The following is a 115,343-nucleotide window of genomic DNA, read 5'->3' as shown; positions in this document are numbered from 1 at the left end:
AGTGCATCGGGCTCGGGCGCGCAGTCGTGGGCCAGCACCCAGACGGCGTCGCCGTCGAGCCGGTGCGAGGCCAGCGCGAGGGCTTCGGCGAAGCCGGTGCGTCGATCCGCGGAGATGACGGCTTCGGCGTCGGAGGCCGCAGCGACCGCCTGCAGGGCGCCGTCCGCGTCGCACAGCACGATCGTCAGCGCGTCGACCGGGCGCGACTGGGCGCGGAGCGCGGTGAGCGTCCGCTGCAGATGGATGTCCGCGGCCACGCGCCCCTCGGGGCGCACGACCAGCAGCGCGTGAACTCGGGCGGGCATGACCCCGTCAGCCTAAGCGCGCAGCGGCTCGACCCGAACCCGCCACGCCCGGGCAGGTCCGATCGCCCGTGCGGTTGCGCGTGCGACGACGCCCGACGACGGACGGTCAGGCGCGACGCTTGAGCTTGCGGCGTTCGCGCTCGCTGAGACCGCCCCAGATCCCGAAGCGCTCGTCGTTCTGCAGTGCATACTCGAGGCATTCGCCCCGCACGTCGCACGTCGTGCAGATCCGCTTGGCATCGCGGGTCGATCCGCCCTTCTCGGGGAAGAAGGCCTCGGGGTCGGTCTGCGCACACAGGGCGTCCGCCTGCCAGGCGAGAGCGTTGTCCGCCTCCGCCGGGGCGGGACGACGCACGCCCGGCACACCGAGGTTGACCGGGTCGACGAACCAGTTCTCGGGAACTCCGGAACGGTAATCCGCCATATCCTTCTCCCCTCCGATTCGCTGCACGCGGTGCGCGTGTTGTGAATAATTACACCGCTGTCATTCCCGTGGGTCAAGTCGCGGATCGTAAACCCTCAAGGCGTCATTGAACCTTCATGTCGCGTGCACGGCGTGTCGCGGCGGCGACGACGAGCCGGACGGGTTCGGCTCCACCGCAGGTCAGTCGGCGGTTCCCGGCTGGGCGACGAAGGCCTCCCCCGCGCCGGACAGGACGATCCCGGCTCCGGGTCCTCCGACGTAGACGGCGGCGCCCGGTGCGAGTGAGACGGCGCGGTCGTCCGCGCCCTGCTCGCGGACCTCGATGGTCCCCGCAGTGGCGAGCACGATGGCGGGACCCCGCCGCGCCAGCGACACGGGAGCGCCCGACACCTCGGCGCGCACGAGCGAGAAGTCGTCGACGGGCGGCGCGAACGCCGCGACTCCGGGAGCGAGCGGAACCGGCGGGACCAGCGGCGCCGGCCCGACCGCCGGGTCGAGCACCGCGAGCAGTTCGGGGACGTCGACGTGCTTGGGGGTGAGTCCCCCGCGCAGCACGTTGTCGCTCGCGGCCATGAGCTCGACACCGAGTCCGTACTGGTAGGCGTGGAGCACCCCGGCGGGGGCGAAGAGCGCCTCGCCGCGCCGCAGCACGACGCGGTTCATCAGCAGCGCGACGAAGAGACCGCGGTCCCCCGGGAAGTCGGCCGCCGCCTCGCGCAGTCCGCCGATCTCGCCCGCGAAGGCTGCGTCGTCCGCGGCATCCAGCGACGCGGTCAGCTCGCCGACGTCGGCCGGCGTCGCCCGCGTGAGCGCCCACTCGAGGGCGGTGCGCACGGCCCGCTCCTCGTCGGCGTCCGCCAGCATGCCGTCGAGGTGCGCGAGGGCACCGCCGCGGGCGGCGCCCAGGTGCGCGAGGAGGGAGCGCGTGGCCGTGAGGGGGCGGATGCCGACGAGCGCGCGGAACTCGTCGCTCAGGGCGACGATGATCTCCGGCTTGTGGTTGTCGTCGCGGTAGAGGCGGTCGGCGGCGTCCCGGGGGATGCCCGCCGCCTCCTCCCGCGCGAAGCCGGCGACCGCCTGCGCCTTCGTCGGGTGCGCCTGGATCGACAGCGAGGCGCCCGCGGCGAGCAGCTTGAGAAGGTAGGGCAGCGAAGGCTCCCCCGCGGCCGCGAGTGCGGCGTCGAGCGTCTGCCCGTCGCCGCCGGTGACGACGGACGGATTGCCCGGATGATCGCCGTACCAGATCTCCGCCTCGGGGGCCCCCGTGGGGACACGCCCCATCAGGCGCGGGATGAGATCGATCGACCCCCACGAGTAGTCGCGGGCGACGTTGGAGATGGGGATCAGCATGACGCTCAGCCTAGAGCGCCGCGCTCCGCGCGAGGCCCCGCCGCCCTCGCCGCGGCGGCGACGCGGGGTAGCCTGATCTGACCATGGCCGTGCACACGAATCATCCCGTCGCGGCGCCGCCGTCGGCACCGATCCGCGAGACCTCCGGCCACCTCCTGCTGCGCGGATGGTGCATCTTCGTGCTCGCCGCCTCGCTCGCCGGATCGTCGTGGCTGATGGCCTTCGGCGAGGCGGGCGCGGTGATCGCCGCCTGCGGGACCGGCGTCGTCTCGGGGATCCTCTGGATCGTGCTGCGACCCGAGGTGCAGTGGCCCCGACTGCCGTGGTTCGCGGTCGGCTACGTCGTCTGGGCCGTGGCCTCCCTCATCTGGACGGCCTATCCGTCGGCGACGGCGCTCACCCTCGTGCTCCTGCTCACCACGACGATGCAGGCGATGTTCGTGGGGTCGGTGCTGACCTGGCGCGAGCTCGTGCGCGCGATCGCCTCGGCGCTCAAGTGGATGCTGTCCCTCTCGCTCCTGTTCGAGCTGTGGGTCTCGCTCGTCTGGGGCGGCCCGATCCTGCCGCACTTCGTGCGCCCCGAGGGTCATGTCAATCCGATCACGTACTGGTCCCGCGACAACCTCTTCGACGGCGGGCGCATCCAGGGCATCTTCGGCAGCGCCAACCCGCTGGCCTACGTCGCTCTCCTCGGGATGATCGTGTTCGCCATCCGGATCGCGACGCGGGCCCCTCGACGGCCGCTGCTGCTCGGCTGGTTCCTCCTCGCCGCGTATCTGTTCGTGCGCGCCGGATCCGCCACGGCGACGCTGGCCGCCGCCGCCGTCGTCGTGGTGCTCGTCACCGTGCTGTTCATGCGACGGATCCGCCGCCCTGGCGGACGCACGCGGGTCTACCTGCTCTACGCCGTCGTGGCCCTGGGCGGTCTCAGCGCCCTCTGGCTCGGCCGCACCACGATCTTCTCCGCGCTGGGGCGCTCGTCCGACCTCACGGGGCGGGAGCGCATCTGGGAGGCGGTGTGGGCGCGCGCGACGGAGCGGCCGATCCTCGGCTGGGGGTTCTCGACGCCGTGGGTGCCCGGCGATCCGCATTTCGAGGGGTGGATCGTCGACCACGACGTCACCGTCATGCAGGCCCACAACATGTGGCTCGACGTCTTCTTCCAGGTGGGCGCCGTGGGCCTCGCGCTGATGGCCCTCACGATGCTGGCCTTCATCTGGCGGTCGTGGTTCTTCGCGGTGGACCGCCCCAGATGGGACCTCGTCGCCGATCGCCCGTACTCGGCGCTGACGCTGCTGCCGACGCTGACGGGAGCGCTCCTGCTGGTGGAGGGGTTGGCCGAGTCGGGTCCGCTGCTGGGCTGGGGCTGGTTCTTCATCGTCCTCCTCGCCTTCAAGATCAAGCAGGCCCCGCTGATCGGGCGCGGTCCGTCGGAGCAGCGCCTCATCCAGGAACAGGGCGAGACGGCGCGGGCCTCGCGATGACGCCCGACGCCGGCTCGGCGGACGCCGGCTCGTCCGACGCCGGAGGCGGCGTGATCGCGGCAGCCGAGCGCTTCCTCGCATCCGCCGCGTTCGCGCGCGCGTTCACTCACACGGTGTTCGCCACCCTCGTCGGCGCTCACCTCATCGAGGCGATGGCGGGGATCGTCACCCTCCGGACGATCGTGAGCGGGCTGTGCGCGATCGCGATCGGCGTCCTCGTGGCGCGGCGGGCCGAGATCTCGCTGCTGCGACTGGTGCCCACGACGCTGATCCTGCTCGTCGTCTGGGCGTTCGCGAGCATCTTCTGGAGCACCGACGCCCTCGTGAGCTTCTGGCGCTGGGTCGCGATGGCCGCCGTCGCACTGCTGGCCGTGACGATCGGCCACGTGCGCGACAGCCTCCAGACGGTCCGCGCTCTCGGCGACGTGCTGCGCGTGACGTTCGGCCTGTCGCTGGTGCTCGAGATCCTGAGCGGGGTGATCTTCGACACCCCGCTGCGCTTCCTCGGCATCCAGGGGAACATCGCGTCCTTCGGGCCCGTGCAGGGGATCTTCGGCACGCGCAACATGCTCGGCTTCGTCGCCGTGGTCGCGCTCATCACCTTCGCGGTGGAGATGCGCACGCACTCCGTGCGCCCCGGCGTGTCCGTCCTCTCGTTGAGTCTCGCGACGGCGCTCGGCCTGCTCTCCGCCTCTCCCACGGTGCTCCTGCTCGCCGTCGTGGTGGGCACCGCCACCGGCGCGCTCGCACTGGTGCGCGCCGTGCGCCCCTCCCGCAGATCGGCGGTGCAGTGGACCTTGGCCGTCGTCGTCGCGGGAGCCGGCATCGCCGTCTACGCCCGTCGCGCGTGGATCATCGACCTGCTCGGCGCGGCCGACGACCTGTCGATGCGATCGCGGCTGTGGACGCTCGCCCAGAGCTTCGCCGAGCTCCGCCCGGTACAGGGGTGGGGATGGTTCGGATCGTGGGATCGGGCCGAGCAGCCCTTCCTGACGATCAACCAGCTGTTGGCCGAGAGGCACACGACCGCCCTGAACGCCTACGTGGACGTCCAGCTGCAGCTGGGGTGGGTGGGCGTCCTGCTCGTCTGCGTCCTCGGCGGGGTCGCGCTGGTGCGGGGGTGGCTCGACGCGAGTCAACGCCGCTCGATCGTCTACGCCTGGACGCCGCTGATGGTCATCGCGCTGGCCGTGACGAGCATGTTCGAATCGGTCACCCTCTACGGGTTCGGCTGGATGCTCCTGGTCCTCTGCGCCGTGCGCGCGGGCCAGACCCGAGGCTGGCGGGAGCGGCTCGGGCCCCCCGCACCTCCGCTCCCGAGCGCCCCCGTCGACACGGTTCCGCCGGGTGCGACAGGGTAGACTCGGCACGCCATGACGCTCCCCTCTGCTTCGTCGCCCCGCCCGGGCGCCGCCCCGGACTCCGCACCTCGGCACGAGGACTCGGAGCTCCCGTTCGACCCGGCGAGCGCGACGATCGCGATCGTGACGTTCAACCGCTCGGCCCTCCTGACGCGGCTGCTCGACAGCATCACCGTCATGGATCCGAAGCCGGGCCGCGTCGTCATCGTCGACAACGCGTCGAGCGATGACACGACCGACGTCGTGGAGTCCTACCGCGACTCGATCGGCACCGAGATCGTCTATCGACGCCTCGACACGAACACGGGCGGATCGGGTGGGTTCAGCGAGGGCATGCGCATCGCGTACGAGCTCGGCTCGACGTGGATCTGGGTCATGGACGACGACGTCGAGGTCATGCCCGACGGCCTGGCGCGGATGGGCGCGTGGGCTCCGCGGTTCCGATCGATCCAGGGGCGACGCTACGACTTCGACGGCAGCGAGTTCTACTGGCAGTATCGCGTCGCCGAGCGCCTCGCGATCCCGATCCCGTTCGCCCCGAGCGGTTTCGACGAGTCCGGGTACAAGGAGATGAACTCGGGCTGTTTCGAAGGCATGTTCATCCACCGCGACATCGTGCAGCAGATCGGCCTGCCGGACCCCCGGTTCTTCATCTACTGGGACGACCAGACCTACGGATGGCTGGCCTCGCGCGTGACCACCTCGGTGATCGTCAACGAGTTCGTGCTGCGCCGCACCCGCGAGATCAAGCAGTGGGACATGGGCATCCGCCACATGAACGCCTCGAGCGACGCCTACCGCTACTACATCATGCGCAACCGCGCGCTCATCAAGCGCTACCAGCGCGCGCTCGGCGTATACAACCCGGTCCTGTTCGGCCTGGGCACGGCGCTGACCTTCGGCAAGGAGATCATCCGCCTGCTCGTCGTGGAGCGGAAGGCGACCGGCGTCTCGCACCTCTTCCGCGGCCTGCGCGACGGCCGGGCGATCGCCCGCGACGCCTCTTGGCGGCCGATGCCGCCGCTCGCGCCCGCCGGCGCCGATCCCGGGCCGGGCTCCCGCGCGGCCTGACCCCCGCCACTGGGCGACGCGCGCCCCCGGGTTTGGGGTCGCCAGTGGTCGCCGTGTGACGGGTTCGGGGTCGCGAGTGGTCGCCATGCACGCTCGACAGCGACCAGACGCGACCCCGAACTCGAGAAGGGCGGCCGTCGCCCCGCCACAGTGGATGCCCAGCCTGGCCGAGCCACGCGCGACCTCACCCCGGTTCGGGGTCGCCGATGATCGCCCTGTCCAAGTTCGGGGTCGCCAATGGTCCCCGCGCCCAGGTTCGGGGTCGCCAGTGGTCATCATGCGGCGGGTTCGGGGTCGCGAAAGGTCGCCATCCACGCTCGACAGCGACCGGACGCGACCCCGAACTCGAGGACGGCAGCGGTCGCGCCGCCAGAGTGGATGCCCGGGCTGTCCGACGCACGTGCGGCCCTCACCCGGGTTCGGGGTCGCCAATGGTCGCCCCGCCCAGGTTCGGGGTCGCCAATGATCGCCTCGCCCAGGTTCGGGGTCGCCAGTCGTCGCCATCCACGCCCGGAAGCGACCAGACGCGACCCCGAACTCGACACCGCCCGACCCCGAAGACCCCGAACCCCGAACCCCGAACCCCGAACCCCGAACCCCGAACCCCGACCCACGGGCCCCGCCCGAACCCTCAGAGGGCCGAGTCGGCGTTGTAGACGTCGAGCACCTCGTCGATCGGGGCGTCCATCCGCAGCACGCCGCCGTCGAGATAGAGGCCGCGCGTGCAGAACCGGCGCAGGTCGCGCTCGTTGTGGCTGACGAAGAACAGCGTGCGCCCCTCGGCGAGCAGTTCGTCGATGCGGGCGTAGCACTTCTCCCGGAACGCCTTGTCGCCGACGGCGAGGACCTCGTCGACGAGCAGGATCGGCTCGTCCAGCTGCGAGACGACGGCGAACGCGAGGCGCACCTTCATCCCGTTCGAGAGGTGCTTGTAGGGCATCTCGACGAAGCGGTCGATCTCGGCGAACGCGATGATCGAGTCGAAACGGCGCGCGATCTCCGCCGCCGCCATGCCGTGGAGCCCCGCTGTCAGGAACACGTTCTCCCGGACGGTGAGGTCCCCGACGAAGCCGCCGGTGATCTCGATCAGCGGCGCCACTCCCCCCATGACCTGCACGTCGCCCTCATCGGGCAGGAGGACACCGGCGACGAGCTTGAGCAGCGTCGACTTGCCCTGGCCGTTGCGCCCCACGACGCCGATCGCCTCGCCGCGGCGGACCTGGAACGACACGTGCCGCAGCGCCCAGAACTCCCCGGGGCGGGCCCGTCGGGACGAGCGCGCGAACAGGTCCTTGAGACTTCGGCGGCCGCGACGGACGCGACGGAACCGCACGCCGAGGTCGTCGACGCGGATCGCGATGTCGTCGGCCATCACAGCTCCTTCAGGACGGCGGGCTCGAGCCGGCGGAAGACGAACACGCCGAGCACGAGGATGCCGAGGGTCACCACCGCACCCGCGACCACGGCGGTGGTGTCCCACTGGTCGGCGAAGAGTCCCGCACGATACAGGGTGATGATGCCCGCCAACGGGTTGAACACCGCCACCTCGCGGAAGCCCGCCGGCAGGTCGGCGACCCCGTAGATGATCGGCGACGCGTAGAACAGCGCCCGCAGGACCAGGCGCGTCGTGCGTTCCAGGTCGCTCCAGAGCACGCACAGGGGTGCCACGAGCAGCCCCAGCCCGACCAGGAGGACGGCCTGCTGCGCGATCGCGACCGGCACGAGCAGGATGCCCCAGCCGACGGTCGCGCCCGAGAAGATCCCGAAGACGACGAGGATCGGCAGCGAGAAGAGGAACTCGACGCCCTTGCTGAGCACGATCCGATTGACCCAGATGGAGCGCGGGATGGCCGTCGAGCGCACGAGACGGGCGTCCTTCTTGAACGCGCGTGTGACGTCGACCACCACGATGTTGAACCACACCCACGGCAGGAGGCCCGACAGGAGGAAGACGATGTAGGGCTGCGCGCCGATGCCGCCGCGGTGGAAGATCTGCGTGAAGACGAACCAGTAGATCGCGCTCATGACGAGCGGATCCAGGATCGACCACAGGTATCCGAGTGCGCTGGTCGCGTACCGCACACGCAGGTCGCGGGCGGACAGCAGCCACAGCGAGTGGAGGTAGCGCCGGGGTGAGCCGGGCGCTCCGACGACGGCGCTCACGACGACGAGTCTATGCGCGGGGGTCAGTCGGCCCAGCGGCCGAGGGCGAACTGCGTGGTGTTGAACCACAGCAGAGCTCCCGACGCGATGAGGACGGCGACGAACACCCAGAACCGCCAGCCCTCGCGATCGGCGCCCCGGCCGACGGTCAGCGGGATCGGGAAGAGGGTCGTCGTGTTCCGCGCGAGGGACAGCCATGAGTTGCTCGTCATCAGCGATGCGGCCGTGAGGACGACGAGGGTGAGGGCGGGCCAGTCGCGACGGCGGGCGAGCCACACGGCGACGACGACGAGAAGAGCACCGAAGACGATGTCCAGGAGGAACTGCGGCTGCGCCTGGGTCCCCGACGGGGTCAGCATGGCGTGGACGGTCGCGCGCAGCGCGTCCCACGGCAGCAGCGACGCGCGGTCCCAGCCGTCGCGCTGCGCACGCAACCAGGCGTCGATGTGCCCGGTCTGCAGCCACAGCCAGCCGAAGTATGCGGCCGTTCCCGCGCCTCCGAGCGCGACGCCGAGCAGGTCGGGGCGGAGGATCCTCCGCCCGTCCCGGCGCGCCTGCACGAGGTACATCACGAAGAGCGCCGCGACGACGAACAGCCCGTTCGCGCGCGTGAACCCGGCTGCGGCGGCCAGGGCGCCCGCCCACCACCAGCGTCCGGTCGTCCCGAAGTACCACGCGGCGATCGCGGCGGCGAGGAACAGGGACTCCGAGTAGGACGCGTGGAGGAAGACCGCGTACGGTCCGAACGCGAAGAGGACGACGGCGGCGGTCGCGGAGCGCGGGCCGCCGCCCTGGTGGTCGGCGAGGCGCCACAGCACGATGCACGCCGCCAGTGCGCCGAGCGCGGCGACCACGGTCATCGCCCACGGCACCGGGTCGGAGGTGAACGGCGAGAACAGCCAGGCGACGGCGCGGGCGGCGAGCGGATACCCGGGGAAGAACGCCGGCGCCCCGATCGCGCCGGGCGCGAAGTACCCGTTCTCGACGATGGTGCGGAACCACCCCGAATCCCACTGATGAAGCAGCAGGGCCGGCGAGGTGCCGCCGAGCGCCGATCCGGTCTCGATCCATCGCGCGAGGAGCGCGATCGCCGTGACGACCGCGCGCGACGCCGCCCAGACCGATGCCCCGCCGACGACGGCCCGCAGCCACGGACGCGAACCGTCCACGGTACGCTCCGTGCCCGCAGCGGTGCTCATGTCCAGGGACGTCCGTCCGTGTTCAGGCGAGTCGGTTGTGCCACAGCGACAGGGCCGAGCCGATCGCCATGTGCATGTCGAGGTATTGGTACGTGCCCAGCCGTCCGCCGAAGTGCACGTCCTTCTCGCCCTTGCCGAGCTCCCGGTATGCGAGCAGACCGTCGCGATCCGCCGGGGTGTTCACCGGGTAGTACGGTTCGTCCTCGCGCGTCGCGAAGCGGGAGAACTCCCGCATGATCACCGTGCGGTCCGCGGGGTAGCGGTCGGCGCGCTCGGGGTGGAAGTGCTTGAACTCGTGGATGCGGGTGTACGGGACATCCGCGTCGGCGTAGTTCATGACGCTCGTCCCCTGGAAGTCCCCGACCTCCAGCACGTCCTCCTCGAAATCGAGTGTCCGCCACGACAGCGCACCCTCGGCGTAGTCGAAGTAACGATCGATCGGGCCCGTGTAGACAACGGGGACCTGCCCGACCGTCGCCGCCTTGTGCAGCGGTTGGGACGCGTCGAAGAAGTCTGTCGACAGGCGCACGTCGATGTTCGGGTGGTCGGCCATCCGCTCCAGCCACGCCGTGTACCCGTCGGTCGGCAGCCCCTCCCAGGTGTCGTTGAAGTACCTGTTGTCGTAGGTGTACCGCACCGGCAGCCGCGAGATGATCTCCGCTGGCAGCTCGTGCGGATCGGTCTGCCACTGCTTCGCGGTGTAGTCGCGGATGAACGCCTCGTACAGGGGACGCCCGATCAGCCCGATCCCGCGCTCCTCGAGGTTGCGCGCCGACTTCGGGTCGAACTCCCCCGCCAGCTCGTGCACGAGCGCACGAGCCTCGCCCGGCGAGTACGCCGCCTGGAAGAACTGGTTGATCGTCCCGAGGTTGATGGGCAGCGGGAACACGACGCCCCGGTGGTTCGTGTACACCCGGTGGACGTAATCGGTGAACGTCGTGAACCGGTTCACGTACTCCCACACCGTCGCGTTGGAGGTGTGGAACAGGTGCGCACCGTACCGGTGCACCTCGATGCCCGTCTCGGGCTCATCCTCGCTGTACGCGTTGCCCCCGATGTGCGGCCGCCGGTCGATGACGGTCACCTTCCGACCCGCCGCAGCGGCCCGCTCCGCGACCGTCAACCCGAAGAAACCAGACCCGACGATGAGGAGATCCATCACCATCTCCTCTCGCGCGCGGGATAGCGCAGGCCGTCGACGAACCCGCGCAGCGCGGTGCGGAGCTTCGCCCCGCGGTCCCGTTCGAGCAGGAGCAGCTTGGTCCACGCCTTGAGCGTGAACCACGCGTCCTCCCAGAACCAGCGGCCGAAGCCGTAGCGCCGGACGACGATCACCCGGTTGCGCGTCGCGTGGTAGACGCGCAGCAGCGAGTAGTCGGCGCGGTACACCTGACGCCCGAGCAGGCGCACGGGCTCGGCGGCGCCGAACCGGTGCTCGAGGATCGCGGTGTGGACCTTGAGGTTGTGCAGCCCCGCGCGCCGCGCGCGCAGGCAGATGTCGTGGTCGACGTAGTCGATGAACAGCGGCTCGTCGTGCAGGCCGATCCGCTCCAGCACCGATCGCGAGAACAGGGACCCCGAGCTGATGACGACGTCCGTGGATGTCACGCCGATCCCCTGCTCGCGCCGGTAGACGATGCCGGTGGCGGCCGACCGCAGAGCCGGCCCCACGATCCCGGCGAGCGGGTCGGCGGCCCGCGCCGCGCGGAGGGCGGCGACGAGCCCCGGAGTCACGGTGCTGTCCTGATCGAAGATCACCGCTTCGTCGTGGCCCGCGGCGATCGCCGCGCGCAGTCCGGCGTTGAACCCGGCGGCGACCCCGACGTTGCCGTCCTGCTCCAGCCAGCGCACGCCCGCCCGGCCCGAGACCGCGTCGCGCAGACCCACGCTCAGCGGGTCGGCGACCGAGTTGTCGACGACGAAGATCTCGTCCACCTGCGACGCCAGGGCCGCCAGGCTGTCCGCCGTGGTGGCATCCGGCCGGTAGACGAGCACGACGCCGGCGACCGTGGCCTGCTCCCGCGCGGGCACCCCCGTCACGTCCGCGTGGGGATCGTCAGGATGCCGATGAACATCCCCGTCATGATCGTCTGCGCGCCGAGGACCATCAGCAGCGCACCCGGGATGGCGACGCGGATCGTGGCCTGCGGGTCGAGCGCACCGAAGCCGGTCTGGCCCCACGCGACGATCTGGACGATGAACACGATGAGTCCGATGAGGAAGGAGGCCGCGCCGATGAGCGAGAACGACTCGAGGCTGGCGCGCTCCGCGAACCAGGAGAAGCTCCTGCTGCGTGGCAGCCGGAATCCTTCCCGTTCGGCGTAGAGCTTCGTCAGGATGCCGAACAGCACCCCCTGGTATCCGACGATCGCCAGCCCCGCCAGGTACATCTGGCTCGCGACGTCGAACCCGACGCCCCCGATCCGCGTCGGCCCGAACAGCAGCAGCAGCGAGCCCAGGACGCCGATGAGGAGGGCGGCCAGGCCCGGCACCAGGAAGAGCCACCGGGGGCTGAAGATCAGCAGGAACCGGAGGTGACGCCAGCCGTCCCGCCAGCTGCGCAGGTGCGGCGGGCGGCTGCGACCATCCTTGCTCAGAGTGGTCGGCACCTCGCTCACGCGCAGCCCCGCGAGAGTCGACTTGACCACCATCTCGCTGGCGAACTCCATGCCCGTCGTCTTCAGCTCGAGGTCGAGCATCGACTGCCGGTTGTAGCCGCGCAGGCCGCAGTGGAAGTCCTTGATCGGCGAGCGGAACAGCACTCGCCCCACCCAGGTCAGCACCGGGTTGCCGAGGTACTTGTGCAGCGGAGGCATGGCACCCGGCTCGATCCCGCCGCGGAAGCGGTTGCCCATGACGAGCTCGTCGCCCGCCCGCAGACGCTCGACGAACGGGTCGAGGGTCGTGAAGTCGTAGCTGTCGTCGGCGTCGCCCATGATGACGTAGCGGCCGCGCGCGGCCTCCATGCCGCCGATGAGGGCCGCCCCGTACCCCTTGACGGGGATGTCGGCGACGCGCGCGCCGTGGTCGCGCGCGATCTGCTGGGATCCGTCCGTGCTGCCGTTGTCGGCGATGAGGACCTCGCCGTCGACACCCGCGGAGCGGAGGTAGCCCTGAGCCTTGTCGATGCACGTCGCCAGCGTCTCCGCCTCGTTGAGACAGGGCATGAGAATCGTCAGTTCAACGGGGTCAGTGGTATTCATTGCCGCCTTAAGAGCTCGACCGTAACCAGGCGAGTCTACCCTCCGCCGTGCGCGGCCCCCGGGCGCGGCCGGTGCCGCAACGCCGCCGCGGCGAGCAGCACGAGCGAGAGCAGCATGCCGGCTCCCGTGCCCACGACCGCTCCGATGCTGCCCCCCGCGGAGGCGCCGACGACGATCATCGCTCCGACGCCGACGGCCGACCCGATCCCCGCGAGCGCTGTCGCCTCGCGGGCTCGTCCGACGGTGGCGAGGTAGGCGGCGAAGAACACCGACAGCGAGAAGCCGAACACCGCGACCATCAGCGCCTGGGCCAGCGGCACCGCGGGCGCGTACCGATCGCCGTAGATGAGCGGGAGGGCGAGGGGCAGCACGAGCGCCACGCACCCCGTGCCCGCGGCCATGACGGCCGCCAGCGCCGCCGAGGCCCGGCGGACCGCACGCGTCGTCTCGTGCGCCGGGAGCTCCAGCCACTGGCCGAACCGCGGCAGCATCGCCTGGGTGACCGCCTGCGCGACCATCGACACGGGCGTCGCGAGCGAGAGCGCGGCGGCGAACTGTCCCGCCGCGGAGGGCGTGTCGAGGGCCGACGCGGCCACCATCGACGCCTGCATCAGCCCGTTGGTCGCGATGAGGGCGAGGGAGTTCCAGAAGACGAACGCCCGCGTCGCGACCGGCGCGTCCGCGGCGTCCGCGCCCCGCTCTGCGCGGCCCACGCTCAGCGCGGCCGCGAGCGCGAAGACCCCGTACCCGACGACGGCGGGGACGAGGAGGATCTGCTCCCACCGCTGCGCGATGAACACCAGGAGGAGGCAGATCGCGAGGACGCCGGTGACGACGTCCCAGACCGCCGCCGAGCGCACGCGTCCGGCGCCGATGAAGACGCCGCGCGCGAAGATGTACCCCGACCACGCGGCGGTGAGGGCTGCCGCCTGGGCGATCGCCGCCGGGGTACCGCCGAGCACCGCGGCGACCGCCCCCGCACCGATGCACAGCGGTACGAGCGAGAGGAGGACCGATCGCTGCAGGGCGCGACGGGTCTGCGGGCGGTCCCGCCGGGCGAAGGCCGCGGCCGCGTTCCCTGCCGCCGTCGGCCACAGCAGCGACAGCAGGATCGAGACGGCGAAGCCGACGTTGACCGCGGCGAGCGCTTCGGCTCCGAGCAGCCGTCCGACCAGGGCGGTGTACGCGAAACGGGACAGTCCCTGCGCGAGGACGCCGCCGATGGAGAAGAGGGAGTCCAGGACAGCGGAGTCACGTCGTCCCATGAGAACGAATACTATCGTTCGGGCGCCGACACCGACGGCTGACACAGGAGGGGGTCCGCGTGCTCGACATCATGCTCCCGTTCTACGGGCGCCGCGACCACTTCGTGGCCGCCGTCGAGAGCGTCGTCGCGCAGGACAGCGCCGACTGGCGGCTCGTGGTCATCGACGACGCCAATCCCGACCCGGAGCCCGGCGAGTGGGTGCGCTCGCTCGGCCACCCGCGGATCGAGTACCTGCGGCACGAGACCAACCAGGGCATCAACCGCACGTTCCAGGAGTGCCTCGACCGCTCCACGGCGGAGTGGGTCACGATCTTCGGGTGCGACGACGTCATGGAGCCCGGCTACGTCCGGCGGATCGCGGCGCTCTCGGCCCGCTACCCGGACGCCGGCATCATCCATCCGGGAGCCGACGTGATCGACGCCGACGGAGCACCGACGCGCACCCTCGTCGACACCGCGAAGGCGGTGTACCGTCCGCGGGGCCCTCGTCCGCTGGTCCTGTCGGGCGAGGATCTGGCCGTCAGCATCACGCGCGGCAACTGGATGAACTTCCCCGCGCTCGCCTGGCACGGTCCCACGGCGCGCGCGGCCGGGTTCCGGCCCGACTACCACGTCGTGCAGGACCTGGCCTTGGCGCTGGACGTCTGTCGCGCCGGCCGGTCGCTCGTCCTCGACGACGAGATCGTCTTCCACTACCGCCGCCACGGCGGCAGCGTGTCGTCCTGGCGCGCGGTCGACGGCACGCGGTTCACCGAGGAGCAGGCGTTCTTCCGCAGCGAGGCGCGGGCCTTCGCCGCGGAGGGATGGCCGCGGGCGGCACGCGCCGCGCGCCACCACGTCTCCAGCCGCCTCAACGCCCTGACCCAGGTGCCCGCGGCGCTGCGCGCGGGCGACCGCGCCGGCGCCGGCGTCCTGCTCTCGCACGCCTGGGGACGCTGAGCGTCAGCCCGCCGGCACGACCTCCCAGATCGAGAGCGGACCGCTCGGCAGGTCGAAGCTGCGCAGGGGGGTCAGGCACGGTCCGCCCACGCCCTCGACGTCGGAGAGCACGTAGCGCACGTTCTCCTGGGCGAACCGCGCGCACGCGTCGAAGGTGACGCGGATCTGGTCCGGGTAGGGGTTGGAGACGACGGGGTCTCCCTCGCCGGGCGTCCACGAGATGCCCGCGAGCCGGTTCCACTCGTACTCGAAGCGCTGGTCCGGATCGATCTGGGCCCACATCTCGTCGATGGGGGCGCCCTGGAAGCCGTTGTACGCCGTCGCGCCGCTCTCGAGGAGGATCGCGGTGGGCAGGGCATCCCCGATCCCCACCCACGCGCCCGGGGCCGTCGCATCGATCTCGGCCACGGCCTGCGCGGGGGCCGTGGAGCGCAGGTCGAACACCCCCACGTACAGCGGATTGATGCCGTACGTGGCGACGACCGAGATCACGAGCATGCCGATCGCCGCGACGCTGCGCCAGCCGCGCGCGGCGGCGAGGATGACGACGCCCCCCACGGCCGCGTACGCCCACCAGATCCCCGAGGCGGCGAGGAGCTGCGGCGCAAGACGGTGCAGGGCGACGGCGATGGCCACCTGGGAGGCGACGAAGACCGCGGGGCCGACCAGCGAGACCGCCCACCCCGGTCTGGTCTCCTTCGTGATCCGCGCCAGCAGCATCACGAGGATGACCATCGAGCCGAAACCGAGTCCGATCCGGACGCGGGTGCCGGTCGAGCGGTCGAGCAGCAGCAGGTGCGACAGCGCATCCCACCCGGGGACGAAGATGAACGCGAGCAGGACGAGCAGGGCGACGTAGCCCAGAACGAGCGCCCAGGGCACGCCCCGCCCGCGACGACGCTGCACGATGGCGAACCACAGCACGACGGCGCCGAGGAACACCCCCGGCAGGAAGAAGGTCGCCGACTCGGAGGCGTTCCCGTCCAGGAACGTGCCCGCGTTGCGCAGCGAATTCGTGAACGAGGAGCCGAACAGCGCCGCGCCCGCCACCGCGTGCGCGCCGCGCCCGGTCGCCTCGAGCCGCTCCCCCGGGTACGCCGTGGAGAGGAACTCCGTCACCGTGTGCCAGCGGGTCACGAGCCACACGCCGAGCACGACCCCCGCCGTCGCCCCGGCGAGCACGAGCACACCGAGGCGACGCAGCACCGGACGCCAGCCGACGTCGCGGCGGGCCTCGAGACCGAGCCCCACCACCACGGCGGCCACGACGATGACGATCGGGATGATGAACGGGACGTAGATCCCCATCGCCATCACGACCGTGAGGTATCCGACCAGCACGGCCCAGACCACGACGGCCACCCGGGAGGTGGTCCGCAGGATCCACACGGTCGCGGCGAGCACGGCGAAGCCCCACGCCGCCGGCCACAGCGTCGTCTGCAGCAGCCACCAGGCGAAGAAGGGGCTCGCGGTGAAGGCGATCCCGAGCGTCAGCGCGGTCAGCACGCGCCGCGGCATGAGCGTCAGCGCGAACGTGTAGGCGGCCGCGGCGAGCCCGAACACCGGCAGCCACCACTTCCACGCCTGACCGTGCCCGACGTCGAAGAGCATGAAGCCCCACAGGTGCGGCCGGAACGCCACGCTCCAGTCGACGCGCGGCAGGTCCTGCGGCACCGTGGGGTCCATGCCGCCCGGGAAGGTCTCGTTGATCGCCGGGAGCCCCTGCTGGAACTGGGCGATGGCCCACACGGTCTGCACGTTCCACTCGTCCGTGCGGATGAGGTTCGGCTGACCGAACAGGAGCGCCGGGTCGGCGCCGGTGCTCACCATCGCGTGGAATGCGCCGGACGATGTGCCGTTGACCCCGGTGGCGACGAGCACGACGAACACCGCCGCGAGCAGGCCCAGCCCGGCCGCGAGGACGCCCGCGTTGGGCAGGTTGAGCGGCGTCGGCGTCGTGAAGCGGTCCCAGCGCTCACGGGCGCGGCGCCACCGCGGGACGGCCGCGGGTGCTGTCGCGCGGTCGGCGCCCATCAGGCGGCCGGAGACGCCGGCACGACCTCGGCCATGGCCTCCAGACGGAGCACGCCGGTCGTCCGGGGATCGTCGGAGATGTTGAAGGACGCCGCCTGGGGCAGGTCGTGGATGTGCCGACCGGCGGCGTCGATCAGCGCGGCGTTGACGAAGTACTTCCCCTCGCCCAGGTTCACGTCCCGCAGCACGAAGCGCACGGCGGCGGGTCCGGTGACCGGAGCCGCCGCGACCTTCAGACGGTCCGTGTCGGTGGCGAAGACCCGCTGTCCGAGGCCGGTGTCGATGTGGATCGCGCAGACCCACCCGTCGACGGGCTGGTCGAAGCCGAGCTCGATATCCACCACGAGGTCGTCGCCGGAGACGATCTCGTCCTCCGCCGCGCGCCCGCGGGCCGTGACACCCGCCGACACGACGGTGCCCTCGGGCGGGGGCGGTGGGACCGCCGCGGCGGCCTCCTCCTCGACGCGCCGGCCCTCGAGGATGTCGCGGAAGGTGGCCACCGCCGTCACGGGGTCGCCGTCGTGGACGATCTCGCCCTGATTGAGCAGGATGGCGCGGTCGCACAGCTCGGTGATCTGCCCGAGCGCGTGGCTGACGATGATGATCGTGCGCCCCTCGTCCTGGAAGGTGCGGATCTTGTCGAGGCACTTGCGCTGGAAGGCCTCGTCGCCGACGGCCAGCACCTCGTCCACGAGGAGGATGTCGGGGTCGGTGTGCACGGCGACCGCGAACGCGAGTCGCACGTACATGCCCGACGAGTAGAACTTCACCTGGGTGTCGATGAAGTCCCCGATGCCGGAGAAGCGCACGATGTCGTCGAACTTCGCCGCGGTCTCCTCGCGCGAGAGCCCGAGGACGGACGCGTTGAGGTAGACGTTCTCGCGCCCGGTGAGGTCGGGGTGGAAGCCCGCGCCGAGCTCCAGGAGCGCGGCGAGGCGGCCGCGCTGCTCGACGGACCCGGTGGTGGGGTCGACGATGCCGCCGATGACCTTCAGCAGCGTCGATTTCCCGGAGCCGTTGTGACCGATCAGACCGATCGTCGTCCCGGCGTGGATGTCGAGGGAGACGCCGCGCAGCGCCCAGAAGTCCTGTCGGTGACGCCGTCCGGCGCGACCGAGGGTCACGATCCGCTCCTTGATCGACGAGTCCTTGCGCACGGTGAATCGCTTGGAGACGTCGTCGATGCGCACGACGACGGGGGTGTCCACGAAGGCGGTCATTCGATCCTCACAGCTCCTGCGCGAAGTTGCCCTGCAGACGCAGGAAGACGCGGTGGCTCAGGAACAGCAGCCCGATGCCGATGACGAGCGCGATCGCGAGCCGCAGGAGCAGGTGCTCGGGCTGGGCCGTGCCGTCGCCGGCCACCCAGAACGCGTGCTGGAACCCGATCACCGCGAGCGTCAGCGGGTTGTTGGTGTAGATCTCCAGGAGCAGCGGCGAGTGCACGATCGAGCTCACCATCTGCCAGCTGTAGACGACGGGGCTGGCCCAGAACAGCAGCATCGTGCCGAGCTCGACGAGGTACTGCACGTCGCGCAGGTAGACGTTCAGCGCGCTGAAGAGCAGCCCGCAGACGGTGCCGTACACGACGAGCACGGCGACGGCAGGCAGGAAATAGAGGATCTGCGCGTGCAGCGGGGGCTTGCCGACCGCGAAGGTGGCCACGATCAGCACGATCAGCTGGATGCCGAAGTTGAACAGCGCCGAACCGACGCTGGCCAGCGGGAAGACCTCGCGCGGGACGTACACCTTCTTGACGAGCCCGGCGTTTCCGAGGATGGAACCGGTCGCTCCCACCGTGATCTCGGTGAACAGACCGATCGCCGTGAGCCCCGCGAAGATGTACACCGCGAAGTCGGGGATGCCTCGCGCAGCCTGCAGGAACTGACCGACGACGACGAAGTAGATCGCCAACTGCATGAGGGGGCGCGCGAGCGACCAGAAGAAGCCGAGCGCCGAGTCCTTGTAGCGCGATTTCAGGTCCCGGCGGATGAGCAGGTCGAGCATCTCGCGGTGCTGGAGGAGGTCGCGCAGCGACGCCCAGGTCCGTCGCGGCCCGAACCCGGACGCGGCGCCGACGACGCGGAACGGCAGCGTCTCGAGGCGGGCGAAGCGCGCGGCGGCCGCCGATTCAGCAGAAGGGGACATTGTCACGATCTTACCCGCTGTGATCCGCGCCTCCGCGCGGGCTCACCGGGAGCGGCGCAGGCGTCGCAGCGCCCGACCGAACGGGGTGTGGGCGCCGACCACGCGGCGCAGCGCCGCTCCGGTTCCGGGGTGGTGGAGACGGAAGTACATGCGGACGAAATCCACGATGCGGCCGCTGCCGACCTGGCCGACTCCGCGAAGATAGTCGATCGAGTCCATCGCGTCCCCGGGGAGGGTCATGCTCAGCTCGTCGAGCTTGAACTCCATCGCGGTGTGGCTGAGGGAGATGTAGTCGGGGGTGGCGACGGTGCGGGTGTGATAGCCGAGTTCGCCCGCGGCGTAGGACGGCAGCCGCTCCAGCACGTGCGTCAGCGCACCGTCCGCATACCCCTGGGAGCCGAACTCGGCGTACGTCCACGGGTGGTCGACGAGCAGCCGCAGCGCCTCGGGTCGCGCGACGAACATCGAGCCGTACGGCGCGAGCGGCGAGGAGTCGTCCAGCGGCACCGCGATGCCCAGCGTCCTGCACAGCGCCTCGGCGCCCGGCTTGTTCGCCCACCACGCGTGGCCCATCGTCGGATAGCCGATGTGGATCATGGGCGGATAGACGATGCCGAGCCCGGGCTCGCGCTGGAAGAGGGCCAGCAGCCCGGCGGCGTGTCCGGGCGAGGCGAGCAGATTGTCGAACTGCTGCTCGCGGAAGTGGCGGCCGATGTTGAACCCGTCCTGCGGGGTCTTCTTCGAGTGCAGCTTGACGACGAGATCGTACTCGCCGCTGCGCAGCAGGTCGCGGCATCCGATGAGGAAGGCCGTCTGGTCGCGCCCGTCGTTGAACTCGACCACGCGCACGCTCGCCCGCCCGCGCCCGTGGGGGCGGCGCTCCAGCACCGCACGCAGCGCGGCCCCGCGCTCCTCGTCCGACGTCGTCATCACCACGTCGTACTCCCCCGGCAGTCGCTCGGCCAGGTCGAGCATCTCGTCGGCCATCTCGACGTAGTACACGTGCATCGCCACGAGCACCCGGGGAGCTCGCGACGGGTCGAAGGCCGTGTCGACATCGGGGAGCACCTCGAGCATCGCCGCGTTGGTGTTCAGCACGTGCGGCGGCACGGTGCGGGCCAGATTGCGCCACAGGATCTCGAGCGGGTAGCCGTGATCGCCCATGAGCCGGGCGATGCGACGGCCGCTCACCGCGTGGCGGTCGAGGAAGACGGGATAGTGGAAGAACGTGCGGCGCTTGACCACCGGACAGCCGTCCGCCACCAGGAGGTCGGCGTTGAAGAGCGCGGGATGATCCGTCGGGTAGTCCACCGACGAGAACACCGCGTGGTGGGAGAACCCGCGGGTGGCGAAGTGCTCCGTGAACAGGGTCTCGTGCACGAGAACGGCGTCGTAGTAGTCGGGCAGCTCCGGCAGGTCGCGCCAATAGTCGCGCCACGCCTCCGACAGGAACATGCGGGAGCGCACCGCGATCCAGAACGACTGGAGGTGATAGGCGAGCACGCCCTTCCCGGTGAAGGGGTTCGGCTCCTCCCGCGCATGGTCGGTCAGGCCCCAGAAGTCCACCTCGCGGTCGTCCGTCGAGGCGAAGACATCCCCGAACGGACGCACCGGCCCGAACCAGGTGTCGTTGGTCAGAAGGAGTTCGTCATAGTCGGCGAGGCGGTCGCCCAGGGCGTCGATGGCCGCCTTGTGCGCCCAGATGTCGTAGCCCCGGTTCTCCCGGACGATCACCTCGTCGCACACCGCGTCGAGGCTGGCCGCTCCCGCCTCGTCCAAGGTGCCGTTGACGACGGCGATGAGCAGGTCGGCGTGCGGGCGCAGCCCGTCGAGCGCGTAGCGGACGTAGTCCTCGACGCCGCCGCGCCGGTCCCAGATCGTGTAGACGATGACCCGGCGCACGGGTCAGCGCACTCCCTGCTCGAGCGCCGTGAGCAGATACGCGCCGTACCCGCTCTTCACGAGGGGCTCCGCGCGCTCGCGCAGCTCGTCGTCGCTGAGGAACCCCATGCGCCACGCGACTTCTTCGGGGCAGCCGATCGACAGCCCCTGACGCTTCTCGACCGTGCGGATGAAGTCGGTGGCCTCGCTGAGCGAGTCGAACGTGCCCGTGTCGAGCCACGCGGTGCCGCGCGGCAGGAGCTCGACCTTGAGGGAGCCCCGTTCGAGGTAGGCCTTGTTGACGTCGGTGATCTCCAGCTCGCCGCGGGGCGAGGGCTGCAGGTTCTTGGCGATCTCCACCACGTCGTTGTCGTAGAAGTAGAGCCCCGGCACGGCGTAGTTGCTCTTCGGGTGCTCCGGCTTCTCCTCCAGGGAGACGACGGTGCCGGCCGCATCGAACTCGACGACGCCGTACGCGGTGGGGTCGTCGACCCAGTAGCCGAACACGACGCCACCGGTGAGGTCGGTGTACTGACGCAACCGCGTACCCATGCCCTGACCGTAGAAGATGTTGTCGCCCAGCACGAGGGCCGCCGAGTCGCCGCCGATGTGGTCCTCACCGAGGATGAACGCCTGGGCGAGACCGTCGGGCGACGGCTGCGTCTTGTAGGTCAGCGAGACGCCGAAGCGGCTCCCGTCGCCGAGCAGTCGCTGGAACTGGTCGGAGTCCTGCGACGTGGTGATGATCAGGATGTCCTGGATGCCCGCGAGCAGCAGCGTCGAGAGCGGGTAGTAGATCATCGGCTTGTCGTAGACGGGGACGAGCTGCTTGGAGATCCCGAGGGTGATGGGGTGCAGCCGCGAGCCCGTGCCGCCGGCCAGAATGATGCCACGCATCCCCCTAGTCTCCCCGATGTCGCGGGCCGACTCAAACCGCGTTCGCGGGAGCGTCCTCAGACGGGCGCGCCGCGGACGTCGCGCAGCGCGTCCACGAACGCGCGCGTCGCCAGCCGCGACGCGCGCTCGGCCGAGGCGCGGCCGTTGGCGGCGATCTCGGTGCGCACGCTCTCCTCCTCGAGCGCGTCGCGGAGCGACGAGACGAGGCGGGTCGTGTCCCCCGGCGCGTGCAGGAGCGCGTTGTAGCCGTCGAGGACCTCGTGCCCCAGCCGGGGGTTCGTCGGGGCGAGGTAGACCGCCCCCAGCGACATCAGGGCGAACGGGGCGAGGCTGGAGGGCCGCTCGACGAGGTCCACCACCGCCTCCGGGCGCAGCGCACGGACCGAAAGCGGATCGACGTCCGCTCCCTCGTGACGCGCCTCACGCCCGAGCGCCGCGCACGCGAGGTCGATCTCGCGGCGGACGTCGGCGCTCGCACCGATCGTCACCACGAGGGCCGCACGCTCCGCCGCCGGCACCCCGGCGGGCGCCAGGGCGGGGGCGATGCGGCGGCGGACCTCCCACGCGGCCTCCGCCTGCAGTTGACCCGCCGTCCATCGGTTCGGAGCGATGTAGTCGAACTCCGGACGGTAGCCCGCGACGATGCTCGCCTGCCGTTCGGGGTCGTGCGGATGCTCGACGGTCTCCATCGACGGCAGCAGGTACACGGGGAGGGCGCCCGCGGTGCCGGCCAGCCACGCCGTGGTCGCGGCGGTCCAGTCGCACGCCACGACGATGCGCGGCGTCGCGCCGGCGAGCGCCGCGACGATCCGCTCGTCGGGCGCGCCCGACACCTCGAGCACCTCCGCCTCGACGCCGTCGGCGCGGACGGCGTCGGCGAGCACGTCGACGTACGCGCGCCACAGCGGCTCCGACCCGCTGCCGCGCAGGAACGACACCGGAGCCCGCTCCGGAAGCTCCCGCGCCAGGAAGTCCTGCTCGTGCCGGCGCCAGAACCGCCGCATCGAGGCGAGCTCGCGCGGACCCTGGCTGTACCCGCGGGAGGCCGACTCGTGGTGCACCAGCAGCGCCGCCGGCTGGTAGTAGCAGCGCACGCCGCGCTCCCAGGCGCGCAGTCCCAGGTCGACGTCCTCGAAGCCGAGCCAGAAGCCGTCGTCCAGCAGGCCCACGCGCTCGTACGCGTTCCGGGTGATGTAGACGCACGCGCCGGAGATCGACCGGTTGTAGCCGGGGACGTTCGCGGTGGGCTTCGTCGCCGGGGCGCCGACGTGGAGGTGCCCGAACCACTGCGGCGCGAGCATCCGCGCGTAGTAGGTGCCGCCGTACTGGATGCGGCCGTCCGGGTACACGAGCTTCGGGCTCACCATCCCGATCGCGGGATCGATCGCGTACGCGCTGTACTGCAGCGCCTCCAGCCACCCGGGCTTCGCGACGATGTCGCTGTTGAGGAGGATGATGTCGTGCTGCGCGAGCTCCATGCCGACGTTGACGGTCCCCGCGAAGCCGCGCCGCTCGTCCTTCAGCACGACGCGCACGCGGTCGGAGGCGAACTCCTGGAGCTGGGCGGCGACATCGGGATCGATGAAGTCGTCGACGATGATGACCTCGTACTCGGCACCCGCGCACGTCTCCTCGATGCTCGCGAGCGCCTCGCGCAGCAGCGGCACGTCGTTGTAGCTCGGGATGACGATGCTCACCGGCCGCGCGTGCCGCCTGAACCACGACACCATCTCCGGATTGGCGTGCAGACCGCGCGTGTTGAGAGGATAGCTGCGACGCGTGCGCACCGATCTGACGCGTTCCCGCCACGCGGGTGGCAGCGCGCGAAGGACGCGTCGAGCGACGCGTGCGGGAAGGTGTGACATGACGCAATCCACTCGCTGGAAGACAGGCCTCTCATGATATCCACTCCCCCGTCGGGCTCGTCCCGGCCACGCATGGTCCTCGTCGCCTCGGACGTCGTCGGCGCCCGGATGGCGGGGCCGGGCATCCGGATCGTGGAGATCGCGCGCCAGCTCGCCGACGTCGCGGACGTCACGCTCGCTGTCGGGACGGAGGGCTCCGACGTCGCAGCACTCACCGCGCAGGGCCTCCGCGTCGCGCAGTTCCGCACGAGCGCGGAGCTCACGGCCCTCGTGGAGGCCCACGACATCGCGTACTGCCAGCTCGTCGACGAAGCGGTCGTGCGCGCCGGGATGGCGGCGGGATGCCGGTTCATCTTCGACCTGTACAACGCGCTGCCCGCCGAGGCGGTGGGATCCGAGCGCATCGGCGGGTTCACGACGCAGCCGGAGATGGACGACGTCTTCCGCGGTGTGCTGTCGTTCTTCCGGTTCTGCATGCGCGCGGGCAGCTACTTCGTCACCTCCAACGAGCGGCAGCGCGACTTCTGGCTGGGCTACATGATGGCCTCGGACGGCCTGCTCCCCAGCGAGCTGCGCGGACGCCGCCCGGCGGATATCATCGGGCTCGCGCCGTTCGGGATGGAGGATGCGCCGCCGCTCGAGGCATCCGCGCTCCGCGGGACCCGCGGCATCTCCGAGACCGACACGGTCCTGCTGTGGGCGGGCGGCATCTGGGACTGGTTCGACGCGGAGACGCCCATCCGCGCGGTCGCCGCGCTGCGGCAGACCCGCCCCGACATCCACCTGGTGTTCTACGGCACGACGCACCCGAACTCCCTCATCGGCAAGCCCCGGACCGTCGAGCGGGCGCAACGGCTCGCCGAGGAGCTGGGTGAGCTCGACCGCGGCGTCCACTTCATCGAGGGCTGGGTTCCCGCCCACGAGCGATCCGGCTACCTGCTGGACGCGGACATGGCCGTCTCGACCCACAAGGAGTCGTTCGAGACCCGCTTCGCGTTCCGCACGCGCATCCTCGACCACTTCTGGGCACACCTGCCGAGCCTCGTGAGCGAGGGCGACTGGTTCGCGGAGTACATCGCCGAGAACGACCTGGGCGAGGTCGTCCCCTACGGCGACGTCGACGCGACGGCGGCGGCGATCCTCGCTCTCAGCGACCGGACGCGCGCGCTCGAGGTCCGCTCGCGCATCGATGCCGTCCGCGACGGGTGGCGCTGGGAGCAGACCGTCGCCCCGCTGCGCGCCGTCGTCGCCGACTGGGAGCGGACGCTCGTGGCGCGCCCGGTGCCGGCCGCCCCGCCCGTCGCTGCTCCCCCGGCCCCCACGCTTCGGGCGCGGCTGCGCTCAGTCGTCTCGCGCTCACCCCTGGGGGCGGTCTACCGGCGCCTCCGCCATCGGTAGTCCGGCCGCAGCCGAGCGGGCGATGTCGGCGTAGAACGCGGCGACCCGGTCGAGCACGACCGGCCACCCGTACTCCGCCGCCGTGCGCAGTCCCGCCTCGGCCAGGCGCGCGCGGCGCGCGGGGTCGGCGAGCAGGGCGCGCAACGCCTCCGCCAGAGCGACATCGTCGTCCTGCGGGACCATGACGCAGTTCTCGTCGTCGTGGCAGAACTCGCGATTGCCGTGCGCGTCGGTCGTGATCACGGGGCAGCCCGCGGCCATCGCCTCCAGGATGGGCAGGCAGAACCCCTCGTGCCGAGAGGTCTGCACGAACACCGCAGCGGTGTTGTACAGCTCGTTGACCTCGGCATCCGTCGGCCGCTCGTAGTAGGTCACCCGAGGGTCCTCGAGCACGTCCGGCTCGGTTCCGAACAGCAGCAGCGGCGGCCGGTCGTCGCCGAGCGAGCGCCACGCGCGCTCGGTCATCGCGAAGTTCTTCTGGAAGAACGAACGACCGATCGCCAGGACCGCGTCCTCGGAGCGCTGCCACCCGGCGAGCGGGCGGAAGACGTCGACGTCGTAGCCGTTGGGGATGAGTGTGGCCTCCAGGCCGACCTCGGCGAGCTCCTGACGCTGATAGGAGGCCTCGGTCTCGGCGATCATCTCGGGCCGGTAGCTCGCGACCACCGCGGCCTGGGCGACCGCGTCGGTCGGGTAGAACCAGGTCTCGAACTCCTGCACCAGGTAGGCGGGCACGCCGTGGTTGACCGAGGCGAGCCACACGACGTCGGCGGTCTCCCACCACGTCGCCACCTTGATGGCGTCCTCGCTGCGCAGCGAGAGCAGCAGGTCCTCGTAGAGCCGATACGTGCGCAGCGGCACCCGCAGGTCGAACCACGTCGGCGCCCCCTGCAGAGACCAGATCTCCACGTCGAACCCCCGCGCGGCGAGGCCGTTGGCGAGCTCGAAGACGATCCGGATCCCGCCGCTGATCGACGTGGCGTTGAGGACGAAGATGATCCGCGTGGCGCCGTCGGGCCCCGATGTCGTGCGCTGCAGCGCCCAGTCGCGCAGTTCCCCGACGAACGGCGGCGGCGTCAGCGCGCGCACCTCGAGCGCGGTCGAGGCGAGGCACAGGGTGCGGAAGTTCCCGGCCCATCCACGGCGGATGAGCGTGGCGAGCTGCAGAGCGAGGTCCATGCCGGCGATGTGGCGGCCGGCCACGTCGATCCGGTCGATGGCGGCCGTGGTGATGTACAGGCCGTGCACCCCCGCCGTGAGGACGTAGCGCGGGATCATGGACTGCCCGTAGTCCTGCGTTCCGCCCATGGCGGGGACGACGCGCCCCGTGCGCCGGACGAGGTCGAATCCGGCCGCGCGCCCCTCCGGCGCCTGGTACGCGGGCGTGACGAACCCGATCTCCCGATCGTGGTGGTACTCGTGGGCCGCGTGCTGCAGCTCCACGATCCGCGCCGGGTCGGGGAGGGATTCGTCGACGTCGATGAAGACGAGGTCCCATCGTCGGCGCAGGCGCCGCATCCAGTCGAGGATGTCGGCGGCGTCGAGGGCCGGGGCGCCGGCCGTGCCGTCGGCGATGGTGACGTGCGCGCTCGGGATGGCGGAGCGGAACTCGGCCAGCGAGGGCGCGAGCACGACATGAGCGCGCAGCACCTTCACGACGTCGACGAGCCAGGCCGCGACCGCGGGCTGGGGCGCGCCCGTGACGACGACCACCACGTGCCGCCAGTGGACGCGGTGCCAGCCGTCGGCGCGCGCGGGCGTCAGAGTGGTCGTCACGGAGTTCGCGAAGGTGGCCCCGTCGAGCCGGCGCGCGGCGACCACCGCGGTGCGGTGACGCGCGTAGCCGCGCGGGCCCAGGCGCACCAGCAGCGCGACCTCTCCCAGCCTGCGGGCGACGGCGTCGATCAGACGCGCCGCGAAGCGAGCGCCGCGTAGCGCGGTCCTCTTGATCATGGGCGTCTTCCGTTCCTTCGAGCGACATCCGATTTTAGGGGGGACATCCGGCGCGGACGCACAGGGGTTGTTCAGGAGCGTGCACCTGTGTCTGCGAGGATGAGAGTCCCGTTCGCAGACACAGGAGGAGTGCCACGATGGGGATGCAGATTCGCAATCGTCGGACCGTCGCCATCGGAGCAGGCGCGGCCGTCGTCGCAGCGCTCATCGTCGGCACGATCGTGTGGGCCGTCCAGCCCCGGACCGACGCATCCCCGGCGCCGTCGGAGACCGCGTCGGCGACCCCGAGCCCCACCCCCACCCCGGTGGTGATGCCCGAGGCAGTGCCGGTCTACGGGTCCCTGAACGGGTGGACCACGCCCGACACCACGACGATCGGTCGGGTTCTCCCCGAGGTGGGCGCCGCCGCCGACGGCCGGATGTCGGCCGTGATCGACGCCCCCGCGGTCGACGGCCAGATCGCGGCGCTCTCGGTCGACGTCCCCCTGAAGCCGGGCTCCGCGTACGAGGTGTCCTTCAGCGCCCGTGTCGAATCGACCACCTCGACGACGGTCCCCGCCGCGCTGCGCATCGGCGATCACGAGACCGCCCTTCCGAAGCTCGACGCCTCCTGGACGACCGTCGAGGACACCTTCACCGCCCCCGCAGGCGCCGACAGCGCCACTCTCGCTCTCGTCCTCACCGGTCCGGTGAACGATCTGGGCATCGACGACATCGTCGTGCGCGCGAAGGGCGGCGACAACGTCGTCCCCAACCCCTCCTTCGAGGACGTGTCCGCGTCGGGCCGGATCGTGAACCGCTCGCTCATCCTCCCCGGCGACCGCGCCGCACTCGCAGTCCAGCTGGCGCAGGGCGACGCGACCTGGACGGCCGTGGACGAGGCGGGTGCAACCGCGGCCGGTGGGACCGCCTCGCTGCGCGGCGGGGTCGACATCCTCCCCTTGCAGGGTCTGACGCAGGGCTACTACACCGTGACGGTCTCGGACGCAGACGGGACGAGCATCAGCGCACCCGTGGCCGTGATCGACTACGCGGGCGCGTCCATCGCCAAGGACGAGCGGTTCGGCACGAGCCTCCACGTCGAGAAGGACTGGTACGCGGACGGCGCCGACGCGGCGAGCGCGCTGGGCATCGGCCTCGCTCGCAACGACATCCTGTGGCGCCTCAACGAGACCACGCCGGGCGTCTACGACTGGGATCCGACGTACGCCACGCGCTTCGACCGCCTCCACGCGCAGGGCGTGCACCTGCTCGGCATCGTCAACTACGGGAACAAGCTCTACGGCAGCGACAAGCTCCCCGACAACGACGAAGCCGTCGCCGCGTACGGACGCTATGCCGCGGCGATCGCCCAGCGCTTCGACCTCGCCGGGCTCGAGGTGTTCAACGAGTTCAACCACGCCCGCTTCAACAAGTCCGCGTGCGGCACGGCTCCCGAGTGCTACATGCCACTGCTGAAGTCGGTCCACGACAGCGTGCGTGCCGTCGACCCCGACCTGCCGATCGTCGCGGGCTCGACCGCGCTGTACGAGAGCGACTGGTTCACCGGACTGTGGCGCGCGGGCGGCATGGACTACTCGGACGCCATGAGCTACCACCCGTACGTGGGCAGCAGCGACCTGCTCAAGGACATCGTGCTGCAGTCCCGCACGGACATGACCTCCACCGCGGGGCGCGAGATCCCGATCTGGATCACCGAGTTCGGCTTCACCTCGGCGAGCATGACCCCCGCACAGCAGGCGGTCGAGGTGTTCAAGAGCGCGACCTCGACGCTCGGCAACGGCGTGGCGAAGTTCTTCTGGTACGACCTCATCAACGACAGCCCCGACGGCAGCGACCACGAGGGCAACTTCGGTCTGTACGGTCAGTCGATCGACGGGGTGGCCGCGCTCCCGCCGAAGAAGGCCGCGTTCGTGTACGGCCTGCTCATCGAGCAGCTCGGCGGGCTGAAGGCGGCAGGCGAGGCGAACCTGGGCGGCGGGGCCACCGGCTACACGTTCGGGGCCGGAGACGACGCGGTCACCGCCGCATGGGCCGGCGAGGGCGGCGCGACGGTCGAGATCCCCACCGATCACGACCTCGAGGTCATCACCACCGACGGCGCCTCCACCGTGGTCTCCCCGACCCAGGGCGTCGCCTCGGTCACCGTTCCTCAGGGCGGCGCGTTCATCCGATCCGCCCCGACCTCCTGACGGGCGTACGCTCAGGTTCGCTCCCTAGACTTCGAGAATGCCTCACGAGACCCGACGGGCCGCGCGACGCGCGGCCCCCCAGACGTCGAGCCCAGACGCACCGGACGGGACCGACTCCGGTTCCGAGGAGGTATCGGCCCCGGTCGGGCAAGGCCGGCGCCGGCGGCGTGGGCGCGCGATCTGGATCACGGTGGGCGTCCTCGCCCTCGTCCTCGTCGGGGCGGCGGCCTGGGTGGGCTTCAAGGCGCTGACCGTGAAGAACGAGCTCGAGGCGGCCCAGCGGCTGATCGGGACCTCGGGCGACAGCGGCGCCTCGGCCGCGGACCGTCTGCGCGACATCGGGGCGCACGCGACCGCCGCATCCGACGCCGCCGGGGATCCGCTGTGGCACCTCGCCGAGTACGTGCCGATCGCCGGCGACAACCTGCGGGCCGTGCGCGTGGCGAGCGAGTCGATCGCGATGCTCGCCGACGACATCGGCGTTCCCGCGGTCGCCGCGATGAACGACGGAACCGGCGGCGCTCCGCTCGGTCGCATCCTCACCGTTCTCGAGGCGAAGGGCCCCGCCGTCGCCGAGATGGCCTCGACGGTGGCCGACGCGGCCAGCTCGCGCTGGCTGATCGGCCCCGTGCGGACCGGCATCGACCAGGTCGACGACGTGATGCGCGCCGCAGGGCCTGCACTGTCGGCGGCACCCGCGCTGCTGGGCGCCGACGGGGTGAAGAACTACCTCCTGGTCTTCCAGAACAACGCGGAAGTGGTCCCGCTGGGCGGCAGCGCGGCATCCCAGACCCTCGTCTCCGCGGACAACGGCGCGATCAGCATCGTCGCGCAGGCGTCGAGCACCGACTTCCGCAACGGCCGCGCCGTGGACGTGCCCGTGGACCAGAGCGCGATCGATCTCTACGGCAACTACCTCCTCGATCACGTCAACACCACACCGAGCCGCCCGGACTTCCCGACCGCGGCACGCCTGCTGAGCGCCTTCTGGCAGCGGGACATCCGCTCCGACCAGATCGACGGCGTGGTCTCGGTCGATCCCATCGCGCTGGGCCGCATCCTCGAGGCGACCGGGCCGATCACCGTGGGCGACATCGAGATCACATCGAAGAATGCGACCCAGGTGCTGCTCAAGGACGTGTATGCGAAGTGGGATCCGTCGAAGGACAAGTCGGCGGGTCGGGCGTCGGACGCCTTCTTCGCCACCGTCGCGGACACCGTGTTCTCGAAGATCTCGTCGGGCGACTTCGACGTCAAGGACATGGTGTGGGCGGTCAGCACGAGCATCGCGAACGGCGACATCCTCCTGTGGAGCGAGGACGCGGCCCTCGCTCCCCTGATCCAGGGCCAGCGCGTGGCGGGCGTGCTGCCCGGCGACAACGCCGCCCAGACGACGATGGGGGTGTACTTCCGCGACACGTCCGCGTCGAAGATCGACTACTACATGGATTCCGCGATCTCCATCGGACGGACCTGCAGCGCGGACCGGTCGACGTTCACCGCCGACACGACGCTGCACCTGAACCTCACGCAGGAGCAGGCGGACGCGTTGCCCGGCTACGTGCAGAGCGGCACGTGGGGGTCGGAGCAGTTCCGCACCGAGGTCTTCGTCTACGGTCCTCCCGGCACCTCCTTCGAGAGCGCGACAGTCGACGGACGCGACGTCGCACCGCTGCGCACCGACGTGAACGATCTCGGACGGCCGGTGGCCTCGTTCCAGACCCTGCTGCGGCCCGGCGAGACGGCGAAGGTGTCGGCCGTGTTCACGGGTACCGGCGACTTCGGGCCGCTGGAGCTGCAGTCGACCCCGATGGTGCGAACGACCGACAAGACCGTGACCGACGACTGCGGCTGACCGGAGGAGCGAGGGTCCCGCACCGGCCGACGCGCGACCGGGCTCAGTGCGCGGTCGCGCCGGGCGATATGACGGCGCGAACGGTGCGGAAGAGGATCATGAGGTCCTGCAGGAACGACCAGTTCTCGACGTAGTAGAGGTCCAGGCGCAAGGCATCCTCCCACGCGAGGACCGACCGCCCGCTCACCTGCCACAGACCGCTCATGCCGGGCTTCACGAGCAGCCGCCGCTCGACGACCTCGTCGTAGAGAGCGACTTCCTCGGGCCGCTGCGGGCGCGGTCCGACAAGACTCATCTGCCCGGCGACGACGTTCAGCAGCTGGGGCAGCTCGTCGATCGAGTGACGGCGGATGAACCGCCCGACGCGGGTGATCCGCGGGTCGTTGGTCACCTTGAAGAAGGGACGGTTCGTCGTCCCCTGCAGATCGAGCAGGCTGGCGAGCTGGTCGTCGGCGCCGCGCACCATCGAGCGGAACTTGACCATCGCGAACGGCTGCCCGCGACGCCCGATGCGCTGCTGCGTGTAGAAGATGGGCCCCGGCCCCTCGCTGCGGATCGCGATCGCGGTGGCGAGGAAGGCGGGGGCGAGAAGGAGCAGCAGCACGATCGACGCGACGATGTCGAACGACCGCTTGAGCACACGGCGATAGCCCTCGAGACGGGGGAAGTCGACGTGGACGAGCGGCAGGCCGGCGACAGGCCGCGCATGAATGCGGGGCCCGGCGACGTCGGTGAGCGCGGGAACCACGACCCAGTTGATGTCGCGATCCGCCATCGCCCAGCCGAGTCGGCGCATCGCGTTCGGATCGAGCTCGTCGGCCGCCCCCACGATGAGCGTGTCGGCGCCCGTCTCGTCGATGGCGCGCTCCGCGTCGGCGATGGCAGCGAGGACGGGCACGCCGTTGACGGCGGTGCGCGTGCCGAGGGGTGTGATGGCTCCCACGATGGCGAAACCGGTGCCATGCGTGTTGCGGATCTGCGACACGATATGGTCGAGCTTTGCCCGCTCCCCCAGCACCACCGCCCGGTACACGTATCGGCCTTCTTTCTGCCGCCGCCGCAGCCACTGGCGCCATCCCCAGCGGCTCCCCAGCAGGGCCGCCAGGCCCACCGGAAGGGCCACGAGGTACAGCGTGCGGGCGACGTCCATGCGCAGGAAGAACGCCAGGCTGATCGAGACGGCGAACACGAAGAACGTCGCACTCACGATGCCGCGGTACTCGTTGACGTCGTGCCCGACGACGTGACGATCGCGGGTGTCGAAGGCGCTCAGCGCCAGCATCCACAGCAGCGCGACGACCAGCAACAGGACACTGTAGGGCGTGCGGGGTCCGCTGGGCCAATCCACCGATGCATCGAGCCCGGGCAGGAGGAACTCGCCGAACCCGGCGAGGATCGCGACGATGAGGAGCGTGTCGGTGACCGCCAGGCGACGCGCATAGACCTGTACCCACGAGGGCTGCCTGCGACGCAGCGTCACGGGTGTCGCCGTGCGAGCCACCCGATCGACGTCGGGGCTCGCCGCGACATCCGGCACCACACGACCGGGCGGTGTCGCCGGTCGCCGCGGGAAACCTGACTGGTGTCGGCTCGCCTCAGAAGTCACTGCATCGTCCATCGTCCGTGAGATCCACGCACACCGGGGCCGCGTGCGAGGTTCCGGGGGGCGCCCTCCACCCTACTACGCGCCCCGAACGGGACTCACGGCCGGGCCGTGTATACCGGCAGGCGGCCTCAGTCGCGGCTGTAGATGTCCCGCGTGTAGACCTTGTCCGCGACGTGGGTGAGCTCGTCGACCATGCGATTGGCGATGATGACGTCGCAGCGTGCGGTGAAGCTCGGCAGGTCCCGGACAACCTCGGAACGGTAGAACTCCTCTTCGTCCAGCTCGGGCTCGTAGACGATGACCTCGATGCCCTGCGCCTTGATGCGCTTCATGATGCCCTGCACCGCCGAGGCACGGAAGTTGTCGGAGCCCGACTTCATGATCAGGCGGTACACGCCCACGGTGGAGGGACGGCGGGAGACGATGTCGGAGGCGACGAAGTCCTTCCGGGTGCGGTTGGCCTCGACGATCGCGGCGATGAGGTTCTGGGGCACCTCCGAGTAGTTGGCGAGCAGCTGCTTGGTGTCCTTCGGAAGGCAGTACCCGCCATACCCGAAGGACGGGTTGTTGTAGTGCGACCCGATGCGCGGATCGAGGCCGACGCCCTCGATGATCTGCTTCGTGTCGAGGCCGTGCACTGCGGCATAGGTGTCCAGCTCGTTGAAGTAGGCGACACGCAGCGCGAGGTAGGTGTTGGCGAAGAGCTTGATCGCCTCGGCCTCGGTGGCCTCGGTGAGCAGCACCGGCACGTCGTCATCGAGCGCCCCCTCGAGCAGCAGCTGCGCGAAGCGCGCGCCCTTCTCGCCCCGGTCGCCGACGACGATGCGAGAGGGGTGCAGGTTGTCGTACAGCGCGCGTCCCTCACGCAGGAACTCCGGCGAGAACATGATCGACGCGCCCGGGTGCTCCGCGCTCATACGCGCCGTGAACCCCACGGGAACCGTCGACTTGATGACGATGACGGCCTCGGGGTTGACCCGCAGCACCTGGTCGATCACAGACTCGACCGACGACGTGTCGAAGTAGTTGGTGACCTCGTCGTAGTTCGTCGGCGTCGCGACGACGACGAAGTCCGCTCCCGCGTACGCGCCATCCGCGTCGAGCGTCGCGGTGAGGTCGAGCTCGTGGGTGGCGAGGTAGTCCTCCAGCTCCGCATCCGCGATGGGTGAGAGGCGCCGGTTGATGAGATCGACCTTGCTCGCGCTGAGGTCGACGGCGACGACTTCGTGGTGCTGAGCGAGGATGACGGCGTTGGACAGCCCGACGTAACCCGTTCCGGCGATCGCGATCTTCATGCGAAAAGCCTATCGGCGTCGTCTGACCTGTCGGACCAGCCGGGGAGCCGGGCCCGGGCCGGCCGGCGCGAATAGACTCGGTTCCGATGACCGCACCCCTTGTCTCCATCATCGTCCCGGTGTTCGACGACGAGGCGACGGTCGCCGCCGCGGTCGAGAGCGCGCTCGCGCAGACCATCGTGCGGATCGAGGTGATCTGCGTCGACGACTGCTCCGCCGACGGCACTGTCGGCGTCATCGAGCAGATGCAGGCCTCCGATGACCGCGTGCGCCTGCTCCGGCACGACCGCAACCGCTCGGCGTTCGAGGCCCGACGCACCGGCATCCTCGCAGCCAGAGCCGATTACGTCCTGTTCCTCGACGGCGACGACGAGCTCGCCCCGGATGCCGCGCAGCGCGCACTCGCTGCGGCGGAGACCTCCGGCGCCGACCTCGTCGGCTTCGGCGTGACGGTCCTCGAGCACGATGGGCGTTCGGGAAGCACGTACGAGCGACGGCTGCAGCCGATGCACCGGCGGCTGGACGACGGAGGGGTGCTGGCCGGTCTCTTCCCGGTGGGGAAGCCGGCTCAGGGACAGCTGTGGCGGTACCTGTTCCGAACCCAGGTGCTCCGTGATGCCTGCGCGCTCCTCGACGGCGACTTCACTCTCGGCCGGGTCAACGACCTGCCCCTGATGTTCCTGGTGGCGGCCCTCGCCACCAGGTACGTCTCGATCGAGGACCGTCTCTACCGCTACCACTTCGGGCGCGGCGGCAGCGGTCACCGCGTCGACACTCACGAGCGCGCGGTCTTCTACGCATCGGCGATCGAGTCGATCGACAGCATCCGGCCCGCGATCGACGAGCTCGCACGGAAACGCTCCGATGCGGACACCCTTCGGGCCTCGTACGAGTCCGTCCGTCTGTCGATCATCGGCTACGTCTGCTTCCAGCTCGTGGAGAAGAGCGACGGCGCGGTGCTCGACGATGCTCTGGCGCACCTCCACACCGTGGCTCCGGCTGCCGACGTCGTGCGTGCGGCCGCGCGCTTCTACCCTGAGGCGCTCAGCACGCTCCGCTTCCATACCGCGTGGCAGGGCATGGACGATCGCCGAGTGCGCAGCATCCTGCTCGCCACGTCGACACTGCGTACGGGTGGGGTGTCAGCCGTCCTGGCCTCACAGGCCCGTTACCTACGCGCAGCGGGCCACCGCGTCACGATCGTGGCACGAGGTGGTGGCAGCGACCGGGACGCAGTCCCCGCCGGCGCGGAGTTCATCGAGTTGCGTGGACGCTCGCTGGCGGATCGACTCGAGGAATGGGGCGAGATCTGCCGCGCCCACGAGGTCGACATCGTCATCGACCACCAGGTGTTGTACACGCCGCACTGGCCGGAGTTCGCTCTGACGGCGCGGGCGGAAGGAGCGGCGACGATCGGCTGGTTGCACAACTTCGTCGGCCGGCCCATCTACGACGGCACCGACCGCCTGACTCTCATCGAGCGATGCGCCGCCACGTTGGCGCAGCTGATCGTGCTGTCTCCCCTCGACGTCGCCTACTTCCGGTTGCGCGGTGTGACGCAGACGGCGTACCTTCCCAACCCCCCGTCACCCCTGATGCTCGACGCACTCGCGCATCCCGCACACAAGAGCGCAGTGTCGGGTCGGCTCGAGCTCGTGTGGTGGGGCCGCCTCGAGCAGCGCACGAAGCAGGTGTTCGAGCTGATCGAGGTGGCCGCCCAGCTGCGTCGCCTCGGGTGTGAGTTCCGACTCACCGTGATCGGGCCCGACTGGGACGACGTGACGGCCAAGACCTTCAATGCGCGTGCGCGACGACGCGGCCTGAGCGATCGGGTCGCCGCCGTCGGCGCACTGCGCGGACAGAAGCTGGTCGAGGCCATAGACGCCGCGGATGCCTTCGTGTCGACGAGCATCATCGAGGGGTATCAGCTCACGATCGCTGAAGCGCAGTCGCGGGGTCTTCCGGTCTACATGTATGAGTTGCCGTGGCTGACACTGGTGCAGGGCAACGAGGGGATCGTCACGGCGCCTCAGGGGGACGCCGCGGGACTCGCCCGTCGCATCTCGGACATCGCCCGCGACCCCGAGCGTTACCTCGCGCTCTCCCGCGCCGCGACCGAGGCCGCTGCGCAAGCCACCGGCTACGACTTCGCGCACCTCTATCAGGATCTCATCGCCGGATCGCTGCCCGCGGAGTTCTCGCCCGAGCCGTCGCTCGACGATGCCAGCCGCCTGCTCGGTCTGATGGCGTTCTTCGCCGAGAAGTCACATCGTCGCGGACGATCGACCACCAGCGACGCGTCCATCGCCGCACGGCTCTGGCAATCGGCGTCCCCCGCTGGCCGCGCCACGCTTCGACGACTGCCGGGCCTTCGTCCTCTGGCGCATCGCCTCAAGAAATGGCTACTCGCGCGCTGACCAGAGCGTTGCGGATCAGGGCGTCGTGCTCGCGCTCTCGTCCGTCGTGGGGTCCACCGGTTCCTCGGCCTGTGTGGGAGTGGGGTTGGGCGTCGGCTGGGGGTCCGGGGTCTCCGTCGGGTCGGGGTTGGTCGGACTCGGATCGGGGGTGGGAATTGCGGGGTTGGGGACGACAGGAGTATCGGGCTCCGCCTCCTCGACGTCCGTCTCACCGGTATCCGTCCGGCCCGAACCGGAATCGGTCTCGTCTGTGGTCGGCAGCGCGCGGGTCACGGTGACCGTCGAACTGGATCTCGAACCGTCGGTTCCCTCGGCGGTCAACGTGTACACGGTTGACGCATCGGCGCACGAGAACGCCACGACGTGGTCGATGCCGAGACCCGCCAGCGTGGTCTGCATCGGCTGATCGATAGCGTCGACCTGCGCGGGACCGGCAGCGAGAGCGATCAGCTTGGCGTCGCGGACGTCCCAGTTGAGGCTCACGGGAATCTGCCCCTCGGGCGAGGCGCACTGGGCGACGGGCGTCCCCGTCGCGAAGCTGCTGATGACGGCGGGAACCTGCTCCACCGGGGTGAAGGAACCCTTCGGATCCGGGCGGTCGGGAGGGGTGGGGAGCCCGGTCAGCAGAGCAACAGCGGCGCCCGCGCCGACCGCAAGCACGACCGCGGCTCCGGTGATCACTCCCGCCACCAATCTCCGCCGGTCGCGCTGCCGGGTCGCGGTCCGATAGCGGTCGCGGCGGGCGATCGTTCGTGCCGAGTCGGTGTGGACTGGCACTTCAGTCTTCGGCTGCTCTTCGAGGTTGCCTGCCGCCGTGCTCGCCTGCACGTCCGCCGCTGCTCCCACGACTTCGGTCACACGTGCGGCGGGCTTCTTGGTCGCACGAGCCGGCGCCTTCGCCTTCACCGCCGGTGCAGCACCCACGGCACCACCCGGCTGCTTCGTCCACCTCACGTAGTCGTCGATGACCTCGGCCGCGGGGCCATCAGCGCGCAACTCCCCCTTGTGGATCCAGAGCACGCGCTCACACGTGTCCTTCAGCGACCCGACCGAGTGACTCACGATCATCACCACGCCCGCGGAATCGCGCAAGTCACGGATGCGCCGCTCGCTCTTCATCTTGAATCGGCGGTCTCCCACCGACAGGGCCTCGTCGATGAGCAACACGGAATGGGTCTTGGCGGATGCGATAGCGAATCGCAGCCGCGCTCCCATCCCTGATGAGTACGTGCGCATCGGGTGATACAGAAACTCGTTCAGCTCGGCGAAATCAGCGATCTCAGCGACCTGCGCTGCGGCTTCCTCGGCCGTGAAGCCCATAGCCAGTAGGCCGAGCTTGATGTTGTTCTCACCGGAGAGCTCGGGCACGAGCGCCGCATTGACGCCCAGCAGGACGGGGCGGTCGGCCGCCCAGATGGCCCCCTGGGCCGTCGGGATGAGTCCGCTGATGGCACGGAACAGGGTCGACTTTCCGGACCCGTTGTGGCCGATCACTCCGATGGTCTCACCTTCGGAGGCCGTGAAGGACACCCCTCGGAGAGCGGGGACAGTGTGGAGCTCGCGTCCGCCGCGCAGAGCCTGCAGGTTCAGCAGACTGTCGCGCGCGCTCATGCGCTTGCCCGAGGCGTAGACGCGGTAGGACACGTGCGCATCGTCCACGACGATCATCGGCCTCGGGGGCCGGGGGGGCACCTCGTGCTCTGAATCGGGCAGCATCAGTTCAGTCGCTGAGACCATACTTCGCCTCCGCTCGCCAGAAGTAGATGACACCGACGACGATCACGAGCACCGTCCATATCGGGGCGGCGATGAGTGCGAGAGTCGGTGTGGGATGGTCCACGAGCATCACGCCGCGCACCATCGCGATGAAGTCATACGTCGGCACGAGGTGCGCGATCGTCAGCAACACCGGCTTGTCCGCGAAGACCTTGTCGACCTGGAAGAAGATGGCGCTCACATAGAACAGCACACGGTTGATGATCGGGATGAACTGCTGCACGTCGCGCGCCCACACCGACATCCGAGCCACGATGAGGGCGACACCCAGGTTGAAGACAGCCATCATGGCGAGGATCGGAATCACAAGCAGCCACGACCAGCTGATGGGCACGCCGAACACCAGCAGCAGGATGCAGAGCAGGACCACGATCGGGATGATCCGCAGCGTCTGATCGATCACGACCGAGACGGGCAACAGGATTCGAGGGAACCCGAGACTCTGCACCAGGCGCGAGTTCCCGGTGATCGCCCGAGCCCCCCCGCCGAAACACCCGGTGAAGAACGAGAAGATGAAGACCCCCGTCAACAGGTACGGGACGAAATCAGCAGGCCGGGCGGCGCTGGACAGGAGCAGACCGAAGATCGTCCCGTAGATCAGAGCCGTGAACATGGGCTTGAGGACGAGCCACAACACTCCGAGTCTGTTCCGGAGCAGCTCACCGACGAGGCGATACGCAGCCAGCGTGAAGGCGAACTGCCGCCGCCGCCAAGCCTCCGCCAGGTAAGGGCGCAATGGCGGGCGGAGCCCGACCTCGAAGAGACCATCCACGGGCAGCTCAAGCCGTGCCTCCATGGAGAACCTGATCCCTTTCCCTACTGCCGCCTACTTCGAAGAACGATGCCGCCTACGCACGAACCCTCACCGATCATACCGTGAGGCTGAAGTGAGCGACGTTACGAGAGTGTTGCACGACCTAGGATTGTGGAGAGTCTGCCACCGATCCTCGACCGGCATCCCGCCGCGTACCTGCCTACCTGGAGTCACAGATGTCACCCGCACCGCTCGTGTCGATCGTCATCCCCGTGTTCGATGACGAGGAGACCGTCGCCGCAGCGCTTGCCAGCTGCCTCGCGCAGACAATGACAGACGTCGAGGTCATCGTGGTGGACGATGCTTCCACCGACCGCACAGCGGAGATCATCGAGGGTTTCTGCGCGCGTGACCCGCGCGTCCGACTGATCCGTCAGCCCCAGAACCTGTCGGCCTTCCAGGCGCGCCGTGCGGGCATCTTCGGCGCACGCGGTGAGTATGTGCTCTTCGTCGACGGTGACGACGAGCTCCTTCCGCACGCCGCCGAGACCTCGGTCGCCGCCGCGCAGCGGCATCAGGCCGATCTCGTCGGATTCGCGATCGAGGTCATCAATCAGGACGGCGCCGTCGTCGGCGGATACCAGAACCGACTCAACCCGAAGCATGCGTCGCTGACGGGCGGCCAGGTTCTGGAGGGACTCTTCCCTCTCGACAAACCCGCACAGGGACAGCTCTGGCGGTACCTTTTCCGAACAGAGATCTTGCGGGCGGCCTATGACCTCGTGCCGGAGGATCTCGTGCTGCCGCGTGTCAATGATCTGCCGCTGCTCTACCTCGTCGCGGCCTTGGCACAAAAGTACGTGTCGATCAAGGAGCGCTTGTACCGCTACTACTACGGACGAGGCGGCAGCGGTCAGCTCGTCGACACGATCGAGCAGGCGGAGTTCTATGCCGAGGCCATTCGCTCGGTCGACAGCATCGCGCCGGCGGTGGAGTCGATCGCCAGAACGACCGCGGACCCCAGCAAGATCCTCGACAGCTACGAGTCCGTCCGGCTGTCGATCATCGGGTATGTCTGCTCTTATCTTCTCAAGCACACCCGCTCCGATCTCAGAGAGCAGGTGCTCGAACACCTGGACACGTGCGCGTCGGCCACTGATCTCGTCGTGGCCGCGACCAGGTTCTATCCGGACTCGCTCGTGGCGCTGAAGCACCACAGCAAGCCGGTGGGTCTGGACGCAGACCGGACGCGGAGCGTTCTGCTCACCACGCGGATCCTGACCACGGGAGGCGTATCGAGCGTTCTGCTCGCTCAGGCCGACTACCTGATGCGCGCCGGATATCAGGTGACGATCGTCGCTCGGCGCTACGGGAGCGACCCGAGCATCGTCCCGCCCGGCGCCACATTCATCGAAATGGTGGGTCGCGGGCTGCCGGAACGCCTTATGGAGTGGGCCGAGATCTGTCGCGCGCAGGCGATCGACGTCATCATCGACCACCAAGTGCTCTACAGCAAGGATTGGCCCGAGTACGCGCTGGTCGCCCGCGGCGTGGGCGTCGCGACGATCGCCTGGCTTCACAACTTCGCCGCACGGCCGATCTACGACCTCAATGGCCTGCACGCGGTGCTGAAGGAGAACGCCCCGCTGCTCGAGATGATCATCACTCTGTCGCCGCTGGACGTGTCGTTCTGGAAGCTGAGAGGCGCCGAGCACAGCGCGTTCGTGCCCAACCCTCCGTCGCCCATGCTGATCGAGTCTGCTGGCGTGGTGGAACCCAAAGCCCTCACGGACGGACCTCTCCGCCTCGTCTGGTGGGGGCGCTTCGATGAGCATACGAAACAGGTGAGCCAACTCATCGAAGTGGCAGATGAGCTTCGAAAGCTCTCCGTGGACTTCTCGCTCACCGTCATCGGTCCGGGATGGGGCGAATGGACCCCGGATCGGTTCAACGCCCTCGCACAGTCCCGGGGTCTTGCGGGCAAGGTCCGCGCTATCGGTGAGCGTCGCGGGGCCCAGTTGATCGCCGCGATCGACGACGCGGACGCGTTCGTTTCGACGAGCGTCATCGAGGGCTATCAACTCACGATCGCCGAAGCGCAATCGCGTGGGCTCCCCGTCTTCATGTATGACCTGCCCTGGCTGACCGTCGTTCAGGACAACGAGGGAGTCGTCACGTCCGCGCAGGGCGACGCAGCCTCGCTGGCTGAGCAGATCGCCACCGTTGCCGAATCGCCCGAGCGATACGGCGAGCTGTCACGGGCAGCGATCGATGGGGCTGCGCGCGCCCTCTCCTACGATTTCGCCCGGCTCTACGAGCAGGTCGTCACAGGAACGCTGCCCGCGGAGTTCTCTCCCGAGCCGACGATGGCGGATGCCCAGCAGCTGCTGGACCTGACGATCTTCTATGCAGAGCGGAACGCGGGGACGCGAACGGCTGTCGCAGGAGCCCGCCGTGAGGCCCGTCGAGCGACGAAAGGAAAGCCGTCGACGGTGGGCGCACCGCAGGGCGCATCCCTCGGCCATCGCGCGTGGCGAGCGGCGACTCCACTCGGCAAGACTGTGCTTCAGCTCGCCCCCGGCCTTCGACCGATAGCTCATCGGGTGAAGGTGAGGCTCGTGCGTCGACGCTGACGCGGGATCCGCGCCGCCGTGTCCGGTCAGGAACCGCCGTGCGCGATCACGCCGCGGATCCGAGTGGTCAACTCGCTCAGATCCTCGCGCGCTGTCTCGATGCGCTGGCCGAGCAAGGGAAGCTCCTCGTCGAGACGCTCGACGCGCTCCGACAGAGCATCGTGATGGCCGGTGAGCGCGCCGATACCGACCGCGTCGAGCAACCGAATGATCTTCTGCGGATCGGCCGCGCTCCCGATCGGATACGCGCCCTCTGTCGCGCCCATGATGAGTGCGTGAGCCCGGTCGCTGACCACCGCGATGGACCGAGCGTAGACGGCCCTGACGTGCGCATCCAGATCGGCATGCCGCGTACTGGGGGCAACGAGGTACTCACCCTCGAGATCTTCGGCGAGACGCACAGCGCACGGCGCATCACGAGCCACCTGGGCAACCGTCACGATGCGAGCATCCAATCGCGCTGCCAGGGCACGCACGGCACTCATCCACCCGGGCCCGGGATACGGGCGATCGAATCGCAGCGTGACCGCGATCAGCTCGCGAGCACCCCTCTCCACCCAGGTCGCCGGCCCGCTTCCCAGGCTGAAAGCCCAATCCGGTGCGACGTCACCGAATCCGGCCGCATCCCGAGACCCCTTGTCCCGCCACGAGACGACAGCAGCATCGCGCATGGCCGGGTCGAAACGCACGGACGCGGCGACCGATGGGTCCTTCAATCCGATTCCGGCGGCGATCACGACTCCGTCGCGCCGGGTCACGGCTCGCAACTCACCGGCTCGGCGAGGGTGCGGATACGGCATACCGCTCGGCGGATTGATCTCGCCGGCGTTCAGCACATATACAGCGCCGCGCTTCTGCCTGCTCGCTTTGAGCCAGTCGCCTCGCACGGGGTACAGCACATCGCTTCCGCTGAGCGGCATTGCGGAAAGGTAGTCACTGGACTGTCCGTCCAAGTGGACGTGGAGCCGCGTGTCCGCCCCGCTCAGCGCACGAAGCAGTCCTACGCGGAGAACTGAGTCGCCCAGGTTGTCATCTTGTCCGCCCGGGTGCACGAAGACATGTTGCATTTGTCGATCCCCTCGTCCTCACCAACTTAGTATGGGGATGTGCGCCGCCCTAATCACTCCGTCGACCGTACGCGGAGTCTCCGCGTCCACGAGACACACCGCCCTCCGGCGCCTGTCCTCCGCTACATTGACCAGGTCGCCGGCTCCGAACCGGACATCGAGTTCCGCTACTCGCAAGGCGTGCTCACGAAGTTCGACGTCGACGTCGCGCACGTTGCCGACTCCTCGCTTGACGTCCTCCTCGGCACCCGCGATGCGAAGGGATTCCAACGGTTGCTCGCGACGCTGGTATTCACTCGGAACCTTCGTCGCCATCGCATCGCGCTCGTGCGCACCGTCTTCGGTGGGACTGAGCCTGAAGCCGGGCACGTGGCCGAGCGCGTCGCTCGTCGTGTCCTCGATCGAGCCACGAGAGCTTTCATCACTCTCGACGACTCCATCGTCACCCCGAACCCCTCGCGTACAACGCGCATTCCTCACGCCAGCTTCAGCGAGCGGTACATCGGTTACCCCCGGAGCGAGCAGATCGAGGGCCGGATTCTCTGCCTGAGCCCGGGATACCTCCCGTCGGGGACGCGTCAACTGCTCGGCGTCGTGCGCGTGACGTCGACCCCTGGTGTGACGCTGCGGCTCGCGGGCCGCGCCTCTCGCGCTCTCGAGCCGCACGTGCGCTCCGCCATCGCCCGTCACGCGTCGACCGTGAGCGCGCGCTTGGAGCAGCTGTCCGATGGCGCGCAGGTTCAGGAGATCAGCGCTGCGGAGCTCGTCGCCGTTCCTCACTCCGATTCACCCGAAGAGCGACAGCTGGTCTATCTGGCACTCTCCCTGGACCGCCCTGTGATCACTCCCCGAACGCCTGCAATGGCAGCGCTGGCGAGGGAGGTCGGGGCGGGTTGGGTTCACCTCACCGACGGCCCGATCACTGCGAAGGACATCGACGTTGCGCTCACCGCCGGTCGGTCCGGTAAGCGCACGTCGCACCCAGATCTGCACGGACGTGACCTGAGGGAGACGACGGCTGCGTATGCCGCCGTTTTTCGCGCTGCGTCATACGATCGCCTTCGATAGGCAGAGTCAGCGGGTGACGCCTGCGCTCCGCTCAGACCCCTTGAGCAGAGCGGCATTCACCGCCCCGAGCCGGTCCATCCAGAGAATACTCGACGCCACTTGGCATGAAGGGTCTTGTCACCGGTCACCGGTGCGGAGAAGTCGAAGAGCGTCTTCAGGCGTGGCGAGGTGTGCCACCCGCGGAACTCGAATCCAGCTCTCGTCGGCGGCGCCGGTTCGACTACCTGGGTCCCGTAGGGCACCTTCTGCGAAGAGTGGATTGAACCCTCTCCGCTGCTGAAAGTCACCGTCACGTCACCCTGCGCACTCGAGGTGGAATAGGTCCCGAACCTCTGGACCAATCGCCCCATCGCGTCGGCGTCGATCGGCTCGTCATGGAAGGCCTTGTAGAAATTCGCGACGAAGTCCGCCACCGTCCAACCGGGGTACAGGTTGAGGTCTCTCGACGTGGCGCTCGCGAGTAGGTCTGTCCAACTCCGAATCAGTTCGATCAGACGATCGCTTCCAGGCTCGGGCAGATCGTGGACGTCATAGCGATCCGCGATGAAGTCGAGCCAGTGCTGGTTCGCAGCGTACGAGACGACTCCTACCCAATGAGAGCTGGGCAGCATCTGCAGGGTGGGGTCGACGACACTCAGCGACGCCTCGCGCATCTGACTCATTCCCCATTGTCCATGCAATCGGAAGCTTCGTGAGTTGCGGAGAATCACGTCCTGCTGCACCCTGTTGGGGCTGAACAGGACCAGGTGCGAAAGCGTGCCGCCGGTGGACGCAAAACTACCCGCGCCGGCGACCAGCGAGATCTGCTCCGACAGCGCCAATCTCTCTGGTGAGATGATCTCGTAGCCCTGAGATCGGTAGAAATCCTCCAGCATCTCTTCGTTCAGCTCGCGCAGCTTCGTCGTGTTGTGGGAGTCACGGAACCCCGTGCGAGTGAAGTACAGGCGTTCCACCCCGCCACGGGGAACGCTATCGCGAATCGCATCGAAGATGAGCCTGAAAGCGATGGGATCAAACTCGCCACTTCCCAGAAAAAAAGCCTGGTCAGGAATAAGAACGCGGTCGAACCGTGTGGGTTGCGAAAGGAAGATGATCCGTTCCTTCGCAATTCCGACCCGGGTGACGAGTTCAAGCAAATAATGGTCCAGGGAGAATCCCTGCGTATTCAGCACAAGGCGAGATGAGTCCTTGTAGTTCTCGACGAACCACCAGAGGCGCGACAGAGTCTCGGCGAGGAAGTGCCCAAAATGGCTCGTACCACTTCCGCCGCCGTATATAACGGTCTCATGCACGTGAGGAATATCAGCGTCCACCTCGTAACCGGCGATGATGTTGCGATTATGAGATCGGGTGGGATCGTAGTAATGGCCAGCAACGAAGTCACCCCGTGCATCCAGAACGCCGCCCTCCCACCAATGGAATCCGTCGCGACTTCTACGCAGCGGAAGGACCATCCCTCCCTCGACCTCTTGAGTCGCGCGATGCTTCAGCACACCACGGCGTGAAGAGACCAGGCGGCTTCTCCGCTCAGCGTCATCTGCAAAAACGGACACAGCAAAATTCTTCGCCAACAGCGCTTCCTCCTCGTCACTGATTCCCGCGCGTCGACGTGCGGTTGCGAGGACTCAGCCGCCAGGTCTGCAACGCGACGAACGTCGATCCCCGGAACGCAGATGTCCCTCTGAATCCGACTCTATCCAAATGATGCCCGCAGGAGACCCGCCCATGTGTCGTCCGGAGCGCGCTCTCACATAGAGCTTCTCCGCGTTCTGTACTTATGCACGGTCGGACGCAGCGCCGGAACCACGATCAGGACCAGTCGTCCGATCGGGCGCATCCCGCGGGCGATCACGTGTGGACGACCCTGCGAAGAATCCGGAGCGGAACGACGAGCGGGTGGCGCAGGGTCCGAATCAGCCGCGGATGCTGCGGCGCGCGCTTTTGCCCGCCGCTTCGCGCGCGCTCGAGCCTGCATAGCCGAGTCCGCGGCAGCCGCGGCTGCGGCCGCTGCTCGAGCCTTCCGTGCTCGGGCGCGGGCCCGCACGGCGGCCTCGGCATCCGCGGATTCCTGCTCCTGGACAGCCGCGGCAGCGCGCGCCTGCATGCGCTGCTTGGCACGAATCCGAGCCGCTGCCTCTGCATCGACAGGAGGCTGTGCCGCAGACGCGGCGACCCGTGCTTTCGCGCGCGCCGGCGTGGGTCCCGACCCTGCCGGCGTGGGAGCGACAGGCGCTTTTGCAGTGGACTGTCGACTCGCGGCCGGCTTCTTGGGTGCGGCGGCGGCTTTGGTGTCGCCGGCGCGGGTGCCGGCGTGGCGCTCGGCGAAGAAGACCAGGAGGTCGATCAGCTTCTTCGCATCCGCGATCGTCGGGTCCGGCGAGAACTCCGCCGAGAGTTCGCCCCCGACAAGATCGCGATACACCTGGGCGAAGTCGAACTCCCGAGTGCGCTGAGCCGCCTCGAGGGAGGCTCTCGACAGCTCCGTATAGCGCTCGGGGCTCTCGCTGATGGCGACGACGGCGCGCGCCAGAGCGGCCGACGCGGTCTGCGGGACCGTGACGATACCGCCGTTCCCTTCGGCCAGCGCAAGCCACGGCAGTTCGTACATGACGACCGGCAGACCCCTGGCCTGTGCCTCGAGGATCGTGAGCGGATATCCCTCGATAACGCTCGTGTTGACGAAGATGTCGGCCGCGTCGATCGCGGAGATCAGGTCGTCGCCATACAGCGGGCCCCGGACTCTCACGTGGCCCGCGAGCCCTCTCTGATGGGCCTCTGCCTCCAGCATCTGAGGCGTCATTCCCTGCCAACCCGGACCGATGATGTCGAGCTGGAAGTCGATACCCATCTTCTGCAGTTCTGCTGCGACGAGCACGAGCTGACGCACCTGCTTGGTGTGCTGCTCCAACCGTCCCCACCACAGCAGGTTGATCGCGCGTCCTGTGGGAGCCGGCTTCTCGATGTCGTCGATCGGGGCCTCAAGGATCATCGGCGACGCCGGGTTGGGGAGATACGAGACATGCGGAATGCCCCGTAGCTTCCAGAACGCGACATCGAGCGGCGACAGTGTGACAAGCTCGGCAAGCGCTCCGAGATGGCTCGTCATCAGAGACGTCAGGTCGTTGAGATCATAGATGGGCCGTCCGGCGAAGTTGTGGATCCAGCCGATGGTCGGGGCGCCGAGGGCACGGGCGACCAGCGCGTACACCGGCCAGTCGCGGCTGTAGAGGATCTGATGGTCGATCACGACGTCGATCGACTCGCGCCGGCAGATCTCACTCCACTGCATCGCCTGACTCAGGAGGCCACCAGGCTTGACCTCGACGAACTTCGCGCCGCGCGGCACCGCATCGAGAGAGCTCCCGGGCCGCCGCGCCGCGATGGTGACCTCGTATCCGGCATCCATCAGATAGTGCGCTTGCGAAAGCACCACGCCGGATACGCCTCCCGTGGTGAGCGTTCGCGTCGTCAACAGCACGCTCCGGACCGGGCGGGCGCCGAGCTCGACCCGACCTCCCTCCTTCGCGAGGAATGGAATCGCAGCAGGACAGAACCCCGTCGCCGCCAGCACGATGTCTTCCTCGGAGACGCGGGCCTGCAGCAGCTCCAGGCACTCCTTGCGGAGCTCCCCTTCCGCAGCGCCCAGCAGGTAGTTGAGGAGGTTTCCGATGACAGAGAGCCGTGCCGATGCATAGGCGTCGATCAGATGGTCGGGGTCGGGATGCTTCCGCGCCCTGTCGCGGATCGCGGGGGCGATGCTGTCGATCGAATCGACCGCACTGAGATAGAAGCTGAACTGCGCCGGATCCTCGATGCGCTGGCCACTGCTTCCGCGCCCGAAGTAGTAGCGGTAGAGACGAGTGGGGATGGAAACGTACCGCTGTGCAGCCGATATCGCGAGGTAGGCGATGGGCAGATCGTTCGCGCGGTAGAGCTCGAGATCCTCCGGGAGCTGCGCATAGGCGATCCGCAGCAGGGAGGTCGCGAACAGATACCTCCAGATCTGGCCCCGAGCGGGCGTTCCCACAGGGAAGAGCCCCGTGATGATCTCTTCACCGTCGAGCTGCTCATGAGTGGGCTGCAGTCGCTTCTGGAAGGGCCCGCCGGATCCACCGTCGTTCGCGATCACGTCGACACCGAACCCGACCAGGTCGGCGTCCGACGTCGCTGCCTTGCGGAGTACCTTCTCCACGGCGTAGGGAGCCAACTCGTCGTCGCCGTCGAGGAAGAGGACGTACGGCGCCGTCGCGGCGACGACCCCCTGTCTCCGACACTGGAAGGCGGAGCGATTGCGGTCGTGGGCGATGAGGCGGATCCGTGGATCGACGTTTCGATACTGGTCGATGATCTCGCGCGTACGGTCGGTCGACGCGTCGTCGACGCAGATGATCTCGATCTCGGTGACCGTCTGCCTCATGCAGCTCTCGATTGCCGCAGCGACCCAGTCCTCGTCGTTGTACACCGGAATGATGATGGAGACACGAGCAGATGCCGACGGCAGGGGGGAGAGCATACGGGTCCAATCCGGGGGTGGGGGAATCGCCTCGAACGACAGCAGCCTCACGGTGCTGGCCGATCCGTGACGAACAGAGTATAGCCACGCCGTGTTACGCGATTGGTGTCACGAAGCGCCGCAGGTCGCCCTCGAAGCGGCTGCGATTATTGCACCCCAGCGGCCTCGCGACCAGGGGCTGGTGCGCGACTTCGCCCGTGACTTAGTGTGACGTCGCGAGTTCCCCCCGCTCGCGGAATGGAAGAGGATGCTGGTTGTCGGCGACAATCCGAGGATTCACCGGAGCGTTCAGCTGCTCCACCGCGAGAACGCGGACATCACGATCGGTGATCACGCGAACTTCTTCCGCGGGTCGGAGATCCTCGGCCCCGTGACCATCGGAGATCGCGTCTTCATCAACCGCGACGCATACATACGCCCCCACACCACGATCGGGAGCAACGTCGCGATCGCTCCGTTCGTGCGACTCATCACGGATACGCATGAGGTGGGCCCCGCACACAAGCGCGCAGGAAAGTCCCGCTTCGACCCGATCGTCATCGGGGACGGCACGTGGATCGGTGCCTCGGTCACCGTCCTCGGCGGCGTCACGATCGGCAAGGGCTGCATCGTCGCGGCGGGCGCGATCGTCACGGGCGATGTCTCCGACAACACGCTCGTCGGGGGCGTGCCCGCTCGCGTCCTGCGCACGCTCGACTAGGTGTGATGTCCCTTCCCGTTGGTCTGTGGCCGGTAGGGGCGGGTTCGTTTGTGGCGGATCCCGAGCTGGGTGCACGCGTCTCGCCAGGCGTGGGATCGGTAGGCCGACCCGTTGTCGGAGAGCACGCGCTCGACGGTGACGCCGCGTTCCGCGAACCAGCTGACTGCGCGTTCGAGCACGCCGATCGCGGTGACGGCCTTCTCATCAGGGCAGATCTCGATGTAGGCGACGCGGGAATGGTCGTCGATCACGGTGTGCAGGAACGCGGTGCCGATGAGCGGGCGGTATTCACGGCCGCGTTCTCCTGTCCGGACGGCTTGGTCGCGGGCGTTGGCTTTGCTCTGCTGACGGCTGAGGAACTTGTGTCCGCCGCCGCCGGGGATGTTGCCGAACGTGGTGACGTCCACGTGGATCAGTGATCCCGGGTGCGGGTGTTCGTAGCGTCGGATCGGCTCGCCGCTGACGCGGTCGATATGGCTGAGCCGGTTGATCCGAGCGCGCACGAGCACGGCGTGAACCGTCGATGCCGGCACGCCCAGTTCGCCGCCGATCTGCACGGGTCCGAGCCGTCGCCGCCACCGCAGCCGGACGATGCGTTTGACGACCTCCGGCGGCGTTCTGGTCGGCATCGCCCGCGGTCGACTGGACCGATCCGCCACACCCGCGGCGCCCTCAGCCCGGTAACGCGCCGCCCACATGCGGGCGGTCACGGGCGAGACCATGAACATCTTGGCCGCAACCCTCACTGGCCACCGATCATCGACGACGAGCCGCACCAACCGAAGTCGAGCGCGTGGCGTCAGAGCAGCATTAGCGTGGGACACGAAGGCCCCCTGAGTGCGTGAGCGGTTCCTAGACAGCTCCACTCTCACAACGGGAGGCCTTCACCCGTCCGCGAATCACACGCGATTCACGCAACAATGTCCCTGGACATCACAACTAGGGCGGGGCATCAGGGCTGACGATCTGGAGCGGCCTTCAGGCCTGCGGGGCGTTCCGCACTGCCGCTCGATACGCCGACGCGTACGCGGCGGCCACCTCTTCAGGCGCCCGTGCATCGAGGTTCGGGCGCTCAGCTCGATCCGAGGTACGCACGGTTTCGATGATCTCGTCCAGGAACTCCGCCGTGACCGCGCCCGGGTGGTGATGGATCCATCCGGGACCGACTTCCTCAGAGATCCTGCGGGTGGCCTCGCTGTCCGGCAGGAGGACGGGACGATCGAGACTCAGAGCGAGGAGAAGGAGACTCAGGTCCGGCAGCGATTCGAGGTCGGGCAGCATGACGAGCTCTGCGGCGCTGATCTCGGCGACCATGGTGGCGTCCGAGACCAATCCGAGGAGCACCGACACGGTCTCGGCGTGGCGCGCGAGCACACGCGGAATGAGGTCAGCGAGCGCCGCGTGAGACTCGCCGACCACTCTCAACGTGAGCCCGGGAGTGTTGGTCAGCGGAAAGACCTTCAGCGGCCCCGCGGCGACTTTGACCAGCCGGCTCGGCGAGATGCAGAGGATTCTTCCGGCGACGCGCTCCGAGGTCGGATACCCGACGAACCGTTCCCGGTAGTGGGCGTACGGAATCACCGTCGTGCGCTCGGCGTCCGGAGTCTGAGTGAGTTCGTCCACGGCGATGAAAGTCGTGGTGGCGTCGTCGAGTGTCTGGCGCCATGCCGTCCCGGCACCCTGATGGTTCCCGTACAGCGTCTGCACGAGCGGAATGCCTCGATCGCGCAGCGTGCCGACGAGGCGCTGCGCTTCCGCATCGCGCCCCGCGGGCGCCGAACCGCGCCCTCCGACGAGCCGGAACGGTTGCAGCACGTGCACGACACCGTCCGTCGCGTCACGGAGCGTTCCAGTGAAGTAGGAGAACTCGACGCCGTCGACGTTCTCGCCGATGATCTGGTCGATGTAGCTGACGTTGGGCTGCGGAGGCCTGTGGTCTATGACTACCCGCACGGGTGAGCGGACTTCGGCATCACGTGAGTTCGCGAGGGACACCCGACAACTATATGCTTGGCCGCGATGAGCACGAGCAGAGTCCAGGACCTCTTCATCCATCTGGCGGGCCAGGATGACAACCTCGGTGACTCCGCGCTCCGGCTGGCGTATCTGAATGCTCTGCGAGGTCCCGGGCGTCGCGTCCACATCTATTTCGGCGCGTCCACGCCGGACTATGAATCCGGCTTCGCGCTGACGAGGAGCGATCGGGTCTACACGGCCCGAGCCGAGTGGCTGGCGGCCGGCGAAGCGGGACGACGCCCCGTCCACTTCTTCAACGCAGGCGAGATCAACCCGCCCGCGGGACTGTTCCCGAACGTCCGCCGCACCGAGGAACTGCGACGCGTCGTCGACGCCGGCGCCCCGTTCGTCGCCGCCGGATTCGGGATGAAGGACCCTTCGAAGGCTAGCGTGGTCGAGTTCGACTCGGTGCTGAGAGAAGCCGCCGTCATCTCGTGGCGTGATGAGCTGTCCCGACACGCTGCGGGGTTCGGCGACGTCACGCCTGACTGGGCGTACTCGCTCGGAACCTCGACCTCCGATTGGGCGTCCGCCGATGCCCGGCCGCTGCTCGCGGTCACCTTGCGCTTCGATCGCCCGTGGCCCGGCGCCGAGTGGATCGAGGCTGTGCGCGCGCTTGCTGCGCAGACATCGACTCGAATCGTCACGGTCGCTCAGGTCGCCCGCGACGCCCCGCGCGCGGTGCGCCTCGCGAAGGAGCTCGGCGGCGAGTACCTCATGCCGAGGAGCATGGATCATGCTGCTCTGGACCGGTATGCACGGAGGATCTTCGGCCAGTCACGGGTCGTGGTGAGCGACCGCGCGCACGGACTGATCATCGCCGCAAGCGAAGGCGCGTATCCCATCGGCTCCGCCGGTGACCCCCAGAAGATCCATCGCCTGCTGGCCACTGCCGGGCTGGGTGACCTTGTGGGGCGATACGACGAGCTTCCGGGTTTCTCGGCCCGGTTGAACGACCACCTGGATCGACTCGCTCCCGCCGTCGAAGACGCGCGTCGGAGGATTTCAGGTTTGACGACTCGCATTCATGAGGTGATGGACACCGCCTGAAGCCGCGTCACGCCTCCCGAGACCAGAGCTGCTGGTCCTCGAACACGACGTATGCCTGCTGGGTGATGCGATCCGCGTACGCGGTCCGGTTCTTGCCGTTCGCCGGCAGCGTCGTGATCTCACCCAGCACCGGTCCGGACGGTCCGTTGAAGAGGTCGACGCGGCAGAAGGCGCCGACGTCTCGACCGAGCCGCTCGGCGACATCGATCAGCTCCTCCAGGTTGTCCGGTCGGCGGATCGCCGGGCCGAGCACGCGGCCCCGTTCGAGCGGATGCGGAAGCGGCTTCCAAGGGATGGCGTAGGGCGTCCGCGACGGGCTGGGGTGATTCCTGTCGAAGACCTCCAAGAAACCCGCCGTACCCCCGAAGACGTAGATCTTGTAGTCGAGCGGGATCGCGTTCGAGTCCGGCGCGAACCGGTCGGTGACGAACTCCTCGACCATGTACATGTCGATGCGCTCCGTCTCCGCGGCGAGTCGGCGCCAGTTCGCGACGATCCGCTCGCGTGTGATGGGGCTCCCCGTGAAGGTGTTCACACCGCCCGACACAGCGAACACTCCTTTCGCCGAAGCGAGCCCATCTGGCTTGGCGACGTAGCGGGAGGGCAGGTCGAGGTCGAGAAGCTCTTCGGGGTTGGTGAAATGCGCGATCTGGCTCGGGATCTGCACGAGGTTCCGGCGGGCGAAGTGTTGCATCGCCTCCTTCTTCTCGAGCTTGCTCTGCCACAGCGAATGATTGTCGCTCTCGAACCAGTCATGGCGACGGTCAGCCATCAGTTCTTCGAACGACTTGACGCCGCCGTGCGGCGCGAGCGCATCCACGATGCCGGTGTCGACTCCGAACAGCTCACGGCGGGAACGGAACACGCGGCGCGCGATTCCGATCGCTTCGTCGATCTGACCCGCCCGAAAGAGTTCGAGGATCACCGGCAACTCGTCGTGATCTGCACTCAGCGGTCGAGGCTGGTTCTGGAGGGACGCCACCCACGGCTTCTGCGCGGGCGCGGAGAAGGCGAGCCGCGTCGTCACCATTCTCTTCGTCACGACCGCCTCTGGCGCGTGACGCCCGGCAACCCGTGCCGTGAACTCGCGCTCGGTGCCGTCGAGCAAGGCAGCGGGAACCCCCGACCTGAAGCCGATGCGAGTATGAGCGAGCCCCTTCGCGGTCAGGTCCCTGCGCTCGAGATCAGCTGTCTCCACACCGAGCGACGTGCCCTCGACACTCACTTCGACGTCGACGGAGCGCTCGGGAGCCTCGTCGTTCACGGCCCATCCTTTGACGAAGTCGCCCACCACGCCGTCTAGATGAATGTGAAGTGCCACGCTGATGATCCTCGCTGATCGATGATGTGGATCTCCTCGATAGTGTGGATCTCCCCCGTTCACAGCTTACCGGCGCATCGCAGGGCGAGGCGCGCATCCTCCACCGGTAGGTTTGATCCATGCGACGCCGGGGCACGACAGCACGACCGGGCCGCCGCCCGAGCCGCACGTTCGTCTCGCTGACCGGGCCCGCCGGGAATATCGGTGACGCGCTGATCCGGCGCGCCACGCTGGAGTGGGCGACGGGCACCTCGGACGAGCTCGTCGCCTACGTGGGCGATGCGCCGGATGCGTGGCTCGCCCAGCTCGGCCTGCCGAACGATGCGATCGTGCTGCGCTCCAAGCGCAGCGTGCCGCGGTGGCTGTGGATGATCCTGACCGCGCCGGCTCGGCCCGTGCTGGTCTTCGAGGCCGGCGAGGTCCCCCTCGACCACGGGAACGGGCTGCGCGAGCTGGTGTTCCTCGCCGAGACGGTGCTCGTCAGGGTGCGACGCGGCGTGGTCGTTCGGCCGCCGCGCGGCATCCGCGCCCCGAGCAACCCCTCGGCACGGCTGCACGCGTGGGCCGCCCGGCTGTCGCAGGTCGCACTCTGGCGCGACGCGGCGAGCGCGGCGATCGCGGGCGGGGGCCGACTCGCCCCCGACATCGGTTTCAACGCAGGCGTGCGACCGGGCCGCACGTGGGACGAGCGCGACGAACTGGTCGTTAGCCTGCGCGGCGCGCGCCCCCACCCCGGCGACGCCTGGGTGGAGGCGGTACGGTCCCTGGCCTCGTCGGAGGGACTCCACATCCGCACGGTCGTGCAAGTCCGCGAGGACGAGGACCGGGCGCGCGAGCTCGCCGACGCGCTGGGCGGCGACGTCGACCCGTGGGGAGAGACCGACGCCGTCACGCAGGAGGCACGACTGCGCGACCGCTACGACGCGGCACGCCTGGTGATCAGCGACCGCATGCACGTGCTCGTGCTCGGAGCTCTGAGCGGTGCCGTGCCGGTCGAGGCGGTGCCCCGGCCGACCCGCAAGATCGCGGAGGCGTTCGACACGATCGGCCTGCACGACATCACGGTCGACACGTCGACGGCCGGCGCCGACGCGCTGCAGGGCTTCCTCGCGCGCGCACTGGATCGGAAGGCCGAGGTCGACGAGCGCGTGCGGGCGGCGGAGCGCGCGCTGGGGCGCGTCGAAGACGAGCTGCGGGCCATGATCCGAGCGGCACGGGCGTGAGCACCTCGCCGGCGCATCCGCCGCGGCGCGTGCTGTTCCTGTCGCACAGTCACGCGTTCGGCGCGTTCCGCGTCGGCAGTCATCATTACGCGCGCACCCTCGCGAGCCGAGGCGCCGACGTCGTGCACCTCTCGACGCCGGTGTCCCTCGCGCACCGGCTGCTGGGCCGGGTCGATCGCACGGAGCTCTCCGCGGTGCCCGACGGGGCTCACCGCGATGCCGCGGGCGTCACCCACCTCGTCCCGCGGACCCTGCTCCCCCGGCCGTACGGAGGGTTCCGCGTCGCTCGCGAGCTGGCTCGGCACGGACTCCCCGACAGGTTCGACGTCGTCCTGATCGACCAGCCGCTGCTCTGGGACGAGTCCGTGCGCGCTCTCGCGCCCACACTCGTGTACCGGCCCACCGATCTGTACCCGGGCAGGATCAAGTCCACGCTCCAGCACCGGATCATCGCCGCCGCGGACGCGGTCGTCGCGACCTCGTCGGAGGTGCGTCGTGCGCTCGACCCGCTCCCCCTTCCGTCGATCGTGCTCGAGAACGGCGTGGACGCCGCGCGCTTCGCACCTCTCGGCGCCAGCCCGCGCCCCTCCGCGTGCGTCTATGTGGGAGCGCTCGACGCGCGCTTCGATCGGAGTCAGGTGGACGCGTGGGCTCGTGACCACCCCGATGTGCGTTTCACCGTCGCGGGCCCGCACTCCGGGGCTCCGGCAGCGACGAACAACCTCGAGCTTCCCGGCGCCGTCCCATACGACGCTCTGCCGGCTCTGCTGACGAGCGCGCGCGTCGGTCTCCTGCCGCTCTCGGACGACCCGCTCAACGCCGGACGCAGCCCGATGAAGCTGTACGAGTACCTGGCCGCCGGCTTGGCGGTCGTCGCCCGCGAGACACCGGTGCTCCGGTCGGACGACGACGCCGGGATCTTCACCTACAACGGAACCGCAGGCGCCGACGCGGCGTTGCGACGGGCTCTCGCCCACCCGACGCCCAACATCGCCGGGGCGCGACGGGCCGCCGCGCAGTCGTGGGACGCGAAGACGGACGAGCTCCTCGCTTTCCTCGCGACGCTGTAGCCCGCTCCGCGCGGCAGCTCCCTCACCCCTCGCGCGTCTGCTCCAGCACGTCCGAGACGGTCGCGGCGGTGCGGTCCCAGTCGTACGCGCCTGCCGGCGGCGTGACGCGGCGCCCGGCGCGGACGGCCGCATCGAGCGCATCTGCCCACTCCGCCGCGTCCCGCGCCGACCCCATCACCGATCCCCGGTCCCCCACGATCTCCGCGACGGCCGCGCATCCGCTCCAGAAGAGCACCGGCACGCCGCACGAGACGGCCTCGAGGGCGGGCAGGCCGAAGCCCTCGTCCGTGGACGGCATCGCCACGGCGGACGCTCCGCGATACAGCTCCGCGAGCCGGTCGTCGTCGACGTCGTGCAGCCAGTCCACGCGGGCGCCGACGCCCGCCTCGGTCGCCGCGGCGGCTGCGGCGGCGACCTCGCGCTCGGGCAGCACGGCCCGCATCCGGAGGTCCGGAGCCAGCGCGAGCGCGCGCAGCAGCACGTCCAGGTTCTTGTGCGGGCGCAGATTGCCCACAAACGCGATGTACGGATCGTCCCGGACGGGTCCGCCACCGGGCGTGAACGCGGCCGAGCATCCGTTGCCGGCGTTCACCACGTGCACGCGGTCATCGCGCAGCCAGGCGCGGATGTCGCGCGCCGAGGTCTCCGACACGGTGAGCACGACGCCCGCCCGTCGGATCGCGTGCCGGACGGGACCGGCGTAGTACGCCGCAAACTTCAGCCGGCCCGGCCAGGGTGTGCGCAGCTGGATGAGATCGTGGACCGTCAGCACCTGCCGCCGCGCGCGCACGAGCGCGCCGTATCCGGGCGAATAGACGAGGCCGGTGCGTACCTCGGGCGCAAGCGGGCGGAACGCGTCCAGCGGCGAGTGCGGGCTGCCGTCGAGTCCGAGCGGTGTCCACTCCGGACGCAGGCGCCCGAGCACCTCCCTCGCGTAGCGGCCGATCCCGTGGGCGCCGCGGTACCGGTCGTCGACGTAGAGGCCGGTCACACCGCACCGCCGGTCGTGTGCTCGCCGACCCACGCACGGATCCGCTCGGCGAACACGGGCTCGGCGAACTCCGCCGCGCGCGCCCGTCCGACGTCGGGCGAGGTCGCCAGCGCGATCTCGACGGCCTCGCGGAGCCCCTCGTGCGACCAGTCCGCGACGAGGGCGCCGGTCCGGCCGTGCAGCACGCTCTCCGCGGTACCGCCGACCGCGTGGGCGATGACGGGGGTGCCGGTGGCCATCGCCTCGACGGGCACGATCCCGAAGTCCTCGATCGGGGGGAAGACGAGGGCGAGGGCGCGCTGCAGCAGCGCCCGGTACAGCTCGTCGCCGGGCGCGCGGACGATGTGGACCCGTCCCGGATGCCGCTCGGCGGCCAGCGCGCGCAGGTTCGCCTCCTCCGGCCCCGCCCCCGCGATCACGACGGGCAGGCCGGCGGCCACTCCCGCGTCGATCACGAGGTCGAGCCGCTTGTAGGGGATGAAGCGGGAGAACCCGAGCAGGAACTCCCCAGGTAGCGCATCCACGATCCGCTGCTCGCCCTCGTCCAGCCGCGCCGGTCGGCCGAAGGCGGCGACATCGACCGGCGGGTGGATGACGGTGCTCTCCCGTCCCCACGCGCGTGCGATGCGCTCGGCCACGAACCGGCTGTTGGCGGCGATCGCGGTGGCCTCCTGCGCGCGCCGACGATCCAGCGGCTTGTAGGCGGCGCCCACGGCGCGGGCGAGGACGCCGGCCCCGCGCGGGTCGAACTCGGGACTCCAGATGTAGCGGGCGGGGGTGTGGGTGTAGACGAGCTTCGGGACGTCGCGCGCGGGGCCCGCGAAGCGCGCGTGATGGGCGAACAGATGGCTGCTCGTGAGCACCCAGTCCGCCTCGACGGACGGCAGTTGCCGCCACGCCAGCGGCATCAGCGGAAGGGCCGCCGCCTTCCGCCCGCGCAGCGGGGTGCGGGCCAGCCACGTCTCGCCGTCGACCGCGAACCGCCCACCGCTGTCCTCCCACAGGCAATAGCGCGCGGCGTCCGGGAACACGCCGGTCAGCGTCTCGAACACGTTCTCCGAGCCGCCCGCACGGGCGAGCCACTCGTGCACCAGGACGCCGCTCATCTACGGCGCTCCGCCGGAGTCCGGCGCGAGCCGTGCGCGCGCGTCTGGGCCGGGGTCACACTGCGATTCTACGGACGGCGCCCGGGCGCGGCGCCGGAGGGGGCGCCCAGGTGCGTCCCGGTATCCTGGGGCCATGCGCAAACTGCTCGTCACCGGCGGCGCCGGCTTCATCGGCTCCAACTTCGTCCACCACGTGATCGGGCACACCGACGACCACGTCACCGTCCTCGACAAGCTGACCTACGCGGGCAACCGGGCCTCTCTCGAGGGCCTCCCGGACGACCGGTTCACCTTCGTGCAGGGAGACATCGCCGACGCGGCGCTCGTGGACGAGCTGTTCGCCGACGCGGACGCGGTGGTCCACTACGCCGCCGAGTCGCACAACGACAACTCGCTGAACGACCCGCGTCCGTTCCTCGACACGAACATCATCGGCACCTACACCCTGCTGGAGGCGGCACGGAAGCACGACCGGCGTCTGCACCACATCTCCACCGACGAGGTGTACGGCGACCTGGAGCTCGACGACCCGGAGCGCTTCACGGAGTCGACGCCGTACAACCCGTCGTCGCCCTACAGCAGCACGAAGGCGGGCTCCGACCTGCTCGTGCGCGCCTGGGTGCGCTCGTTCGGAGTGCGCGCGACGATCTCGAACTGCTCGAACAACTACGGCCCGTACCAGCACGTCGAGAAGTTCATCCCGCGCCAGATCACGAACGTCATCCGTGACATCCGTCCCAAGCTCTACGGCAAGGGCGAGAACGTGCGCGACTGGATCCACGCCGACGATCACTCGTCGGCCGTGCTGACGATCCTCGAGAAGGGCGAGATCGGCGAGACCTATCTGATCGGGGCCGACGGCGAGAAGGACAACAAGACCGTCGTCGAGCTGATCCTCGAACTCATGGGCCGGCCCGCGGACGCGTACGACCACGTGACCGACCGCGCCGGTCACGACCTGCGCTACGCCATCGACTCGACGAAGCTACGCACCGAGCTCGGCTGGACGCCCCAGTACCGCGACTTCGAGGCGGGCCTCGCCGCCACGATCGACTGGTACAAGGCGAACGAGGCGTGGTGGGCCCCCGCCAAGGACGGCGTCGAGGCGTTCTACGCGTCGAAGGGGCAGTGACGGTGACCGAGTACGGCAAGCAGCTGTCCGTCACCGAGACGAGCATCCCGGGTCTCGTCGTCTTCGACCTGCCGGTGCACGGCGACGCGCGCGGGTGGTTCAAGGAGAACTGGCAGCGCGAGAAGATGACCGCGCAGGGCCTGCCCGACTTCGGTCCCGTGCAGAACAACATCTCGTTCAACGACGCGGTCGGCACGACCCGCGGCATCCATGCGGAGCCATGGGACAAGTGGGTGTCGGTCGCGACGGGACGGATCTTCGGCGCGTGGGTGGACCTGCGCGAGGGACCCTCGTTCGGCGCCGTCTACACGACCGAGCTGGACCCGTCGAAGGCCATCTTCGTCCCGCGCGGCGTCGGAAACTCGTACCAGACCCTCGAGCCCGACACCGCGTACACCTACCTCGTCAACGACCACTGGTCGCCGGACGCCTCCTACTCGTTCCTGAACCTCGCCGACGAGACGGCCGCGATCGCGTGGCCGATCCCGCTCGCCGACGTCGAGATCTCGCCGAAGGACCTCGCCCACCCGCGTCTGGCGGACGTCGTGCCGATCCCGCCGAAGAAGATCCTCGTCGTCGGAGCGAACGGCCAGCTCGGTCGCGCGCTCCGCGCCGTCTACGGCGACGCCCCGCACGTCGAGTACGCCGACCGGTCGACGCTCGACATCTCCTCCCCCGGGCTCGAGACCGCGCGCCGGTGGCGCGACTACGGCACCATCGTCAACGCCGCGGCGTACACGAAGGTCGACCTCGCCGAGACCCCCGAGGGCCGTCGGGACGCGTGGGCGTCGAACGTCACCGCCGTCGCGGCGCTCGCGCGCATCGCGACGGCGAACGGGATCACGCTGGTCCACGTCTCGAGCGACTACGTCTTCGACGGGGCACGCGAGGGCGCCTACACCGAGGACGACGCGCTCTGCCCGCTCGGCGTCTACGGACAGACCAAGGCGGCCGGCGACGCGGTCGTCTCGACCGTGCCGCGCCACTACATCGTCCGCACCAGCTGGGTCATCGGCGACGGCGGCAACTTCGTCCGCACGATGGCCTCTCTCGCCGAGCGCGGCATCGACCCGCGGGTCGTCGACGATCAGGTCGGGCGGCTGACCTTCACGGACGACATCGCCCGCGGCATCCGTCACCTCGTCGAGCACGACGCGCCGTTCGGCGTGTACAACCTCACCGGCGACGGCGAGCCGCAGTCCTGGGCCGACATCGCACGGGCGATCTTCGAGATCGGCGGCCACGACCCGGCCCGGGTGAGCGGAGTGTCGACGGACGAGTACTTCGCCGCGGCGACCGCGCCGGTCGCGCCCCGTCCGCGCAACAGTGTCCTCTCCCTCGACCGGGCGCGCAGCGTGGGCATCGACACCGCGCCCTTCCGCACATCCCTCGAGGCGTACCTCCGCGCTTGAGCGGACGGGCGCACGACGACCGGGGCCGTCGCGGCGGATGACGTCCGCCGCGACGGGCTACCGGACGACCTTGCCCGCCGGGACCAGCGCGAGACTGTCCTGGGTCACGGTCAGCACGCGCGGCGTCTTCGTCCGGGCGACCTCGATGAGTTTCTCCATCGACGTGATGTGGCGCGCGCGCCCGTCCTGGAGCAGGTAGACCTTGTCCTGACCCGCGGCGCGGACGAACGTCCTCGCCGACTCGCCCGACTCCCGCGTCAGCGTGCGGCACACCGAGGTGCCGAGGTCGGATGCCCGCACCCCCGCCTCCGCGGACACCGGGACCAGGGTTCCGGATGCCGCCAGGTACGACGTGCCGCCGCAGGACACGACCGGTGACAGCGTCCCCGACTGCGACCAGGACGACAGCGACTCCGGCGCGACGTCGGTGACCGCGGTGGACATCCCGAGGTCGGTGATGAGCCCGAAGGCGGGCACGTAGAGGAGGCGCCCGCCGTCCACGGGGAGGTAGACGCGCGTGTCCCCTTCGGCGCGGACCAGCGCGCCGGGCGCGACGTCGAAGATCGCGGGACCGGCCGAGAACAGTCCGAGGGTCTCGGACGTCACCTGCATGACGCGCGGCGTCGAGGTCCCCGCGAGCTCCACGAGCTTCGCGACCGACGTGATGTGACGCGACTGCCCGTTCTGCAGCAGGTAGATCTCCGCCTGGCCGGGCACCTGCACGAACGCCTTCGCCGGCGCATCCTTCGCGAGGCGCAGCGTGCCGCACACCGCCGACCCGACGTCCGACAGGGGCAGCTTCGTCCCGTCCACCAGCCGGTGCAGGGTGCCCGACGCGGCGAAGTACGCCTTACCGCCGCACGAGACCACGGGCGACAGCGTGCCGGCCTGCGACCACGACGACAGCGACCCGGCCGGGGCGACCGTGACGGAGGTCGACAGTCCGAGATCCGTGATGAGCCCGAAGGCCGGGACGTAGAGGAGGCGCCCACCGTCCACCGGAAGGTAGACGCGCGCGTCCCCGGCGGCGCGGACGAGACCGCCCGCCGCGACGTCCAGGATCGACGGTCCGGCCGGGAACAGCCCGAGCGTGTCCGCGCTGACGGACATGACGCGCGGGGTCGAGGTGCCCGCGAGCTGGATGAGCTTGGCGAACGAGGTGACGTGACGCGACTGCCCGTTCTGCAGCAGGTAGATCTCGGCCTGGCCGGGCACCTGCACGAACGCCTTCGCCGGCGCATCCTTCGCGAGGCGGAGCGTGTCGCACACCGCCGACCCGAGGTCCGACAGGGGCAGCTTCGTCCCGTCCACGAGCCGGTGCAGGGTGCCCGACGCGGCGAAGTACGCCTTGCCGCCGCACGAGACCACGGGCGACAGCGTTCCCGACTCCGACCACGACGCCAGCGACGCCGCCGGGACGACCGTGACCGAACGCGACAGCCCGAGGTCGTCGACGAGTCCGAACGCCGGGACGTACAGGAGGCGCCCGCCGCCCACCGGCAGGTAGACGCGCGAGTCGTTCGAGGCCCGTACCAGTGCGGCCGGCGCGAAGCGGATCCGGGCGATGGAGTACGAGGACACCGCCGCCGCACTCATCACCGCCGCGTACGGGGAGCGCGCGCCGGTGTCGGCCTTCAGCGCCGCGGCGTTCGCATATGGGATGAGCGAGCCGCCCGCGATGCGGTGGATGAGGCCCCGCTCGGCGAGCCGGGCGTACTGGGTCATCTCGGGACCGGTGCCCAGGCGCGTGAACACCTCGGCGCCGACCGTCGTCAGGCCGTTCCCGCACGATCCGCCCCACGCGGCGACCAGCTCGCACGAGCTGAATCGGTGCAGGGTGCCGCCGTCGAGATAGGCGACGACGGAGGTGGCCGGGTTGAGCAGGTAGCGCGTCGCCTGGCCTCCGTCGGACGTGACGCTCTGCAGCATCGAGGCGGAGACCCCCGACGGCGTGCCGAAGGCCCGCTGGTAGGCGGGCCAGTCCGCCGCCGTCACGTGGTACCGGGCTCCCCCGGTCACCAGATAGATGTCGGGGCCCACGCTGTACAGGCCGCCGTTGGTGACCGAGACGGAGCCGAACCAGCTCGTGTAGTAGTTGTAGAAGTTGCGGTTGCCGTAGCTCGAGCAGCCGTCGCCGAGTCCCCAGCCGGCGGCCAGCGCCGCGGGGTTCGGCTGATAGGGCGTGTAGTTGTAGAGCGCGGCGGTGGCGTAGTTGCGGATGTTGAGCGTGGTCCCGCCGCACGCGCCGTTCGGGTTGTAGCCGATGTAGTTGGCGCCCGGCTGCTTGCCGAATCGGCCCGCCTTGTAGATCTTGAGCTGCTGCACGCCCTTCACGATCTGGGGGCCGACACCGGCGAAGGAGGGATCGCACGGCTCGGTGTCCGGGCACGACGCGCCCATCGCGGCGCGCAGGTTCCAGTCCGAGGGGGCGCTGCTCGTGGTGAGCCCCTGCTCCTTCTGCAGCGTGACGAGGATGACCTTGGCCGAGATCCCGCAGGCGACCTGCACACGATAGATAAGCTCCGACACGGGCATCGTGCCGCCCCGGATCGCCGAGCACACGAGCTGGCCCGTCGCCTGGGAGACCCACGCATCGCGCGAGGAGATCGCCGTCTGCAGGACGTTCAGGCACTTCCCGTTCTCGCAGGTGCCGATCTTCGAGTCCAGGAACGACTGGATCTCGGCGGCGGACATCGCGTTCGCGTCGTAGAACAGGGAATCCGAGATGATGCTCTCCGGGTCGAACCCGGAGACCGCGGCCGCCTTGACGATGCCGGCATCGCGCACGCCTGCATCGGTGGGCGCCCCGGCCATCGCGGCCGCCGCCGCGGGGGCTGCGACTGCGTCCGCGGGCGCGGGGACGACCGCCGCGGCGGGGGCGGCGACGAGGACGGAACCGAGGAGGGCGACCACCGCTGTCAGCGCCGCCAGCACCCCGGCACGCCGCGTCTCACGGGCAGGATGGACGGTTCGGTGTCGGGTGCGCACGTGACCATTGTGACGGAAGTGACGGATCGATACCACTGCGACGAATCCAGCGCGTCCGAGACACGCCCTTTCGCGCATCCTCACAGCGAGGCGCGGTCGGCCGGATCGGGGGTCAGAGGTCGGCGTGCAGCTGCCAGACGCGCTCGCCGGCGCCGAGCCACGAGAACGCCCGCCCGCGATCCGCGGCGAGCACTCCCGCGCGCTCGACATCGGCGGAGGAGGAGAGGAGTGCGCCGAGGGCATCCACCCATCCGTCGGATGCGACCAGCACGCCGCCGTCCCACACGATCTCGCGATGGGTGTCCGTGTCGGCGGCGATGACCGGCACGCCGAGGGCGAGCGCGTCGACCACCCGCCACGGGAAGGCGTGCAGGCGCGACGGGGCCAGGAAGGCCAGGGCTCCCCCGTAGACGGCGCCGCGGTCGGAGTCCTCCAGGGCGCCGCGGGCATGGACGCGCTCGGCGGCGACGCCGACCGCGACCGCGAGCTCGACGACCGCCGGCTCGTCGCCCTCGGGGACGTCGAGGACCACGATCGGCAGATCGGTGCCGGACTGCGCCACCGCGGCGAGCGCTGCGGACAGGTCCGCGGAGGGCGCGGACGAGCCGGCGAGCAGCAGGAACCCGTCCGGAAGGTCGAGGGCGCGCCGACGCCCGACCTCGTCGGTCGGCACGGTGAGTCCCGCCGCGGCGGCGCCGGCAATCACGCGCACGCGATCGCCGAGCGGTGCGATCTCGGCGACGCGCGCGGCGAAGGCGTGACCGGGGACGACGACCGCGTCGGCGTGCTTGACGGCGCGCTTCAGCATCGCCTTCTGCCAGGTGACGGCTCCCCGCGCGAGCTCGCCGGGGCGATCCCACGCATCCAGGTCCCAGAGCGTCACCACCGTCTGGTCGTGATCGTGGAGACGGTCGTGCTTGACGAGCGGCGCCATCAGCGTCGGGGAGTGGATCATCCCCCCGCTCACCGACGAGGGCACCCCGAGCTGCCAGGCGGCGGCGAGCTCGCGACGCGCCAGCGGGGCCCGCGCGAGCTCCACCACACCGGGAACCGCCGCCTCGACGGCGGCCGCGGCATCCGGAGCGTGCGGCACGATGCCCGCGACGGCGCACCCCGTGGGCGCGGTCGCCACGAGCGCGCGCGTCAGCTCCCGTGCCGCCCGGGCGCAGTCGGCGTCGGTCGGGGCCACGATCTGGTCGAGCACGACCCGCAGGAGAGCCGTCATGACGCTCAGCCCTCCGGCTCGGGGGTCGGCGACGGCGGGTACAGCGCCTGCTGGATCAGGTCGCGCACGTGCGCGTACTCGGCGGCGGTGGGCTCGTCGGTGTCGATGCCGCCGCCCTCCGGTGTGAGTTCCAGGGTCGCGACCGGCTGCTCCTTCGCCTTGACGGCGAGGTCGAGCAGGAACGGCAGGAGGCTCGACGGGATGTCGGTCTGGACGAGGTCCTCGCCGGCGGCGGCGATCTGCTGGAACCGGGTCAGGACGTTCGCGGGGTTCGCCTGGGCCAGGATCGCCTGCTGCAGCTCGCGCTGGCGGCGCATCCGGTCCCAGTCGCTCGTGGTGTAGCGGGACCGTGCGTACCACTGCGCGGTGTCGCCGTCCATGTGCTGCGGCCCGGCCTCGATCCATCCGATCGCCCAGTCCTCCGCGGGCTCGCCCTCGTACGTCGGGCCGCCGCCCTTGGGCAGACGCTCCTGGACGGTGATGTCGACGCCCCCGAGCGCGTCGACGATGTCGGCGAAGCCCTTCATGTCCACGAAGACGTAGTAAGGGATGTCGATGCCGAGGATGCCGGCCGCGGCATCCTTCGTCGCCTCGATCGCCGGAGTCGACGAGTCGGCGGCCGCGTTCGGGTACAGGCCCGCGCCGCCGTCGTCGCGGCAGATCTCCGCGGCGTTCATCAGCTGGTTGATGCCCGGGCCCCACCCGCAGGTCTCGGAGTAGTGTCCTTCGAAGCCGTCCGGGTAGAGGTCGTGCATGGGTCCGTCGGCGAACGGTGCGTACGCGAGGTCGCGCGGGATGCCGGTGATGTGCACCGCGCCGGTCTCGGCGTTCACCGACACGACGGAGATGCTGTCGAAGCGCATGGAATCGCGCCCGAGCCCGCTGTCGGCGCCGAGGAGGAGGATGTTGTAGTACCCGTTGGACGGCGGGACGGGGGGCGCGTTGTTCGTGAAGATCGAGGCGAGCAGGTCGCGCGCCGGTGCGATCAGCTGCTGGGCCGCGTAGGCCGCGCCCCCGCTGCCGACCACGAGGCCGAGGATCGCGACGGCCGCCACCGCCGGGCGCGCGCCGCGGGTGAGCTTGACCAGGCGCACGAGACGGAGGGTGTCGATCGTCAGGACGACCCACAGCGCGGCGTACGCGAGAAGGACGATCTGCACGGCGAGCAGGAAGAACCCGTTGGCCGCCAGCACGGTGAGCAGCCCGCGCCACAGCAGGGCCGCGGCAGCCCCCAGGACGACGAGCACCCACATGGTGAGCGTGGCGGCGAGTCCCACCCGGCCGAGACGGCGGTTGCCGGCGAGCGCCTGGGCGGACCCCGGGACGAGGAAGTTCATGCCCACGAGCCACCACGCGCGCCGCGTCATGATCTTCGGGGATCGGGTGTCGGGGCGGCGGAGGGGCTGCTCCCCGACGATGACGGGGCTCTCGTCGCGGCCGGGACGCGGGGCGGACGACGGCAGTGGCGGCCGGGGCGGTGCGGAGACGCTCACGAGGCGCTCCCGAGGGAATCCTTGAGGCGGCGGTTCTTCTCCTCGACCTGTTCCTCGAGGAGCCGCGCGTACTGCTCGACCCGGTCGGCGAGCGACGCGTCGGCCGAGCCCAGGATCCGGGCCGCGAGGAGGCCCGCGTTCTTCGCTCCGTTGATCGACACCGTCGCCACCGGGATGCCCGCCGGCATCTGCACGATGCTCAAGAGCGAATCCATCCCGTCGAGGGTCGCGAGCTGCACCGGGACGCCGATCACGGGCAGAGCGGTCACGGATGCCAGCATCCCGGGCAGATGCGCGGCACCGCCCGCTCCCGCGATGATCGCTCGCAGTCCGCGGCCGCGCGCCTCGCGGCCGTAGCGCATGAGCTTGTCGGGCGTCCGATGTGCGGAGACGACCTCGACCTCGTGCGCGATCCCGAACTCGGTGAGCACCTGCGACGCGTCGCTCATCACGCGCCAGTCGGAGTCCGACCCCATCACGACGCCGACGAGTGGGGAGGCCGAGGCGTGGAGGGTCGAGGTCACCTGACCAGGGTAGGCCGCGACTCTGCGAGTTCCCCGGAACGCCACGCGCGCCCCGCCCCCGCCCGGGCTCGCCTCCGTCCGGTCCGTCCTCGCCGTCCGTCCGTCCGCCGGCCCGTCCCCGCCACCGAGACCCGCCCTACGCGTCGAGACCCACGACGACGCCGGAGGTCTCGACGGCGACACGCGGTCTCGACGGCGATCCGCGGTCTCGACGGCGACGCGCGGTCTCGACGCGGACGCGCGGTCTCGACGGCGATCCGCGGTCTCGACGGCGGGCGGGCGGCGGCGGTCAGTCGGCGAAGAAGGCCGCGGCGGCGCGCGCCTCGTAGACGACGGCATCCACGTCGTCGCCGACGGCGTTGACGTGCCCGACCTTGCGTCCGGGGCGCGGAGCCTTGCCGTAGGTGTGGACCTTGACGGACGGATGCGCGGCGAGCGCCGCGGGCAGGCGGCTCTCCAGGGTGTCGTCGGCCGGTCCGCCGAGGATGTTCACCATCACCGCCCAGGGCTGCCGCGGCGTCGGGTCGCCGAGGGGCAGGTCGAGCACCGCGCGCACGTGCTGCTCGAACTGGCCGGTGACCGCCCCGTCCTGACCCCAGTGACCGCTGTTGTGCGGCCGCATCGCGAGCTCGTTGACGAGCAGACGCTCATCCGTCGTCTCGAACAGCTCGACGGCGAGCATCCCGGTGACCCCGAGTCCTTCAGCGATGGTCGTGCCGATGTCGGCGGCGACCTCGGCGAGGCGCAGCGCGCTGCGGGGCGCGGGGGCGACGACCTCGGCGCAGACGCCGCCGCGCTGCACCGTTTCGACGACCGGATAGATCGCGATCTCCCCCGACGGACGCCGCGCCACCTGCTGGGCCAGCTCGCGGCGGAAGTCGACGAGTTCCTCGGCCAGGAGCGGTCCGTCGCCGAACCAGTCCGCGGCCTCGTCGGGAGACGACACGACGCGCACGCCCTTGCCGTCGTAGCCCCCGCGGGGGGTCTTCACCACGGCGCGGCCGCCGTTCGCGTCGAGGAAGGCCTGCAGCTGAGCGGCATCCGACACCTCGGCCCACTCCGGCTGGGGGGCTCCGAGCTCGGCGAGGCGGGCCCGCATCCGCAGCTTGTCCTGCGCGAACTGCAGGGCGTCGGGTCCGGGATGCACGGCCACGCCCTCGTCCACGAGCGCGCGCAGGACCTCCTGCGGCACGTGCTCGTGGTCGAACGTCACCACATCGACCCCGTGCGCGAAGGCCCGCACGGTCTCCAGGTCGCGATAGTCCCCGGTGGCGGTCGCGGCGATCGCCGCGGACATCCCGTCCTCTTCCGCGAGGACGCGCACGTCGACGCCGAGCTCGACGGCCGGGGCGATCATCATCCGCGCCAGTTGTCCGCCGCCGACGATCCCGAGAGTGAGTGCCATGCCCCCATCATCCCAGACCCTCCGCACCGCGACACCGCACCATCGCCCTGCACCGCGACACCGCGCAGATGTCACGCTGACGGGCCGAGAAGCCCGCATCCGGGCGGTCTCGCGAGGATAGGGCAGAACGGCCAGGAGCAGGCAGAACGGTCAGGGCCGCGGTGGGAGCGGCGGCGGCGGTCCGGGCGCGAAGGGGACGGCCTGCGAGTCGCGGTGGGCCAGGATCTGGCTGACCTCCACCTGGTCGGCGAGCGTCTCGTGCATGAGGCGGACCGAGGGGATGTCGACGAGGCGCATCGGCGCATCCACGCCGTTCGTGAGCGTGAGGGTACCCGACCCCCACAGCCGCTGGACGGGCCCCCGGCGCTCGCCGATCGTGTAGCCCCGCGCGTGGCTGATCTCGGCGCGCGTGCGGCTGAACAGCCCCGATTCCGCGACGACCCGGCGCGTGGTCACCGTATAGGTGCGCATCAGCCACCGGACGTACGGCGCGACCACCAGCAGCAGCACGACGACTCCCGCGACGGGCCAGACGATCCACGCCCGGATGCCCTCCGGCACCCACGACTCGACCGGCTCGGGCAGGTTCCCGGCGAAGTATCCGGCCGCGGCGGCGACGGCGACCAGCACGAGGGCGGGCCAGAGCATCCGTCGGCCGTGCGCGCGCACCCGCGCGATCCGGTACTCCTTCGCCTCGACGCCGGGGGCCGGCGTGAGGGGGCGTCCCGTGTAGGCGGTCGGCTGGGTCACCCCTCCATTGTGCCGCTCACCGGCCGGATTCCCGCGCAGCTCGCCCGCGTTCGGGCGAGTCGGCGCGCCGCGATCGTCCCGATCGGATTCAGCGGACGTGCACCACGTCGCCGGCGCCGACGGCGGTCTCGAGCCCGCCCGACAGGACGACCAGACGCCCCTCGTCATCGAGGCGGAGCGCCCGTCCGCGCAGGGCGTCGTCCGCGTCGCGACCGGGGAGCGAGACCGCGACGTCGGAGCCGAGCGTGCCGCAGTGCGCGTTCACCCGCTCGGCGACGGCGTCGTGCCCGCCGACGGCGAGGTCGGCGATGCCGTCGCGCAGCGCGGTGAGGTAGTCGGCGATGAGCCGGTCCTCGTCGACGTCGCGCCCCTGATCGGCGAACGAGGTGGCGGTGGGCACGGGGAGGTCCCCCGTGGGCATCGTCGTGTTGACGCCGGCCCCCACGACGACGGCCATCGGGTCGGACGGCACGACCTCCGCGAGGATGCCGCTGATCTTCCGCGGATCGGCCGACGCACCCGAGTCCGGGGCAGCGGCGACCAGGACGTCGTTGGGCCACTTCAGGGTCACCTCGGCGCCGGGCAGCTGCGCGGCGACGGCATCGCGCAGGGCGGCACCGGCGAGGAGCGGGATCCATCCGCGGTCGGCGATCGGCACCGCCGCGACCCGGAGCAGGACCGAGATCGCGAGCGCCGTGCCCGGAGGGGCGACCCACGAGCGGTCGAGGCGTCCCCGCCCGGCGCGCTGGTCGCGCGTGAGCAGGACCGACAGGTGCGGATGCCCGTCGGGGTCCGCGGCGGCGTCGTGCACCAGCTTGGCGTTGGTCGAGTCGACGTGCTCGACCACCTGCAGGCGCGGTGAGACGGCGGCGGCGAGCGGATAGCCCTCGTTCGGGATCGGCATACCGCCCACCCTAGGCGCTCGGCCCCTTCCGCAGGGCTCTTCCTCATTCCGTTCGCACGGCGGCCGAGGCCCCGGCCGACTGGCGGATCCGTACAGTCGCACGCGGATGCCGTTGTCGCACTCCCCCAACCGCGCGCCCGGACCGCTCGCTAGGGTGGAATGCGTGCCAGAGCAGCCAGATGAGCAAGTGCAGCCCGACCTGTCCACGACCGCCGGCAAGATCGCCGACCTCCGCGCACGCTTCCAGGAGGCGGTCGTCGACGCGGAGGTCGTCGCGCGCGACAAGCAGCACGCGAAGGGCAAGCTCACGGCGCGCGAGCGGATCGAGATGCTCGTCGATCCGGGGTCGTTCGTCGAGCTCGACGAGTACGTGCGCCACCGCACCTCGGCCTTCGGCATGGACCGCTCCCGCCCCTACGGCGACTCCGTCGTGACGGGTGTGGGCACGATCCACGGCCGCACCGTCGCCGTGTACGCCCAGGACTTCACGACCTTCGGCGGCTCGCTCGGCGAGGTCGCGGGCGACAAGATCATCAAGATCATGGAGTACGCCCTGCGCGGCGGCATGCCGATCATCGGCATCCTCGACTCGGGCGGCGCGCGCATCCAGGAGGGCGTGGTCGCCCTCGGCAAGTACGGCGAGATCTTCCGCCTGAACACCGCCGCCTCCGGTGTCATCCCGCAGATCTCGATCATCATGGGTCCGGCCGCCGGCGGCGCGGTCTACTCCCCCGCCCTCACCGACTTCGTCGTGATGGTCGACAAGACCAGCCAGATGTTCGTCACGGGGCCGGATGTCATCAAGACGGTCACCGGCGAGGACGTCGGCATGGAGGAGCTCGGCGGTGCGTACACGCACAACACCCGCTCCGGCGTCGCGCACTATCTCGCGGAGGACGAGGACGACGCGATCGACTACGTCCGCACCATGGTCGGCTACCTCCCCGACAACAACCTCGCCGAGATCCCCGTCTACGAGAACGGGTTCGAGTGGGAGACGACGGATGCGGACCGCACCCTCAACACGGTCATCCCCGACTCCCCGAACCAGCCCTACGACATCCATCAGGTGATCGGGCACATCGTCGACGGCGGGGACTTCCTCGAGGTGCAGCCGCTGTTCGCCCCCAACATCGTCATCGGCCTCGGCCGCGTGGAGGGCCGGACGGTCGGCATCATCGCGAACCAGCCCTCGCAGATGGCCGGAACCCTCAACATCGAGGCGGGCGAGAAGGCGAGCCGCTTCGTGCGGTTCTGCGACGCGTTCTCCATCCCGATCCTCACCCTCGTCGACGTGCCCGGATACCTCCCCGGCACCGACCAGGAGTGGACGGGTGTCATCCGGCGCGGCGCCAAGCTCCTCTACGCCTACGCCGAGGCGACCGTCCCGCTGGTCACGGTGATCCTCCGCAAGGCGTACGGCGGGGCCTACATCGTGATGGGCTCGAAGCAGCTGGGCGCCGACATCAACCTCGCCTGGCCGACCGCCGAGATCGCGGTCATGGGCGGTCAGGGCGCGGTGAACATCCTGTACCGCGGCGAGATCAAGAAGGCGGAGGAGGCCGGCGAGGACGTCGCGGCCGTCCGCCAGCGCCTCGCCAACGAGTACACCTACAACGTGGCCTCCCCCTTCCTCGCGGCCGAGCGCGGCGAGCTCGACGGCATCATCGAACCCGCCCAGACGCGCGTCGCGGTCGCCAAGGCCTTCCGCTCGCTGCGCGGCAAGCGCGCGAGCCTGCCCGCCAAGAAGCACGGGAACATCCCGCTGTGAGCGGTACGGCGGGATCTCGGATGTCGTCCGGCGCGCTGCCGGACGGTCAGGACGCCTCGGCGGACGACTCCCGCCCCGTCGTCGCCGAGGTGCGCCGCGGCGATCCGACGCCCGAGGAGCTCGCCGCGGTCGTCGCGGTGGTCCGGGAGGCGTATCGCCGCGAGGCCGAGGAGGCGCTCGCCGAACCGCCCCGCCGGGCGTCCGCCTGGCAGGTGTCGGCGCGGGGGCTGCGCGCACCGCTCGACCGCGACCTCGGCTGGCGCTGAGCGCGCCGCGCGCTTGTCCCCCAAAATACCTACAGACACCGCGCGCCGGGCCGGGAAGACTGGTCACGCTGGAACGCTTCTGCGTTCGGTGCTCCACGCTTTCGCGTGGCCGCACCCTCGCGGGTCGGTTTTCGGGTAACCGCCCCGCATGGCGAGGGGCGGGCGGCTTCGCCGCCCCTCGCCTCCTCCTCGAGACGACTCGGCATGCGCCGCAGCCTCAGGACCTGGCGTCGCCCACGGGAGTGCCGCTCGGCGCCGGACGACGGAACTCGCGCCAGAGGTCGACCACGTCCTCGCCGCCGTCCTCCGCCGAGCGGCCCACGACGGTGACCGCGATCTCCTCGTGCCGGGAGGCCCGGATGTACAACCGCTGCGACGTCGAGCGCGCGATCAGACCGGCGAGCTCTGCGCGGATCGCCGCGCACTCCTGCGGGCTGAGCCCCTCCAGTCCGCCCTCGTCGAGGACGGACACCGTCGTCCCGGCCGCTCGCGCGTCGGACAGCGCGCTGCGCACGTCGTCGTCGAGCAGGGCGGCGCCCCGCAGCTCGTCGCGCAGCGTCCCCTCGGCGATCCGGGCGAGGTGACGGACGCGGTCGTCCAGACGCCCGCCGACGGCGATCGTGTGGGCGAGCACGGGCCCGGCGACGGCCAGGGCGCGCTGCACCTGAGTGCGGCGTTCCCGGCGCATCCCGGCCTGCGCCGCGAGCCACTCCGACGCGTCGCGCTGGAGTTCCATGAGGTGCGCGGTGTCGCGCGCCGCCCGATCGACGAGCCACGACACGAGCTGGGCGAGACCCACCCACAGCACGGCGCCCACCGCTCCGAGCGAGAGCGCCGCCGGGATCCCGAGCCACGCGATCGCGGCCAGGATGACCAGCAGCACACCCGACCACGCGACCCACGGCCGGCGGCGCACCATCACGATCGCCATGAGCGCGGCGACCGCGCCGAGGCTCCACGTCGCATAGTCGGCGAACCGCGCGTCGGGCCCCGCAGCGAGCCAGCTCGCACTCGGGACGATCGCGGCGACGACCAGCGCGATCACGGCCGCCCACGCCGGCAGGAGCGGCCGCTCCCCGAGCCTGCTGCGCACCGGGTGCGGCGTACGGGCGGTGCGCGCGTTCCAGAAGATGCACACCCAGGTCGTGACCAGGTAGCAGGCGACCGCCGTGATCTGCAGGAGGGCAAACGCCGGCACCGACGTCCACAGCAGGGCGCCCACCGCCAGATACGCCGTGAAGGCCACGCCCAGCGCCGAGAGGACGGCACGCACGCCGATCGTCATTCCGGCCGCTTCCAGTCCAGGCGCACGGTCGTCCCGCTCGACCCGGTCCGCACGCGGGCATGTCCTCCGGCCGCGGCCATCCGCGCCACGATGGATCCGCGGATGCCCAGCCGATCGGCGGGGACGTCGGCGGGCGCGAAACCGCCGCCGGCGTCCTGGACGACCACGCCGAGCGTCCCGGCGTCGGCGGTCACCTCGACGCGCAGCCCCCGACCGCCGGCATGCTGCACCGCGTTGGCGATCGCCTGGGTCGCGGCCAGCACCACGGCACGGGCGACGCGACCGGGCACCGGGAGCGCATCGGGCGAGATCCGCGCGACGACCGCGGCGGCGACGCCGAGCTCGGCCGCCGCCTGCTCGATCCCCGTCACGACGGACGCCGCCGGCACCGGCTCGTCCGATCCCTCGCCCGCATCCTGCTCCGCGTTCGCGAGCCGTGTGAGGGCCTCGCGCGCCATGGCGACCGCGAGCGTCTCCTCTCGCGGTGTCGCGGCGCGCTCGGCGGCGATGAGGGCGGCGAGCACGCTGTCGTGCATGAGAGCTGCGACCGCGACGCGCTCCGTCTCGGCGGCGGCCGCCGCGGCCGCCGCCGCGTAGGAGGAGACGGCGTCGGCGCGCGCGCGGTCGATCCCGACGGCGACCGCGCGCAGCATCCACCCGAGGGTGACGATCACCCCGGCGAGGATCATCGCGAAGACCGCGTCGAGCACGACGCCGCCGATGTGCTCCGGGTCGATCCGCCCCCCGGCGCCGGCACACAGCTGCAGCAGACGCGCGACGGCGTAGACGACCGGGACCGCCACCGCCCACACGATCTGCAGCGGCAGCCGGAAGGCGGCCACGGCGGCGGCGGTCCCGACGTTGAGGAGGTACCAGATCCACGGCTGCACATCGGGCTCGACCGGGATGCCCGTCGTCGCCGCGGGCCAGCAGACCAGCGCGGCGAGGAAGACGACGGCGAACACCCCGCTGGCGAGACGGGTGAGCGTTCCGACCGACAGGGCGACGATCATGATGCCGAGCGACCCGAAGACGGCGACGAGGAGGAACGGATGCCACTCCGGTCGCTCGCCGTGCCAGGCGAGCTCGTTGAGGAAGGACTGGACCCCGAGCACGGCGCACCCGAGTGCGATGACGATGTCGATGATCCGGTCGACGCGCGCCTCCGTGAACCGCTCGGTCGACACCGCGATGTCTCCGAGCGGCGCACGCACCGCCGCGGCCGAGGTGGGGTCAGCGGCCACCGGCGCCGTCACCGCGTTCGTCGCCGACCAGGCCGTCCTCCATCGCACGACGCAGCAGGTCGACCTTCGTCGGGGCGGGACGGCCGACCTCGACGTACTTGACGCGCACGCGCGTGATGTTCTCCTTGGCCGTGGAGTAGGCGATCCCGAGGCGGTCGGCGACGGCCTTCAGCGGCAGTCCGGCCGCGTACAGGCGCAGGACGTCGCGCTCCCGGGCCGACAGCTGCGCGTCCGCGAAGGCGCGGTCGCCGTCGACCGCGTGGGCCCACTCGAGGTTCTCCAGCGGCTCTCCCCGCGCGATCGTCCGGATCGCGAGGATGACGTCGTCGATCGCCGAGGACTTGCTGATGATGCCGGTCGCGCCCGCCGTCAGGGCTTCGCGGACGGCGGCCGGGCGGTCGGCGACGCTGTGGATCAGCACGGGCGATCCGTCGGCGACGAGCCGCTGCACGTTCTCGGTGACGGTCGTGCCGTCGCCGAGCGTGAGGTCGAGCACCACGACGTCCGCCGGGGCCGCGCCCGTCGCCGCCCGCCACTCGAGGTACGCGCGCACGGTGCTGCCGGAGAAGATCACGTCCTTCGTGACCGCGCGTGCACACGCCGCCTCCAGCCCGAGCCGGACGGACTCGTGATCGTCGATGAGCGCCACGCGGGTCATGCGGTCAGCCTAGCCACGCGCACAGGACGCGCGCGCCCTCACGCGCGACGCAGGACGGCGACGGCTTCGACGTGATGCGAGTGCGGGAAGAGGTCGAAGGCGTCGATGCGGAGGGGCTCGTAGCCGTGCGCGCGGAAGGTGCCGATGTCGCGGGCGAGGGCGACGGGATCGCACGCGACATAGACGACGGATGCCGGCGCGAGGGCCGCGATCCCTTCCACGACCGCGCGACCTGCACCCGCGCGCGGCGGGTCGAGCAGCACGACGCCGCGGGCCAGGCGCGCGCGTTCGGCCGCGCCCGCCTGTGCCACCAGGCGCGTGAGGTAGCGATCGGTGCGCTCGCTCTCGGCGCGGGCCCCCACCCATTCGGCGAGGTTCGTCCCCGCGTGCTCCGTCGCGCGCGCGTCCGCCTCGACGGAGGTGACCCGGGTCGACGGCCCCCCGGCGTCGCCGAGCGCGGCGGCGAAGAGCCCCACCCCGCCGTAGAGGTCGAGGTGGTGGGCGCCGGGGTCGACCCCTCCGGCCGCGTCGAGGCCCGCACGCACGGCGCGGGTGAGCGTCGCGGCGGCGCGGCGGTGCACCTGCCAGAAGCCTCCGGCGTCGACGACGAAGCGCCGGTCGCCGACGATCTCCTCGACGACCTCGTGGGCCGTCGGGTCCTCGGGCGGGCGAGGGGCGCGGACCGGACGCCGCGCGGACCGGGCGGATCCGGATCGCCGGGAGCCCGGACGGCCGGACTCGCCGGCACCGCCGGGAGCGTCCGAGTGCACGGGACGATCCGGGCGGTCCGGGCGGACGATCACGCGGATCCGGCCGTCGGCGGGTTGGACGAGGTCGATGCGGCCGGGCGCGAAGCCCTCCAGGCCGCGCGCGACCTCGCCGATGCCGGCGGTGGCGAGCGGGAGGTCCGAGACCGGGACGACCCGATGGCTGCGCGCGGCATACGGCCCGACACGCCCGTCGGCGTCGACGTGGAGACTCACGCGGGTGCGCCAGCGCAAGCCGTCCGCCGCATCGCCGTCGGCGGGCGAGAGCGTCGTCGCCGGGTCGGGGATCCCGCCGAACCGGGCGAGCGCGTCGTCGAGGACGCGCTTCTTGAGGGCGCGCTGCTCGGCGAGCGCGATGTGCCCGAAGTCCGCACCTCCGGGTCGGTCCTCCGGCGGCACGGAGACGTCGGCGGCGGCCCACACGTGGGGGCGGCGGTGCGGGGAGGCATCCTGCACCTCCACGACGTCGGCGCGCCAGAACGAGGCCTTCGCCGTGTCGGTCAGCTCGGCACGCACGCGCTCGCCGGGGAGCGCGCCCTCGACGAAGACGACCCGCCCCTCGTGTCGCGCGACGAACACGCCGCCGTGTGCGACGTCGGTCACGTCGAGCTCGATCACTTCTCCGGCATCCATCCGTCCATTCTCCCCCGATGCGCCGCCGCCCCGTCGGGCGGAAGGAAGCCGGCCCGTCGGCGAGACAGAATGGGGGGATGCGCGTGTGCCTGGCTTCGACGTCCCCCGCCCGCCTCATGCTGCTGCGCCAGGTCGGCATCGAGCCCGAGACGAGGTCGCCGCAGGTCGACGAGGAGGCCGTCGTGGCGGCGGTCGAAGCGCACGAGGGGCGCACGCTCGCTCCCGACGAGCACGTCCTGCTCCTCGCACGCCGCAAGGCCGCCGACGTCGCGGCGGCGATCGCGGCGGAGGATCCGGCGTTCGACGGTCTCGTGATCGGCGGGGACTCGATGTTCGAGCTCGACGGCGCGATCCTCGGCAAGCCGTACACCGCCGAGGTCGCCGCCGAGCGCTGGCGGTCGATGCGGGGGCGCACCGGCGTCCTGCACTCCGGGCACAGCGTGTTCCGCCTCGAGCCCGGCGCCCCCGCCCGCGAGGCGCACGCGGTCGCGGAGGCATCCGTCTCCTTCGCCGCAGACGTGACGGATGCCGAGATCGCCGCCTACGTCGCCACCGGCGAGCCGCTGCTCGTGGCGGGCGCGTTCACGGTGGACAGCCTCGGCGGAGCGTTCATCGAGCGCGTCGAGGGCGATCCGTCCACGGTCGTCGGGATGTCGCTGTCGACCCTGCGCCACCTGTGCCGGCAGCTCGACGTCGTCTGGACCGACCTCTGGCGCCGCCCCTGACCCGCGACCCGTGCCCGTCGCCCCACCTCGCCCCGCCTCGAGACCCGCCCCACGCGCCGAGACCCGGCCCCCGCGTCGAGACCCGCGCCGCCACCGCCGGTGTCGACGCGCGACCGCGGTCTCGACGAGAGAGGGCTCGTCGTAGGAGTCCGCACACGATGGCGGGGGGATCTTGTGCGAGTGATCCAAAGCGGCGGGGGTCCGGCTCTGTAGGCTGGCATCCATGCCTCGCCCCCAGGAGACGCCCGCGCGCCCGCGCATCGCCAAAGTCCTCGTCGCCAACCGCGGGGAGATCGCCGTGCGGATCATCCGCGCGGCCCGTGACTCCGGCAAGGCGTCGGTCGCCGTGTACGCCGACCAGGACCGCGACGCGATGCACGTGACGCTCGCCGACGAGGCGTACGCCCTCGGCGGGGCGACGAGCGCCGACACCTACCTCTCGATCGACAAGATCCTCTCCGTCGCGCGCCGCTCGGGCGCCGATGCCGTGCACCCGGGCTACGGCTTCCTCGCCGAGAACGCCGCCTTCGCCCGCGCCGTGCTGGACGCGGGGCTCGTCTGGATCGGCCCCTCCCCCGAGGCGATCGAGGCCTTGGGCGACAAGGTCACCGCCCGCCACGTCGCCGAGAGGGTCGGCGCACCGCTCGCCCCCGGCACCCCCGGTCCCGTGTCCGGCGCCGACGAGGTCGTCGCCTTCGCCGAGGAGTTCGGGCTGCCCATCGCGATCAAGGCCGCCTACGGCGGCGGTGGACGCGGGCTCAAGGTCGCGCGCGAGCTGGACGAGGTCGCCGAGCTCTTCGAGTCCGCCACCCGCGAGGCCGTCGCGGCCTTCGGGCGCGGCGAGTGCTTCGTCGAGAAGTACCTCGACAAGCCGCGCCACGTCGAGACCCAGTGCCTCGCCGACGCGGCCGGCACGGTCGTCGTCGTCTCCACGCGCGACTGCTCGCTGCAGCGCCGCCACCAGAAGCTCGTCGAGGAGGCCCCTGCCCCGTTCCTCACCGACGAGCAGCGGCGGACGCTCTACGAGTCGTCCAAGGCGATCCTCAAGGAGGTCGGCTACGTCGGCGCGGGCACCTGCGAGTTCCTCATCGGCGCCGACGGCACGATCTCGTTCCTCGAGGTCAACACCCGCCTGCAGGTCGAGCACCCCGTCTCCGAAGAGGTCACCGGCATCGACCTGGTCCGCGAGCAGTTCCGCCTCGCCGAGGGGGGCCTGCTCGACGGGGTCGACCCCGAGCCGGTCGGCCACTCGATCGAGTTCCGCATCAACGGCGAGGACCCCGGCCGCGGGTTCCTGCCGCAGTCGGGCCGGATCCACCAGTTCAAGACCTTCGGCGGCCCGGGCATCCGTCTCGACTCCGGCGTCACCGCGGGCGACAGCGTCTCGGGCGCCTTCGACTCGCTGATGGGCAAGCTCATCGTCACCGGTCGCGACCGCGAGGAGGCGCTGGAGCGCTCCCGCCGGGCGCTCGACGAGTTCGAGGTCGCGGGGATGCCGACGGTGCTCCCCTTCCACCGCAAGGTCGTGCGCGACCCCGCCTTCACCGCGGAGGACGGCCGCTTCGGCGTATTCACCCGCTGGATCGAGACCGAGTTCGTCAACGACATCCCGCCGTGGGACGGCGAGGCCGAGTCCCCCGCCGAGGCGGAGCCGCGCCACACGGTCGTCGTGGAGGTCTCGGGCAAGCGCCTCGAGGTCAGCCTCCCCGACCGCGTAGCCGCACCCGCCACCGCGATCGGCCGTCCGGCCGCGGCGCCGCCGTCGCGCCGCTCGCACGCCCCGACGGTCAACGCGGGGGCCTCGGGCGACTCCGTCAAGGCGCCCATGCAGGCGACGGTCGTGAAGGTCGCCGTCGAGGAGGGGCAGTCCGTGGTCGCGGGCGACCTCGTGGTCGTTCTCGAGGCCATGAAGATGGAGCAGCCCCTGCAGGCGCACAAGGACGGTGTCGTCGGCGCGATCGACGCCGCCCCCGGAGCGACCGTCTCGGCCGGCCATCAGCTGCTGACGATCTCCTGACGCCATGATCCGCCGCACCGCCGGAATCGCCGCGGCAGCCGTCCTCACCGCCACGCTCCTCGCAGGCTGCGCAAGCGGCCCGACCGACGAGGACCGCGCCGGGTGGGACGACTGGGCCCGCCAGCTCACCGGCGCGAACGGAATGGGCGTCAGCGGACGGATGGCCGTCGAGGTCGGCGACGACGACGGCGTGCGAATGGATCTCGCCTCGCCGACGGCGACGGATGCCGTGGAGCTGCGCTGCATCGGCGCCGATCGGGCGCGTTTCACCCTGCACTACGAGGGGACCGGCGGCGAGGCCTCCGCCACGCAGGACATCGTCTGCCACAACGGGGACCCGCGCACCCCGATCGCGATCCCCACGAGCGTCGGCTCCCTCTCGGCCCTGACCGCGGTCGCCACGTCTCCGGACGGCGAGGGCGTGTGGGTCGTCCTCCCCCAGCTCTCGCCCCGCTAGATCCGGGCCTCCGCCGACCGAGCAGGACCCGCGCGATACCCGCGACGACGCGGCTTCGCCGCGTCAGCCGAAGAAGTCGTCGTCGCGGTTCACGAGGTGCATCGCCCGCGTCGCGTCGGTGATCGAGGCGGACAGCGACGGGAAGACGGCGAACACGCGCGACACCTGGTCGACGGTCAGCCGGCGCTCGACGGCGATCGCGATCGGATAGATGAGCTCGGACGCCCGCGGCGCGACGATCACGCCGCCGATGACCGTGCCCGACCCCTCACGGGCGATGATCTTGACGAAGCCGTCGCTGATGCCCATCATCTTCGCGCGGGCGTTCGCCGCGAGGGGCAGCTTGTGCACGTACCCGTTGGTGACACCGGTCTCGATGTCGCGCTCCTGCCGCCCGACGGTCGCGATCTCCGGTGCGGTGAAGATGTTCGCCGTGATCCGGCGACGCTCGAGCGGGATGACCGTGTCGCCGAGCGCGTGGAAGACGGCTGTCCGGCCCTGCATGGAGGCGACGGACGCGAGCGGCACGAAGGTCGTGCAGTCGCCCGCCGCGTAGATGTTGGGCACCGAGGTGCGGGCGACGCGGTTGACCCGGATGTGGCCCGACTCGGTCAGCTCGACGCCCGCTTCGGCGAGGCCGATCTCCGAGGTGTTCGGGATGGACCCCACGGCGAGCAGGCAGTGGCTGCCCTCGACGGTGCGCCCGTCGGAGAGCGTCGCGACGACGCCGTCGGCGGTGCGCACGACGCTGTCGGCGCGGGACCTCGACAGCACCGTCATCCCGCCCCGCCGGAACACGTTCTCCAGCACCGCGGCCGCGTCGCGGTCCTCCCCCGGCAGCACCTGCTCGCGCGACGAGATCAGCGTGACCTTCGCGCCGAGGTTCATGTACGCGGACGCGAACTCCGCTCCGGTGACGCCCGATCCGACCACGATGAGGTGCTCGGGCAGCGCCTTCATGTCGTACAGCTGGGTCCAGGTGAGGATGCGCTCCCCGTCGGGCCGCGCGCTCGGCAGCTCCCGCGGCGACGCGCCGACCGAGACGACGAGCGTGTCGGCCTCGACGCGGTCGAAGTCGGTGCCTCCGGGACCGGTCGCGACCACGATCGAGTGGTGGTCGTCGAGACGGCCGTGCCCCGAGATGATGCGCACGCCTGCGGCGAGGAGCTGCCCGCGCATGTCGTCCGACTGCTGACGGGCGAGAGAGAGGAGTCGCTTGTTGACGGCGGCGAGGTTGATCGCGACCTGCGGCTTCAGGGGCCTGCCGCTCTCGCCCTTCGCGAAGAACTCGACGCCGAGATCGGATGCCTCGGAGATCGCGACGGCGGCGTCGGCGGTCGCGATGAGGCTCTTGGAGGGGACCACGTCGGTCATCACGGCGGCCCCGCCGACCCCGGCACGTTCGACGAGAGTGACCTCCGCCCCCAGCTGCGCCGCGGCGAGCGCCGCCTCGTAACCGCCGGGGCCGCCGCCGAGGACGGCGACGGACTGGGAATGGACGAAGCTCACCGACATCCCCCCATTGTCTCAGCCCGGCGCGCCCCCGTTGTCTCGACCGCCTCACCCCTGTCGGTGTCGCCGGACGCTCCGACTGTTCCTAGAGTGGGAGCATGGCCGAGCACACCAACCCCCTCGACGACCCCGCGGTCGACCCCTTCGAGATCGCCGCGCAGGCGGCATCCGACATCGCCCGTCTCACGGGGGTCGATCGTCACGACATCGCCCTGACCCTCGGCAGCGGCTGGGGCAAGGCCGCCGAGCTCGTCGGCGAGACGACGGCCACCGTCCCCGCCACCGAGGTGACCGGGTTCAGCGCGCCGGCGCTCGCCGGCCACGTCGGCTCGCTGCGGAGCATCCTGACCCCGACCGGGCGCCGCGTGCTCGTCATCGGGGCGCGCACGCACTACTACGAGGGTCACGGCGTGCGTCGGGTCGTCCACAGCGTGCGCACCGCCGCGGCCACCGGCGCGACGACGATGGTCCTCACCAACGGCGCCGGCGGCATCAAGGAGAGCTGGACCCCCGGCACGCCGGTGCTCATCAGCGACCACATCAACCTCACGGCCGACTCGCCGCTCGAGGGCGCCACCTTCATCGACCTCACCGACCTGTACTCGTCGCGGCTGCGCGACCTCGCCCGCACGATCGACCCCGGCCTCGACGAGGGCGTCTACTGCCAGTTCCGCGGACCGCACTACGAGACGCCCGCCGAGGTGCAGATGGCGAAGATCATCGGCGGCCACATCGTCGGCATGTCGACCGCGCTCGAGGCGATCGCCGCTCGGCAGGCCGGGATGGAGATCCTCGGGTTCTCGCTCATCACGAACCTCGCGGCCGGCATCCAGACCACCCCGCTCAGCCACGCCGAGGTCATCGAGGCCGGCCAGGCCGCCGAGCCGGTCATCTCCGACCTGCTCGCCCGCGTGATCGGGGCGATGTGAACGCCGCGCCCGGCAGCGCCGACCAGCTGGCCGCCGCGCGCGCCTGGCTGGCGCAGGACCCCGACGAGGCGACCCGCGACGAGCTGGCCTCGATCCTGTCGGCGGCGGAGTCGGGCGACGAGTCCGCCGCGGCGGAGCTGGCCGACCGCTTCGGCGCGCGCCTCGCCTTCGGCACGGCGGGGCTGCGGGGGCGTCTCGGTGCGGGCAGCAACCGCATGAACCGCGTGCTGGTCTCGCAGGCGGCCGCGGGCTTCGCGGCGTATCTGCGCGAGAAGGCGGGGCCGGATGCCACGCCGACGGTCGTCATCGGCTACGACGGGCGACGCAACTCGGACGTGTTCGCGCAGGACTCGGCGGAGCTGTTCGCCGGCGCCGGACTGCGCGCCGTCCTGCTGCCGCGCCTGCTGCCCACGCCCGTCCTCGCCTTCGCCGTGCGCCACCTCGGCGCCGCGGCCGGTGTCATGGTGACGGCGTCGCACAACCCGCCGGACGACAACGGCTACAAGGTGTACCTCGGCGGCGCCGACGAGGGCTCGCAGATCGTGGCACCGGCGGATGCCGAGATCGCCGCGCACATCGAACGGATCGCGCAGACCGCGTCCGTCGCCGACCTGCCGCGCGGTGCGTACGAGCTCGCCGACGAGGCCGTCGTCGAGGCCTACGTCGCCGCGACGGCGACGGTCGCACCGGCACCCGCGGGCGCCGCGGGCATGACCTGGGTGTACACCGCGATGCACGGCGTCGGGTACGAGACGCTGAACACGATCCTCACGCTCGCGGGCTATCCGCTCCCGGTCGTGGTGGAGGAGCAGATCGCCCCCGACGGGCGGTTCCCGACGGTCGCCTTCCCGAACCCTGAGGAGCCGGGGGCGATGGACCTGTCCTTCGCGACGGCCCGCGCGGCGGGCGCGGAGTTCGTGATCGCGAACGACCCCGACGCCGACCGCCTCGCGGTCGCGATCCCCGACGACGCCGCCGACGGCGGATGGCGCCGCCTCAACGGCAACGAGATCGGGCTGCTGCTGGGCTGGCGCGCCGCGCGGCGCGCCACGGCGGGCGACGGCGCCTCGCTCGCGTGCTCGCTGGTGTCCTCCCCGGGCCTGCAGACCGTCGCCGAGCACTACGGGCTGGACTTCCACTCCACGCTGACCGGGTTCAAGTGGATCTCGCGGGCCCCCGGCCTCGTCTTCGGCTTCGAAGAGGCCCTGGGCTACCTCGTCAACCCCGAGAGCGTCCGCGACAAGGACGGGATCTCCGCCGCCGTCGCGATGCTCGGGATGATCGCCGAGGCGCGCGAGGAGGGCGCGGGCGTCGCGGATCTGCTCACCCGCTTCGCCGAGACCTTCGGCTACTTCTCGTCGGGTCAGGTGTCGCTGCGGGTCGAGGACGTCTCGGTCATCGGACGGATCATGACGTCGCTGCGCCGCACTCCGCCGACCGAGCTCGGCGGCGTCGCCGTGGAGCGGATCGACGACCTGCTCCACAGCGTGGACGACCTGCCCCCGGGCGACGTCCTGCGCCTCTGGCTCGCCGACGGATCGCGGGTCATCGTGCGTCCGAGCGGGACCGAGCCCAAGCTCAAGGCGTACCTGGACGTGCGCGGCGCGTCGGCGGAGGACGCCGCCGCGCGGCTCGCCGCCCTCGACGCGGGAGCGCGCGCCCTGATCGCCGCGGCGCAGGACTGAGGCGGCGACGCCCCGAACGGGGGCGGGATGGACTCGGGCCGCCTCGGCGGACTCCGCCCGATCCCGCCGTCGTAGGCTCGGAGGGTGCTGCTGACCGACCCCGTCACCCTCGAGAACGCCCACGTCCGGCTCGAGCCGCTCACTCCGGCACACGCCCCCGATCTGGAGCTCGCGCGCGAGGGGCTCGAGTACGCCTGGTACACCTCGGTCCCGGCATCCGTCCCGGTCGAGATCGACCGGAGGCTCGCCGAGCGCGACGCGGGCCGCATGAACCCGTTCGCCGTCGTCGCCGGCGGCCGCGCCGTGGGGATGACGACCTTCTGCACGATCGACCTGGAGTCGCCGCGCGTCGAGGTCGGCTACACGTGGCTCTCGCCGCGGGTGCAGCGGACGGGGGTGAACACGGCGGCGAAGCTGCTCCTCCTCGGGCATGCCTTCGACACCTGCGAGGTGATCGCCGTCCAGTTGTGCACCCACTGGCACAACCGACAGTCCCGAGCGGCGATCGAGCGCCTCGGCGCGCGGCTCGACGGGGTCCTGCGCAACCACCGGCGCGGGCCCGACGGATCGCTCCGCGACACGGTGGTGTACTCGATCCTCCCGCACGAGTGGCCCGCCGTGCGGCTCGGCCTCCAGGCGCGCCTCGCCCGCCCCTGAGCCCTGCACCCACCCCGGGGCGCGCTCGCGCGGAGATCCGCACATCCGCGGACCCACCACCTCCAGGCATCCGCACGAACGCAGATCTCCGCACGGACGCAGATCTCCTCCGGCGCGGGGGCGCTCAGCCGTCGACGACGGCGACGAGCTCGTCGAGGAAGGCCGCGAAGGTCGTGCCGCGGCGGACGATCCGATGCACGCTCTCCCGCTCGCTGAAGACCTCGACCAGCTGCTCGAAGACGGTCTGGAACGCCTCACGGTCGCTCGCGGAGAAGGCGACCATCGCGATGACCTGCACCCGGCCCTCCCCCCACGCGATCGACGGATCCGCGATCGCCACCGCGATCGCCGTGCGCGTCGCGGTCATCCCGAGGGCATGGGGCACGGCGAGCGCGTCGGTGAAGGCGGTCGAGGAGAGCCGCTCCCGCTCCAGGGTGCGCTCCACGTAGTCGTCGTCGATCACTCCGTCGGCGACGAGGCGCTCGCCCAGCGCGCGGATGACGGTCTCGGGCGTGGCATCCGCCCCGACCCTCCCGAGGAACGCATCGGGCGAGAAGTAGCGCCCCAGCTCGTCGCGCAGCCGTGCGAGCCGCCGCCCCCGCCGGACCCGCCCGGCGGCGGCCTGCACGCGCTCGATGTCGCTCTCGGTCAGGAAGGGCTGGATCCGCACGATCCGCTCCGACACGACCGGCGGGTCGATGGTCGTCAGCACGAGGTCGGTGTCGATCGCGTCCCAGTCCGGGTCGACACGGGTCTCGACGCCGACGACGTCCACCGCCTGCCCGAGGGACCGGTCGACACTCGACCGCAGCAGCTCGTGCAGCTCGTAGTACCCGGGGCAGACGATCGTCGCGGTCAGGACGGAGCTCCCGCGCCGACTGCGCTCCAGGCGGCCTCCGACGTGCATCGCGATGTAGGCGATCTCGTCGTCCATGAGGGGGATGCCCAGGAGTCCCCGCAGCCCGTCCGCGATGAACACCGCGATCTCGAAGATCATCGGATACGTCGCCTTCAGCGAACGGGTGAGCGGATTGCGCGACCACGCCTGCTCGCGCGCCCGCAGGCGCAGGTTCTGCACGTGCAGCGCCAGCCGCAGCACGAAGTCCTCGTGATCGATGTCGACGAGGAACGCCACCGCGGCCCGGTGCACGACGTCGCGCACCGCGGTCTCGACATCGGCCTCCAGCCGGGAGCGGATGAGCGACGCCGGTTCGCTCGCGCCCGGTGCGACGACACGGCTCAGCACGAGGGCGGCGAGGTGCCGGCGATCTCCCGCACCGAGGTGGACGCCGAGGTGGGTGGCGCACAGACGGTCGAGGAGGGCGCCGACCTCCTCCTGCGCGTCGGTCGCGGCCCGGTCCACGGTGACGTCGAGGGCGCGCCCGTGCGCGACGCGGTCCGCCGTGATCGCGATGTGGAGCATGACGTCGCCGATGCCGAACTCGTTGACGAAGTATCCGAGGGCGCCGAGACCCGCGACGAGGTCGGCCTTGAAGGCGCCGAGCGCCTCGGCCCCGATCGAGTCCTCGCCGAGGGTGCGGCGGATGGCGACCAGATCGAACGCCCCCTCGTCGCTCTCCTCGTGGACGAGGGTCGACAGGAGCCGCCGCTGCGCCATCTCGGTGCCGCGCAGGTGGGCGCGCGAGGCGGTGCGCTCCAGCACGAGTCCGCTGCCGCCGAGCAGCGCCCGTACCCGCCCGAGGTCGCCCTCGAGGGTCGCCGGGCTGACGTGGAAGCCCTCCGCCGCGTCGAAGACGTCGATCCCCTCCGAGGAGGCGAGGAGCGCCCGCACGAGGTGGTGGACGCGCTCGCGCGGTGTATCGGTCTCCACCGCGGAGCGGAGCGCGGCCGACGCATCCGCCCCCGCACGGTAGCCGAGCGGTCCGGACTCGACCACGACGCCGTCGGGCACGCGGGCGTTCAGGGCGGTGACGTAGCTGCGGATGCTGCGCGGCGTGACGCCGACGACGTCGGCGAGCTCTCCGGCCGTGACCCATTCCCCGGAGCGCACGAGCAGGGAGATGACCCGGTCCTGCCTCGCTCTGCTCACCCGACCAGTCAACCATGCGCACACCCGGCGGTTTCCGCCCCCGCGGAAACGACCCTGGTTGTCCCTTCCCAGCGGTTTCACAAGAATGGCCAGAAGAGGAGGCGGATCGATGAGGATCCTCGTGGTGTGTGGCGCCGGAGCGTCGAGCACTTTCGTGGCGCAGCGTGTGCGACACGCCGCTCAGGCGGCGGGACGCGACATGAGCGCGGTCGCCGGCACCGAGCAGTCGCTGCCGATCGACCTGGATGCCGCGGACGTCGTGCTCGTCGGACCGCATCTGCACGACGCGCTGGACCGCATCCGACACGACGCGCAGCCCCGCGGGACGACCGTGGTGCTGCTGCCGCCGGATATCTTCACCGACCTCGACGGCACACGCACCCTCGCGCTCGTGGACGCCGCGCTCGTCGCGCCGCCCGCCCAGGACCCCCCGAACCCCGCAGAGAGGAATCCCGCATGACTGAGGTGACACGCACGATCCGCATCGGATCGTCGAACGGTCTGCACGCACGCCCCGCGAAGCTGTTCGCGCAGGCGGCGAAGGATTCCGGGCTGTCCGTGACGATCTCCAAGGGTGCAGGCGCCCCGGTGAACGCGGCGAGCATCCTCGGGGTCATCTCCCTCGGCGCGGAGAAGGGCGACTACGTCACCCTGACCGCGGTCGGCGACAACGCTGCGAACGTCATGGACGAACTCGCGGAGCTGCTCACCACCGACCACGACGAAGCCTGAACACACACGACCGCACGACTGCATCGACAAGGAGCTACACGGACATGACTGAACTGCGCGGAGTGGGCATCGGACTCGGCGTCGCCCAGGGGCCGGTGGCCCGGATGGCGGAACCGCTGCCTGCGCCCGAGGACGCACCCAGCACCCGCACCCCGGAGGAGGAGCTCGCCCGTGTACGCGAGGCCGTCGCGGCCGTCGCGCGCGAACTCGAGGAGCGCGGCTCGAAGGCGGGCGGCATGGCCCGCGAGGTGCTCGAAGCGCAGGCCATGATGGCCGAGGACCCCACCCTCGAGCAGGAGGTCTCGACCCGTGTCGACGCGGGCAAGACCGGCGAGTTCGCCGTCCACGCCGCGTTCGCGAGCTTCCGCGACAGCCTGGCCGCGATGGGCGGCTACCTCGGCGAGCGCGCCGCAGACCTCGACGACGTCGCGCAGCGCGTCATCGCCCGGCTGCGCGGACTGCCCGCTCCGGGCGTGCCCGACCCCGGACACCCGTTCGTCCTCGTCGCCAAGGACCTCGCACCCGCCGACACGGCGCTGCTCGACCTCGACAAGGTGCTCGCGCTCATCACGACCGACGGCGGACCGACCTCGCACACGGCGATCCTCGCGCGCGAGAAGTCGATCGTCGCGATCGTCGGCGCCTCCGCCGCGAAGGACCTCGTCGACGGCGAGACCGTCATCGTCGACGCGGCGAAGGGCGTCGTGACGACCGACCCGACCGCCGACGAGCTGGCCCAGGCGCAGAACCGCGCGGATGCCCGCGCCTCCGCCGCATCCGCTCCCCTCACCCCGGGTGCACTGAAGGACGGCTCCGCCGTCCCGCTGCTGGCGAACCTCGGCAAGCCGGGCGGCGCCGCCGAGGCGGTCGAGCTGGGCGCCGAGGGCGTGGGTCTCTTCCGCACCGAGTTCCTCTTCCTCTCGGCGTCGGAGGCGCCCACCGTGGAGGAGCAGACGAAGGCGTACACCGAGCTCCTGCAGGCGTTCCCCGGTCAGAAGGTGGTCGTCCGCGCCCTGGATGCCGGTGCCGACAAGCCCCTCGCGTTCCTCAACGACGCACACGAGGACAACCCCGCCCTGGGGCTGCGCGGACTGCGCGCCCTGCGGGCGAGCGAGGACATCCTCCGCGAGCAGCTCACCGCGCTCGCGAACGCCGACAAGGCCACCGAGGCGGACCTGTGGGTGATGGCTCCGATGGTCGCCACCGTCGAGGAGACCGAGTACTTCGTCGCCCTCGCCCGGGAGTACGGCATCAAGACCGCGGGCGTCATGGTCGAAGTGCCCTCCGCCGCCCTCATGGCCGACCGTGTCCTGGCCGAGGCCGACTTCGCCTCGATCGGCACGAACGACCTCACCCAGTACACGATGGCCGCCGACCGCCTGCTCGGCTCGGTCGCCTCGTACCAGGACCCGTGGCACCCCGCGGTCCTGCGCCTGATCAAGGCCACCGCCGACGGCGGTCGCACGAACGGCAAGCCGGTCGGCATCTGCGGCGAGGCCGCCGCCGACCCGCTGCTCGCCGTCGTCCTGGTCGGCATGGGCGCGACCTCGCTGTCGATGGCGCCGACGGCGCTCGCCGACGTGCGCGCGTCGCTTCTGCAGTACGACCGCGCCGATGCCGAACGCATCGCCGCGGCGGCCCTCGCCGCCGACGACGCGGCATCCGCACGCGCTGCGGCACACGCCGCAGCCGAGAACGCCGCCTGACCCGGGCGGGAACCCGAAGGAGAGACAGTCACATGACAACGGCGTCACCTACGACAGGGGTGAACCGCGCACGCGTAGGCGTACAGCGATTCGGCACCTTCCTGTCGGGCATGATCATGCCCAACATCGCAGCATTCATCGCGTGGGGCTTCATCACGATGTTCTTCATCACGAAGGGCTTCTTCGGTGCGGAGAGTCCCTTCGGCTGGCACTGGTACCCGGTGTCGGAGATCATCGGCGGGGGCGGGAACGCCGCCGACATCGGCTGGAACGGCGCGATGACGGCACTCGCGTCCGGCGACGGCGGCAACTTCGCCGCCTACGTCGGACTCGTCGGCCCGATGGTCACCTACCTGCTGCCGCTGCTCATCGCGAACACCGGCGGCCGGATGGTCTACGACGCCCGCGGCGGCGTGGTGGCCACGATCGCGACGATGGGCGTCATCGTCGGCACCGACATCCCGATGTTCCTCGGCGCGATGATCATGGGCCCGCTGGCGGCCTGGATCACCAAGCAGATGGACCGGCTGTGGGACGGCAAGATCAAGCCCGGCTTCGAGATGCTGGTGAACAACTTCTCCGCCGGCATCCTGGGCATGCTCCTCGCGATCGTGGGCTTCTTCGCCTTCGGCCCGATCATGCTCGGCATCTCGACGTTCCTCGGCGGCATCGTCGGCTGGCTCGTCCAGTTCAACCTGCTGCCGGTGCTCTCGATCATCGTCGAGCCCGCCAAGGTGCTGTTCCTGAACAACGCCATCAACCACGGCGTGTTCACGCCGCTCGGCATCGAGCAGGCCACCAACGCCGGCAAGTCGATCCTGTTCCTCATCGAGGCCAACCCCGGCCCCGGCGTCGGACTGCTCCTCGCCTTCACCTTCTTCGGTGTCGGCGCGGCCAAGGCATCGGCCCCCGGCGCGATCGTCATCCAGTTCCTCGGCGGCATCCACGAGATCTACTTCCCGTACGCGCTGTCCAAGCCGATGACGATCCTCGCCCTCATCGCGGGCGGTGCCACCGGTGTCACGACCAACATGCTCCTGGGCGGCGGTCTGGCCTTCCCGGCGGCGCCGGGCAGCATCATCGCGGTCTCGGCCGCGGCCATCGGCCCGGGCGTCGGCAACCTCCTGGTGGTCTACCTGTCGGTCGTCCTCGCGGCCCTCGTCACGTTCCTGATCACCGGTGTGATCCTGCGCGCCTCCCGCAAGCGCGACCTCGCCGCCGAGGCCGAGTCCAGCGCCTCGTTCGAGGCCGCGATCGCCCAGACCGAGGCCAACAAGGGGAAGTCCTCGGACGCCCTCGCGGGGCTCCGGGCCGGCGCCGCCTCCAACGCGGGGGTCGGCGGCGGACAGGCCTCGATGCAGGCCGACTCCGCGGCGGACGCGATCTCGACGGGCACCGTCTCCTCGGCGAAGAAGATCAGCACGATCGTCTTCGCGTGCGACGCGGGCATGGGCTCCTCGGCGATGGGCGCGAGCGTCCTGCGCAACAAGATCAAGAAGGCCGGCTTCGACGACGTCTCGGTGACCAACAAGGCCATCGCGAACCTCGACGGCAGCGAGGACCTCGTGATCACCCAGCAGCAGCTGACGGATCGCGCCCGCGGGCGCACCCCCGACGCGCTGCACGTCTCGGTGGACAACTTCATGAACTCGCCGAAGTACGACGAGGTCGTGGACATGGTCCGCGGTCAGCACGACCAGGGCTGACCCACAGTCCCCGCGTGGCCGGGCCGGCACGAGCCCCCGGCCACGCGGCGTCGGCGCCGATCCGAGCGGCCCGTCGACTAGCCTTTCTCGGACATCCGCCTTCCACGACATGAGGAGCAGACCATGGCACGCAGTGTGTTGAACGTCGGGCAGATCCGCATCCACCCCGGGTCCACGAGCAAGGAAGAGGCGATGCGCGAGGCGGCGGGGATCCTCCAGGACGCTGGCGCCGTCACCTCCGCCTACTTCGACGCGATGCTCCAGCGCGAGCAGACCGTGTCGACGTACATGGGCAACGAGCTCGCCATCCCGCACGGCACGAACGAGACGAAGGACGCCATCCTCGACTCGGCGCTCTCCTTCGTCCGCTACGACGACGGGATCGACTGGGACGGCCAGCGCGTGACGTTCGTCGTCGGCATCGCCGGCAAGGGCGACGAGCACCTCGAGATCCTCTCGCAGATCGCCCTCATCTTCTCCGAGGAGGAGGAGGTCGAGCGGCTCAAGGCGGCGCAGACCCCCGAGGACCTCTACGCCCTCCTCTCGTCGGTCAACGAGTAGGACGCACCGATCATGAAAGCCGTACACTTCGGCGCCGGGAACATCGGGCGCGGGTTCGTCGGGCTCCTCCTGCACGAGGGCGGATACGAGCTGGTGTTCTCCGACGTCGCGGCGCCGCTCGTCGATGCGATCAACGCCGTCTCGGAGTACACCGTGCACGAGGTGGGCGACGGCGGCACCGACAAGGTCGTCACGGGCTTCCGCGCGGTGAACAGCCAGACCGACCCCCAGGCCGTCATCGACGAGGTCGCGACCGCCAACGTCGTCACGACCGCCGTCGGGCCGACCATCCTCCGATTCGTCGCGCCGCACATCGTCGCGGGGCTCGCGCTGCGGGATCCCTCCGCCCCTCCCCTGCAGGTGATGGCGTGCGAGAACGCGATCGGCGCGACGGACATCCTCCGCGACGAGGTCCGCGCCCAGGCCGGGGACGCCTGGGAGGTGCTCTCGGCGCGCGCCGTGTTCGCCAACACCGCGGTCGACCGGATCGTGCCGGCGCAGCCGCCGGGAGAGGGCGTCGACGTGACCGTCGAGCCCTTCTTCGAGTGGGCGATCGAGCGCCCGCCGTTCGGCGACGAGCCGCCCACGATCCCCGGCGCCCACTTCGTCGACGACCTGGCGCCCTACATCGAGCGGAAGCTCTTCACGGTCAACACCGGCCACGCGACGACCGCGTACTTCGGAGCGCAGGCGGGCATCGAGAAGATCTCGGACGCGCTCGCCGATCCCGCAATCGCCGCCCGGGTCGCCGCGACCCTCGAGGAGACCTCCGCCCTGCTGGAAGCCGTGCACGGGCTGGACCCCGCGGAGCTCGCCGAGTATCGGGCGACGATCCTGCGCCGGTTCGCGAACCCCGCTCTGCCCGACACCGTCGGACGCGTCGGACGCCAGCCGCTGCGCAAGCTCTCGCGCCACGAGCGGTTCGTCGGCCCCGCCGCGGCGGCCGCCGAACGGGGGCTCCCCACGACCGCCCTGGTCGCGGCGATGGGCGCCGCCCTCGCCTTCGACGAGCCCGACGACGAGCAGTCCGTCGAGCTGCAGCGCCGCCTGCGGGAGGAGGACGCGGAGGCGTTCACCGCATCGGTGACGGGGCTCGAGCCCGGTCATCCGCTGTTCGCCGTCGTGGCCGAGGTCGTCCGGGAGCGTCAGTCCGAGCTCTGATTCAGACGCATACACTTTAGGGATGACCCGAAAGCCCTCCCGCCGTCGCCGCATCGTCCTGTGGAGCCTCAGCGTCCTCGGCGGGCTCGTGGTCGCCGCGGTCGTCGGAGTCCTCGTGTGGAGTCAGGTCGGCGTGATGGCGGCCGAACCCGAGCCGCTCGAGGCGGTGCGGGCCGACCCCGCGATCTCGATCACGGATGATGCCGCGGGCATCGTGCTGGCGCCGTCCGCGGGCGGAGACGGTCCGGGACTCGTCTTCATCCCGGGGGCGAAGGTCGACCCGTGGGCCTATGCGTCGATGCTGGCCGGGCTGGTCGCGGACGACGGCATGACCGTGGTGATCACCAAGCCGTGGCTGAACCTGGCGTTCTTCGACCCCCGGCCGCTGTCGACCTTCACGGGCCTCGCCCGCGGCGCCGACCGGTGGCTCGTGGGCGGGCACTCCCTCGGCGGTGTGCGGGCGTGCCAGCTCGCATCCGACGCGGACGGCCTCGTGCTGTTCGCCTCCTACTGCGCGACCGACATCTCCGAGTCCGGCCTTCCGGTGCTGAGTCTCTCGGGATCCGAAGACGGGCTGTCGACCCCGCAGAAGATCGCGGACGCGCGGGGGATGCTCCCCACGGACGCCGTCCTGGTGGAGATCCCCGGGGCGTCGCACGCCTCGTTCGGCGCTTACGGTGCCCAGTCCGGCGACGGTGTCGCCTCAATCCCCGACGCGGAGGTCGATGCCGTGGTGACCGCGCGCATCGGCGAGCTCGCCGCCGCCCTCCCCTGACCCCGCCCGGCCCCCGGCCCCGGCCCGCCCGCCCCACCCCTCCGTCCGGCCCCACCCCTCCGTCCGGCCCTGCCCCCGCTTGCCGGTTCACAACTCCGGAGATTTCGCCCCAGGTCCACCCCGCACCCCTCCTTCCCCGCCTGCGGCCCCGGGTCTCCGGAGTTGTGAACCACCCGCCCGCCTCTCTCCCGACCCCAGACCGCCAACCCGCCGCCGACCTCGCCCGCCGCACCCTCCCTTCCCTCCACCCCGGCCCCTGTCCACAACTCCGGAGAACTGGCCACCGGCCCGCCGCACAGCCCACTCCCACCGCCCACGGCCGCACAACTCCGGAGTCGTGCACCGCCCGCTCGCCCCGCCCCCTCCTCCCCAGACCCCGCGGGAGGCGGACTCTCCCCCATCGGCGGATTCCGGCACCGAACCGGCGCACGGCCAGAGCACCCTTGCCGCATGCGTCGTCCCGCTCCGTACCATCCACTCCTCCCCGCCGACGTGCCCATCGCCCTTCTGCGCCGCGCGGATCTGCGCGCCACCGGCGCCACCGGACGCCAGATCACCGACGCGGTGCGCGACGGACGACTCCTGCGCCTCCGGCGCGATCGCTACCTCCCGGCCGGGGCGCACCCGACGATCTGCGCGGCGGCGAGGTGGGGCGGGCGTCTGGACTGCGTCTCCGTCCTGCAGTTGTTCGGCGTCTTCGTGCGCGAGACGGGAGGTCTGCACGTGCAGCTGGCGCCGGACGCCTCGCGGGTACCCCGGCCCGACGGCGCGGCACGGGTCATCCGCCACTGGAGGACGAGCCGCGCCGAGGCGGACGCCGCTCTGGCGCCCCTCGACGAGGCGCTCCTGGCCGCGGTGCGCTGCCAGCCTCCCCGCGACGCCATCGCGACCCTCGACAGCGCCTGGCACCTCGGCGTGGTCGACGAGGCGCGGGTGAACGACCTCTTCACCCGCCTGCCCCGGCGGTACCGCTCACTGCGTCGCCTGCTGGACCGCCGCGCCGAGTCCGGTACGGAGACCCTCGTGCGCCTCATGCTCCGGGCGATCGGGTGCCGCATCGAGCTCCAGGTGTCGATCGACGGCGTGGGCCGTGTCGACCTCGTCGTCGACGGGTGGCTCCTCATCGAATGCGACAGCGAGGCCCACCACGGCTCCTGGCAGGACCACAAACGCGACCGCCGGCGGGACGCCGCCGCCGTCGCCCTCGGCTACACCCCGCTCCGACTGCTCGCCGAGGACATCCTGTACCGCCCCGAGTGGGTCGCGAGCCTGCTCCGGCGCACGATCGAAACCGGTCCGGCCCGCCGCCAGGCGTTCATTACTCCGGAGGAACGGGCTCGCTGATCCTCTATTCGGCGATATGGGCCGTGGTCAAGCAGGAACTCCGGAGTTGTGAACGCCCAGCCCGCCGACCACCGAGACCGGACACCGAGGCCGACCCCCGGGCCGGACCCGGTGGGTCAGGCGGTGAAGCCGTCGCCGATCAGCTCGATGAGCTCCTCGCGCTCCTCGACCGAGAGGAACGCGCCGGCGGCGGCGTTGAGCTGGAAGGCCTCCAGGTCCTCGAGGCGGTACTCGAAGGTCTCGGCGAGGAGCGCCAACTCGCGCGTCAGCGAGGTGCGGCTCATGGTGCGGTTGTCGACGTTGACCGTCACGGCGAAGCCGAGCTGGTACAGCAGATCGAAGGGGTGATCCTCGAGCGCGGTGCCCCAGCGGGCGATCGCCCCGGTCTGGAGGTTCGACGACGGCGAGAGCTCGAGCGGGATCTCGCGGTCGCGCACCCAGCGCGCGAGGTCACCGAAGGTCACCAGCACCTCGTCGCCCTTCTGCTGCACGACCTCGAGGTCCTCGGCGATGCGCACACCGTGGCCGAGACGCAGCGCGCGCCCGTCGATGAGGGCGGAGCGGATCGAGTCGAGCCCGGCGGCCTCGCCCGCGTGCACGGTGACGGGGAAGAACTCGGATGCCAGGTAGTCGAAGGCCGCGCGGTGGTTGGACGCCGGGAAGCCGTCCTCGGCTCCGGCGATGTCGAAGCCGACGGCGCCGCGACCGCGGAACGCGACGGCGAGCTTCGCGATCTCGAGCGACCGGTCGGCATGGCGCATCGCCGTGATCAGCTGCCCGACCCGGATGTCGCGCCCGCTGCCCTCGACGGCGTCCTCGCCCTCCTCGATGCCCTCCTGGACCGCCTCGACGACCTCCTCGAGAGACAGTCCGCCGCCGAGGTGCTGCTCGGGCGCCCAGCGCACCTCGCCGTAGATGACGCCGTCGGCGGCCAGGTCCTCGACGAACTCCCGCGCGACGCGGCGCAGCCCGTCCGCCGTCTGCATGACCGCGGTGGTGAGGTCGAACGTCTTCAGATACTCCACCAGCGAGCCGGAGTCGCTCTGCTCCTCGAACCAGTCGGCGAGATCGTCCGCGTCGTCGGCGGGGACCTCGAGGCCGATCTGGTCGGCGAGCTCCAGGATCGTCTGCGGGCGCAGGGCCCCGTCGAGGTGGTCGTGCAGCGACACCTTCGGCAGGGAACGGATGGAGACGCCGTCGAGCTTCGCGTCGCCGTGCTGGTCGATGGCCATGGTGTGTCCTTCGAGGGAGGAGGGGTGGAGAGGGGGGCGGATGACCGGTGGTGCGCTCAGGCGGTGATGCGCTCTCGGACGATCGAGCCGGTCGACGGCGCCTGCGCACCGATCTCCCAGGATCCCTCGACCGCATCGAGCGCGCGCTCGAAGCGCTTCTCATCATCGGCCAGCAGGGTGAACAGCGGCTGTCCGACGGCGATGGAATCACCGGGCTTGACGTGCAGGTCGATGCCGGCGGCGTGGATGACCGGGTCCTGCGCCCGAGCGCGGCCGGCGCCCAGGCGCCACGCCGCGATGCCGAACGGCAGGGCATCCATCCGCGTCACGACGCCGTCGCGGTCCGCGAGGACGGTGTGGGTCTCACGCGCCTCGGGCAGATCCGCGTCGGGATCCCCGTCCTGCGCGCGGATCATCTCGCGCCAGGCGTCCATCGCGCGGCCGTCGCGGAGCGCGCCCTCGACGTCGGCATCGGGCTGCCCGGCGAGGGCGAGCATCTCGCGCGCGAGCGCGACGGTCAGCTCGACGACGTCGGCGGGTCCGCCGCCGGCGAGCACCTCGACCGATTCGCGCACCTCGTTGGCGTTGCCGATGGCGAGTCCGAGCGGGGTGTTCATGTCGGTGAGCAGCGCTGTCGTGGCCACGCCCGAGTCGGTGCCGAGGGCCACCATCGTGCGGGCGAGCTCGCGCGCCTTCTCGATGTCCTGCATGAACGCGCCGGAGCCGAACTTCACGTCGAGCACGAGCGCATCGGTGCCCTCGGCGATCTTCTTGGACATGATGCTCGACGCGATGAGCGGGATCGCCTCGACCGTCCCGGTGACGTCGCGCAGCGCGTACAGGCGCTTGTCGGCGGGGGCGAGCCCGGAGCCGGCCGCGCAGATCACCGCGCCCACGCCCTCCAGCTGAGCGAACATCTCCTCGTTCGACAGGGCGGCGCGCCATCCGGGGATCGACTCGAGCTTGTCGAGCGTGCCGCCGGTGTGGCCGAGGCCGCGCCCGGACAGCTGGGGCACGGCGACACCGAAGGCGGCGACGAGGGGGGCGAGCGGGAGGGTGATCTTGTCACCGACGCCTCCGGTGGAGTGCTTGTCGACGGTGCGCTTGCCGAGGCTCGCGAAGCTCATCCGCTCTCCCGAGGCGATCATCGCGTCGGTCATCACCCGGATCTCGTCGCGCGTCATGCCGTTGAGCAGCACCGCCATCGCGAACGCCGCCATCTGCGAGTCGGCGACGTACTCGCGGGTGTACGCGTCGATCATCCAGCGCAGCGCGTCCTCGGGCACCACGCCCTTGTCGCGCTTGGTGCGGATGACGTCGACGGCGTCGAAGGGCTCGGGGGCGCTCATCGCACGGCCTCCAGATCGCGGGGCCCGAAGGCGTCGGGCAGAACCTCGTCGATCGTGCGGATGCCCGACACGGTCTCCAGCAGCATCCCGGGCAGCGCGAACTCGTTCAGCAGCTGACGGCAGCGGCCGCACGGCATGATCGTGGCGCCCTCCCCGTTGACGCACACGAACGCGACGAGCTGTCCGCCGCCCGACATGTGCAGATCGCCGACGAGCGCGCATTCGGCGCACAGCCCCACCCCGTACGAGGCGTTCTCGACGTTGCAGCCGGACACGATGCGTCCGTCGGTGACCAGCGCGGCCGCGCCCACCCGGTAGCGGGAGTACGGCGCGTACGCACGCTCCATGGCCTCGGTGGCCGCGTGGCGCAGCTCGTCCCAGTCGATGTCCGTCACGTGAGGGGTCACTCCTTGATGTAGGGCTTGCCGGACGCCGCCGGTCCCCGGATCTGACCGGCGAAGCCGGCGACGGCGAGGATCGTGACGACGTACGGGAGCATGAGCATGAATTCGCTCGGGATGGGGGTCTTCAGCACGGTCAGCAGGTTCTGCAGGTTCGTCGCGAAGCCGAACAGCAGGGCGGCGAGGGTCGCCCGGATCGGGTCCCACCGGCCGAAGATGACCGCCGCGAGGGCGATGAAGCCGAGCCCCGCCGTCATGTCCTTGCCGAACTGCGGCACGGACACGAGGGTGAAGTACGCACCCCCGATGCCGGCGATCGCGCCGGCGAGCGAGACGTTCCAGAACCGCGTGGCGTTGACCTTGATGCCGACGGTGTCGGCGGCCTGCGGGTGCTCGCCGACCGCGCGCAGCCGCAGCCCCCACCGGGTGCGGTACAGCGCCCAGGCGACGACGGCGACCGTCACGAACATGAGGTAGACGATGAAGGTCTGGTTGAACAGCACCGGACCGACGATCGGGATCTCGCTGAGCCCGGGGATCTGGATGCGCGCGAAGCGCTCGGGACGGTTGAGCTGCTGCTCGTTGGGCACGAGCAGCGCGCCGTACAGGAATCCGGTGAGTCCGGTGACGAGCACGTTCAGCACGACGCCGACGATCACCTGGTCGACGAGGTAGCGGATCGCGAAGACCGCGAGGACGAGCGAGACCAGCACGCCGCCGATCATCGCTCCGATGAGCCCCACGAAGGGGTTGCCGGTGAGGCTCGACAGCAGCGCCGCGGAGAAGGCGCCCAGCAGCAGCTGCCCCTCGATGGCGACGTTGACGACACCGACCCGCTCGCCGATCACTCCGCCGAGCGCACCGAACACGAGCGGCACCGACAGCGAGACCGCGCCGAAGAGGAGGCTCGGCACCGGGACGAGGCCGTTGGCCCCGGCCCACACCAGGAACGCGAAGATCCCGAGGACGCCGAACGCGATCGTGAGCCACAGCGGCGTCCGCCGGTAGGACCAGGCCTCCCAGAACGCCCACAGCGCGAGGACGAGCAGCACGGCCCACACGAGCCATGAGGTGGGAGCGGTCGGCACCCCGATCTCGGGGAGCGCGAAGGACTGCGACGGGTCGCCCAGCCGGAACGTCGAGGTGCCGTCGCGCGGAGCGAGGCCGAACAGGGCGGCCAGCAGCGCGGTGATCACGGCGAGGACGATGGGCGCCTTGAAGTGCCGCTCGCGGACGACGGCCAGCTGGATCGTGCCGTCGCTGTTCTCCGCCTGGGCGGGGGTGAGCGAGACGCTCATGCGGTCACCGCCTTCTTCGCGGCCTTGGCTCTCGCCTTGGCGGCCTTCTCGGCATCCGTCTTCGGCAGGAAGAACACCGCGCGCAGAAGCGGCGGGGCCGCGATGAAGAGCACGATGAGCGACTGCACGACGAGCACGATGTCGACCGGGATGCCCTGAGCCTGCATCGAGAACGATCCGGCCTTGAGCGCTCCGAAGAGGATGCCCGCCGCGAGGGTGCCCCACGCGCGGCTGCGCCCCAGCAGGGCGACCGTGATCGCGTCGAAGCCGATGCCCGCGTCGATCGTGGCGCCGAACCCGGTGGTCACGGTGCCCTGGATCTGGTTCATCGCGGCCAGGCCCGCCAGGCCTCCGGCGAAGAGCATCGCGTAGATGTACAGGCGCCCCACGTTCATGCCCGCGGCCCGCGCGGCGTGCGGGTTCTCGCCGACGGCGCGCAGCCGCAGGCCGAGGCTCGAGCGCTCGATGAGCCACCACACGAAGACGGTTGCGGCCACCACGACGACGAAGCCCCAGTCCAGCTGCGGGAACTGCGGACCGAGCAGGTCGGGGAACTGCGCGGTCTGCGGCGTCGCGCGCGACTGCGGTTGGTTGGTGTTCGGCGCCTGCAGCAGGCCGGGGGTGCGCAGCATCCACAGCAGCAGGTAGTAGGCGACGTAGTTCAGCATGATCGTGAGGATGACCTCGTGCGCGCCGGTCCGGGCCTTGAGCAGGCCCACGAGACCGCCCCACAGCGCACCGCCGACGATGCCGGCGGCCAGCGTGATCGGGAGGTGCAGCCACAGGGGCAGGTCCAGGTTGAACGCGAACAGCCCCGCGAACATCGCGGCGATGAGCATCTGGCCGCGGGCGCCGATGTTGAACAGGCCGGCGCGGAAGGCGAGCGCGACACCGAGCCCGGCGGCGATGAGCGGCGTCGCGAAGCCCAGCGAGTTCGTGATCGGACGGATCTGGGCGGCGAAGTCGGCACCGCGCGCGTTGAAGATCGCGCCGCGGAACAGCGCCTCGTACCCGCCGACGACGGCGTTCCAGATGGCGACGAGCGTGTCACCCGGCCGCGCGAAGAAGTAGCCGGCGGCCTTCTGCACGTCGGGGTTCGTCGAGGCGATGAGGATGCCGCCGACGATCATGGCCAGCACGATCGCGAGGACCGTCGTCACGGCGCTGCCGCGCAGCAGCTCCTTGAGGAAGATGCCCGAGCGGGTCGGGGCGAACTCACCGGGGGGCGTCGGCGCCGGCTCACCGGTGAGCGGACCGGTCGCCCGGGGGAGCTCGGCATCGCCGGCGGGCGTCGCCGATCCGTCGTCGACGGGCGTCGAACCGCTCATGCGGCCACCTCCGGGTCGGTTGCGCCGGCCATCATCAGGCCCAGCGTGTCTCGTGGCGTGTCGCCGGGGACGATCCCCACCACCGTGCCGCGATACATGACGGCGATGCGGTCGGCGAGGGCGGAGACCTCGTCGAGCTCGGTGGAGACGACGACGATGGGGATGCCCGCGTCACGCGTCTCGATGATGCGGCGATGGATGAACTCGATCGATCCGACGTCGACGCCGCGCGTGGGCTGGGCGACCACGAGCAGCCGGAGCTCCCGGCTCATCTCCCGCGCGATGACGACCTTCTGCTGGTTCCCTCCGGAGAGGGTGCCTGCGGGCGTCTCCGGCCCCTGCGTGCGGATGTCGTACTCGCGGATGCGGTCGCGGGCGAACGCGTCCAGGGCCGCGCGGCGGATCGTGCCCCCGCGGGCGAAGGCGGGGTCCCCCGAGCGGTCGAGGATGAGGTTCTCCGCGACGGAGAAGCCCCCGACCAGGCCGTCCTCCTTGCGGTCCTCCGGCACGAAGCCGACGCCCTCGTCGAGGATGCCGCGGACGCTCTTGCCGACCAGTTCGGTGCCGTTGAGGCTGATGGAGCCCTCGACGCGGGCGGCGAGACCGACGATCGCCTCGACGAGCTCGGTCTGTCCGTTGCCCTGCACGCCGGCGACGGCCAGGACCTCGCCGGGGCGGACGTGGAAGGAGACGCCGTCCACGACGATCGCGCCGGACGGGGTGAGCACGCGCAGGTCCCGCACCTCCAGGCCGCCCTCGCCGAGGCGCGGTGCCTCCTTGTGGACGGTCAGCTCGACGGCGCGTCCGACCATGAGCGAGGCGAGCTCGGCATTGGTCGCGGTGGGCGAGGCCTCTCCGACGACCTTGCCGAGCCGGATCACGGTGATGCGGTCGGCGACTTCGCGGACCTCGCGCAGCTTGTGGGTGATGAAGACGATGGAGGTGCCCTCGTCGCGCAGCTGGCGCATGATCGCCATCAGCTCGTCGGTCTCCTGCGGGGTGAGCACCGCGGTCGGTTCGTCGAAGACGAGCACCTTCGCGTCGCGCGAGAGAGCCTTGATGATCTCGACGCGCTGCTGGACGCCGACGGGCAGATCGCCGACCAGGGCGTCGGGGTCGATCTCGAAGCCGAAGCGCTGGGCGACCTCGCGCACGTGACGTCGCGCGGCGGCGAGATCGAGCCGCCCGAGGGTCTTCGTGTCCTCGTGCCCGAGCATGACGTTCTCGGCGACGGTGAAGACCGGGATCAGCATGAAGTGCTGATGGACCATGCCGATGCCGGCATCCATCGCGTCGCCCGGGCCGCGGAAGTTCTGTGCGACGTCGTCCAGGAGGATCTCCCCCTCGTCGGCGCGGTACAGGCCGTACAGCACGTTCATGAGGGTGGACTTGCCGGCGCCGTTCTCTCCGAGGAGCGCGTGGATCTCCCCCGGCTGGACCACGAGATCGATGTGGTCGTTGGCGACGAGGCTGCCGAATCTCTTCGTGATCCCGCGGAGCTCGAGCTTCATAGATGAACCCTACCTGGGTCGAAATCGGGTGGGGAAGGCGACCGAACGGAACTCGGGGCGAGCAGCCTGCGGCTGCTCGCCCCGAGGGTCGCCGGTCGGATCAGGAGCCGGCGGGAGAGTTCTTCGACTCGACCGTGATGGTCCCGGCGATGATCTCCTCCTGGAGCTTCGCGAGCTCGTCGGTGAGACCGGCCGGCAGCTTCGACTCGAAGTCGTGGAAGCTGGAGAGCTTGACGCCCTCGTTCTTCAGCGTGCCCACGTACGGCGTCGGGTCGAACTCGCCCTTGGCGGCGGCCATCGTCGTGTCGTAGACGGCGACGTCGATCGCCTTCATGATCGAGACGAGGGTGATGTCGGCGACCGACGGGTCGGCGACGGCGAGGTCGCTGTCGACGCCGAGCATGACGGTGTTCTTGCCGCTGTCGGCGATCGCCGCCGCAGCGCTCTGGTAGACGGGGCCGCCGACGGGCAGGATCACGTCGACGCCCTGGTCCAGCACGCCCTGCGCAGTCTGCTTGGCGGTGTCGTTGGCGTCGAAGCCGCCCGTGAACGAGCCCTGCTGCGTCGCGCTGTCCCACCCGAAGACCTGCACGTCGGTGCTCTTGACCTCGTTGTACTTCTTCACGCCGGCCTCGTAGCCGTCCATGAAGACCGCGACCGACGGGATCTGCATGCCGCCGAAGGTGCCGACCTTGTTGACGCCGGCCTGCGCCGACCACGCCGCCGCGGCGTAGCCGCCAAGGTAGGCCGCCTCCGCCGTGTTGAACACGAGGGGCTTGATGTTCGGGGCGTCCGTCTTGCCGTCGAAGTCGGTGTCCGCGAGGTCGTCGATGATCGCGAAGCTGAGGTTCGGGTTGGCGTTGGCCGCCTCGACCGTGGCGGCGGCGAGCTTGAAGCCGACGGCCACGACGAAGGTGCAGCCCTCGGAGATGGCGGTCTGCATGTTGGGCGCGTAGTCGGTGTCGGTCTTGGACTCGAACTCGACGGCCTTGATGCCCAGCTCGGCGACCGCCTTGTCCATGCCGTTCTTGGCGGACTCGTTGAACGACTTGTCGTTCCAGCCGCCCGCGTCGGAGACCAGGCAGGGCTTGAAGCCGTCGACGGCACCGCCTGCGGCGGCCGAACCCGTGCCCGATGCGTCAGGCGCCGAACCGCAGCCGGCGAGAGCGATGATGAGCCCGGCCGCGGCGGTGATGCCGGCGAGCTTCTTGGTGGTCGAGATGGTCAATGCAGCCTCCACATTGATGGGCACGCGGATCTCGCGGGCGCACGCGTTCGAAGTTACAGAGTGTGACAGCCGACGTGCATGCTGCGCCGACCCGTGAGCGGAAATGGTTACAAAGACGCAATCAACGCGACACGGCGCGCGCAGGATGCCCGGCGCACCGCACCGCGCCACCGCGTCCGCCGCGCGGCGACGCGGGTCAGAGCACGTCGCCTCGACCGGTGAGCTTGAGGGCGTCCACGACGCCCTTCACCCGCTGCGCGTGCTCGCTCGTGGTCACGAGGAGGGCGTCCGGGGTGTCGACGACGACGATGTCCTTGACGCCGATGAGGCTGATGACGCGGGTCGTGTGGCTCACGACGATGCCGCTGGCCGCGTCCGAGAGGATGCGGGCGTTCTCGCCGAGGATCGCGAGGTCGTTCTTGCGTCCGCTGGAGTTGAGCTTGGCGAGGCTCGCGAAGTCGCCCACGTCGTCCCAGTCGAAGTGCCCCGGCACCACGGCGAGGCGGCCCTTGTCGGCCGCCGGCTCGGCGACGACGTAGTCGATGGCGATCTTGGGCAGCCGCGGCCAGATGCGGTCGACCGCGGGTCCGCGGCGCTCCCGGTCATCCCACGCCTCCGCGAGCTCGATGAGGCCCGCGTGCAGCTCGGGGTTGTTGGCCTCGATCTCGGCCAGCAGCACGTCGGCGCGCGAGATGAACATCCCCGCGTTCCACAGATAGTCCCGGTCGGCGAGGTACGCCTTGGCCGTCTCGAGGTCGGGCTTCTCCACGAAGCGCTCCACGAGCGACGCGTCCCGCGCGCCGTCGACGATGATCTCGCCGCCGCGCTTGATGTAGCCGAAGCCCACCGCGGGCTCCGACGGGGCGATCCCGATCGTGCAGATGTACCCCTCGCGGGCGACCTCCACGGCATCGCGCACGGCGAACTCGAAGACCCGGGTGCCGCGGATCACGTGGTCGGCCGCGAAGGACCCGATGATGACGTCGGGCTCCCGGCGGTGCAGGATCGCCGCGGCGAGGCCGATGGCCGCGGCGGAATCGCGCGGCTCGGACTCGAGGAAGACGTTGCGGTCGGGGATGCCCGGCAGCTGGTCCTCGACGGCCGCGCGATGCGCCCGCCCCGTGACCACGGCGATCCGGTCGGCGCCCGACAGCGGCTCCAGCCGGTCCCACGTGTCCCGGAGCAGGGAGTGCCCCGAGCCGGTCAGGTCGTGCAGGAACTTGGGCGCGTCCGCGCGGGAGAGCGGCCAGAGGCGACTGCCGACGCCTCCGGCGGGGATCACGGCGTAGAAGTCGGCGATGGGAGCTGCCATGGCAGAGAGACTACCCACCCTCCGAAAGAAGGCGGAATCGTGACGTTCTCTCGATATCGAGAGAACTTAGGTTCGCCTTCCTCGCCCGTCCCGCGCACCGCGACCTAGGATGAGAGGGCGCCCGTGTGCGACGCCAAGGGTCCCCCTGCGAGCGGGGTCCCCGGGGCCGATGTCTGCCCCCGCCGTATCGAGGTGTCCGATCACACCAAGGGAGGACGACCGTGTCTGCACCAGCACGTGTCACACCGTCGGTATCCGAGACCACATCCAGAACCCCGCGCGGAACGCTGTACCGCGGCAACGAGGGCATGTGGTCGTGGGTGCTGCACCGCATCACCGGCGTCGCCATCTTCTTCTTCCTGCTCGTACACGTGCTCGACACCTCGCTGATCCGGGTGTCCCCCGAGGCGTACGACGCGGTCATCGGCACCTACAAGAACCCCATCATGGGGTTCGGCGAGGTCGCCCTCGTCGCCGCGATCGTCTACCACGCCTTCAACGGCCTGCGGATCATCGCGGTCGACCTGTGGCCGTGGGCGACGCGCCACCAGCGCCAGCTGTGGTGGACGGTCCTGGGCCTCTGGGTCATCACGGTCGGCGGCTTCGCCGCCCGCCACATCCCGATCGTGCTCTCGAACATCGGAGGAGGTCACTGATGTCCGTGACGCAGGCTCCCGACCTCGCCGCACCCCGTTCCGCGCACCCCCGCAAGAAGGGCGCCAACCTCGAGAAGTGGGGCTGGCTGTACATGCGCGTCTCCGGCGTGCTGCTCGTGGTCCTCATCTTCGGCCACCTCTTCGTGAACCTGATGCTCGGCGAGGGCATCCACGGCATCGACTTCGCGTTCGTGTCGGGCAAGTTCGCGAGCCCGTTCTGGCAGTGGTGGGACGTGCTGATGCTCTGGCTGGCGCTCATCCACGGCGCCAACGGGATGCGCACGATCGTGAACGACTACGTGACCGGTGCGACCACGCGCAAGGTCCTGGTGTGGGCGCTGTGGCTCGCCGCGGGATTCCTGATCCTGCTCGGCACGCTCGTCGTCTTCACGTTCGACCCGTGCCTGGGCATCGAGAACTCCACGACCGAGTGGCTGATCGAGAAGTGCTCGGCGCTCTGACGCCCGACACGATCGCACCGCCGCAGACGAAGCAGAAGACGAAGGCAATCCTGACGTGAGCACACAGCATCCCGAGGCGGTCCTGAAGGACGGCGTCTACTACCACGAGTTCGACATCGTCATCGTCGGAGCCGGCGGCGCCGGCATGCGCGCGGCCATCGAGGCGGGCCCGGGGGCCCGTACGGCGGTCATCACGAAGCTCTACCCCACGCGCTCGCACACCGGTGCGGCGCAGGGCGGCATGGCGGCGGCGCTCGCGAACGTCGAAGAGGACTCGTGGGAGTGGCACACCTTCGACACGGTCAAGGGCGGCGACTATCTCGTCGACCAGGACGCCGCGGAGATCCTCGCCAAGGAGGCGATCGACGCGGTCATCGACCTCGAGAACATGGGTCTGCCGTTCAACCGCACCCCCGAGGGCAAGATCGACCAGCGCCGCTTCGGCGGGCACACCGCCGACCACGGCAAGACCCCCGTGCGCCGCGCGTGCTACGCCGCCGACCGCACCGGCCACATGATCCTGCAGACGCTGTTCCAGAACTGCGTCAAGCTCGGCATCAACTTCTTCAACGAGTTCTACGCACTCGACCTGATCACCGTGAAGGATGCGGACGGCAAGACCCAGGTCGCCGGCGTCGTCGCCTACGAGCTCGCCACGGGCGACCTGCACGTCTTCCACTCCAAGGCCGTCATCTTCGCCACCGGCGGCTTCGGCAAGATCTACAAGACGACCTCCAACGCCCACACCCTCACGGGCGACGGCGTCGGCATCGTGTGGCGCAAGGGCCTGCCCCTCGAGGACATCGAGTTCTTCCAGTTCCACCCGACCGGGCTCGCAGGCCTCGGCATCCTCCTCACCGAGGGCGCCCGAGGCGAGGGCGCCATCCTCCGCAACGCCTCGGGCGAGCGCTTCATGGAGCGCTACGCCCCGACCATCAAGGACCTCGCGCCGCGCGACATCGTCGCGCGCTGCATGGTCAAGGAGGTCCTCGAGGGGCGCGGCGCCGGCCCGCACAAGGACTACGTCTACCTCGACTGCACGCACCTGGGCGCCGAGGTCCTCGAGACGAAGCTGCCCGACATCACCGAGTTCGCGCGCACGTACCTCGGCGTCGACCCGGTGACCGAGCCCGTGCCGGTCATGCCGACCGCCCACTACGCGATGGGCGGCATCCCGACCAACAACGACGGCGAGGTCCTCGCCGACAACACGACCGTCGTCCCGGGGCTCTACGCCGCCGGCGAGTGCGCCTGCGTGTCGGTGCACGGTGCGAACCGGCTGGGCACGAACTCGCTGCTGGACATCAACGTGTTCGGCAAGCGCTCGGGACGCAACGCCGTCGCGTACGTGCAGACCGCGGACTTCGTGCCGCTGCCCGAGGACCCGGCCAAGGAGGTCCGCGAGATGCTCGAGGGCCTGCGCACCAACCAGGGCACCGAGCGCGTCGCGGTGCTGCGCAAGACGCTACAGGAGGAGATGGACGCCAACGCCCAGGTCTTCCGCACGGAGCAGACCCTGACCGACGTCATGGGGACGATCCACGACCTGCGTCAGCGCTACCGGAACGTCCACGTCGACGACAAGGGCAAGCGCTTCAACACCGACCTGCTCGAGGCCGTCGAACTCGGGTTCCTGCTCGACCTCGCCGAGATCGTGGCCTACGCCGCCCGCAACCGCAAGGAGAGCCGCGGCGGCCACATGCGCGAGGACTACGAGAAGCGCGACGACGAGAACTACATGCAGCACACCATGGCCTACCTCACGGGCGACCCGCACTCCCCGGATCCGGAGGACCACATCCGTCTGGACTGGAAGCCCGTCGTGTTCACGAAGAACGAGCAGGGCGAGTTGAACTACCCCCCGATGGAGAGGAAGTACTGATGTCCACCGCCATCGCCGAGCACGACACCGCCGAGACGACGGGGGAAGCCCCGATCCAGTCGTACCTGGTCACCTTCAACATCCGCCGGTTCGATCCCGAGGTCGATGCGGAGCCGCGCTGGGTCGACTACGACGTCGAGCTGTACCCGACCGACCGCGTGCTCGACGCGCTCCACAAGATCAAGTGGGAGGTCGACGGGTCGCTGACCTTCCGCCGCTCCTGCGCGCACGGCATCTGCGGCTCGGATGCGATGCGCATCAACGGACGCAACCGGCTCGCCTGCAAGACGCTCATCAAGGACCTCGACATCTCGAAGCCCATCTACGTGGAGGCCATCAAGGGACTTCCGCTGGAGAAGGACCTCGTCGTCGACATGGAGCCCTTCTTCGCGTCGTACCGCGAGGTGCAGCCCTTCCTCGTCGCGAACTCGAAGCCCGAGGCCGGCAAGGAGCGCATCCAGTCGATCGCCGACCGCGAGATCTTCGACGACACCACCAAGTGCATCCTCTGCGCCGCGTGCACGTCGTCGTGCCCCGTGTTCTGGACCGACGGTCAGTACTTCGGACCGGCCGCGATCGTCAACGCGCACCGCTTCATCTTCGACTCGCGCGACGACGCGGCCGACGTGCGCCTGGACATCCTCAACGACAAGGAGGGCGTGTGGCGCTGCCGCACGACCTTCAACTGCACCGAGGCCTGCCCGCGCGGCATCGAGGTCACCAAGGCCATCGCCGAGGTCAAGCAGGCCGTCCTGCGCCACTGACCCGACCGCCCCGGACCGCCGTCGACGGCGTGACCACCGAGGCATCGATATGCTGACGACGTGAGCCGCCACCCCTCCTCCCCTCCCCGCGCGGCGGAGGCGGCACGGGCCGAGGAGGAGACCCTCCGCGAGCGGTGGGAGGCGCGGCAGAGCGCCCTGCGCGAGCGACTGGATGCGCCGCTGAGCGCGGCGACCGAGATCACCCGCAAGACGCTCGCCCTCTTCCCGGTGCGGGTGTGGCGTCACTTCCTGCAGCACAACGGCTTCCTCCTCGCGGCGGGTGTGAGCTATCAGGCGCTGTTCGCGTTCTTCGCCGTCATCTACGTCGCCTTCGCCGCCGTCGGCGTGTGGCTCGGCGGCAGCCCGGGGGCCGCGCAGGCGCTCATCGACGTCATCAACGGCTACATCCCGGGACTCATCGCATCCCACGGCGGGCTCATCACCACCGACCAGGCGATGGCGATCGCCACCGAGTCGACCGGCGTGCTCGCCGTCACGGGTCTCATCGCCCTCGCCACGGCGATGTGGACGGCGATCGGGTTCGTGACCTTCACGCGTCGGGCGGTGCGCGACATCTTCGGGCTCCCGTTCGACAGTCGCTCCTACCTGCTCCTGAAGGCGCGGGACCTGGTCGCCTCGCTCGCGTTCGGGATCGCGCTCATCCTCGGCTTCTCCATCACGGTGACCGGGACCGCGGCGATCGGGTGGGTGTTCTCCCTGCTCGGCTGGAGCGAGGCGCTCGGTCTCTACCGGATCGGGGCGGGGCTCGCCTCCGTCATCGTGTCGATCGGCCTCTTCTCGGGAGCACTGGCGCTGCTCTTCCGCTTCCTCACGGGGACATCCCTCCACTGGCGGCGGATCTGGCCCGGCGCTCTGCTCGGCGGCGCCGCGATCACGGTCCTGCAGCTCGGTGCGGGACTGCTGCTGCGCTACACGCCCTCCAATCCGCTGCTGGCCACCTTCGCGATCTTCATCGGTCTGCTGCTGTGGTTCCGCGCGATGGGCGTCATCATCCTCGTCGCGTCCGCCTGGATCGCCGTCTCGGCACGCGACGAGGACGAGCCGCTCACGCCGGTCAGCGAGGCCGAGCGCCTGCGCGAGGAGCACGCGGCTCTCCTGCTCGCCGCGCAGGTCCGGCTGCGCACCGCGCGCATCGCGCACGACACGGCCCCCTGGTACCGCCGGCCGCGCACCGGCCGCGCGCTGCGGGAGGCCCAGTCCGAGCTCGCCGAGGTGCAGGCGGCGACGCCCCCACCGCCCGAGCCCCGGGGTCTGCTCCTGGACTGACGTGTCCGCCGCCCTGGTTAGGCTGGTCGGATGCCCCGTACCCTCCGTATCGCCTCGGTGAACGTCAACGGCATCCGCGCCGCCGTCCGGAAGGGCATGGCCTCGTGGTTGGAGGCTGCGGACGTCGACGTCCTCACCCTCCAGGAGGTGCGGGCACAGGCGTCCGACCTGGCCGCGGCCCTGCCCGACTGGCACATCGTGAACGACGAGGCCCTCGCCAAGGGCCGCGCCGGTGTCGCCATCGCCGCCCGCCGGCCGCTCGACATCTGGCGGACCGACCTCGGCGACGCCACCCTCGACACGCGCGGCCGCTGGGTCGAGGCAGACATCGACGTCGACGGGCGGACCGTGACGGTCGTGAGCGCGTACGTGCACACGGGCGAGGACGGGACCGAGAAGCAGGTCGCGAAGTACGCCTTCCTCGATGCGATGACGGCGCGGATGCCCCTGCTCGGCGACCACGCGCTCATCACCGGCGACCTCAACGTCGGGCACCGCACCCTCGACATCCGCAACTGGCGCGGGAACGTGAAGAAGGCGGGTTTCCTGCCCCGCGAGCGCGCCTACTTCGACCGCTTCACCGGTGCGGCGGGCACGACCGTGGAGGGCGTGGACGGCTCGGTGGGCACGGGGCTCGGGTGGGTCGATGTGGGACGCCGCTGGGCGGGCGAGGTCGACGGCCCCTACACCTGGTGGTCGAACCGCGGGAAGGCGTTCGACACCGACACCGGCTGGCGGATCGACTACCACCTCGCCACGCCCGCCCTGGCCGACCGGGTCACCGACTACCGGGTCGTCCGCGCGCCGTCCTGGGACACGCGGTGGAGCGACCACGCCCCCGTCGTCGCCGACTACGCGTTCTGAGCGCGGTCGGGCTCCCGGCCTGCGCTCAATAGACTGGAGCCATGACCAGGCCCCGCCTCTACTCCGGAATGCAGCCGTCCGCCGACTCCCTCCAGATCGGCAACTACATCGGTGCGCTCCTGCAGTGGCGGGACCTCCAGGAGGCCTACGAGGCGTTCTTCTCGGTCGTCGACCTGCACGCCATCACCGTCGCGCAGGACCCCGCCGAGCTCCGTGAGAAGACGCGGCGCACCGCCGCCCAGTACATCGCCGCCGGCATCGAGCCGTCCAAGTCGACGCTGTACGTGCAGTCCCAGGTGCCCGCCCACGCCGAGCTCGCCTGGGTCCTCGGGACGATCACCGGCTTCGGCGAGGCCGGCCGGATGACGCAGTTCAAGGACAAGTCGAGCCGCTACGGCTCGGACGCCACCAGCGTCGGGCTGTTCACGTATCCGATCCTGATGGCCGCGGACATCCTGCTCTACCAGACCGACATCGTCCCCGTGGGCGACGACCAGAAGCAGCACGTCGAGCTCACGCGCGATCTCGCCGAGCGGTTCAACTCGCGCTACGGCACGGCGTTCACGGTGCCGATCCCGGTCATCCAGAAGGAGACCGCGCGCATCTACGACCTGCAGAACCCGACGTCGAAGATGAGCAAGTCGGCCGAGTCGGACGCGGGCGTGCTGTGGCTGCTCGACGATCCCGCCGCCTCCGCGAAGAAGATCATGCGCGCCGTGACGGACAACGACGGCTCCGTCCGCTACGACCGCGAGAGCAAGCCCGGCGTCTCGAACCTCCTGACGATCTATGCGGCCCTCACCGGACGGCAGATCCCCTCCATCGAGGACGAGTACGCCGGTCGCGGGTACGGCGACTTCAAGAAGGGCCTCGCCGAGGTGATCGTCGAGGAGTTCGGCCCCGTGCGGGCGCGCGCCCTGGAACTGCTCGCCGACCCGGCCGAGCTCGACCGTCTGCTGGCCTCCAACGCCGACCGCGCCGCGGAGGTCGCCGACGCGACACTCGCCGACGTCTACGACAAGGTCGGCCTCCTGCGCCGCCGCTGACCCGGCTCGCCGAGCGCGGAACGTGACGGGGCCGCTCAGGCCTCGAAGAACGCCGCGGCGACGCGGCTGAGCGCGAGCAGGTCGGCCGTGCCGGCGAGTTCGCGCGCGGAGTGCATCGACAGGATCGGGATGCCCACGTCGACGGTCCGCACGCCGAGCCGTGTCGCGGTGATCGGGCCGATGGTCGACCCGCACGGCACGGCGTTGTTCGAGACGAACTCCTGCGAGACGACCCCCGCCGCGGCGCACCAGCCGTGCCATGCGGCCGCACCCGCGGCATCCGTCGCATACCGCTGATTCGCGTTGATCTTCAGGATCGGGCCCGACCCCAGCACCGGCCGCACGACCGGGTCGTGCTTCTCGGGATAGTTCGGGTGCACGGAGTGGCCGACGTCGCTGGAGACGCACCACGACGCCGCGAGCGCACGCAGCTGCTGCTCGCGGCTCGCCCCGAGCCCGAGCTGGATGCGCTCGACGACCTCGGCGAGGAACGGCCCGGCCGCCCCCGACCTCGTGGCCGAGCCGACCTCTTCGTGGTCGAAGACCGCCAGCATCGCGATGTCTGCGCCCTCGTCGCCCGCGCTCTCGAGGGCGACGAGCCCCGCGTGCACCGAAGCGAGATCGTCGAGACGCCCGGAGGCGAAGAACACGTCGTCCTTGCCGAACACGGCACCGCGCGCGGAGTCGGCGGTCACGACGTCGTAGCCCCGGATGCGATCGGCGGCGACGCCGGCGGCGTCCGCGAGCTCGGCGAGGAGATCGGCCGAGTCGGCCGCGCCCAGGCCCCACACGGGCTGGGTCTGGGTCTGCTTGTGCAGCGCGAGGTGGTCGTTCGCCTCGCGGTCGAGGTGGATCGCGAGCTGCGGCAGCCGAAGGAGCGGGCCGGTCGCACTCAGGACCTCGGAGCCGTCGTCGAGGACGAGCCGCCCGGCGAGTCTCAGCTCGCGATCGAGCCAGGAGTTCAGCAGGGGTCCGCCGTAGATCTCGACGCCCGCCTGCAGCCACCCCAGGCGCCCCGTGGTTGGCTGCGGCTTGAGCTTGAGGGCGGGCGAGTCGCTGTGCGCCCCGAAGATCCGGAAGGCGGTGTCGGCGGTCGCGCGCGCCGGGACGATCCACGCGATCACCGCGCCGTCGCGGACGACGAGCCGACGCGCCCCCGGCGCGATCGACCAGGGTGCGGCCTCGTCGAGCTCGTGGAAGCCGGCGGCGCGGAGGCGGCGGGCCACCTCGGCGGCGGCATGGAAGCTGGAGGGCGCGGCCGCGACGAAGTCGGCGAGGTCCTCGGCGTGGGCACGGGCGGCGGGAGCGGACATCCCTCCAGGGTAGTTCGCCCCCGAGCACCGGACACGGCGCTCGGGCAAAGCTCAAGCACCGGACACGGCGCTCGGCGAAGCCCAAGCGTCGGACACGGCGCTCGGCGAGGGCTCAGCGGCGGGGGTCGATGCCGATCCGCACGGCGTCGGCTCCGTGCCGCAGGGCGTCGGCGTCGGCGAGCGAGAGGACGGGCTCGACGAGATCCTCGAACGGGCGCGCTCCGCACGCCGCGCGGAGGTACGCGATCGCGTCGACGAGGTCCGTCCCCGTCCCGCGCGGGACGCGCGACACGCGGATGCGGTCCCGGATCGGCGCGCCGGCCGCGATCGGGACGGTCGTGTCGTCGCCCGTGAGCACGACGGCGCCCCCGGCCTCGACGACCGCGAGCACGGTCTCGACGGCCGCGCCGGCTCCGGAGGTCTCCACTGCGACGCGGACGCCGGTGCCGCCGACGGCACGCGCGGCCCGCGCGATGGCACCCTCGTCGCAGGGGTCGACGACCGCGGCGGCGCCGAAGCGGCGTGCCCGGGCTCGGCGCCGATCGTCGGGTTCCGAGACGATGACGCGCGCGCCGCGATCGGCGGCCATCGCGGTCGCCGACAGGCCGCGGAGCCCCGCGCCCGTGACGAGCACGACCGCGCCGTCGAGGTCGACGTCGTCCTCCGCCGTCCGCAGCGCCGCCCACGCGGTCGACGCGGCGCACGCCGCGGGCGCCGCCACCCGCGCGGGCATCCGCTCCCCCACGGCGACGAGCGCCGTCCCGGCGCGCAGGTGCACGTGGGTCGCCACCGTGCCCACGAGCTCCCAATGGCCGCCGATCCGCTCGCGGCCGTAGTGGTGGATGCTCCGGCATCCGGCGAGGGCGTCCGAGCCCTCCGCACCCCGCAGGCACCCGCTGCACGACCCGCAGGCGAAGGCCGTCCCCCAGACGACCCGGTCTCCGAGCAGGACGTCGCGCCCGGTCGCGGCCCGCGCCCCGCCCTCGCCGAGGGCGACGATGCGGCCGACCCCCTCGTGGCCGGGGACGAACGGCGCGGGCACCGCGAGCCCGCCCGTGGCAGCGCGCAGATCCGCGGCGCACGTGGTCGCCAGTTCGACGGCCACGAGCACGTCCCCGGGCGCGAGGACGACCCCGGGGACCGCCATCGTCTCGTAGGGCTCGTCGCGCGCCGTCCACACCCGGGCGAGGGCCGCGGGACGCACGATGATGTCGCGCGCCGCGGCGACGCCGGACGGCGCCGGGGCGGGGGCATGGCGGAGCTTCATCGACGGGTTCTTCGCGACAGGGAGCGGTGGATGCCAGTACTCTTCCATCGCCCGCGCGCCGGGCCGCGCCGCCCGGACCGAGTTCAGCGCATGTTCACCTCCCCGCCGCACGCGTCTCGCCGGTGCGTCGTCGTCCGGTCGCCGGTCAGCCGGAACGTCGCGGGGCTCCGGGGCGGCGCGGGGCTCGGAGGCGGCGCGGGGCGAACGCGGCCAGGAGCGGCACCCCGCTCGCGACGACGAGGATCGTGCCGAGCACGGGCAGGCCCGGCAGCACGAGCGCGCCCCCGACCAGCAGGGCGGCGAACACGACGGCGAGGATCGTCCGGCGCAGCAACGCTTCGAGGCGGTCGAGCCGGAGATCGATCTGGGGCGTGTCCACGGAGAGTCCGCCCCGATCGATCCGGGCTGCGACCGCGTCGATCCGCTGCGGCAGGCCGAGGAGGGTCTTCGCGTAGTCGAGCGCGCCGCTCGCCGCGTCGGCCACGACGCCGCGACTCTCCTCGCGCAGGAGCTTCTGGGCGAACGGCTCGATCGCGTGCCAGACGTTGAACCGCGGGTCCAGCGCGCTGCACACCCCGGAGGTGAGGGAGACCGCCCGCATGATCAGCAGGAAGTCCTCCGGCAGCTGCACCGGCAGGGCCCGCATCGCGTCGCCGAACTCGTCGGCGAACGCCCGCAGCTCGCGCTGGTCGACGTTCTGCAGATCGCCGAACGAGAGGCCGCCGAAACGGGCGAACAGCGCGGTGAGCGCGCGTTCGAGCTCGCTCGTGTCGGCGCCGGGCAGCAGGACTCCGACCTGCTCGATGCCCGCGACGAGCCCCTTCCCGTCGCGGGCGGCGACGGCGATGACCATGCGGCGCAGCCCGGCACGCAGCCCGTCCGGGACCTGCCCCATCATGCCGAAGTCGATGAAGGTGACGGTCCACGTGCGCCCCGCGGCGTCGGGGGCGTGGGGCGTCACGAACACGTTCCCCGGGTGCGGGTCGGCGTGGAAGAACCCGGCACCGAACAGCTGGGTGAACATCGCCTCCGCGAACTCCTGGGCGACGGCGGCGGGATCGATCCCCGCCGCGCGCAGCGCGGCCACGTCGTTCAGCTTGATCGCCGTGACGTCCGACAGGGTGAGCACCCGCCGCGTCGTCCGCTCCCACACCACGGCGGGCGCCGCGACCCGGCGCCCATCGGCGAACAGGTCTGCGAACCGCTCGGCGTTGACCGCCTCGTGCAGGTAGTCGACCTCTTCGCGGCAGGTCGCGGCGAACTCGGCGACGAGGGCCGGGGCGTCGACGCGCTCCGAGACGATCCGGATCCGGCTGAGGCGCGCCGCGATCGTCCGCAGCGCGGCGAGGTCGGTCTCGACCACCTGGTCGATGCCGGGCCGCTGCACCTTGACGACGACGTCCGCGAATCCGGCGAGCGCCTCGTCGTCGACGGCCAGCCGGGCACGGTGCGCCTGACCGAGGGACGCCGCCGCCACCGGCTCCTGGTCGACCCAGGCGTACGCGCGCTCGAGCGGCACGCCGAGCTCGGCTTCGGCGAGAGCCCGGATCTGCGAGAAGGGAACCGCGGGCACCTCGTCCTGCAGCTGCTCCAGCTCGCTCGTCACCTCCGGCGGCAGCACGTCCAGGCGCGACGACAGGAACTGGCCCACCTTGATCATGAGCCCGCCCAGATCGATCGCCAGCACGCGGAATCGTCGCGAGATCCGCTGGAGCCGCGCGACGCGGCCGCGTTCGGCGAAGCGCCGGAGTCCGACGCGCGGCAGCACGAGCTCGAACCACCACGTCGAGACCATGACGCCCGTCGCGAATCGGACGATGCGGTCGTACCGAGCGCGCGAGGGCGCCCGTGCGGGGCCGGACGCGGAGGGCGTCCGGCTCGCCGTCGTCATCCGGTCAGCCTTCGGCGAGGATCGCGTACAGCTTGCGCCGCGCCTCGTCGATGATGTCGACCGCGCGCTGCACCTGCTCGGGAGAGCCGATCCGCCCGACCTGCATCGCCGCCTGCGCCAGCCCGGCGCCGGCCTTGGGCAGCGCGCCGAACCCCGGCCCGTCGGCGCGGGAGTCGCCCGCATC

At 70.7% G+C, this 115,343-nt stretch carries 92 protein-coding genes and 1 pseudogene (2 of these 93 only partly in view); 39 read left to right on the top strand and 54 right to left on the bottom strand.

Annotated features, from left to right (window positions below):
* The 3 genes from WFI00_RS06935 to manA form a co-directional block, all read right to left on the bottom strand.
* A protein-coding gene (locus WFI00_RS06935) for a glycosyltransferase (RefSeq protein ID WP_336631602.1) crosses the window boundary here: on the bottom strand, positions 1-305 show its beginning. It extends 2,590 nt beyond the left edge of the window; the window shows 305 of its 2,895 coding nt (coding positions 1-305); it begins with the start codon at positions 303-305; the stop codon falls past the left edge of the window.
* 106 nt (positions 306-411) lie between these two features.
* A complete protein-coding gene (locus WFI00_RS06930; RefSeq protein ID WP_336631601.1) occupies positions 412-729 on the bottom strand; it encodes a WhiB family transcriptional regulator in 318 nt (105 codons plus the stop codon).
* A gap of 180 nt (positions 730-909) precedes the next feature.
* Entirely contained in the window at positions 910-2,079 is a 1,170-nt protein-coding gene (gene manA / locus WFI00_RS06925) for a mannose-6-phosphate isomerase, class I (protein ID WP_336631600.1), read from the bottom strand.
* Positions 2,080-2,162: 83 nt separating this feature from the next.
* On the opposite strand from manA, the gene WFI00_RS06920 reads away from it, so the two are divergent.
* Genes WFI00_RS06920 through WFI00_RS06910 form a run of 3 tightly spaced genes read left to right on the top strand, consistent with a single transcriptional unit; the run spans position 2,163 to position 5,995 of the window.
* The gene (locus tag WFI00_RS06920) at positions 2,163-3,563 is read left to right on the top strand and encodes an O-antigen ligase family protein (protein ID WP_336631599.1); all 1,401 of its coding nucleotides are present in this window, start codon (positions 2,163-2,165) and stop codon (positions 3,561-3,563) included.
* The gene (locus WFI00_RS06915) at positions 3,560-4,924 is read left to right on the top strand and encodes an O-antigen ligase family protein (protein WP_336631598.1); all 1,365 of its coding nucleotides are present in this window, start codon (positions 3,560-3,562) and stop codon (positions 4,922-4,924) included. The genes WFI00_RS06920 and WFI00_RS06915 overlap by 4 nt, the downstream gene beginning before the upstream one ends.
* Before the next feature lie 12 nt (positions 4,925-4,936).
* A complete protein-coding gene (locus tag WFI00_RS06910) occupies positions 4,937-5,995 on the top strand; it encodes a glycosyltransferase (protein ID WP_336631597.1) in 1,059 nt (352 codons plus the stop codon).
* 631 nt (positions 5,996-6,626) lie between these two features.
* On the opposite strand, the gene WFI00_RS06905 is transcribed toward WFI00_RS06910, so the two are convergent.
* The 7 genes from WFI00_RS06905 to WFI00_RS06875 form a co-directional block, all read right to left on the bottom strand.
* Positions 6,627-7,367, bottom strand: coding sequence for an ABC transporter ATP-binding protein (locus WFI00_RS06905; RefSeq protein WP_336631596.1), 741 nt, complete (start codon positions 7,365-7,367; stop codon positions 6,627-6,629).
* Positions 7,367-8,158 (bottom strand): ABC transporter permease, encoded by a 792-nt coding sequence (locus WFI00_RS06900; protein ID WP_336631595.1) that lies wholly within the window; start codon positions 8,156-8,158, stop codon positions 7,367-7,369. The genes WFI00_RS06905 and WFI00_RS06900 overlap by 1 nt, the downstream gene beginning before the upstream one ends.
* A 23-nt stretch (positions 8,159-8,181) precedes the next feature.
* Positions 8,182-9,327 (bottom strand): mannosyltransferase family protein, encoded by a 1,146-nt coding sequence (locus WFI00_RS06895; protein ID WP_336631594.1) that lies wholly within the window; start codon positions 9,325-9,327, stop codon positions 8,182-8,184.
* 52 nt (positions 9,328-9,379) lie between these two features.
* Positions 9,380-10,516: a UDP-galactopyranose mutase gene (glf, locus tag WFI00_RS06890; RefSeq protein ID WP_336631593.1), complete on the bottom strand. Its 1,137-nt coding sequence runs from the start codon at positions 10,514-10,516 to the stop codon at positions 9,380-9,382.
* Positions 10,516-11,397, bottom strand: a complete 882-nt coding sequence (locus WFI00_RS06885; RefSeq protein ID WP_336631592.1) for a glycosyltransferase — start codon at positions 11,395-11,397, stop codon at positions 10,516-10,518. The genes glf and WFI00_RS06885 overlap by 1 nt, the downstream gene beginning before the upstream one ends.
* The gene (locus WFI00_RS06880) at positions 11,394-12,524 is read right to left on the bottom strand and encodes a glycosyltransferase family 2 protein (RefSeq protein ID WP_336631591.1); all 1,131 of its coding nucleotides are present in this window, start codon (positions 12,522-12,524) and stop codon (positions 11,394-11,396) included. The genes WFI00_RS06885 and WFI00_RS06880 overlap by 4 nt, the downstream gene beginning before the upstream one ends.
* Before the next feature lie 71 nt (positions 12,525-12,595).
* Complete coding sequence (locus WFI00_RS06875; RefSeq protein WP_336631590.1) at positions 12,596-13,825, bottom strand: lipopolysaccharide biosynthesis protein; 1,230 nt, start codon at positions 13,823-13,825, stop codon at positions 12,596-12,598.
* A gap of 59 nt (positions 13,826-13,884) precedes the next feature.
* On the opposite strand from WFI00_RS06875, the gene WFI00_RS06870 reads away from it, so the two are divergent.
* Positions 13,885-14,766 carry a glycosyltransferase family 2 protein gene (locus WFI00_RS06870; protein ID WP_336631589.1) on the top strand — a complete coding sequence of 294 codons (882 nt, stop codon included), beginning with the start codon at positions 13,885-13,887 and terminating at the stop codon, positions 14,764-14,766.
* A gap of 3 nt (positions 14,767-14,769) precedes the next feature.
* Here the strand turns inward: WFI00_RS06870 and WFI00_RS06865 are convergent, their stop codons facing one another.
* Genes WFI00_RS06865 through WFI00_RS06840 form a run of 6 tightly spaced genes read right to left on the bottom strand, consistent with a single transcriptional unit; the run spans position 14,770 to position 23,423 of the window.
* Positions 14,770-16,800 (bottom strand): DUF7657 domain-containing protein, encoded by a 2,031-nt coding sequence (locus tag WFI00_RS06865; protein ID WP_336631588.1) that lies wholly within the window; start codon positions 16,798-16,800, stop codon positions 14,770-14,772.
* Complete coding sequence (locus tag WFI00_RS06860) at positions 16,800-18,020, bottom strand: ABC transporter ATP-binding protein (RefSeq protein WP_336631587.1); 1,221 nt, start codon at positions 18,018-18,020, stop codon at positions 16,800-16,802. The genes WFI00_RS06865 and WFI00_RS06860 overlap by 1 nt, the downstream gene beginning before the upstream one ends.
* Before the next feature lie 7 nt (positions 18,021-18,027).
* Positions 18,028-18,948 carry an ABC transporter permease gene (locus WFI00_RS06855; protein WP_336631586.1) on the bottom strand — a complete coding sequence of 307 codons (921 nt, stop codon included), beginning with the start codon at positions 18,946-18,948 and terminating at the stop codon, positions 18,028-18,030.
* Positions 18,949-18,990: 42 nt separating this feature from the next.
* Entirely contained in the window at positions 18,991-20,850 is a 1,860-nt protein-coding gene (locus tag WFI00_RS06850; protein ID WP_336631585.1) for a rhamnan synthesis F family protein, read from the bottom strand.
* Between the two features lie 3 nt (positions 20,851-20,853).
* Complete coding sequence (gene rfbA, locus WFI00_RS06845) at positions 20,854-21,726, bottom strand: glucose-1-phosphate thymidylyltransferase RfbA (RefSeq protein WP_336631584.1); 873 nt, start codon at positions 21,724-21,726, stop codon at positions 20,854-20,856.
* A gap of 56 nt (positions 21,727-21,782) precedes the next feature.
* A complete protein-coding gene (locus WFI00_RS06840; RefSeq protein WP_336631583.1) occupies positions 21,783-23,423 on the bottom strand; it encodes a glycosyltransferase in 1,641 nt (546 codons plus the stop codon).
* A 201-nt stretch (positions 23,424-23,624) separates the two neighbouring features.
* On the opposite strand from WFI00_RS06840, the gene WFI00_RS06835 reads away from it, so the two are divergent.
* Positions 23,625-24,989, top strand: coding sequence for a glycosyltransferase (locus tag WFI00_RS06835; protein WP_336631582.1), 1,365 nt, complete (start codon positions 23,625-23,627; stop codon positions 24,987-24,989).
* Here WFI00_RS06835 and WFI00_RS06830 read toward each other — a convergent pair.
* Complete coding sequence (locus WFI00_RS06830) at positions 24,948-26,942, bottom strand: glycosyltransferase family 4 protein (RefSeq protein WP_336631581.1); 1,995 nt, start codon at positions 26,940-26,942, stop codon at positions 24,948-24,950. The two genes, WFI00_RS06835 and WFI00_RS06830, sit on opposite strands and share 42 nt — an antisense overlap.
* Positions 26,943-27,079: 137 nt before the next feature.
* On the opposite strand from WFI00_RS06830, the gene WFI00_RS06825 reads away from it, so the two are divergent.
* Both WFI00_RS06825 and WFI00_RS06820 read left to right on the top strand, forming a co-directional pair.
* On the top strand, positions 27,080-29,134 hold the full coding sequence (locus WFI00_RS06825; protein ID WP_336631580.1) for a carbohydrate binding domain-containing protein: 2,055 nt from the start codon (positions 27,080-27,082) through the stop codon (positions 29,132-29,134).
* 37 nt (positions 29,135-29,171) lie between these two features.
* A complete protein-coding gene (locus WFI00_RS06820; RefSeq protein ID WP_336631579.1) occupies positions 29,172-30,989 on the top strand; it encodes a DUF4012 domain-containing protein in 1,818 nt (605 codons plus the stop codon).
* Positions 30,990-31,032: 43 nt separating this feature from the next.
* Here the strand turns inward: WFI00_RS06820 and WFI00_RS06815 are convergent, their stop codons facing one another.
* Positions 31,033-32,469 carry a sugar transferase gene (locus WFI00_RS06815; protein ID WP_336631578.1) on the bottom strand — a complete coding sequence of 479 codons (1,437 nt, stop codon included), beginning with the start codon at positions 32,467-32,469 and terminating at the stop codon, positions 31,033-31,035.
* 254 nt (positions 32,470-32,723) lie between these two features.
* A complete protein-coding gene (locus WFI00_RS06810; protein ID WP_336631577.1) occupies positions 32,724-33,890 on the bottom strand; it encodes a nucleotide sugar dehydrogenase in 1,167 nt (388 codons plus the stop codon).
* Positions 33,891-33,976: 86 nt separating this feature from the next.
* Between WFI00_RS06810 and WFI00_RS06805 the strand changes: the two genes are divergently transcribed.
* The gene (locus WFI00_RS06805) at positions 33,977-36,307 is read left to right on the top strand and encodes a glycosyltransferase (RefSeq protein ID WP_336631576.1); all 2,331 of its coding nucleotides are present in this window, start codon (positions 33,977-33,979) and stop codon (positions 36,305-36,307) included.
* Positions 36,308-36,322: 15 nt separating this feature from the next.
* On the opposite strand, the gene WFI00_RS06800 is transcribed toward WFI00_RS06805, so the two are convergent.
* On the bottom strand, positions 36,323-37,966 hold the full coding sequence (locus WFI00_RS06800) for an ABC transporter ATP-binding protein (RefSeq protein WP_336631575.1): 1,644 nt from the start codon (positions 37,964-37,966) through the stop codon (positions 36,323-36,325).
* A 61-nt stretch (positions 37,967-38,027) separates the two neighbouring features.
* A complete protein-coding gene (locus WFI00_RS06795) occupies positions 38,028-38,879 on the bottom strand; it encodes an ABC transporter permease (RefSeq protein WP_336631574.1) in 852 nt (283 codons plus the stop codon).
* A 212-nt stretch (positions 38,880-39,091) separates the two neighbouring features.
* Between WFI00_RS06795 and WFI00_RS06790 the strand changes: the two genes are divergently transcribed.
* Positions 39,092-41,470 carry a glycosyltransferase gene (locus WFI00_RS06790; protein ID WP_336631573.1) on the top strand — a complete coding sequence of 793 codons (2,379 nt, stop codon included), beginning with the start codon at positions 39,092-39,094 and terminating at the stop codon, positions 41,468-41,470.
* A gap of 26 nt (positions 41,471-41,496) precedes the next feature.
* On the opposite strand, the gene WFI00_RS06785 is transcribed toward WFI00_RS06790, so the two are convergent.
* Positions 41,497-42,390, bottom strand: a complete 894-nt coding sequence (locus tag WFI00_RS06785) for a hypothetical protein (RefSeq protein WP_336631572.1) — start codon at positions 42,388-42,390, stop codon at positions 41,497-41,499.
* A 327-nt stretch (positions 42,391-42,717) separates the two neighbouring features.
* Between WFI00_RS06785 and WFI00_RS06780 the strand changes: the two genes are divergently transcribed.
* Positions 42,718-43,605, top strand: coding sequence for a hypothetical protein (locus WFI00_RS06780; protein WP_336631571.1), 888 nt, complete (start codon positions 42,718-42,720; stop codon positions 43,603-43,605).
* Between the two features lie 56 nt (positions 43,606-43,661).
* On the opposite strand, the gene WFI00_RS06775 is transcribed toward WFI00_RS06780, so the two are convergent.
* The gene (locus WFI00_RS06775; protein WP_336631570.1) at positions 43,662-45,158 is read right to left on the bottom strand and encodes an InlB B-repeat-containing protein; all 1,497 of its coding nucleotides are present in this window, start codon (positions 45,156-45,158) and stop codon (positions 43,662-43,664) included.
* A gap of 194 nt (positions 45,159-45,352) precedes the next feature.
* Positions 45,353-48,118, bottom strand: a complete 2,766-nt coding sequence (locus WFI00_RS06770) for a glycosyltransferase (RefSeq protein WP_336631569.1) — start codon at positions 48,116-48,118, stop codon at positions 45,353-45,355.
* 247 nt (positions 48,119-48,365) lie between these two features.
* On the opposite strand from WFI00_RS06770, the gene WFI00_RS06765 reads away from it, so the two are divergent.
* Positions 48,366-48,818 (top strand): acyltransferase, encoded by a 453-nt coding sequence (locus WFI00_RS06765; protein WP_336631568.1) that lies wholly within the window; start codon positions 48,366-48,368, stop codon positions 48,816-48,818.
* On the opposite strand, the pseudogene WFI00_RS06760 reads toward WFI00_RS06765, so the two are convergent.
* Together WFI00_RS06760 and WFI00_RS06755 are read right to left on the bottom strand one after the other, a co-directional pair.
* Positions 48,799-49,642, bottom strand: a pseudogene (locus tag WFI00_RS06760) (IS481 family transposase); the annotation flags it as partial. The gene WFI00_RS06765 and the pseudogene WFI00_RS06760 overlap by 20 nt on opposite strands.
* Before the next feature lie 154 nt (positions 49,643-49,796).
* Positions 49,797-50,813: a hypothetical protein gene (locus WFI00_RS06755; RefSeq protein ID WP_336631567.1), complete on the bottom strand. Its 1,017-nt coding sequence runs from the start codon at positions 50,811-50,813 to the stop codon at positions 49,797-49,799.
* 24 nt (positions 50,814-50,837) lie between these two features.
* Here WFI00_RS06755 and WFI00_RS06750 point away from each other — a divergent pair, with 24 nt between their 5' ends.
* Positions 50,838-51,884 carry a polysaccharide pyruvyl transferase family protein gene (locus WFI00_RS06750; RefSeq protein WP_336631566.1) on the top strand — a complete coding sequence of 349 codons (1,047 nt, stop codon included), beginning with the start codon at positions 50,838-50,840 and terminating at the stop codon, positions 51,882-51,884.
* Between the two features lie 7 nt (positions 51,885-51,891).
* On the opposite strand, the gene WFI00_RS06745 is transcribed toward WFI00_RS06750, so the two are convergent.
* On the bottom strand, positions 51,892-53,205 hold the full coding sequence (locus WFI00_RS06745) for an ATP-grasp fold amidoligase family protein (RefSeq protein ID WP_336631565.1): 1,314 nt from the start codon (positions 53,203-53,205) through the stop codon (positions 51,892-51,894).
* 119 nt (positions 53,206-53,324) lie between these two features.
* Between WFI00_RS06745 and WFI00_RS06740 the strand changes: the two genes are divergently transcribed.
* Positions 53,325-54,428, top strand: coding sequence for a hypothetical protein (locus tag WFI00_RS06740; RefSeq protein WP_336631564.1), 1,104 nt, complete (start codon positions 53,325-53,327; stop codon positions 54,426-54,428).
* Positions 54,425-55,498, top strand: a complete 1,074-nt coding sequence (locus tag WFI00_RS06735; protein ID WP_336631563.1) for a glycosyltransferase — start codon at positions 54,425-54,427, stop codon at positions 55,496-55,498. Before WFI00_RS06740 ends, WFI00_RS06735 begins: the two co-directional genes overlap by 4 nt.
* A gap of 22 nt (positions 55,499-55,520) precedes the next feature.
* Here the strand turns inward: WFI00_RS06735 and WFI00_RS06730 are convergent, their stop codons facing one another.
* Positions 55,521-56,489, bottom strand: a complete 969-nt coding sequence (locus WFI00_RS06730) for a glycosyltransferase family 4 protein (protein ID WP_336631562.1) — start codon at positions 56,487-56,489, stop codon at positions 55,521-55,523.
* Entirely contained in the window at positions 56,486-57,595 is a 1,110-nt protein-coding gene (locus tag WFI00_RS06725; RefSeq protein WP_336631561.1) for a glycosyltransferase, read from the bottom strand. The genes WFI00_RS06730 and WFI00_RS06725 overlap by 4 nt, the downstream gene beginning before the upstream one ends.
* Before the next feature lie 133 nt (positions 57,596-57,728).
* Here WFI00_RS06725 and rfbB point away from each other — a divergent pair, with 133 nt between their 5' ends.
* Positions 57,729-58,727, top strand: a complete 999-nt coding sequence (rfbB, locus tag WFI00_RS06720) for a dTDP-glucose 4,6-dehydratase (protein WP_336631560.1) — start codon at positions 57,729-57,731, stop codon at positions 58,725-58,727.
* The gene (locus tag WFI00_RS06715) at positions 58,724-60,139 is read left to right on the top strand and encodes a bifunctional dTDP-4-dehydrorhamnose 3,5-epimerase family protein/NAD(P)-dependent oxidoreductase (protein ID WP_336631559.1); all 1,416 of its coding nucleotides are present in this window, start codon (positions 58,724-58,726) and stop codon (positions 60,137-60,139) included. Before rfbB ends, WFI00_RS06715 begins: the two co-directional genes overlap by 4 nt.
* Positions 60,140-60,196: 57 nt before the next feature.
* Here the strand turns inward: WFI00_RS06715 and WFI00_RS06710 are convergent, their stop codons facing one another.
* The 7 genes from WFI00_RS06710 to WFI00_RS06680 form a co-directional block, all read right to left on the bottom strand.
* Positions 60,197-63,127 (bottom strand): hypothetical protein, encoded by a 2,931-nt coding sequence (locus WFI00_RS06710; RefSeq protein WP_336631558.1) that lies wholly within the window; start codon positions 63,125-63,127, stop codon positions 60,197-60,199.
* 112 nt (positions 63,128-63,239) lie between these two features.
* Positions 63,240-64,352, bottom strand: coding sequence for a glycosyltransferase (locus WFI00_RS06705; protein ID WP_336631557.1), 1,113 nt, complete (start codon positions 64,350-64,352; stop codon positions 63,240-63,242).
* A gap of 5 nt (positions 64,353-64,357) precedes the next feature.
* The gene (locus WFI00_RS06700) at positions 64,358-65,845 is read right to left on the bottom strand and encodes an LCP family glycopolymer transferase (RefSeq protein WP_336631556.1); all 1,488 of its coding nucleotides are present in this window, start codon (positions 65,843-65,845) and stop codon (positions 64,358-64,360) included.
* Complete coding sequence (gene purE, locus WFI00_RS06695) at positions 65,842-66,321, bottom strand: 5-(carboxyamino)imidazole ribonucleotide mutase (protein ID WP_336631617.1); 480 nt, start codon at positions 66,319-66,321, stop codon at positions 65,842-65,844. Before purE ends, WFI00_RS06700 begins: the two co-directional genes overlap by 4 nt.
* A gap of 337 nt (positions 66,322-66,658) precedes the next feature.
* Positions 66,659-67,774 (bottom strand): 5-(carboxyamino)imidazole ribonucleotide synthase, encoded by a 1,116-nt coding sequence (locus WFI00_RS06690; protein ID WP_336631555.1) that lies wholly within the window; start codon positions 67,772-67,774, stop codon positions 66,659-66,661.
* Between the two features lie 150 nt (positions 67,775-67,924).
* Positions 67,925-68,524, bottom strand: coding sequence for a PH domain-containing protein (locus WFI00_RS06685; RefSeq protein WP_336631554.1), 600 nt, complete (start codon positions 68,522-68,524; stop codon positions 67,925-67,927).
* An 88-nt stretch (positions 68,525-68,612) separates the two neighbouring features.
* Positions 68,613-69,428, bottom strand: coding sequence for a biotin--[acetyl-CoA-carboxylase] ligase (locus tag WFI00_RS06680; RefSeq protein ID WP_336631553.1), 816 nt, complete (start codon positions 69,426-69,428; stop codon positions 68,613-68,615).
* Positions 69,429-69,534: 106 nt separating this feature from the next.
* Here WFI00_RS06680 and WFI00_RS06675 point away from each other — a divergent pair, with 106 nt between their 5' ends.
* Both WFI00_RS06675 and WFI00_RS06670 read left to right on the top strand, forming a co-directional pair.
* Positions 69,535-71,199: an acyl-CoA carboxylase subunit beta gene (locus WFI00_RS06675; protein ID WP_442928306.1), complete on the top strand. Its 1,665-nt coding sequence runs from the start codon at positions 69,535-69,537 to the stop codon at positions 71,197-71,199.
* A complete protein-coding gene (locus WFI00_RS06670; protein ID WP_336631551.1) occupies positions 71,196-71,465 on the top strand; it encodes an acyl-CoA carboxylase epsilon subunit in 270 nt (89 codons plus the stop codon). The genes WFI00_RS06675 and WFI00_RS06670 overlap by 4 nt, the downstream gene beginning before the upstream one ends.
* A 217-nt stretch (positions 71,466-71,682) precedes the next feature.
* Here WFI00_RS06670 and WFI00_RS06665 read toward each other — a convergent pair whose 3' ends face one another.
* From WFI00_RS06665 to WFI00_RS06650, 4 genes are read right to left on the bottom strand one after another with little or no spacing between them, the layout of a single operon-like run.
* On the bottom strand, positions 71,683-72,750 hold the full coding sequence (locus tag WFI00_RS06665; protein WP_336631550.1) for a hypothetical protein: 1,068 nt from the start codon (positions 72,748-72,750) through the stop codon (positions 71,683-71,685).
* On the bottom strand, positions 72,747-73,994 hold the full coding sequence (locus tag WFI00_RS06660; RefSeq protein ID WP_336631549.1) for a sensor histidine kinase: 1,248 nt from the start codon (positions 73,992-73,994) through the stop codon (positions 72,747-72,749). Before WFI00_RS06660 ends, WFI00_RS06665 begins: the two co-directional genes overlap by 4 nt.
* Positions 73,984-74,652, bottom strand: a complete 669-nt coding sequence (locus tag WFI00_RS06655) for a response regulator transcription factor (RefSeq protein WP_336631548.1) — start codon at positions 74,650-74,652, stop codon at positions 73,984-73,986. The genes WFI00_RS06660 and WFI00_RS06655 overlap by 11 nt, the downstream gene beginning before the upstream one ends.
* 38 nt (positions 74,653-74,690) lie before the next feature.
* Complete coding sequence (locus WFI00_RS06650; RefSeq protein ID WP_336631547.1) at positions 74,691-76,052, bottom strand: class I SAM-dependent RNA methyltransferase; 1,362 nt, start codon at positions 76,050-76,052, stop codon at positions 74,691-74,693.
* Positions 76,053-76,129: 77 nt separating this feature from the next.
* On the opposite strand from WFI00_RS06650, the gene WFI00_RS06645 reads away from it, so the two are divergent.
* The 3 genes from WFI00_RS06645 (at position 76,130) to WFI00_RS06635 (ending at position 79,251) form a co-directional block, all read left to right on the top strand.
* Positions 76,130-76,777: a Maf family protein gene (locus tag WFI00_RS06645; protein WP_336631546.1), complete on the top strand. Its 648-nt coding sequence runs from the start codon at positions 76,130-76,132 to the stop codon at positions 76,775-76,777.
* Between the two features lie 223 nt (positions 76,778-77,000).
* The gene (locus tag WFI00_RS06640) at positions 77,001-78,794 is read left to right on the top strand and encodes an acetyl/propionyl/methylcrotonyl-CoA carboxylase subunit alpha (RefSeq protein ID WP_336631545.1); all 1,794 of its coding nucleotides are present in this window, start codon (positions 77,001-77,003) and stop codon (positions 78,792-78,794) included.
* Positions 78,795-78,798: 4 nt separating this feature from the next.
* Positions 78,799-79,251 (top strand): hypothetical protein, encoded by a 453-nt coding sequence (locus WFI00_RS06635; RefSeq protein ID WP_336631544.1) that lies wholly within the window; start codon positions 78,799-78,801, stop codon positions 79,249-79,251.
* 63 nt (positions 79,252-79,314) lie between these two features.
* Here WFI00_RS06635 and WFI00_RS06630 read toward each other — a convergent pair whose 3' ends face one another.
* Positions 79,315-80,766 carry an NAD(P)H-quinone dehydrogenase gene (locus WFI00_RS06630; protein ID WP_336631543.1) on the bottom strand — a complete coding sequence of 484 codons (1,452 nt, stop codon included), beginning with the start codon at positions 80,764-80,766 and terminating at the stop codon, positions 79,315-79,317.
* Between the two features lie 95 nt (positions 80,767-80,861).
* On the opposite strand from WFI00_RS06630, the gene WFI00_RS06625 reads away from it, so the two are divergent.
* The 3 genes from WFI00_RS06625 (at position 80,862) to WFI00_RS06615 (ending at position 84,034) form a co-directional block, all read left to right on the top strand.
* On the top strand, positions 80,862-81,692 hold the full coding sequence (locus WFI00_RS06625) for a purine-nucleoside phosphorylase (RefSeq protein WP_336631542.1): 831 nt from the start codon (positions 80,862-80,864) through the stop codon (positions 81,690-81,692).
* The gene (locus tag WFI00_RS06620; RefSeq protein WP_336631541.1) at positions 81,689-83,377 is read left to right on the top strand and encodes a phospho-sugar mutase; all 1,689 of its coding nucleotides are present in this window, start codon (positions 81,689-81,691) and stop codon (positions 83,375-83,377) included. Before WFI00_RS06625 ends, WFI00_RS06620 begins: the two co-directional genes overlap by 4 nt.
* Before the next feature lie 84 nt (positions 83,378-83,461).
* On the top strand, positions 83,462-84,034 hold the full coding sequence (locus WFI00_RS06615) for a GNAT family N-acetyltransferase (protein WP_336631540.1): 573 nt from the start codon (positions 83,462-83,464) through the stop codon (positions 84,032-84,034).
* Between the two features lie 124 nt (positions 84,035-84,158).
* On the opposite strand, the gene WFI00_RS06610 is transcribed toward WFI00_RS06615, so the two are convergent.
* Positions 84,159-86,084, bottom strand: coding sequence for a BglG family transcription antiterminator (locus WFI00_RS06610; protein WP_336631539.1), 1,926 nt, complete (start codon positions 86,082-86,084; stop codon positions 84,159-84,161).
* Between WFI00_RS06610 and WFI00_RS17785 the strand changes: the two genes are divergently transcribed.
* From WFI00_RS17785 to WFI00_RS06570, 8 genes are all read left to right on the top strand, one after another.
* Entirely contained in the window at positions 85,978-86,544 is a 567-nt protein-coding gene (locus WFI00_RS17785) for a PTS sugar transporter subunit IIB (RefSeq protein ID WP_442928305.1), read from the top strand. The two genes, WFI00_RS06610 and WFI00_RS17785, sit on opposite strands and share 107 nt — an antisense overlap.
* A complete protein-coding gene (locus tag WFI00_RS06600) occupies positions 86,541-86,816 on the top strand; it encodes an HPr family phosphocarrier protein (RefSeq protein ID WP_336631537.1) in 276 nt (91 codons plus the stop codon). The genes WFI00_RS17785 and WFI00_RS06600 overlap by 4 nt, the downstream gene beginning before the upstream one ends.
* Positions 86,817-86,860: 44 nt before the next feature.
* The gene (gene ptsP / locus WFI00_RS06595; RefSeq protein ID WP_336631536.1) at positions 86,861-88,522 is read left to right on the top strand and encodes a phosphoenolpyruvate--protein phosphotransferase; all 1,662 of its coding nucleotides are present in this window, start codon (positions 86,861-86,863) and stop codon (positions 88,520-88,522) included.
* Positions 88,523-88,554: 32 nt separating this feature from the next.
* Entirely contained in the window at positions 88,555-90,228 is a 1,674-nt protein-coding gene (locus WFI00_RS06590; RefSeq protein ID WP_336631535.1) for a PTS mannitol transporter subunit IICB, read from the top strand.
* Positions 90,229-90,351: 123 nt separating this feature from the next.
* On the top strand, positions 90,352-90,789 hold the full coding sequence (locus tag WFI00_RS06585; RefSeq protein ID WP_336631534.1) for a PTS sugar transporter subunit IIA: 438 nt from the start codon (positions 90,352-90,354) through the stop codon (positions 90,787-90,789).
* A gap of 12 nt (positions 90,790-90,801) precedes the next feature.
* A complete protein-coding gene (locus WFI00_RS06580; RefSeq protein ID WP_336631533.1) occupies positions 90,802-91,950 on the top strand; it encodes a mannitol-1-phosphate 5-dehydrogenase in 1,149 nt (382 codons plus the stop codon).
* A gap of 22 nt (positions 91,951-91,972) precedes the next feature.
* Positions 91,973-92,725, top strand: coding sequence for an alpha/beta hydrolase (locus WFI00_RS06575; protein ID WP_336631532.1), 753 nt, complete (start codon positions 91,973-91,975; stop codon positions 92,723-92,725).
* Between the two features lie 450 nt (positions 92,726-93,175).
* The gene (locus WFI00_RS06570) at positions 93,176-94,069 is read left to right on the top strand and encodes an endonuclease domain-containing protein (protein ID WP_336631531.1); all 894 of its coding nucleotides are present in this window, start codon (positions 93,176-93,178) and stop codon (positions 94,067-94,069) included.
* A 116-nt stretch (positions 94,070-94,185) separates the two neighbouring features.
* On the opposite strand, the gene WFI00_RS06565 is transcribed toward WFI00_RS06570, so the two are convergent.
* The 8 genes from WFI00_RS06565 to WFI00_RS06530 form a co-directional block, all read right to left on the bottom strand.
* Positions 94,186-95,301, bottom strand: a complete 1,116-nt coding sequence (locus WFI00_RS06565; protein ID WP_336631530.1) for an adenosine deaminase — start codon at positions 95,299-95,301, stop codon at positions 94,186-94,188.
* 56 nt (positions 95,302-95,357) lie between these two features.
* Complete coding sequence (locus WFI00_RS06560) at positions 95,358-96,650, bottom strand: thymidine phosphorylase (protein ID WP_336631529.1); 1,293 nt, start codon at positions 96,648-96,650, stop codon at positions 95,358-95,360.
* Entirely contained in the window at positions 96,647-97,045 is a 399-nt protein-coding gene (locus WFI00_RS06555) for a cytidine deaminase (RefSeq protein ID WP_336631528.1), read from the bottom strand. The genes WFI00_RS06560 and WFI00_RS06555 overlap by 4 nt, the downstream gene beginning before the upstream one ends.
* 8 nt (positions 97,046-97,053) lie before the next feature.
* Positions 97,054-98,349, bottom strand: coding sequence for an ABC transporter permease (locus WFI00_RS06550; protein ID WP_336631527.1), 1,296 nt, complete (start codon positions 98,347-98,349; stop codon positions 97,054-97,056).
* Positions 98,346-99,677: an ABC transporter permease gene (locus tag WFI00_RS06545; RefSeq protein ID WP_336631526.1), complete on the bottom strand. Its 1,332-nt coding sequence runs from the start codon at positions 99,675-99,677 to the stop codon at positions 98,346-98,348. The genes WFI00_RS06550 and WFI00_RS06545 overlap by 4 nt, the downstream gene beginning before the upstream one ends.
* A complete protein-coding gene (locus WFI00_RS06540; RefSeq protein WP_336631525.1) occupies positions 99,674-101,188 on the bottom strand; it encodes an ABC transporter ATP-binding protein in 1,515 nt (504 codons plus the stop codon). The genes WFI00_RS06545 and WFI00_RS06540 overlap by 4 nt, the downstream gene beginning before the upstream one ends.
* Positions 101,189-101,288: 100 nt before the next feature.
* Positions 101,289-102,416, bottom strand: coding sequence for a BMP family lipoprotein (locus WFI00_RS06535; protein ID WP_336631524.1), 1,128 nt, complete (start codon positions 102,414-102,416; stop codon positions 101,289-101,291).
* Positions 102,417-102,612: 196 nt separating this feature from the next.
* Positions 102,613-103,728 carry a mannose-1-phosphate guanylyltransferase gene (locus WFI00_RS06530; RefSeq protein WP_336631523.1) on the bottom strand — a complete coding sequence of 372 codons (1,116 nt, stop codon included), beginning with the start codon at positions 103,726-103,728 and terminating at the stop codon, positions 102,613-102,615.
* Positions 103,729-103,949: 221 nt separating this feature from the next.
* Between WFI00_RS06530 and sdhC the strand changes: the two genes are divergently transcribed.
* From sdhC to trpS, 7 genes are read left to right on the top strand one after another with little or no spacing between them, the layout of a single operon-like run.
* A complete protein-coding gene (sdhC, locus tag WFI00_RS06525) occupies positions 103,950-104,384 on the top strand; it encodes a succinate dehydrogenase, cytochrome b556 subunit (protein ID WP_336631522.1) in 435 nt (144 codons plus the stop codon).
* The gene (locus WFI00_RS06520) at positions 104,384-104,845 is read left to right on the top strand and encodes a succinate dehydrogenase hydrophobic membrane anchor subunit (RefSeq protein WP_336631521.1); all 462 of its coding nucleotides are present in this window, start codon (positions 104,384-104,386) and stop codon (positions 104,843-104,845) included. Before sdhC ends, WFI00_RS06520 begins: the two co-directional genes overlap by 1 nt.
* A gap of 55 nt (positions 104,846-104,900) precedes the next feature.
* Positions 104,901-106,727 (top strand): succinate dehydrogenase flavoprotein subunit, encoded by a 1,827-nt coding sequence (sdhA, locus tag WFI00_RS06515; RefSeq protein ID WP_336631520.1) that lies wholly within the window; start codon positions 104,901-104,903, stop codon positions 106,725-106,727.
* Complete coding sequence (locus WFI00_RS06510) at positions 106,727-107,491, top strand: succinate dehydrogenase iron-sulfur subunit (RefSeq protein WP_336631519.1); 765 nt, start codon at positions 106,727-106,729, stop codon at positions 107,489-107,491. The genes sdhA and WFI00_RS06510 overlap by 1 nt, the downstream gene beginning before the upstream one ends.
* Before the next feature lie 60 nt (positions 107,492-107,551).
* A complete protein-coding gene (locus tag WFI00_RS06505) occupies positions 107,552-108,778 on the top strand; it encodes a YihY/virulence factor BrkB family protein (RefSeq protein ID WP_336631518.1) in 1,227 nt (408 codons plus the stop codon).
* A 30-nt stretch (positions 108,779-108,808) separates the two neighbouring features.
* On the top strand, positions 108,809-109,642 hold the full coding sequence (locus tag WFI00_RS06500; RefSeq protein WP_336631517.1) for an exodeoxyribonuclease III: 834 nt from the start codon (positions 108,809-108,811) through the stop codon (positions 109,640-109,642).
* A gap of 41 nt (positions 109,643-109,683) precedes the next feature.
* Positions 109,684-110,688, top strand: a complete 1,005-nt coding sequence (gene trpS / locus WFI00_RS06495) for a tryptophan--tRNA ligase (protein ID WP_336631516.1) — start codon at positions 109,684-109,686, stop codon at positions 110,686-110,688.
* A 35-nt stretch (positions 110,689-110,723) separates the two neighbouring features.
* Here trpS and WFI00_RS06490 read toward each other — a convergent pair whose 3' ends face one another.
* From WFI00_RS06490 to WFI00_RS06475, 4 genes are all read right to left on the bottom strand, one after another.
* Positions 110,724-112,001 carry a M18 family aminopeptidase gene (locus WFI00_RS06490; RefSeq protein ID WP_336631515.1) on the bottom strand — a complete coding sequence of 426 codons (1,278 nt, stop codon included), beginning with the start codon at positions 111,999-112,001 and terminating at the stop codon, positions 110,724-110,726.
* Between the two features lie 112 nt (positions 112,002-112,113).
* Complete coding sequence (locus tag WFI00_RS06485; protein ID WP_336631514.1) at positions 112,114-113,268, bottom strand: zinc-binding dehydrogenase; 1,155 nt, start codon at positions 113,266-113,268, stop codon at positions 112,114-112,116.
* 145 nt (positions 113,269-113,413) lie between these two features.
* Complete coding sequence (locus tag WFI00_RS06480) at positions 113,414-115,159, bottom strand: ABC1 kinase family protein (RefSeq protein ID WP_336631513.1); 1,746 nt, start codon at positions 115,157-115,159, stop codon at positions 113,414-113,416.
* A gap of 4 nt (positions 115,160-115,163) precedes the next feature.
* Positions 115,164-115,343: the final stretch of a PadR family transcriptional regulator gene (locus WFI00_RS06475; RefSeq protein WP_336631512.1), read on the bottom strand. Its footprint extends 468 nt past the window's final position; only the last 180 of its 648 coding nucleotides appear in the window; its start codon lies beyond the right edge, outside the window; the stop codon is at positions 115,164-115,166.

The sequence above is a fragment of the Microbacterium sp. MMO-56 genome, assembly GCF_037146215.1.
Taxonomy (GTDB): domain Bacteria; phylum Actinomycetota; class Actinomycetes; order Actinomycetales; family Microbacteriaceae; genus Microbacterium.
The sequence above is the reverse complement of the archived record's forward strand: the minus strand, read 5'-3'. Positions and strand labels throughout refer to the sequence as shown.

What these genes read in the sequence shown, in the direction of transcription:
- WFI00_RS06490 (WP_336631515.1), bottom strand. Translation starts at nt 112,001, where the DNA reads ATGTCCGCTCCCGCCGCCCGTGCCCACGCCGAGGACCTCGCCGACTTC.
- WFI00_RS06585 (WP_336631534.1), top strand. Translation starts at nt 90,352, where the DNA reads ATGGCACGCAGTGTGTTGAACGTCGGGCAGATCCGCATCCACCCCGGG.
- WFI00_RS06830 (WP_336631581.1), bottom strand. Translation starts at nt 26,942, where the DNA reads ATGATCAAGAGGACCGCGCTACGCGGCGCTCGCTTCGCGGCGCGTCTG.
- WFI00_RS06635 (WP_336631544.1), top strand. Translation starts at nt 78,799, where the DNA reads ATGATCCGCCGCACCGCCGGAATCGCCGCGGCAGCCGTCCTCACCGCC.
- trpS (WP_336631516.1), top strand. Translation starts at nt 109,684, where the DNA reads ATGACCAGGCCCCGCCTCTACTCCGGAATGCAGCCGTCCGCCGACTCC.
- WFI00_RS06645 (WP_336631546.1), top strand. Translation starts at nt 76,130, where the DNA reads ATGCGCGTGTGCCTGGCTTCGACGTCCCCCGCCCGCCTCATGCTGCTG.
- WFI00_RS06570 (WP_336631531.1), top strand. Translation starts at nt 93,176, where the DNA reads ATGCGTCGTCCCGCTCCGTACCATCCACTCCTCCCCGCCGACGTGCCC.
- WFI00_RS17785 (WP_442928305.1), top strand. Translation starts at nt 85,978, where the DNA reads ATGCTGCGCGGCGTGACGCCGACGACGTCGGCGAGCTCTCCGGCCGTG.
- ptsP (WP_336631536.1), top strand. Translation starts at nt 86,861, where the DNA reads ATGACTGAACTGCGCGGAGTGGGCATCGGACTCGGCGTCGCCCAGGGG.
- WFI00_RS06545 (WP_336631526.1), bottom strand. Translation starts at nt 99,677, where the DNA reads ATGAGCGGTTCGACGCCCGTCGACGACGGATCGGCGACGCCCGCCGGC.
- WFI00_RS06530 (WP_336631523.1), bottom strand. Translation starts at nt 103,728, where the DNA reads ATGGCAGCTCCCATCGCCGACTTCTACGCCGTGATCCCCGCCGGAGGC.
- WFI00_RS06915 (WP_336631598.1), top strand. Translation starts at nt 3,560, where the DNA reads ATGACGCCCGACGCCGGCTCGGCGGACGCCGGCTCGTCCGACGCCGGA.
- WFI00_RS06820 (WP_336631579.1), top strand. Translation starts at nt 29,172, where the DNA reads ATGCCTCACGAGACCCGACGGGCCGCGCGACGCGCGGCCCCCCAGACG.
- WFI00_RS06650 (WP_336631547.1), bottom strand. Translation starts at nt 76,052, where the DNA reads ATGGATGCCGGAGAAGTGATCGAGCTCGACGTGACCGACGTCGCACAC.
- WFI00_RS06905 (WP_336631596.1), bottom strand. Translation starts at nt 7,367, where the DNA reads ATGGCCGACGACATCGCGATCCGCGTCGACGACCTCGGCGTGCGGTTC.
- WFI00_RS06860 (WP_336631587.1), bottom strand. Translation starts at nt 18,020, where the DNA reads ATGACCGCCTTCGTGGACACCCCCGTCGTCGTGCGCATCGACGACGTC.
- WFI00_RS06580 (WP_336631533.1), top strand. Translation starts at nt 90,802, where the DNA reads ATGAAAGCCGTACACTTCGGCGCCGGGAACATCGGGCGCGGGTTCGTC.
- WFI00_RS06485 (WP_336631514.1), bottom strand. Translation starts at nt 113,268, where the DNA reads ATGAAGCTCCGCCATGCCCCCGCCCCGGCGCCGTCCGGCGTCGCCGCG.
- WFI00_RS06560 (WP_336631529.1), bottom strand. Translation starts at nt 96,650, where the DNA reads ATGAGCGCCCCCGAGCCCTTCGACGCCGTCGACGTCATCCGCACCAAG.
- WFI00_RS06480 (WP_336631513.1), bottom strand. Translation starts at nt 115,159, where the DNA reads ATGACGACGGCGAGCCGGACGCCCTCCGCGTCCGGCCCCGCACGGGCG.
- WFI00_RS06805 (WP_336631576.1), top strand. Translation starts at nt 33,977, where the DNA reads ATGACCGCACCCCTTGTCTCCATCATCGTCCCGGTGTTCGACGACGAG.
- WFI00_RS06725 (WP_336631561.1), bottom strand. Translation starts at nt 57,595, where the DNA reads ATGAGCGGCGTCCTGGTGCACGAGTGGCTCGCCCGTGCGGGCGGCTCG.
- WFI00_RS06855 (WP_336631586.1), bottom strand. Translation starts at nt 18,948, where the DNA reads ATGTCCCCTTCTGCTGAATCGGCGGCCGCCGCGCGCTTCGCCCGCCTC.
- WFI00_RS06875 (WP_336631590.1), bottom strand. Translation starts at nt 13,825, where the DNA reads ATGGGACGACGTGACTCCGCTGTCCTGGACTCCCTCTTCTCCATCGGC.
- WFI00_RS06795 (WP_336631574.1), bottom strand. Translation starts at nt 38,879, where the DNA reads ATGGAGGCACGGCTTGAGCTGCCCGTGGATGGTCTCTTCGAGGTCGGG.
- WFI00_RS06865 (WP_336631588.1), bottom strand. Translation starts at nt 16,800, where the DNA reads ATGGGCGCCGACCGCGCGACAGCACCCGCGGCCGTCCCGCGGTGGCGC.
- WFI00_RS06770 (WP_336631569.1), bottom strand. Translation starts at nt 48,118, where the DNA reads ATGCTCTCCCCCCTGCCGTCGGCATCTGCTCGTGTCTCCATCATCATT.
- purE (WP_336631617.1), bottom strand. Translation starts at nt 66,321, where the DNA reads ATGGGGTCGGACTCCGACTGGCGCGTGATGAGCGACGCGTCGCAGGTG.
- WFI00_RS06825 (WP_336631580.1), top strand. Translation starts at nt 27,080, where the DNA reads ATGGGGATGCAGATTCGCAATCGTCGGACCGTCGCCATCGGAGCAGGC.
- WFI00_RS06675 (WP_442928306.1), top strand. Translation starts at nt 69,535, where the DNA reads ATGCCGTTGTCGCACTCCCCCAACCGCGCGCCCGGACCGCTCGCTAGG.
- WFI00_RS06565 (WP_336631530.1), bottom strand. Translation starts at nt 95,301, where the DNA reads ATGGCCATCGACCAGCACGGCGACGCGAAGCTCGACGGCGTCTCCATC.
- WFI00_RS06550 (WP_336631527.1), bottom strand. Translation starts at nt 98,349, where the DNA reads ATGAGCGTCTCGCTCACCCCCGCCCAGGCGGAGAACAGCGACGGCACG.
- WFI00_RS06520 (WP_336631521.1), top strand. Translation starts at nt 104,384, where the DNA reads ATGTCCGTGACGCAGGCTCCCGACCTCGCCGCACCCCGTTCCGCGCAC.
- WFI00_RS06750 (WP_336631566.1), top strand. Translation starts at nt 50,838, where the DNA reads ATGAGCACGAGCAGAGTCCAGGACCTCTTCATCCATCTGGCGGGCCAG.
- rfbB (WP_336631560.1), top strand. Translation starts at nt 57,729, where the DNA reads ATGCGCAAACTGCTCGTCACCGGCGGCGCCGGCTTCATCGGCTCCAAC.
- WFI00_RS06680 (WP_336631553.1), bottom strand. Translation starts at nt 69,428, where the DNA reads ATGCCGATCCCGAACGAGGGCTATCCGCTCGCCGCCGCCGTCTCACCG.
- WFI00_RS06590 (WP_336631535.1), top strand. Translation starts at nt 88,555, where the DNA reads ATGACAACGGCGTCACCTACGACAGGGGTGAACCGCGCACGCGTAGGC.
- WFI00_RS06930 (WP_336631601.1), bottom strand. Translation starts at nt 729, where the DNA reads ATGGCGGATTACCGTTCCGGAGTTCCCGAGAACTGGTTCGTCGACCCG.
- WFI00_RS06785 (WP_336631572.1), bottom strand. Translation starts at nt 42,390, where the DNA reads ATGCCGCTCAGCGGAAGCGATGTGCTGTACCCCGTGCGAGGCGACTGG.
- WFI00_RS06705 (WP_336631557.1), bottom strand. Translation starts at nt 64,352, where the DNA reads ATGACGGCTCTCCTGCGGGTCGTGCTCGACCAGATCGTGGCCCCGACC.
- WFI00_RS06640 (WP_336631545.1), top strand. Translation starts at nt 77,001, where the DNA reads ATGCCTCGCCCCCAGGAGACGCCCGCGCGCCCGCGCATCGCCAAAGTC.
- manA (WP_336631600.1), bottom strand. Translation starts at nt 2,079, where the DNA reads ATGCTGATCCCCATCTCCAACGTCGCCCGCGACTACTCGTGGGGGTCG.
- WFI00_RS06665 (WP_336631550.1), bottom strand. Translation starts at nt 72,750, where the DNA reads ATGACGATCGGCGTGCGTGCCGTCCTCTCGGCGCTGGGCGTGGCCTTC.
- WFI00_RS06575 (WP_336631532.1), top strand. Translation starts at nt 91,973, where the DNA reads ATGACCCGAAAGCCCTCCCGCCGTCGCCGCATCGTCCTGTGGAGCCTC.
- WFI00_RS06740 (WP_336631564.1), top strand. Translation starts at nt 53,325, where the DNA reads ATGCGACGCCGGGGCACGACAGCACGACCGGGCCGCCGCCCGAGCCGC.
- rfbA (WP_336631584.1), bottom strand. Translation starts at nt 21,726, where the DNA reads ATGCGTGGCATCATTCTGGCCGGCGGCACGGGCTCGCGGCTGCACCCC.
- WFI00_RS06810 (WP_336631577.1), bottom strand. Translation starts at nt 33,890, where the DNA reads ATGAAGATCGCGATCGCCGGAACGGGTTACGTCGGGCTGTCCAACGCC.
- WFI00_RS06920 (WP_336631599.1), top strand. Translation starts at nt 2,163, where the DNA reads ATGGCCGTGCACACGAATCATCCCGTCGCGGCGCCGCCGTCGGCACCG.
- WFI00_RS06630 (WP_336631543.1), bottom strand. Translation starts at nt 80,766, where the DNA reads ATGTCGGTGAGCTTCGTCCATTCCCAGTCCGTCGCCGTCCTCGGCGGC.
- WFI00_RS06540 (WP_336631525.1), bottom strand. Translation starts at nt 101,188, where the DNA reads ATGAAGCTCGAGCTCCGCGGGATCACGAAGAGATTCGGCAGCCTCGTC.
- WFI00_RS06625 (WP_336631542.1), top strand. Translation starts at nt 80,862, where the DNA reads ATGGCCGAGCACACCAACCCCCTCGACGACCCCGCGGTCGACCCCTTC.
- WFI00_RS06765 (WP_336631568.1), top strand. Translation starts at nt 48,366, where the DNA reads ATGCTGGTTGTCGGCGACAATCCGAGGATTCACCGGAGCGTTCAGCTG.
- WFI00_RS06690 (WP_336631555.1), bottom strand. Translation starts at nt 67,774, where the DNA reads ATGGCACTCACTCTCGGGATCGTCGGCGGCGGACAACTGGCGCGGATG.
- WFI00_RS06880 (WP_336631591.1), bottom strand. Translation starts at nt 12,524, where the DNA reads ATGCCCTGTCTCAACGAGGCGGAGACGCTGGCGACGTGCATCGACAAG.
- WFI00_RS06600 (WP_336631537.1), top strand. Translation starts at nt 86,541, where the DNA reads ATGACTGAGGTGACACGCACGATCCGCATCGGATCGTCGAACGGTCTG.
- glf (WP_336631593.1), bottom strand. Translation starts at nt 10,516, where the DNA reads ATGGATCTCCTCATCGTCGGGTCTGGTTTCTTCGGGTTGACGGTCGCG.
- WFI00_RS06835 (WP_336631582.1), top strand. Translation starts at nt 23,625, where the DNA reads ATGATATCCACTCCCCCGTCGGGCTCGTCCCGGCCACGCATGGTCCTC.
- WFI00_RS06500 (WP_336631517.1), top strand. Translation starts at nt 108,809, where the DNA reads ATGCCCCGTACCCTCCGTATCGCCTCGGTGAACGTCAACGGCATCCGC.
- WFI00_RS06655 (WP_336631548.1), bottom strand. Translation starts at nt 74,652, where the DNA reads ATGACCCGCGTGGCGCTCATCGACGATCACGAGTCCGTCCGGCTCGGG.
- WFI00_RS06510 (WP_336631519.1), top strand. Translation starts at nt 106,727, where the DNA reads ATGTCCACCGCCATCGCCGAGCACGACACCGCCGAGACGACGGGGGAA.
- WFI00_RS06910 (WP_336631597.1), top strand. Translation starts at nt 4,937, where the DNA reads ATGACGCTCCCCTCTGCTTCGTCGCCCCGCCCGGGCGCCGCCCCGGAC.